General features: G+C 47.0%; 96 protein-coding genes, 1 pseudogene and 1 riboswitch (1 of these 98 only partly in view). Of the genes and pseudogenes, 47 read left to right on the plus strand and 50 right to left on the minus strand.

Going from position 1 to position 115343, the window contains the following annotated elements; genetic code table 11:
- Nucleotides 1-64: 64 nt before the first annotated feature.
- Nucleotides 65-304 (minus strand): hypothetical protein, encoded by a 240-nt coding sequence (locus PUN32_RS03935; protein ID WP_274722114.1) that lies wholly within the window; start codon nucleotides 302-304, stop codon nucleotides 65-67.
- Between the two features lie 262 nt (nucleotides 305-566).
- Between PUN32_RS03935 and ccoN the strand changes: the two genes are divergently transcribed.
- The 11 genes from ccoN to ttcA all read left to right on the plus strand — a co-directional run bounded on the left by ccoN (nucleotide 567) and on the right by ttcA (nucleotide 10558).
- The gene (gene ccoN / locus PUN32_RS03940; protein ID WP_274721876.1) at nucleotides 567-2003 is read left to right on the plus strand and encodes a cytochrome-c oxidase, cbb3-type subunit I; all 1437 of its coding nucleotides are present in this window, start codon (nucleotides 567-569) and stop codon (nucleotides 2001-2003) included.
- Nucleotides 2004-2007: 4 nt separating this feature from the next.
- Nucleotides 2008-2622 carry a cytochrome-c oxidase, cbb3-type subunit II gene (gene ccoO, locus PUN32_RS03945; RefSeq protein ID WP_274721877.1) on the plus strand — a complete coding sequence of 205 codons (615 nt, stop codon included), beginning with the start codon at nucleotides 2008-2010 and terminating at the stop codon, nucleotides 2620-2622.
- A gap of 11 nt (nucleotides 2623-2633) precedes the next feature.
- Nucleotides 2634-2798: a cbb3-type cytochrome oxidase subunit 3 gene (locus PUN32_RS03950; RefSeq protein ID WP_274722104.1), complete on the plus strand. Its 165-nt coding sequence runs from the start codon at nucleotides 2634-2636 to the stop codon at nucleotides 2796-2798.
- A 6-nt stretch (nucleotides 2799-2804) separates the two neighbouring features.
- Nucleotides 2805-3785, plus strand: coding sequence for a cytochrome-c oxidase, cbb3-type subunit III (ccoP, locus tag PUN32_RS03955; RefSeq protein WP_274721878.1), 981 nt, complete (start codon nucleotides 2805-2807; stop codon nucleotides 3783-3785).
- A gap of 76 nt (nucleotides 3786-3861) precedes the next feature.
- Nucleotides 3862-4338, plus strand: coding sequence for a FixH family protein (locus PUN32_RS03960; protein WP_274721879.1), 477 nt, complete (start codon nucleotides 3862-3864; stop codon nucleotides 4336-4338).
- A gap of 4 nt (nucleotides 4339-4342) precedes the next feature.
- Nucleotides 4343-6733, plus strand: coding sequence for a heavy metal translocating P-type ATPase (locus tag PUN32_RS03965; protein ID WP_274721880.1), 2391 nt, complete (start codon nucleotides 4343-4345; stop codon nucleotides 6731-6733).
- 3 nt (nucleotides 6734-6736) lie between these two features.
- Nucleotides 6737-6901 (plus strand): cbb3-type cytochrome oxidase assembly protein CcoS, encoded by a 165-nt coding sequence (gene ccoS / locus PUN32_RS03970; protein ID WP_274721881.1) that lies wholly within the window; start codon nucleotides 6737-6739, stop codon nucleotides 6899-6901.
- Nucleotides 6898-7572 carry a sulfite exporter TauE/SafE family protein gene (locus PUN32_RS03975; RefSeq protein ID WP_274721882.1) on the plus strand — a complete coding sequence of 225 codons (675 nt, stop codon included), beginning with the start codon at nucleotides 6898-6900 and terminating at the stop codon, nucleotides 7570-7572. The genes ccoS and PUN32_RS03975 overlap by 4 nt, the downstream gene beginning before the upstream one ends.
- A gap of 89 nt (nucleotides 7573-7661) precedes the next feature.
- Nucleotides 7662-8414: an FNR family transcription factor gene (locus tag PUN32_RS03980; protein ID WP_274721883.1), complete on the plus strand. Its 753-nt coding sequence runs from the start codon at nucleotides 7662-7664 to the stop codon at nucleotides 8412-8414.
- A 128-nt stretch (nucleotides 8415-8542) separates the two neighbouring features.
- The gene (uspE, locus tag PUN32_RS03985; RefSeq protein ID WP_166013024.1) at nucleotides 8543-9490 is read left to right on the plus strand and encodes a universal stress protein UspE; all 948 of its coding nucleotides are present in this window, start codon (nucleotides 8543-8545) and stop codon (nucleotides 9488-9490) included.
- Nucleotides 9491-9625: 135 nt separating this feature from the next.
- Nucleotides 9626-10558 carry a tRNA 2-thiocytidine(32) synthetase TtcA gene (ttcA, locus tag PUN32_RS03990; RefSeq protein WP_274721884.1) on the plus strand — a complete coding sequence of 311 codons (933 nt, stop codon included), beginning with the start codon at nucleotides 9626-9628 and terminating at the stop codon, nucleotides 10556-10558.
- A gap of 129 nt (nucleotides 10559-10687) precedes the next feature.
- Here ttcA and PUN32_RS03995 read toward each other — a convergent pair whose 3' ends face one another.
- Nucleotides 10688-11479: a glucosaminidase domain-containing protein gene (locus PUN32_RS03995; protein WP_274721885.1), complete on the minus strand. Its 792-nt coding sequence runs from the start codon at nucleotides 11477-11479 to the stop codon at nucleotides 10688-10690.
- Nucleotides 11472-12278 (minus strand): hypothetical protein, encoded by an 807-nt coding sequence (locus PUN32_RS04000; RefSeq protein ID WP_274721886.1) that lies wholly within the window; start codon nucleotides 12276-12278, stop codon nucleotides 11472-11474. The genes PUN32_RS03995 and PUN32_RS04000 overlap by 8 nt, the downstream gene beginning before the upstream one ends.
- Nucleotides 12279-12602: 324 nt before the next feature.
- Between PUN32_RS04000 and potA the strand changes: the two genes are divergently transcribed.
- The 5 genes from potA to PUN32_RS04025 all read left to right on the plus strand — a co-directional run bounded on the left by potA (nucleotide 12603) and on the right by PUN32_RS04025 (nucleotide 17619).
- Nucleotides 12603-13733 carry a spermidine/putrescine ABC transporter ATP-binding protein PotA gene (potA, locus tag PUN32_RS04005; RefSeq protein WP_319946302.1) on the plus strand — a complete coding sequence of 377 codons (1131 nt, stop codon included), beginning with the start codon at nucleotides 12603-12605 and terminating at the stop codon, nucleotides 13731-13733.
- The gene (potB, locus tag PUN32_RS04010) at nucleotides 13717-14574 is read left to right on the plus strand and encodes a spermidine/putrescine ABC transporter permease PotB (RefSeq protein WP_274721887.1); all 858 of its coding nucleotides are present in this window, start codon (nucleotides 13717-13719) and stop codon (nucleotides 14572-14574) included. The genes potA and potB overlap by 17 nt, the downstream gene beginning before the upstream one ends.
- Nucleotides 14574-15341 carry a spermidine/putrescine ABC transporter permease PotC gene (gene potC, locus PUN32_RS04015; RefSeq protein ID WP_166013030.1) on the plus strand — a complete coding sequence of 256 codons (768 nt, stop codon included), beginning with the start codon at nucleotides 14574-14576 and terminating at the stop codon, nucleotides 15339-15341. Before potB ends, potC begins: the two co-directional genes overlap by 1 nt.
- A 96-nt stretch (nucleotides 15342-15437) precedes the next feature.
- Entirely contained in the window at nucleotides 15438-16469 is a 1032-nt protein-coding gene (locus PUN32_RS04020) for an extracellular solute-binding protein (RefSeq protein ID WP_166013031.1), read from the plus strand.
- A gap of 112 nt (nucleotides 16470-16581) precedes the next feature.
- Nucleotides 16582-17619, plus strand: coding sequence for an extracellular solute-binding protein (locus PUN32_RS04025; RefSeq protein ID WP_274721888.1), 1038 nt, complete (start codon nucleotides 16582-16584; stop codon nucleotides 17617-17619).
- 105 nt (nucleotides 17620-17724) lie between these two features.
- Here the strand turns inward: PUN32_RS04025 and PUN32_RS04030 are convergent, their stop codons facing one another.
- Together PUN32_RS04030 and PUN32_RS04035 are read right to left on the minus strand one after the other, a co-directional pair.
- Nucleotides 17725-18459: a chromosome partitioning protein ParA gene (locus PUN32_RS04030; RefSeq protein WP_274721889.1), complete on the minus strand. Its 735-nt coding sequence runs from the start codon at nucleotides 18457-18459 to the stop codon at nucleotides 17725-17727.
- Between the two features lie 16 nt (nucleotides 18460-18475).
- Nucleotides 18476-18634, minus strand: a complete 159-nt coding sequence (locus PUN32_RS04035; RefSeq protein ID WP_274721890.1) for a hypothetical protein — start codon at nucleotides 18632-18634, stop codon at nucleotides 18476-18478.
- 308 nt (nucleotides 18635-18942) lie between these two features.
- A riboswitch (glycine riboswitch) is annotated at nucleotides 18943-19041 on the plus strand.
- A gap of 92 nt (nucleotides 19042-19133) precedes the next feature.
- On the opposite strand from PUN32_RS04035, the gene PUN32_RS04040 reads away from it, so the two are divergent.
- Entirely contained in the window at nucleotides 19134-20507 is a 1374-nt protein-coding gene (locus PUN32_RS04040) for an alanine/glycine:cation symporter family protein (RefSeq protein ID WP_274721891.1), read from the plus strand.
- Nucleotides 20508-20582: 75 nt separating this feature from the next.
- On the opposite strand, the gene PUN32_RS04045 is transcribed toward PUN32_RS04040, so the two are convergent.
- From PUN32_RS04045 to PUN32_RS04100, 12 genes are all read right to left on the minus strand, one after another.
- Nucleotides 20583-21221: a LysE family translocator gene (locus tag PUN32_RS04045; RefSeq protein ID WP_274721892.1), complete on the minus strand. Its 639-nt coding sequence runs from the start codon at nucleotides 21219-21221 to the stop codon at nucleotides 20583-20585.
- Nucleotides 21222-21319: 98 nt separating this feature from the next.
- Nucleotides 21320-22573 (minus strand): allantoate amidohydrolase, encoded by a 1254-nt coding sequence (locus tag PUN32_RS04050; protein WP_274721893.1) that lies wholly within the window; start codon nucleotides 22571-22573, stop codon nucleotides 21320-21322.
- Nucleotides 22574-22660: 87 nt separating this feature from the next.
- Nucleotides 22661-23893, minus strand: coding sequence for a pyridoxal-phosphate-dependent aminotransferase family protein (locus PUN32_RS04055; protein ID WP_274721894.1), 1233 nt, complete (start codon nucleotides 23891-23893; stop codon nucleotides 22661-22663).
- A gap of 1 nt (nucleotide 23894) precedes the next feature.
- Entirely contained in the window at nucleotides 23895-25460 is a 1566-nt protein-coding gene (locus PUN32_RS04060) for a gamma-glutamyltransferase family protein (RefSeq protein ID WP_274721895.1), read from the minus strand.
- 16 nt (nucleotides 25461-25476) lie between these two features.
- Nucleotides 25477-26652, minus strand: coding sequence for an amidase (locus PUN32_RS04065; protein ID WP_274721896.1), 1176 nt, complete (start codon nucleotides 26650-26652; stop codon nucleotides 25477-25479).
- Nucleotides 26653-26732: 80 nt separating this feature from the next.
- Nucleotides 26733-27731, minus strand: coding sequence for a bile acid:sodium symporter family protein (locus tag PUN32_RS04070; RefSeq protein WP_274721897.1), 999 nt, complete (start codon nucleotides 27729-27731; stop codon nucleotides 26733-26735).
- Between the two features lie 39 nt (nucleotides 27732-27770).
- Nucleotides 27771-28592, minus strand: a complete 822-nt coding sequence (locus PUN32_RS04075) for a MurR/RpiR family transcriptional regulator (RefSeq protein ID WP_274721898.1) — start codon at nucleotides 28590-28592, stop codon at nucleotides 27771-27773.
- A 19-nt stretch (nucleotides 28593-28611) separates the two neighbouring features.
- A complete protein-coding gene (locus PUN32_RS04080) occupies nucleotides 28612-29340 on the minus strand; it encodes an amino acid ABC transporter ATP-binding protein (RefSeq protein ID WP_274721899.1) in 729 nt (242 codons plus the stop codon).
- A complete protein-coding gene (locus PUN32_RS04085; protein ID WP_274721900.1) occupies nucleotides 29327-29977 on the minus strand; it encodes an amino acid ABC transporter permease in 651 nt (216 codons plus the stop codon). The genes PUN32_RS04080 and PUN32_RS04085 overlap by 14 nt, the downstream gene beginning before the upstream one ends.
- Before the next feature lie 12 nt (nucleotides 29978-29989).
- Nucleotides 29990-30658: an amino acid ABC transporter permease gene (locus PUN32_RS04090; protein WP_274721901.1), complete on the minus strand. Its 669-nt coding sequence runs from the start codon at nucleotides 30656-30658 to the stop codon at nucleotides 29990-29992.
- A gap of 15 nt (nucleotides 30659-30673) precedes the next feature.
- Nucleotides 30674-31465, minus strand: a complete 792-nt coding sequence (locus tag PUN32_RS04095) for a transporter substrate-binding domain-containing protein (protein WP_274721902.1) — start codon at nucleotides 31463-31465, stop codon at nucleotides 30674-30676.
- Between the two features lie 264 nt (nucleotides 31466-31729).
- Entirely contained in the window at nucleotides 31730-33172 is a 1443-nt protein-coding gene (locus PUN32_RS04100; RefSeq protein ID WP_274721903.1) for an NCS1 family nucleobase:cation symporter-1, read from the minus strand.
- Nucleotides 33173-33447: 275 nt separating this feature from the next.
- Here PUN32_RS04100 and PUN32_RS04105 point away from each other — a divergent pair, with 275 nt between their 5' ends.
- From PUN32_RS04105 to PUN32_RS04120, 4 genes are all read left to right on the plus strand, one after another.
- The gene (locus PUN32_RS04105; RefSeq protein WP_274721904.1) at nucleotides 33448-34119 is read left to right on the plus strand and encodes a GntR family transcriptional regulator; all 672 of its coding nucleotides are present in this window, start codon (nucleotides 33448-33450) and stop codon (nucleotides 34117-34119) included.
- A 3-nt stretch (nucleotides 34120-34122) separates the two neighbouring features.
- Nucleotides 34123-34854 (plus strand): aspartate/glutamate racemase family protein, encoded by a 732-nt coding sequence (locus tag PUN32_RS04110; RefSeq protein WP_274721905.1) that lies wholly within the window; start codon nucleotides 34123-34125, stop codon nucleotides 34852-34854.
- Nucleotides 34855-34876: 22 nt separating this feature from the next.
- Nucleotides 34877-35806: an allantoinase PuuE gene (gene puuE / locus PUN32_RS04115; RefSeq protein WP_274721906.1), complete on the plus strand. Its 930-nt coding sequence runs from the start codon at nucleotides 34877-34879 to the stop codon at nucleotides 35804-35806.
- A 104-nt stretch (nucleotides 35807-35910) separates the two neighbouring features.
- The gene (locus tag PUN32_RS04120) at nucleotides 35911-37395 is read left to right on the plus strand and encodes a carboxypeptidase M32 (protein WP_274721907.1); all 1485 of its coding nucleotides are present in this window, start codon (nucleotides 35911-35913) and stop codon (nucleotides 37393-37395) included.
- An 84-nt stretch (nucleotides 37396-37479) separates the two neighbouring features.
- Here the strand turns inward: PUN32_RS04120 and vceB are convergent, their stop codons facing one another.
- Genes vceB through PUN32_RS04135 form a run of 3 tightly spaced genes read right to left on the minus strand, consistent with a single transcriptional unit; the run spans nucleotide 37480 to nucleotide 41681 of the window.
- Complete coding sequence (vceB, locus tag PUN32_RS04125) at nucleotides 37480-39015, minus strand: multidrug efflux MFS transporter permease subunit VceB (protein WP_274721908.1); 1536 nt, start codon at nucleotides 39013-39015, stop codon at nucleotides 37480-37482.
- A 9-nt stretch (nucleotides 39016-39024) separates the two neighbouring features.
- On the minus strand, nucleotides 39025-40212 hold the full coding sequence (locus PUN32_RS04130; RefSeq protein ID WP_274721909.1) for an HlyD family secretion protein: 1188 nt from the start codon (nucleotides 40210-40212) through the stop codon (nucleotides 39025-39027).
- Nucleotides 40213-40226: 14 nt separating this feature from the next.
- The gene (locus PUN32_RS04135; protein ID WP_274721910.1) at nucleotides 40227-41681 is read right to left on the minus strand and encodes an AdeC/AdeK/OprM family multidrug efflux complex outer membrane factor; all 1455 of its coding nucleotides are present in this window, start codon (nucleotides 41679-41681) and stop codon (nucleotides 40227-40229) included.
- 106 nt (nucleotides 41682-41787) lie between these two features.
- On the opposite strand from PUN32_RS04135, the gene PUN32_RS04140 reads away from it, so the two are divergent.
- Nucleotides 41788-42390 carry a TetR/AcrR family transcriptional regulator gene (locus PUN32_RS04140; protein WP_274721911.1) on the plus strand — a complete coding sequence of 201 codons (603 nt, stop codon included), beginning with the start codon at nucleotides 41788-41790 and terminating at the stop codon, nucleotides 42388-42390.
- A 62-nt stretch (nucleotides 42391-42452) separates the two neighbouring features.
- On the opposite strand, the gene PUN32_RS04145 is transcribed toward PUN32_RS04140, so the two are convergent.
- From PUN32_RS04145 to hrpA, 5 genes are all read right to left on the minus strand, one after another.
- On the minus strand, nucleotides 42453-43643 hold the full coding sequence (locus tag PUN32_RS04145) for a DEAD/DEAH box helicase (RefSeq protein ID WP_274721912.1): 1191 nt from the start codon (nucleotides 43641-43643) through the stop codon (nucleotides 42453-42455).
- 145 nt (nucleotides 43644-43788) lie between these two features.
- Nucleotides 43789-45141, minus strand: coding sequence for a molecular chaperone (gene yegD, locus PUN32_RS04150; RefSeq protein ID WP_274721913.1), 1353 nt, complete (start codon nucleotides 45139-45141; stop codon nucleotides 43789-43791).
- A gap of 238 nt (nucleotides 45142-45379) precedes the next feature.
- Entirely contained in the window at nucleotides 45380-47593 is a 2214-nt protein-coding gene (locus tag PUN32_RS04155) for an esterase-like activity of phytase family protein (RefSeq protein WP_274721914.1), read from the minus strand.
- Nucleotides 47594-47798: 205 nt separating this feature from the next.
- Nucleotides 47799-48278, minus strand: coding sequence for an outer membrane beta-barrel protein (locus PUN32_RS04160; protein WP_274721915.1), 480 nt, complete (start codon nucleotides 48276-48278; stop codon nucleotides 47799-47801).
- Between the two features lie 120 nt (nucleotides 48279-48398).
- Nucleotides 48399-52325 (minus strand): ATP-dependent RNA helicase HrpA, encoded by a 3927-nt coding sequence (gene hrpA, locus PUN32_RS04165; protein WP_274721916.1) that lies wholly within the window; start codon nucleotides 52323-52325, stop codon nucleotides 48399-48401.
- A 220-nt stretch (nucleotides 52326-52545) separates the two neighbouring features.
- Between hrpA and PUN32_RS04170 the strand changes: the two are divergent.
- Nucleotides 52546-52884, plus strand: a pseudogene (locus PUN32_RS04170) (VC1380 family protein); the annotation flags it as partial.
- A 35-nt stretch (nucleotides 52885-52919) separates the two neighbouring features.
- On the opposite strand, the gene PUN32_RS04175 reads toward PUN32_RS04170, so the two are convergent.
- Nucleotides 52920-53450 (minus strand): 3'-5' exonuclease, encoded by a 531-nt coding sequence (locus PUN32_RS04175; protein WP_274721917.1) that lies wholly within the window; start codon nucleotides 53448-53450, stop codon nucleotides 52920-52922.
- The gene (locus PUN32_RS04180) at nucleotides 53447-55057 is read right to left on the minus strand and encodes a sensor domain-containing diguanylate cyclase (RefSeq protein WP_274721918.1); all 1611 of its coding nucleotides are present in this window, start codon (nucleotides 55055-55057) and stop codon (nucleotides 53447-53449) included. Before PUN32_RS04180 ends, PUN32_RS04175 begins: the two co-directional genes overlap by 4 nt.
- 430 nt (nucleotides 55058-55487) lie before the next feature.
- Between PUN32_RS04180 and PUN32_RS04185 the strand changes: the two genes are divergently transcribed.
- The 4 genes from PUN32_RS04185 to PUN32_RS04200 all read left to right on the plus strand — a co-directional run bounded on the left by PUN32_RS04185 (nucleotide 55488) and on the right by PUN32_RS04200 (nucleotide 62061).
- Nucleotides 55488-56120: a DUF2760 domain-containing protein gene (locus PUN32_RS04185; RefSeq protein WP_274721919.1), complete on the plus strand. Its 633-nt coding sequence runs from the start codon at nucleotides 55488-55490 to the stop codon at nucleotides 56118-56120.
- Nucleotides 56120-58033 (plus strand): Hsp70 family protein, encoded by a 1914-nt coding sequence (locus tag PUN32_RS04190; RefSeq protein WP_274721920.1) that lies wholly within the window; start codon nucleotides 56120-56122, stop codon nucleotides 58031-58033. The genes PUN32_RS04185 and PUN32_RS04190 overlap by 1 nt, the downstream gene beginning before the upstream one ends.
- 76 nt (nucleotides 58034-58109) lie before the next feature.
- Nucleotides 58110-60935, plus strand: a complete 2826-nt coding sequence (locus PUN32_RS04195) for an Hsp70 family protein (RefSeq protein ID WP_274721921.1) — start codon at nucleotides 58110-58112, stop codon at nucleotides 60933-60935.
- A 400-nt stretch (nucleotides 60936-61335) separates the two neighbouring features.
- A complete protein-coding gene (locus tag PUN32_RS04200) occupies nucleotides 61336-62061 on the plus strand; it encodes an MSHA operon transcriptional regulator (RefSeq protein WP_274721922.1) in 726 nt (241 codons plus the stop codon).
- 125 nt (nucleotides 62062-62186) lie between these two features.
- Here PUN32_RS04200 and PUN32_RS04205 read toward each other — a convergent pair whose 3' ends face one another.
- Together PUN32_RS04205 and queC are read right to left on the minus strand one after the other, a co-directional pair.
- Complete coding sequence (locus tag PUN32_RS04205; RefSeq protein WP_274721923.1) at nucleotides 62187-62411, minus strand: hypothetical protein; 225 nt, start codon at nucleotides 62409-62411, stop codon at nucleotides 62187-62189.
- A 154-nt stretch (nucleotides 62412-62565) separates the two neighbouring features.
- The gene (queC, locus tag PUN32_RS04210; RefSeq protein ID WP_406707960.1) at nucleotides 62566-63273 is read right to left on the minus strand and encodes a 7-cyano-7-deazaguanine synthase QueC; all 708 of its coding nucleotides are present in this window, start codon (nucleotides 63271-63273) and stop codon (nucleotides 62566-62568) included.
- 206 nt (nucleotides 63274-63479) lie between these two features.
- Here queC and PUN32_RS04215 point away from each other — a divergent pair, with 206 nt between their 5' ends.
- A complete protein-coding gene (locus tag PUN32_RS04215; protein ID WP_274721925.1) occupies nucleotides 63480-64301 on the plus strand; it encodes a Cof-type HAD-IIB family hydrolase in 822 nt (273 codons plus the stop codon).
- Between the two features lie 115 nt (nucleotides 64302-64416).
- On the opposite strand, the gene PUN32_RS04220 is transcribed toward PUN32_RS04215, so the two are convergent.
- The gene (locus tag PUN32_RS04220) at nucleotides 64417-65355 is read right to left on the minus strand and encodes a precorrin-2 dehydrogenase/sirohydrochlorin ferrochelatase family protein (RefSeq protein WP_274721926.1); all 939 of its coding nucleotides are present in this window, start codon (nucleotides 65353-65355) and stop codon (nucleotides 64417-64419) included.
- 492 nt (nucleotides 65356-65847) lie between these two features.
- Here PUN32_RS04220 and PUN32_RS04225 point away from each other — a divergent pair, with 492 nt between their 5' ends.
- The 6 genes from PUN32_RS04225 (at nucleotide 65848) to PUN32_RS04250 (ending at nucleotide 71457) form a co-directional block, all read left to right on the plus strand.
- Entirely contained in the window at nucleotides 65848-66876 is a 1029-nt protein-coding gene (locus PUN32_RS04225; RefSeq protein WP_274721927.1) for an amino acid ABC transporter substrate-binding protein, read from the plus strand.
- A 126-nt stretch (nucleotides 66877-67002) separates the two neighbouring features.
- The gene (locus tag PUN32_RS04230) at nucleotides 67003-68208 is read left to right on the plus strand and encodes an amino acid ABC transporter permease (RefSeq protein ID WP_274721928.1); all 1206 of its coding nucleotides are present in this window, start codon (nucleotides 67003-67005) and stop codon (nucleotides 68206-68208) included.
- 2 nt (nucleotides 68209-68210) lie between these two features.
- A complete protein-coding gene (locus PUN32_RS04235; protein WP_274721929.1) occupies nucleotides 68211-69308 on the plus strand; it encodes an amino acid ABC transporter permease in 1098 nt (365 codons plus the stop codon).
- A gap of 22 nt (nucleotides 69309-69330) precedes the next feature.
- Entirely contained in the window at nucleotides 69331-70086 is a 756-nt protein-coding gene (locus tag PUN32_RS04240) for an amino acid ABC transporter ATP-binding protein (protein WP_274721930.1), read from the plus strand.
- Nucleotides 70087-70342: 256 nt separating this feature from the next.
- Nucleotides 70343-71011: a Bax inhibitor-1/YccA family protein gene (locus tag PUN32_RS04245; RefSeq protein ID WP_274721931.1), complete on the plus strand. Its 669-nt coding sequence runs from the start codon at nucleotides 70343-70345 to the stop codon at nucleotides 71009-71011.
- A gap of 116 nt (nucleotides 71012-71127) precedes the next feature.
- Nucleotides 71128-71457 (plus strand): TusE/DsrC/DsvC family sulfur relay protein, encoded by a 330-nt coding sequence (locus tag PUN32_RS04250; protein ID WP_274721932.1) that lies wholly within the window; start codon nucleotides 71128-71130, stop codon nucleotides 71455-71457.
- 100 nt (nucleotides 71458-71557) lie between these two features.
- Here PUN32_RS04250 and yccX read toward each other — a convergent pair whose 3' ends face one another.
- On the minus strand, nucleotides 71558-71833 hold the full coding sequence (gene yccX, locus PUN32_RS04255) for an acylphosphatase (protein WP_274721933.1): 276 nt from the start codon (nucleotides 71831-71833) through the stop codon (nucleotides 71558-71560).
- A 370-nt stretch (nucleotides 71834-72203) separates the two neighbouring features.
- Here yccX and PUN32_RS04260 point away from each other — a divergent pair, with 370 nt between their 5' ends.
- On the plus strand, nucleotides 72204-73397 hold the full coding sequence (locus PUN32_RS04260) for a class I SAM-dependent methyltransferase (RefSeq protein WP_274721934.1): 1194 nt from the start codon (nucleotides 72204-72206) through the stop codon (nucleotides 73395-73397).
- 245 nt (nucleotides 73398-73642) lie between these two features.
- Nucleotides 73643-74749, plus strand: a complete 1107-nt coding sequence (locus PUN32_RS04265) for a M20/M25/M40 family metallo-hydrolase (protein ID WP_274721935.1) — start codon at nucleotides 73643-73645, stop codon at nucleotides 74747-74749.
- 66 nt (nucleotides 74750-74815) lie between these two features.
- On the opposite strand, the gene PUN32_RS04270 is transcribed toward PUN32_RS04265, so the two are convergent.
- From PUN32_RS04270 to PUN32_RS04305, 8 genes are all read right to left on the minus strand, one after another.
- Nucleotides 74816-76267 carry a bifunctional NUDIX hydrolase/phosphatase PAP2 family protein gene (locus PUN32_RS04270; protein WP_274721936.1) on the minus strand — a complete coding sequence of 484 codons (1452 nt, stop codon included), beginning with the start codon at nucleotides 76265-76267 and terminating at the stop codon, nucleotides 74816-74818.
- A 31-nt stretch (nucleotides 76268-76298) separates the two neighbouring features.
- The gene (locus PUN32_RS04275) at nucleotides 76299-76775 is read right to left on the minus strand and encodes a GNAT family N-acetyltransferase (protein ID WP_274721937.1); all 477 of its coding nucleotides are present in this window, start codon (nucleotides 76773-76775) and stop codon (nucleotides 76299-76301) included.
- Between the two features lie 184 nt (nucleotides 76776-76959).
- Nucleotides 76960-77865: a LysR substrate-binding domain-containing protein gene (locus PUN32_RS04280; protein WP_274721938.1), complete on the minus strand. Its 906-nt coding sequence runs from the start codon at nucleotides 77863-77865 to the stop codon at nucleotides 76960-76962.
- 57 nt (nucleotides 77866-77922) lie between these two features.
- The gene (locus PUN32_RS04285) at nucleotides 77923-79326 is read right to left on the minus strand and encodes an FAD-dependent oxidoreductase (RefSeq protein WP_274721939.1); all 1404 of its coding nucleotides are present in this window, start codon (nucleotides 79324-79326) and stop codon (nucleotides 77923-77925) included.
- Between the two features lie 382 nt (nucleotides 79327-79708).
- Nucleotides 79709-82762 carry a transglycosylase domain-containing protein gene (locus PUN32_RS04290; protein WP_274721940.1) on the minus strand — a complete coding sequence of 1018 codons (3054 nt, stop codon included), beginning with the start codon at nucleotides 82760-82762 and terminating at the stop codon, nucleotides 79709-79711.
- Nucleotides 82763-83115: 353 nt separating this feature from the next.
- Nucleotides 83116-83592 carry a response regulator gene (locus tag PUN32_RS04295; protein ID WP_166013075.1) on the minus strand — a complete coding sequence of 159 codons (477 nt, stop codon included), beginning with the start codon at nucleotides 83590-83592 and terminating at the stop codon, nucleotides 83116-83118.
- The gene (locus PUN32_RS04300; protein WP_274721941.1) at nucleotides 83585-84910 is read right to left on the minus strand and encodes an ATP-binding protein; all 1326 of its coding nucleotides are present in this window, start codon (nucleotides 84908-84910) and stop codon (nucleotides 83585-83587) included. The genes PUN32_RS04295 and PUN32_RS04300 overlap by 8 nt, the downstream gene beginning before the upstream one ends.
- A 9-nt stretch (nucleotides 84911-84919) precedes the next feature.
- A complete protein-coding gene (locus PUN32_RS04305) occupies nucleotides 84920-86332 on the minus strand; it encodes an SLC13 family permease (RefSeq protein ID WP_274722105.1) in 1413 nt (470 codons plus the stop codon).
- Nucleotides 86333-86630: 298 nt separating this feature from the next.
- Between PUN32_RS04305 and PUN32_RS04310 the strand changes: the two genes are divergently transcribed.
- Nucleotides 86631-87518 carry an EamA family transporter gene (locus tag PUN32_RS04310; RefSeq protein ID WP_274721942.1) on the plus strand — a complete coding sequence of 296 codons (888 nt, stop codon included), beginning with the start codon at nucleotides 86631-86633 and terminating at the stop codon, nucleotides 87516-87518.
- A gap of 69 nt (nucleotides 87519-87587) precedes the next feature.
- On the opposite strand, the gene PUN32_RS04315 is transcribed toward PUN32_RS04310, so the two are convergent.
- From PUN32_RS04315 to PUN32_RS04345, 7 genes are all read right to left on the minus strand, one after another.
- Entirely contained in the window at nucleotides 87588-88061 is a 474-nt protein-coding gene (locus tag PUN32_RS04315) for a DUF2947 domain-containing protein (RefSeq protein WP_274721943.1), read from the minus strand.
- 70 nt (nucleotides 88062-88131) lie between these two features.
- The gene (gene rimJ, locus PUN32_RS04320) at nucleotides 88132-88740 is read right to left on the minus strand and encodes a ribosomal protein S5-alanine N-acetyltransferase (RefSeq protein WP_274721944.1); all 609 of its coding nucleotides are present in this window, start codon (nucleotides 88738-88740) and stop codon (nucleotides 88132-88134) included.
- Entirely contained in the window at nucleotides 88740-90281 is a 1542-nt protein-coding gene (tyrR, locus tag PUN32_RS04325; RefSeq protein ID WP_274721945.1) for a transcriptional regulator TyrR, read from the minus strand. Before tyrR ends, rimJ begins: the two co-directional genes overlap by 1 nt.
- Nucleotides 90282-90392: 111 nt before the next feature.
- Complete coding sequence (locus tag PUN32_RS04330; RefSeq protein ID WP_274721946.1) at nucleotides 90393-91409, minus strand: YcjF family protein; 1017 nt, start codon at nucleotides 91407-91409, stop codon at nucleotides 90393-90395.
- A complete protein-coding gene (locus PUN32_RS04335) occupies nucleotides 91406-92779 on the minus strand; it encodes a YcjX family GTP-binding protein (protein WP_274721947.1) in 1374 nt (457 codons plus the stop codon). Before PUN32_RS04335 ends, PUN32_RS04330 begins: the two co-directional genes overlap by 4 nt.
- 150 nt (nucleotides 92780-92929) lie before the next feature.
- On the minus strand, nucleotides 92930-93115 hold the full coding sequence (locus tag PUN32_RS04340) for a hypothetical protein (RefSeq protein ID WP_166013083.1): 186 nt from the start codon (nucleotides 93113-93115) through the stop codon (nucleotides 92930-92932).
- A gap of 198 nt (nucleotides 93116-93313) precedes the next feature.
- Nucleotides 93314-94831, minus strand: coding sequence for a fumarate hydratase (locus PUN32_RS04345; RefSeq protein WP_274721948.1), 1518 nt, complete (start codon nucleotides 94829-94831; stop codon nucleotides 93314-93316).
- Nucleotides 94832-95003: 172 nt separating this feature from the next.
- On the opposite strand from PUN32_RS04345, the gene pabB reads away from it, so the two are divergent.
- From pabB to PUN32_RS04385, 8 genes are all read left to right on the plus strand, one after another.
- Nucleotides 95004-96380 carry an aminodeoxychorismate synthase component 1 gene (gene pabB, locus PUN32_RS04350; RefSeq protein ID WP_274721949.1) on the plus strand — a complete coding sequence of 459 codons (1377 nt, stop codon included), beginning with the start codon at nucleotides 95004-95006 and terminating at the stop codon, nucleotides 96378-96380.
- A gap of 41 nt (nucleotides 96381-96421) precedes the next feature.
- Nucleotides 96422-97030, plus strand: a complete 609-nt coding sequence (locus PUN32_RS04355) for a CoA pyrophosphatase (RefSeq protein WP_274721950.1) — start codon at nucleotides 96422-96424, stop codon at nucleotides 97028-97030.
- Nucleotides 97031-97332: 302 nt separating this feature from the next.
- Nucleotides 97333-98586, plus strand: coding sequence for an aromatic amino acid transport family protein (locus PUN32_RS04360; protein WP_274721951.1), 1254 nt, complete (start codon nucleotides 97333-97335; stop codon nucleotides 98584-98586).
- Nucleotides 98587-98676: 90 nt separating this feature from the next.
- Nucleotides 98677-100038, plus strand: coding sequence for an L-serine ammonia-lyase (locus tag PUN32_RS04365; protein ID WP_166013088.1), 1362 nt, complete (start codon nucleotides 98677-98679; stop codon nucleotides 100036-100038).
- 318 nt (nucleotides 100039-100356) lie between these two features.
- Nucleotides 100357-101544 (plus strand): efflux RND transporter periplasmic adaptor subunit, encoded by a 1188-nt coding sequence (locus PUN32_RS04370; protein ID WP_274721952.1) that lies wholly within the window; start codon nucleotides 100357-100359, stop codon nucleotides 101542-101544.
- Entirely contained in the window at nucleotides 101544-103502 is a 1959-nt protein-coding gene (locus PUN32_RS04375; protein WP_274721953.1) for a MacB family efflux pump subunit, read from the plus strand. The genes PUN32_RS04370 and PUN32_RS04375 overlap by 1 nt, the downstream gene beginning before the upstream one ends.
- A gap of 245 nt (nucleotides 103503-103747) precedes the next feature.
- Nucleotides 103748-105148: an asparagine--tRNA ligase gene (asnS, locus tag PUN32_RS04380; RefSeq protein WP_274721954.1), complete on the plus strand. Its 1401-nt coding sequence runs from the start codon at nucleotides 103748-103750 to the stop codon at nucleotides 105146-105148.
- Between the two features lie 233 nt (nucleotides 105149-105381).
- A complete protein-coding gene (locus PUN32_RS04385; protein WP_274721955.1) occupies nucleotides 105382-106572 on the plus strand; it encodes an amino acid aminotransferase in 1191 nt (396 codons plus the stop codon).
- Nucleotides 106573-106685: 113 nt separating this feature from the next.
- On the opposite strand, the gene PUN32_RS04390 is transcribed toward PUN32_RS04385, so the two are convergent.
- On the minus strand, nucleotides 106686-108569 hold the full coding sequence (locus PUN32_RS04390; RefSeq protein WP_274721956.1) for a methyl-accepting chemotaxis protein: 1884 nt from the start codon (nucleotides 108567-108569) through the stop codon (nucleotides 106686-106688).
- Nucleotides 108570-108973: 404 nt separating this feature from the next.
- Here PUN32_RS04390 and PUN32_RS04395 point away from each other — a divergent pair, with 404 nt between their 5' ends.
- Together PUN32_RS04395 and mdoH are read left to right on the plus strand one after the other, a co-directional pair.
- Nucleotides 108974-110608, plus strand: coding sequence for a glucan biosynthesis protein G (locus tag PUN32_RS04395; RefSeq protein WP_274721957.1), 1635 nt, complete (start codon nucleotides 108974-108976; stop codon nucleotides 110606-110608).
- A 19-nt stretch (nucleotides 110609-110627) separates the two neighbouring features.
- On the plus strand, nucleotides 110628-112814 hold the full coding sequence (gene mdoH, locus PUN32_RS04400) for a glucans biosynthesis glucosyltransferase MdoH (protein WP_274721958.1): 2187 nt from the start codon (nucleotides 110628-110630) through the stop codon (nucleotides 112812-112814).
- Nucleotides 112815-112939: 125 nt separating this feature from the next.
- On the opposite strand, the gene PUN32_RS04405 is transcribed toward mdoH, so the two are convergent.
- The 3 genes from PUN32_RS04405 to PUN32_RS04415 form a co-directional block, all read right to left on the minus strand.
- The gene (locus PUN32_RS04405) at nucleotides 112940-113596 is read right to left on the minus strand and encodes an MBL fold metallo-hydrolase (RefSeq protein WP_274721959.1); all 657 of its coding nucleotides are present in this window, start codon (nucleotides 113594-113596) and stop codon (nucleotides 112940-112942) included.
- Nucleotides 113597-113659: 63 nt separating this feature from the next.
- A complete protein-coding gene (locus tag PUN32_RS04410; protein ID WP_166013097.1) occupies nucleotides 113660-114208 on the minus strand; it encodes a DUF882 domain-containing protein in 549 nt (182 codons plus the stop codon).
- Between the two features lie 170 nt (nucleotides 114209-114378).
- Nucleotides 114379-115343: the 3' portion of a L,D-transpeptidase family protein gene (locus PUN32_RS04415; RefSeq protein WP_274721960.1), read on the minus strand. 574 nt of this gene lie beyond the right edge of the window; only the last 965 of its 1539 coding nucleotides appear in the window; its start codon lies off the right edge, out of view; it ends in the stop codon at nucleotides 114379-114381.

Below are 115343 nucleotides of genomic sequence, written 5' to 3' on the forward strand. Positions count from 1 at the left end.
ATCATTTAACAATGTTAAGTATGATCATTAGCCAAACACTTAGACCTTCCATGATGTTCAACAACTAGACTCTGTATTCTTGGTTGTGCTTGCTAGCGATGTCTCTTACTGCAGCAAGAATTACCACTCGTTTGTCATTTTGATCCCAATCTTGGCAAAATGCGCCGATTTGCCCAATCAAAGCTAACGACTTTGCTGAGCTACCCTCGTAGGAAAAAGTGCGCCATAAGAAAGCACAAACTAATACCGCCAAGGTGACGATGATTTGAATCAGTCGAGCTTTGGTGAGTTTTTCAACTGCCATGGATACTTGCTCCTGTGTAACAAACTTCAAAGTTTTGAAAAAAAGATAAAAAGCCAACAACACACAAAGTTATCACTCTGTCATTAAATTGTTAATTGAACTATATTCCCTGCTGAAATGCCGCTGAAAGATAAAATACAGCACCTAGGATCCATACCTAAATCCGATTGCTTGCGCTGTTTTTACAATAAGTACCAATGGTTTTTCAAAACGGTTTTACTCATTCCATATCTGTAGTCAATTAAACATTGGAAGCATGCAAATGAGCCAGCAAAAGCAGCTTGAACACGGCTACAACTATACCGTGGTTCGTCAATTCACCCTAGTGGCTATTCTCTGGGGGATCGTAGGTATGGGGATCGGTGTTTTAATTGCCGCTCAATTGGTTTGGCCACAGCTAAATTTTGATACGCCATGGTTAACCTATAGTCGCTTACGCCCGCTACATACTAATGCGGTGATTTTTGCATTTGGTACCAGCGCTTTGTTTGCGGCGTCATATTATGTCGTGCAGCGCACTTGTCAAACTCGACTGTTTGGTGGGCCGCTGATCCCTTTTACGTTTTGGGGCTGGCAAGCGATTATTGTGTCGGCGGCCATCTCGTTACCTTTAGGTTACACCTCAGGTAAAGAATATGCCGAGCTAGAATGGCCGATTGATATTGCGATCACAGCAGTATGGGTCGCTTATGCCGTGGTATTTTTTGGCACTTTAGTCAAGCGAAAAACCTCGCACATTTATGTAGCTAACTGGTTTTTCGGGGCATTTATTCTAACCGTCGCGATATTACACATCGTCAATAGTATGGCTCTTCCGGTTGCATGGGGAAAATCCTATTCGATTTATGCGGGAGCGGTCGATGCCATGGTGCAATGGTGGTATGGTCATAATGCGGTTGGTTTCCTGCTCACTGCAGGTTTTCTGGGCATGATGTATTACTTTGTACCAAAACAAGCGGAACGCCCCGTCTACTCTTATCGTCTCTCGATTGTTCATTTTTGGGCGCTGATTTCACTGTACATTTGGGCCGGCCCACACCATCTACATTACACAGCACTTCCCGATTGGACCCAGTCTTTAGGTATGGTGATGTCACTGATACTGTTTGTGCCATCTTGGGGAGGAATGATTAATGGCATTATGACGCTCTCTGGAGCTTGGCATAAATTACGTTATGATCCGATTTTGCGTTTCTTGATTGTCTCTCTCTCATTCTATGGCATGTCGACGTTCGAAGGGCCAATGATGTCGATTAAAACCGTCAATGCCCTATCCCACTACACCGACTGGACGATTGGCCATGTTCACTCTGGCGCTTTAGGTTGGGTGGCGATGATCTCTATTGGCTCCATTTATCATTTGATCCCTCGTCTTTTTGATCAAGAACGTATGTATTCCATTGGCCTGATCAATGCCCATTTCTGGTTAGCAACCATAGGTACCGTTTTCTATATCGTTGCTATGTGGATTTCTGGGGTTATGCAAGGCTTAATGTGGCGCGCCGTCAACTCTGATGGCACGTTAACTTACAGTTTTGTCGAATCAGTCCAGGCATCTTATCCATTCTATACCGCCCGCTTTATTGGTGGCCTGATCTTCTTATCGGGAATGTTCTTAATGGCCTATAACACCTATAAAACCCTCTCTGCACCGAAACATAGTTTGAAAGCGATTGTCTACACAGCACAAGGAGAGTGAAGCCATGAGTTCAAAAAACCGCCATGAATTGCTGGAACGTAATGTTGGCCTACTCGCTATTTTTATTATTTTTGCCATCAGTTGGGGAGCTTTGGTTGAGATTACTCCGCTGATTTTTCAAAAACAAACCACCGAACCAGTGCAAAACCTGCAACCGTATACGGCATTGCAGTTAGAAGGCCGTGATATTTATATCCGTGAAGGATGCAATGTATGCCACAGTCAGATGATTCGCCCATTTCGTTCGGAAACCGAGCGTTATGGTCATTACTCTGTCGCGGGCGAAAGTGTCTGGGAACACCCTTTTTTATGGGGATCTAAAAGAACCGGACCAGATTTAGCTCGTGTCGGGGGGCGTTATTCTGATCAATGGCATCGGGTACATTTACTCAATCCGCGCGAACTGGTCCCTGAATCCAATATGCCCGCTTTTCCTTGGTTAGCCAAAAACCTGCTAGATGGTCAGCTCACGCCACAAAAAATGACCCTATTTCGTGATCAATTTGGTGTGCCCTATACCGATCAACAAATCGCCAGCGCAAGCCAAGATGTGCAAGGTAAAACGGAGATGGATGCCATCATTGCCTACCTACAGTCGCTTGGCCATGCAATGAAATAATGGAGCTCATGATGGATATTACTACTCTTCACACGATTTGGACCGTAGTGCTGCTGATCTGCTTTGTTGGCGTAATTTGGTGGGCTTATGGTCGCCAACGTAAGGCGCGTTTTGATGAAGCAGCCAACCTGATCTTTGATGATGAAGAGCAACCTCGCTCTAACAACAAGGAGTAACTCGGCATGACGACATTCTGGAGCCTGTGGATCATCCTGATCACGATTGGCACTTTGCTCGGTTGCGCAGCTCTGCTTATCTGGTGCCTCAAGGACAACACGGGGGTGAAAGAAGGCGTTGATATGGGGCATGAATACGATGGGATCCGTGAGCTAAACAATCCGCTGCCCAAATGGTGGGTTTATCTGTTTATCGCCACGTTCATTTTCGCGGCAATTTATCTTGCCCTCTACCCCGGCTTAGGCAGTTTTCAAGGTATGCTTGGCTGGCAAAGTTCTGATCAAACTGTGCGTTCAGTTGAAGATTCGCGAGCTTCCATCGCTAGCGCCCAACAAAATCGGCAGTTAGTGCAATATTCCAAAGAGATGGGCGATGCGAAAGCTTACTATGGTCAAGCTTTCAAGCGGTTAGCTTATCAAGATGATACAAATAACCTGCGTGAGCTGCCTGCTATCGCGGCGGACAGTGAAGCACTCAAAGTCGGCCAACGTTTGTTTTTGCAAAACTGTTCGCAATGCCATGGTTCTGATGCCCGAGGCCAAATTGGCTTTCCTAATCTGACCGATCAAGCTTGGCTGTATGGTGGTGAGCCGCAAGCCATTATTACCACGATTCGCCATGGCCGAGTTGGACAGATGCCCGCTTGGCTGGATATTTTGGGTGAACAAGGTGTGCAAGAGGTGGTGAGTTATGCACTGAGTTTATCCGGGCGCTCGGTAAATGCGAAGGAAGCCGCTGCAGGTAAAGTACGCTTTGTGGTCTGTGCAGCTTGCCATGGAGCGGACGGTAAAGGTAATCCTGCCTTTGGTGCACCGAATCTCACCGATAATGATTGGCTATATGGCGATGCTCGGGCCGATGTGACCGCCACGGTTATGTATGGACGTTCCGGTGTGATGCCTGCGTGGAATGACATCCTCGGTGAAGATAAAATTCAGCTTGTTGCCGCTTATGTGTGGAGCCTAAGCAATCCCGATAATCAATAAGATGGGAATGATTTCCCTTGGTTTGCTGGCGATTACTGATGTGTCTTAGTATGTTTTCATCGTAGAGAATTTGCTTATGGTTACAGCTTGGTATAAACAATTTTGGCCTTGGTTCTTAATTATTCTGCCTCTTAGCGTGGTGATTTGGACGCTGGTCACGGTGATGATTTTTGCTCATCATCCGGTGTCGTTAGTAACGGAGGATTACTACAAAAAAGGCAAAGCCATTAATCTCGATCTTAGTAAAGTCAAGGTAGCCCAAGCGTTGCAGCTACAGGCCACGGTTTACTCACAAGGAACAGAAGTAATCATCCAGCTTGATAAAGGCCAGCTTAGCTATTTTCCGGCCCTGCAAGCGTTATTTGCTCATCGCACCCTCGCTGAGCGAGACTTTTCTAAGCTGCTGACTGCCGATGCCAAGGGTGTTTATCGTCTAAAATTGGATACCGAACTGCAAGGCCCGTGGTTTATTGAGCTGACTCCTCATGATCAGCAATGGCTGATCCAAGGCCGCGTGACCTTTCCTGCATCATCAACCCCCTTGATGAACTAACACTATGAATATTAACTGTTACCACTGCGGTGAGAGCGTTCCAACTAACACCGATTTTCACGTTAAAATTTTAGGTGAAAATCGCAACATGTGCTGCCCAGGTTGCCAAAGCGTAGCACAAACCATTGTTGATCATGGTTTAGTGGCTTACTACCAGTTTCGCACGGCCACAGCGGAAAAAGTCGCCCTGGTACCCGAACAACTGGAGGCTTTGCTTCACTACGATGATCCCGATGTGCAAGTAGAGTTTGTTCGTGATCAACAAAACTGCGCCGAGGTGACATTGTCACTCGATGGAATCTCTTGTGCTGCCTGTGCTTGGTTAATTGAAAAACAGATCCAAGCGCAACCGGGGGTGCTGGCAATCAGGGTCAACACGACCACTAATCGAGCACTGCTCAGTTGGGATCGCCACCAAACCCAGCTCAGTCAGGTTTTAGCTCAAATCCATCAATTAGGCTACCAAGCTGCCCCTTTTGAAGCCGATCAGCATGAAGCAAACTACCATAATGCCATGCAAGCCTATCTGTATCGGCTTGGTATTGCAGGATTGGCGAGTATGCAAGTGATGATGTTGGCCGTCGCCCTCTATTTAGAGACGTTTGGTGATCTTGACGCTGAGTTTAAACACTACTTTCGCTGGGTCAGTTTGATTTTTGCCACACCAGTTTTACTCTATTCAGCTCAACCCTTTTATATCAATGCTTGGCGCAGTTTACGCGGCAAAACATTAGGTATGGATGTTCCAGTATCTCTGGCGCTGATTTTTGCTTATGTAGCAAGCTTGGTTGCCACCGTGGCTCAGCAAGGCGAGGTTTTTTTTGAATCAATCTCGATGTTTACTTTCTTCTTATTAGTCGGCCGATTTTTAGAAATGCGCGCTAGGCGCAAAGCTGCGGCAGCCAGTGGTAATCTACTCAAACTGATCCCAGCACTAGCAACTACACTGGATGGAAAACAAGTGGCGGTTAAAATGCTCAAACCCGGTGACACGGTGCGAGTTCTACCTGGTCAGCACATTCCGGCCGATGGCGAGATCATGAATCAGCGAGTATATATTGACGAATCAATGTTGACAGGTGAATCGATTCCAGTCATCAAGCATCCCGGTGATGGCGTTTTTGCTGGCACCTTAAATGGTGATGAATCGTTTGATTTACGCGTCACGGCAAGCAAAGCCGATTCAGTGATATCACAGATTGTGATGCTACAAGATAGCGCTCAATCCTCCAAACCGAAAATCGCTGAACTTGCCGATATTGTCGCCCGCTATTTCGTGGCGATAATTCTTATTATTGCCGCCGCAACTTGGCTGTATTGGCACTACGTACAACCTGATGATGCTTTTTGGATCATGCTATCCGTGTTAGTTGTCACCTGCCCTTGTGCTCTTTCCCTCGCAACGCCCACCGCCTTAACCTGTGCCACATCGAGCCTCAGTACCATGGGGATCATGCTGCGTAAAAGTCACGTTTTCGAAACACTGTGTCAAGTCAATCAACTGGTCATCGATAAAACCGGAACCCTAACCCATGGTCATATAGAGATTGATCGTATCGAGACTTGGCACACCTTTACCCAACAACAATGTCTGGCACTCGCCGCCGAATTAGAGAGTTACGCCAACCACCCCATAGCCAAAGCTTTTGCCCGCTATAAAACCAATCATGTTGCACTCACTGAGGTACACAACATTATCGGTAGCGGTATTGAAGCGATTTATCAGAACAAAACGCTCAAAATCGGCAGCGCTGAGTTTGCATTAGGCTCCATACCCGCTAATTCACCACCATCTAATAGTGCAGTTAACGGTATATGGTTATCTTTCGATGGCCAACATATCGCGACGTTTCATTATCAAGATCCGATCCGCCAACAAGCCAAACCGTTGATTGAAAAATTTCATCAAGCTGGTATCAGCATTACCTTATTGACCGGAGACTCGCTAACCAACGCGCAAACTGTGGCTAATCAGCTACATATCGATACCATCATTGCGCAAGCCAAACCAGAAGCAAAATTAGCCTATCTACAACAATTGAATAAAACCGGCGTAACGATGATGGTTGGTGATGGGATCAATGATGCCCCAACACTAGCCGGAGCTCATCTTTCAGTAGCCATGGGCGGCGGAACCGACATCGCCAAAGCCTCGGCGGATATGATTCTGATGGGTGATCGTTTAGATAAGTTACTGGCAGCCAGAGCGCTAGCCATCAAAACGCGCAATATTATTCGTGAAAACTTAGCATGGTCATTAGGCTATAACGCCATCATTTTACCGCTCGCCATCACTGGGCTCATTGCGCCCTATATTGCGGTAATTGGAATGTCGGCCAGCTCGATGATTGTGGTGGCCAATTCACTGCGTTTGCTGAATCAAAAAGGGAACTAGCCGATGGAAAGCTTATATTTACTGATCCCGATTGCGATCGGGCTGGTTTGCATCGCGGTAGCCATTTTTATCTGGGCCGTTAATCATCAACAATTTGAAGATCTCGAACGTCAAGGGCATAACATTTTATTTGAAGATGATAACAGCACTAATAAGGAGCAACAGTGAATCTGGATCTCTTAGGCGCTTGGGTTATCGGCTTACTTGGCGCTGGTCATTGTCTTGGAATGTGTGGTGGGATCAGTGCTCTTTTGACACTCAATCAACCCCGTCCTTCAGCAATGATTCTACTATGGTATAATTTTGGCCGTTTACTCAGCTATGCTCTGTTCGGAGGCCTAATCGGCGGCACGGTGGCCACATTTAGCTCGCTGATCAATCTTCAAACCAGTTTGATTTGGCTCAGAATCATCGCCGCCATCTTAATGATCACCTTAGGTTTATACGTGGGACGCTGGTGGTTTGGTTTGCTCTGGCTAGAAAAACTTGGGCAACAATTATGGTCATGGATTGCTCCTTACGCCAAAGTACTATTGCCACTTAAACAGCCATGGCACGCTTTACCTTTTGGCTTCATTTGGGGCTGGCTACCATGCGGCTTAGTTTACTCCATGTTAACTTGGTCAGCTGTCGCGGGAAGCTTCTCACAAGGCGCACTAATTATGTTGGCTTTTGGTTTCGGTACGCTGCCAGCCATGCTTGCCAGTGGCTGGGGCATAACCCGAATAACTCATTGGCAAAACAACCAGTTATTTCGCCAGTGCGCGGCATTAATGCTCATTCTCTATGGCATCTACACCGCCTATAACGCCATAATACTGCTACTCATCCAGAGTTAATCCTTTCACTATCGCCGATGTATTTAGACTACCCTTTAGAGTTAAGCAATGATAAAATATTGACGTACATCAATTAGTGAAAGGTTGTTATGATTTCTGAAAAGCCTGCTGCAAAGCGCATCCAATCGGGTGGTTGCGCGATTCACTGCCAAGATTGCAGTATTAGCCAGCTGTGTATCCCTTTTACCTTGAATGAGTCTGAGCTTGACCAACTTGACCAGATCATCGAGCGCAAAAAACCCATTCAGAAAGGTCAGGAGCTATTTAAAGCAGGTGATGAACTGAGATCACTTTACGCGATTCGTTCTGGAACAATAAAAAGTTACACCATCACCGAACAAGGCGATGAACAGATCACTGCTTTCCACTTAGCCGGTGATTTAGTCGGTTTTGATGCGATTACCGAAGATCGACACCCTAGCTTTGCTCAAGCGTTAGAAACCTCAATGGTTTGTGAAATTCCTTACGAAATATTAGATGATCTTTCCGGTAAAATGCCGAAACTACGCCAACAAATCATGCGCTTAATGAGTAGTGAAATTAAAGGCGATCAGGAAATGATCCTGCTGCTCTCCAAGAAAAATGCCGAAGAGCGTTTGGCGGCATTTTTATACAACCTTTCTACTCGTTTTTCTCAGCGGGGTTTTAGCCCAAGAGAGTTTCGCCTCACGATGACCCGTGGCGATATTGGTAACTATCTAGGTTTGACGGTTGAAACGATCAGCCGTTTGTTAGGTCGCTTCCAAAAATCAGAAATCCTTAGCGTTAAAGGCAAATACATCACTATTCTCAATCATGCAGAATTGATGGAATTAGCCGGTGTTTCTAAAGAAACTAAGTAACATCAATGATGTAGCTCTTGATGAGCTACATCATACTTCTTGGAAATAGTGACGTACTGACTAAAACTCTGCTCATAACTACGCTAAAGTTAAGTGAACAAACCTCCTCACTGGACAAGGAGTTTCTTATGAGTATTTACAGTAAAATTCTTGTAGTGGCCGACATCAACCACGATGAGCAACCCGCTTTAGCTCGGGCAATGCAGTTGGCACAAAAATCCACCTCAACCAGCCACATCACTTTCTTCCTATCGATTTACGATTTTTCTTACGACATGACGTCGATGCTATCTCTAGAAGAGCGGGATGCCATGCGCAGAGGTGTCATTCAGCAGCGGGAACATTGGATGCGTTCGATTGCTGAGCCCTATCTCGATCCATCCGTTCAGTTTGAAATTAAAGTGGTATGGCACAATCGTCCTTATGAAGCGATTATTGGTGAAGTTTTTGCCGGTGAACACGATATTCTGATCAAAGCGACCCGTAAACATGACATGCTTGAGTCAGTCATTTTTACCCCCACCGACTGGCATTTAATGCGAAAATGTCCAACGCCGGTGCTACTAGTCAAAAATGCCGACTGGCCAGAAAATGCCAGTATTATTGCATCAGTCCATGTCGGATCTGAAATCGATACCCATATTGATTTGAATGATCGGATGGTTAAGCAACTGCTCAACCTTAGTCAAACGCTCGGTGCGACGCCTTATCTGGTTAACGCTTATCCAGTGACTCCGGTGAACATCACTATTGAGCTGCCTGAATTTGATCCTGCAACTTATACCGATACCGTGCGTGGTTATCATCTCACCGCGATGAAAGCTCTGCGTCAAAAACATGGACTCAGTGAAGAACAGACTCTGGTTCAGCAAGGGTTACCGGAAGATGTGATCCCAGATGCCGCGAAGCAGCTCAATGCCGCCATGGTGATCTTAGGTACCACGGGGCGAACCGGTCTTTCTGCGGTATTTATCGGTAATACCGCTGAGCAGGTGATCGATAAAATCAATTGTGATGTGCTTGCACTAAAGCCTCATGGCTATGTCAGCCCTCTTGATCCACAAACTGCCATCTAAATTTCGCAAAGTCTTATATCCCAGCCACAATGGCTGGGATTTTTTAGCGGTTAATGGTGATTGAACTAGTATCTAGCCTATTTATCCGTATTATACGCACTTCATTTTTTGTTCTGAGATTTAAGATAGCAAGCCATGACAGCGCAAACTCCAGAGTTCACCAAAGCTCAACAATACAATTTTAATAAATTGCAAAAGCGTATTCGTCGCAATACCGGTCAAGCGATTGCAGACTTTAACATGATTGAAGATGGCGATCGGATTATGGTGTGTCTGTCCGGAGGTAAAGACAGCTTTACCATGCTGGAAATTTTGATGAGCTTACAAAAAAGCGCGCCAATCTCGTTTGAACTGGTGGCGGTGAATCTTGACCAAAAGCAGCCGGGTTTTCCTGGTCATATTCTGCCAGAATATTTAGCCAGTTTAGGTATCGAATATAAAATCGTTGAAGAAGATACTTACTCCATCGTGCAGGACAAAGTGCCAGAGGGAAAAACCACCTGTGCCCTTTGTTCACGCTTGCGCCGTGGTATTTTATACCGTACCGCCAAAGAGTTAGGTGCGACCAAAATTGCCCTTGGTCATCACCGCGATGATATTTTGGAAACCTTGTTCTTGAACATGTTCTACGGCGGCAAAATGAAAGGTATGCCACCGAAATTAGTTTCCGATAATGGTGAACATGTGGTGATCCGCCCTCTCGCTTATTGCCGTGAGAAAGACATCATTAAATACTCGGAGATGCGCAGCTACCCGATCATTCCTTGTAACCTGTGCGGCTCACAGCCGAATCTACAACGCCAAGTGATCAAGCAGATGCTCAATGATTGGGATAAACGTTTCCCGGGCCGTATCGAAACCATGTTTCGAGCGATGCAAAATGTGGTTCCTAGCCATCTGGCCGATTTCGAATTGTTTGATTTTAAGTCAATCACCAAAGATTCTGGCGTGATCAATGGCGGTGATATTGGCTTTGATAAAGAAGAAATTGCCCCAGTATCAATTGATGATGAAGATATTGTGACTGAGTTTGACCCTGCCCTGCAATTGGATGTGACCAATCTGTAAAACAACTCATCGTTAAATACTTTCAATCATTCAGGCTGCCAAATTGGCAGCCTAAATTATTTTAGATTGAAGCCTATCGGTTTATTCTTGCCTCTGGCAGAGAAGGTAATTCACGTAAAGCTGGCATCTCTAATTCACACTAAAATACTGTTGATTGGATGACATCATAGCTTGTAAATCTTGCACATAAGCTTCTCTACGTTCTGAGTATTTCAGCAGGCCATAACTCATCGCATACGCACTTTGATCAGTGATAGGATTGATTTTTTGCTGGCGCAGTCGTAAACGAATTTCTCGTAACTCTTGATAGGCTTTATGACGGTTAACATTCATAAAGTAACCTCGAATTGAGTCTTGCACCGAATCAAATTTCGCCACTTCATGCGTTGAGCCAGAGGAACGGGCTAAAGGAATCACCCCACACCCCGGACGATAGCACCACTGTCCAAAATAGTTATTCGCCTCACGAGCAAATCTTGACGTGCCCCACGCCGATTCATTAGCAGCCTGTGTTAATACCAGAGCCTCGGGGATCACATCAACCCGTAATAACATCTCATGTAGCCATGCTTGATCAATCTTGCCCTCTGGCAGTTCAACCCAATAAGTTTTGGCTAAGTGCTGGGCTTGCTTTAAATGCTCAGATGAAACTTGCCCTGCCGAAAACTCTTTTTGTATCCGTTTCAAAATTGCCCGCTGTTGTAAGATCCGCGAGTTCTCGTATAGCACCCCGGGTTTTAAATAACCAAACAGCGCCTCTTTGCGTTGCGGAATATCATCAATTAAAGAAAAATCCGGCGCGACCCCGATAGCTTCACCTTTTAACGGTGGTAATTTTTGTGGCTGAGTGTACTTTTCAAAGTGATAAACACCAAATACTGCAATTAAAACAATAAATAAAGAAATCAATATATTACGCATCAAAAACTCCGGATTGCGATTGGCTAGCTTGTGGACCCGGCTGAGATTGACCAGTAGCAATAATTTTTAAACGAATGCCGAATATATTGCGATAAATGATCCCTTTAACATGGAAAAAGAACGGCAAAAATAGCACTAAACCAATTCCGTATAGAAAAACAGCCAGCATAAACAGCAGCATCAAGATTGAGTAAATCGCAATTAACGGGAAAATTTTCTTATTCACGGAGCGCAGTGATAGCAGTAACGACTGCATCGGTGGCACTTTTTTATCGCAGATCAGTAGTAGCGAATTACTAAATGCGATCGATAAATACATCGAAACAAAGGGTAACAGCATTCCAGCCACAGCTTGTAACAATAAACTGAACAAGGTCGCCAAAATGACTGGTACGGTAAATTGCAAGCCCTTGCTGATATGACGAGTGTGCGTACTTAATCCGGCCGCGTGACTCATTGCCATAAGGCAGATCCCAGCGTAAATTGGTGCGCTGATCACCTCATAACTAAAGTTGGCAATAAATACCGCTTGGATCAGTCCGCTAGGTACAGTGCCACCTTGTTCAAAGATCGACAACAACACCGAGAGATCACCAATCTGCCATTTAAATGCAAAATAAAAGATAGCCAACTGCAAGATCAGCAGTAAAAAAATGGCGGGCGTGAAGTTAATAAAGTGTTTAAGCGTCATGCCCCATGCTTCTTTGAGTACATCACCCACTTTTAACTCATAACTTCCCGATAGCGCTCTGTCTATCGAACCGCCAAGATTAAACTCTTGTTCCCTATCGTTATTCATAAAATGCCCTAGTTGGGTCGAAGGCGCGAATAACGTCACGCTTCAACATAAAAATTGAATTCATTATACTGAAATCAAGCTCAGGCTAAAATCAGATTACCAATATCGTCTTGCATTCTAGTCGATATGATTGATAATTAAGCAATTGATAGCATTGAGAGTTAAGTAAAATCAGTAGGCTAGCCAACGTGAGTGGAAACTGGCAAAAACTTTTCGGTTTCAAGGTAAGAAAAACACTTTGAAATCGTGCTCTTGGTGTTTATGATGCGCCCCTTATTTTTGTTTAACTACAGGTCTAACAAGTAGAATCGTCTACGGACCAAGGTGGGAGAAATACAGACGTTGAACGAACAACATTCAGTAGGAAAGCCAGTCATTCGTTTATCTGGCATTAGCAAAAGTTTCGATGGTAAGGAAATCATTGGTAACCTAAATCTTGATGTGAATCATGGCGAATTCTTAACTATTCTCGGTCCATCGGGCTGTGGTAAAACGACAGTGTTAAGAATGATTGCTGGTTTTGAAACGGCAGATCAAGGTCAGATCCTGCTCGATGATCAAGACGTTACTCAAGTTCCTGCTGAACAACGACACGTCAATACGGTCTTCCAAAGCTATGCCTTGTTCCCGCACATGACCGTATTTGAAAATGTGGCGTTTGGCCTGCGCATGCAAAAAGTTCCAAACAGCGAGATCGAGCCACGTGTAATGGAGGCTTTACGCATGGTGCGCCTGGCCGAAATGGCTCAGCGTAAACCGCATCAGCTCTCTGGCGGCCAACAACAACGTATTGCTATTGCACGTGCGGTGGTCAACAAGCCTAAAGTGCTGCTACTCGACGAATCGCTTTCGGCTTTGGATTACAAACTGCGTAAACAGATGCAGAGTGAACTGAAGCAACTGCAACGCCAATTAGGCATCACCTTTATTTTCGTGACTCACGATCAAGAAGAAGCTCTGTCAATGTCAGACCGCATTATTGTTATGCGTGCCGGCAAAATTGAACAAGATGGTTCACCACGTGAAATCTACGAAGACCCTAAAAACTTGTTTGTGGCGCGCTTCATCGGCGAAATTAACGTATTCCAAGCAACGACATTAGACCGTATTGATGAAAAACGCATTCGCGTGGATATCGAAGGGGTTGAGTCGATTGTTTATTACCAAGATGAAGTGAAAGCGGGTGATAAGCTGCAAGTGCTGCTCCGCCCTGAAGACTTACGTATCGAAGAAATTAAAGAGTCCGAAGAAAAAGGTATTGTCGGTCACGTGACGGATCGTACCTACAAAGGTATGACTCTGGAATCGGTCGTCGAGCTGGAATCCGGTATGTGTGTTATGGTCAGCGAATTTTTCAACGAAGATGATCCTGATGTTGATCACTCTATCGGACAGAAAGTTGCCATCACTTGGGTTGAAAGCTGGGAGGTGGTCCTCAATGAGCAAAAAGCTTAATCTGCAAAACGCGATCATTACCTTAATTGTTGGTTGGCTAGTGCTGTTTGTGCTAGCGCCTAACCTAATGATCATTGGTACCAGTTTTCTGACCCGTGATGAAGCAAATCTGATTAAATTTGTTTTCACTTTTGATAACTATACACGCTTGCTTGATCCGCTATACGGCAAAGTCATGCTGCACTCGTTCTATATGGCGATTGTGGCAACCTTGATCTGTCTTGTGATTGGTTACCCTTTTGCCTACATAGTGGCCAAAATGCCCGCCAACTGGCGACCATTTATGCTGTTTCTGGTGATTGTACCTTTCTGGACTAACTCACTGATCCGCACATACGGCTTAAAAATTGTGCTCGGCACACAAGGTATTCTCAACCAAGCCTTAATGTCGCTCGGACTGATTGATTCGCCGATCCGCATTATGTTTACTGAAACGGCGGTAATGATTGGTCTGGTTTACATTTTATTGCCATTTATGATCTTACCGCTCTACTCTGCTATCGAAAAATTAGATGGCACTTATATTGAAGCGGCGCGCGATCTGGGTGCCAACAAATTGCAAACCTTAATTCGCGTGATTTTGCCTCTCACTATGCCTGGCATTATCGGCGGTTGTTTATTGGTTCTGTTACCTGCTCTTGGCATGTTCTACATTGCCGATTTATTAGGTGGTGCGAAAAACCTCTTGATTGGTAACGTGATCAAGAGCCAAGTGCTCAATGCACGTGACTGGCCATTTGGTGCGGCCACCAGTATTGCTCTAACACTGGCCATGGCCATCATGTTATATGCTTACTACCGGGCGGGTAAACTATTGAATAAGAAGGTGGAGCTAGACTAATGGGACGTTCAATTAGATTTAGCTTTATGAGTTTAGTGTACTTGTTTTTGTACCTGCCAATCATTGTGTTGATTGCAAACTCATTTAATGACAACAAGTTTGGTATCAAATGGGGTGGTTTTACCACCAAGTGGTATCACGCGCTGATGAATAACGACAGCTTAATGCAAGCGGCTTGGCACTCACTCAATATTGCGGTGTTTTCTGCGACGGCGGCAACCTTGATTGGTAGTTTAACTGCGGTGGCTCTATTCCGTTACCAGTTCAAAGGTAAAAAAATCGTCAGTGGCATGCTGTTTGTAGTGATGATGTCACCCGATATTGTGATGGCGATTTCACTGCTTGCGTTGTTCTTAGTCATGGGTGCCAAACTGGGTTTCCTTACTCTGTTGATTGCACACATCACCTTCTGTTTACCTTTTGTAGTGGTGAGTGTGTATACGCGACTTAACGGTTTTGATGTCAAAATGCTGGAAGCAGCCAAAGATCTCGGTGCTGGAGAATGGGTTATACTTAAGAAGATCATTCTACCTTTGGCAAAACCTGCGGTGGCGGCTGGCTGGTTACTCAGCTTTACCCTATCGCTGGATGATGTGATTATCAGTTCGTTTGTGACTGGGCCGACCTATGAAATTCTACCATTGAAGATTTATTCCATGGTTAAAGTTGGCATATCACCAGAAGTGAACGCACTGGCGACCGTCATGTTAGTCGTGTCATTGACTCTTGTTATCCTTTCGCAGTTGTTAGCAAGAGAAAAAAATTGATATCCTTTGGGATATACGCGAAACAGAATGATAGGAGTCATTCTGTTTTTCTTTGTAACGCCCATTAGGGCAACGTTTAGTTTGGAGCTAACGTCGATGAAAAAACTGGCTACTTTTTTAGCGGGTAGCGCATGTGCGCTTTCTCTGTTGTCTGGCACAGCGGCAGCGGAAGATAAGGAACTGGTGTTTATGAACTGGGGTCCGTATATCAATAGCGGTATCTTAGAGCAATTCACCAAGGAAACGGGGATCAAAGTTATCTACTCAACTTATGAGTCAAACGAAACTTTGTATGCAAAACTCAAAACGCACAATCAAGGGTATGATCTGGTTGTTCCATCGACCTACTTCGTAGCCAAAATGCGTGATGAAGGTATGCTACAACCAATTGACAAATCAAAGCTGAGCAACTTTGACCAACTTGATCCTAATTACCTAGACAAAGCTTATGATCCAAACAACGACTACTCTATTCCACACGTTGTTGCGATCACAGGCTTAGCGGTTAACACCGACATGTATGATCCCAATGACTTCCAAAGCTGGGCTGACCTCTGGAAACCAGAGCTAAAAGGTCAACTGATGTTGATGGATGATACGCGTGAAGTGTTCCACATTGCTCTGCGTAAGCTGGGTTACTCTGGTAACTCGACAGACGATAAGCAGATTGATGAAGCCTATGCGGAACTGCGCAAATTAATGCCAAATGTGTTGGTGTTCAACTCTGATAACCCAGCCGCACCTTATCTTTCTGGTGAAGTCGGTCTTGGTATGCTGTGGAACGGCTCTGCTGCTGCTGCACAAAAAGAAGGTCTACCGATCAAGCTAGTCTTCCCGAAAGAAGGCGGCATTGGTTGGGTGGACAACTTTGCGATTTCTTCTGGCGCGAAAAACGTCAATGCAGCGCATAAAATGATCGATTTCCTGCTGCGTCCTGAAATTGCTGAGCAAATTTCACGTGACACTGGCTACCTCACTGGCGTTAAAGCATCTAACGACAAATTCCAAGATGTCGCCCCACTCTTCCCATCACAAGAAGATTTGGATCGCGTGGAATGGCAATCAGCCGTCGGCGATAAGACCGTCAAATATGAAGATTACTTCATGAAGCTGAAAGCCGGTCAATAACACCGCACAAGAGAACCCGATAGGCAGCATTTGCTGCCTATCTTTTTTTATCTTGTTATACTTGCTCCATTCTACGCCGAGTTAGGTTCTTTCTATTTACCATGGGAACGTAATGAAAAATAAACTGTTTGCGAGTGCGTTATGCGCAGCAGCCTTGTTCACCTCCAATACAATGGCTAAAGACCAAGAGCTGTACTTCTACAATTGGTCTGAATATATCCCAAGCGGGATCTTAGAAGAGTTCACCAAAGAGACGGGTATCAAGGTAATTTATGCCACCTATGAGTCCAATGAAAGCATGTATGCCAAGCTTAAAACGCAAGGTAAAGGCTATGACTTAGTGGTACCTTCCACCTATTTTGTGTCTAAGATGCGCCAAGAAGGCATGCTGCAGCCGATTGACCATACCAAACTGTCACACTTCCAAGATCTTGATACCAATTATCTGAACAAGCCGTTTGATCCCAATAACCAATACTCGATTCCCTATATCTGGGGAGCCACCGGGATCGGCATTAATAGCGATATGCTCGATAAAAAATCACTCAAAAATTGGAGTGATTTATGGGATGCTAAATGGGTCGGTCAACTGATGTTGATGGATGATTCCCGTGAAGTTTTTCATATTGCGCTAAGCAAGTTAGGCTATTCACCAAATACCACCAATCCTAAAGAGATTGAAGCGGCATATTATGAATTGAAAAAACTGATGCCGAATGTATTAGTGTTCAATTCTGATTTTCCCGCTAATCCGTTTCTGGCTGGGGAAGTATCGTTAGGTATGTTATGGAATGGCTCAGCCTATATGGCGCGCCAAGAAGGTGCGCCAATTGAGATCATTTGGCCAGAAAAAGGCACCATTTTTTGGATGGATAGCCTAGCGATTCCAGCAGGAGCACGCAACATTGATGCGGCGCATAAGATGATTGATTTCCTGCTACGCCCTGAAAACGCGGCCAAAATTGCTTTAGAAATTGGTTATCCAACTCCAGTTAAAACCGCCTATGATCTGTTACCAAACGAATTTGCCGATGATCCGAATATCTATCCACCGCAATCGGTTATCGATAACGGCGAATGGCAAGATCAAGTGGGAGAAGCCAGTGTGCTGTATGACCGATACTTTCAAAAATTGAAGGTCAATAATTAACACGCCTCGTTAAATATTCACGCTCAAAATAGAAAGCCACCTGAAGTGGCTTTCTTTATATGGCTTGGTACTTGCCTCTTAAATTTCACTGACGATGGGATTTGATTACAAACCAATCTCACTGGACAAGGATTTAATCTGCTCCAGATCCATTTGATGAACACGGATCATCTGGTCAATTTGACTAATCCGCGAATTGGCTTCATCTTGCTTGTCACAAGAGTCTGATGTGGCATCCCAAGATTTGCCTTCAAGGTAAATATCACACTCTGTTTTTAAGGCTTTAATTTTAGGTGCCAGTGAGTCTCGCTCTTGTTGCAACCCCGTCAATTCTTGTTTGATTTTCAGTTCACGCTGAAACAATTCTCGAGAACGTTCAAACACAGTAGCTTGCATATCAGCTTGACGATGAAGCTGATTATTTTGCGTATTGGCACGCTCCAATGCTATTTTTTGCTCACCGAGCTGCTGCTCCAAATCGAGATTGTGTTTCTCCAATTCAGCCACATACTTATCACGCTGCACCAATTCCGCTTGCCACTGCTCTTTTTGCTTCGCTAACGCTTGATCCATTTGCAACTGCCACGCTTGTGCTTGGTTTTGCTCGCTGGCTTGTGCCGCTTTCGCCACTTCACTATTAACACTCTTTAATTGTTCCCACTGCATCTGTAGTGCTTGATAGGAGGCTTCCCAACGATTGGTAGTGATAGATGAACCAATCAAACCACCTATTGCCATACCCAAAACCGCCGCAATGGCAATATAGAGATAACTCTGTTTATCTCTGCGTTCGATCACCACAACTTCGTCGTTGTCGTCAAACTCATCGTGTTTATTCACGCCCGCTCCTCTTACATCAGCGAATCAATTCAGAAATCACTAAGAAGGTGGTGTACAAAATCAAGATCATTACACTAACCATTACGACCCCTTTCTGTAATTTCTCATTAGTACGATAGCGGATCAGTACCAATGCTAAAGTTATCAGTAAGGCTATTGCTATTAATCTCACCATCTCGCCTCCTAGCGCGCTTATCTTATACCACTTATACCCAGTTTAACGTCAGAGAAAAGTTGATTACCCATAGAGTTGGATAAAAATACAGCAAGTGATTGCTTTTGTTGATGACATCACATTTTGTTTTCGCTAATATTCCTGTCGCAAATCGTTTTATGTAAGACGATTGTTCCGTTGAAGACTGCAGGAGAGTGGTTGTTAACTAGATTTTAACATCTAAACCTAACAACCTACCGAAGAAGTAAATCTTTCAGGTGCATTATTCTTCGCCATTTGATTGGCAAGAATAAGCGAGGACTGTAGTTGGAGGAACCTCTGGAGAGAACCGTTAAATCGGTCGCCGAAGGAGCAAGCTCTGCGCATAGCAGAGTGAAACTCTCAGGCAAAAGGACAGAGGAGTGAAAGGCCAATCTTTTTAGTAAGCCCGCTAGGGCTTTGCTGTGCATTTTTGCATCCTTTCCCTCTTCTCCTTATGTTTATTTTTTAAGGGGAACTTATGAATAACCTACAATCATTTCTACAAACTGTTGATAGTTTAGTTTGGGGACCACCACTATTAATTTTATTGGTCGGTACCGGTGTCTATTTCACTTTCCGTCTTGGCTTACTGCAATTTCGTCGCCTACCCACTGCGTTAGCCATGGTGTTTGGTGGTGACAAATCTTCCGATAAGCAAGGTGATGTCTCAAGCTTTGCCGCATTGTGTACTGCCCTTTCAGCCACCATTGGTACCGGCAATATTGTCGGGGTTGCTACCGCGATCAAACTCGGTGGCCCTGGCGCTCTATTTTGGATGTGGCTCGCAGCGCTATTCGGTATGGCGACTAAATATGCAGAGTGTCTACTGGCAGTAAAATATCGCCAAGTGGATGACAAAGGACAAATGGTCGGCGGCCCAATGTACTATCTGCGTGATGGGGTTGGCTCTAACACACTGGCGATTCTGTTTGCGATTTTTGCGGTTGGCGTGGCTTGTTTTGGTATTGGTACCTTCCCACAAGTTAATGCGATTTTAGATGCGACCCAAATCTCTTTTGGTGTACCGCGTGAAGCTTCAGCAGTGGTACTCACCTTATTGGTTGCCGTTGTGACGATTGGCGGTATTCAATCGATCGCGAAAGTCGCAGGTAAAGTGGTACCCGCCATGGCGCTATTTTACATTGTCGCTTGTCTGAGCGTGATCATCACCAATGCAGATAAACTGATGGATGCTCTTGAACTGGTGGTGGTTTCTGCGTTTACTTCCAGCGCGGCAACCGGCGGATTTTTAGGCGCGAGCATCATGCTAGCGATTCAATCAGGGATTGCGCGCGGCGTGTTCTCTAACGAATCTGGGCTAGGTAGCGCACCAATGGCCGCTGCTGCTGCCAAAACCGATTCTTGTGTGGAACAAGGGCTGATCTCAATGACCGGCACCTTCTTTGACACCATTATTATTTGTACCATGACTGGTTTAGCCCTGATCCTGACTGGAGCATGGCAAAGCGATCTAGCTGGCGCGGCGATGACCACCTATGCGTTTGCAGAAGGATTAAACGCCCAAACCTTAGGTCCGATGCTGGTATCCATTGGTTTGATGTTCTTTGCCTTTACCACCATCCTCGGCTGGAACTATTACGGCGAACGCTGCATGGTGTTTCTGTTCGGTACCAAAGCGGTATTACCCTATAAAGTGGTATTTATTGCGTTGATTGCCTCTGGTGCATTTTTACATCTCGATTTGATCTGGATTATCGCCGACATTGTCAATGGGTTAATGGCGATCCCTAATTTGATCGGCTTGATTGCACTGCGCCATGTAGTGCTGGAAGAAACTAAGCAGTATTTTGCCCGCTATCAATACGCCACAGTAGAAACGCAAACTCAATAATCTTTTAACATCATAAAATGAATACAAAACGACCACCATCACCGGAGGTCGTTTTTATATAGAGACAATATCAAGTCAGGCTTGCGGTTTTTCTAATAACAGTTTGATCCCCAATGCCACCAACACTAATCCCGTAGTTCCTTCCATCCAACGCATAAATGACGCATTTTTCAGCAAATTCTTAGCACCACTCAACGCGCCGGCTAAACCACACTGCCAAACCATCGCAATCGCAAAATGGATCAATGCCATCAGTAAAGATTGAACTAATGGTGAAAATTGCGGATTAATAAACTGCGGTAGAAAAGCCAGATAAAACACCGCCGTTTTGGGGTTTAACACATTAGAAAGAAAACCTTCACGCAGCGAACGAGTCAGTTGAAACTGTACATGGCTTAAATTCGCCACCTCCATTCCCTGCCCTGATTTTATTAGTGCACGTAAGCTCGAGATACCAAGCCAGATCAAATACAGCGCACCGACCATTTTCACCAAATGAAACAGCTCGGCGGATTGAGCCAGCACAGCTGAAATCCCTATCGCAGAAAAGGTGGCATGTACAAATAACCCACAGCAAATTCCCAAACTGGTGGTACAACCATCAACAAATCCAGCTCGGGTGGTATTGCGGATCACCAAAGCGGTATCCAACCCAGGCGTTAAGGTCAAAATCGTGATCGCGATAAGAAAAGCTTCGAAATTCTGGATAACCATATCAATCCTTGTAACAACATCAGCAAACTTTGCTTATACCGCAAAGCTTTTCATCTGTCTTATGAAGATTTTTCAACTGTCAGAAGCGACTCGGTTAATCATAGAGCCGCCGATTCACTGCAGAGCTTCACCATTTCAATCAAACACTGCAGCGCGATCCCTACATCTTCCACCATGACCTGTTCACGCGGGTTATGACTGATCCCTTGTTCACAACGCACAAATAGCATGCCGATATCGGTCAATTTCGCCATAGCTAATCCATCATGACCAGCACCACTTGGCAAGAAAAGCGGTGCCGATTGAGTAACCGTTTCAACCACGCTCGCCCATTGCTGTTGCAGTTGACGACTACATCGCACTGCATCAGCCTGATAAAGCGTTTGGTAGCCAAAATCCAAACCTCGCTGATAGGCAATTTCCGCTAAGCGTGTCAGTAGCTCGACACTACACCGTTCAAGTGTCGATTGCGACAAACTACGGATATCGATAGTAAAACGAGTTGCACTGGGAATAACGTTCACTGCGCCGGATAACACTTCACATTGACCTACCGTGGCAACAAGCTCATTTTGTTGGGCAAAATGCTCGATATGATTAATCATCTGTGCCGTGCCACATAACGCATCATGACGCAACTTGATCGGAACCGTCCCTGCATGTCCTGCCATGCCTTTTACTTGGCATACATAACGTTTTGCTGCCGCGATCCCCGTGACTACGGCTACGGGCTGATGTTCAACTTCTAACACTGGACCTTGCTCAATATGCACTTCAAGATAAGCCCGAGTTTGCTCGGGTGTGCGTGCATCGTATCCAGCCAATTCAGGATCAAGACCAAAACTACGCATGGCCTCAGCCATGGTCACACCATTCACATCTTTTAAGGTCAACCACTGTCGGTTAAAGCACCCCGCGACACTGCTTGAACCAATCAGTGTCGTGTTGAAACGCGCGCCCTCTTCATCAGCAAAAGCCACAATATCTATGTGAAAAGGAAACGCTTGATCGGTCAATTGAGCCAGCGCTTCAATAGCAATTAAAATCCCTAAATTACCGTCATACTTGCCCGCATTGGTGACAGTGTCACTATGCGAGCCAAGTATCAGTGTTGGTTGCGTTGGATTAGTAGAAACTTTGCGCCCCCATTGGTTTCCAACACTGTCTTGCCAAGTTTTTAAACCAGCCTCCCCCATCCATATCGCTAATTGGTCATGGGCAGCACGATGCTGTGGGGTGAGATAAGCCCGTGTAATAGCCCCTGGATCAGCACTGAATTGAGCCAGTATATCAGCCTGCTCCATCAACTTTATCGCCTGCTGCGCCATCGTGTTTTTCTCTGCTGCTATCATCGGCGCTCCTTAACTTAATTTATCAGACCATTTTTCAGACTAACGTTATGATTAAATTTGTAATATTTGTTCACCTTACTCGCTCATTTAGGCATAGTATTTTATCGCTGCAGCCACCGCTTGCCCCGAAAAAATAGCCGCTTTGTGTTTAATCAGAATCGCTTCCAATGCCACCAGAGTCGACAACACGCACTCTTGGCGAGCGTTGTAACCCATTGTACCAATCCGCCAAATCTTGCCATGTAGTGGGCCAAATGACGTACCAATTTCAATCCCAAAACGCTGTAGTAATTCAAGGCGAACTTCATCACCATTGACATTGGCTGGAATATAAACACCAACCACATTATTCATTTTGTAGGTTTGATCACCGAACAACTCCAACCCCATCGCACGTAGCCCTGCAGCTAACGCGTTCCCAGCTTGTTTATGGCGAGCGATTACGTTATCAGCACCTTCTTCGAGGAAAAGGCGAGCACACTCACGAGCGGCGTATAACATGGATGTGGCTTCAGTATGGTGGTTCAGACGTTCGGGTCCCCAGTAATCCATGATCATCGCTAAATCAAAATAGTTTGACTGGATCATTGCCTCAGCACCCTGAGAATGGTGACCCGCTCGAATCCCGGCTTCGACGTGCTTACGGCGATTAACCAACTCTGCACATTGATCGCTTAACGTTATCGGTGCTGAACCAGAAGGACCACCAAGGCACTTCTGTAAACCTGCAGATACCGCATCGAGATGCCATTCATCGACCTTAAGCTCATTACCGGCAATCGAAGCCGTTGCATCACAGTAAAAAAGTACCCCATGGCGCTGACAGATTTCGCCCATCTCTTTAAGTGGCTGATTCATCGTGGTTGAAGTATCGCCTTGTACTGTTGCCAGCAGCTTAGGCTGAAACGCTTTGACTGCGGCTTCAACTTTCTCAGCTGGGCACACTTCCCCCCATTCAATATCAATAGTTTTGACCTTGGCACCAACACGCTGGGCAATTTCACACAACAGGTGGCCAAAGCGACCAATTACTGGCACCAATACTTTATCCCCCGGCTTGAGTAGCGAAACCAATACCGCTTCAATCCCTGAGCGTGCAGTACCATCCACCAACATCGTTTGCTGGTTTTGCGTCTGAAAAACACCACGATACAGTGACTGAACCTGATTCATATAACCGGTCATCACAGGATCGTATTGACCGATCAGAGATTGAGAAATGGCTTGATGAACACGCGGGTAAGCATTGATGGGACCAGGCCCCATCAGTAACCTCTGTGGCGGGTTAAGGGTTTCAAATAGTTCATTTTTGGTGGTCATATTATTCTCCAAGTAAACTGGTTCCATCACTACGAGGATCACTGGCTGCACGCGCTTTTCCATGTGTGTCGAGAATGATTGCACCAGCATGTCCCATTAATTCATTGTTATTGGCCACGAAGGTAACATCATGGCCACGTTGTTTTAGCGCGGCGCCATATTGGTCATACAAAGCTTGTTCAAGGCGTAAATGATTGGTGCTGTCCCCCCAAGTACGACCAAGCAACCAGCGTGGTTTGGCAAGCGAATCACTAAGCGAGAAGTTTTGATAGTGATAACGGCTAAATAGGCAAGCTTGCGTCTGAGGCTGACCTTCTCCACCCATGGTGCCATAACACATACGGCGACCATCGACCAATTCTGCATAGGCTGGATTTAATGTATGGAAGGGCTTCTTACCGGGAGCCAGCACGTTGTGATGGTGAGCATCAAGCGAGAAGCTTTTCGATCGGATATTCCACAAAATACCGGTTTCCGGCAAAAACACACCAGAACCAAACTCCCAGTAGATGCTTTGAATGAAACTCACCATAGTGCCGTATTGATCGCTCGCTCCCATCCAAATGGTATCCCCCGGTTTTGCCTGATATGGCCAAGGTAACGCCTCATTCATAGATACATTAGCAGCGCATTGATCCACCACGGCGTCAGTTAGCCACTCCTGCAACGGCTGGCGCAAAAGCGCTTCGTCACACACTTCACGATCACGAATGATGAACGCTTGTTTGGTGGCTTCAACGAGCAGATGAATATGGTCAACTTCACTTTGTGCTTGCTCTACCAGTCGGTCATAAATGGCAAGGATCAGCAGTGATGCAATACCTTGCGTTGGTGCCCCGAAGTTGTATAAACGGCCTTTTGAGGTGTTGACCGTCAATGGCTTAATCACTTTTGCACGATGAGCATGAAAATCTGCCAGTGTCAGCGGACTGCCTACATCACTAAGCTCTTTGGCCATAGCGGCAGCAATATCACCGCGATAAAAGTCATCTAGCCCATGAATCGCCAGTTGTTGTAATGTATTCGCCAACGGTTGATTAACCAACCGATCTCCCACGCGAAGCGTATCGCCCTGTTTTAGAAAATACTGAGCAAATGCTTGCAATGAAGCGAGCCGTTCAAACGTTTTTTCACTGGCATTAGCCAAGCTTTGCGTCACTTTCACACCATTACGTGCCGCCTCAATCGCCGGTTGCAATAGTGTATTTAAGGTTAAGCAACCAGAATCGATTTCAAGCGCTTTTTGCCAAGCTGAAATGGTGCCTGCCATAGTAATGGCTGACTCGCCACCACTTAATGGCAGCTCATCACTCAATGAACGGTAGTGTTCAACATCGACCTTCAACGCTGCAGCACCACAGCCATCAATCGCAATTGGAGCTTGCCCTGCTTTAGCGATCAGCCAGAAACTATCGCCACCAATCCCATTCATGTGCGGATATTGCACGGCAATCATCGCGGCGGCAGCGACCATAGCCTCACTGGCGGTACCGCCAGCATCTATAATTTGCTGACCAACTTGGGCCGCCTTATAATGCGGGGCTGTAAATGCGGTTTGATATTTCATGAACAATCACCTCAACTTAACCGTTGTAAATGGCTTCACCGGTTACCAACAGATCTTCTTCTTGATGAGGCAAACCGATCAATGAGATGCCGCATGGGCCTTCGTGTAATTCGTCCGTAGGTAGGTGTAGTTGCGGCAATCCCGACAACCCGGCAATACTTGTGAGCCCCATCAGTTGCGAGCGATAAACTGCGAGCGGTTCCGCTGGCATGATCAATGACGGAGGTCCTGATGGTGTGGTGGGAGTTGCCCATAGGCAGTGCTGTCGGTGCAAATGGTGTATTAACTGCTGTTGAAAATCATCCTGCTGCGCTTTGGCGTGTTGGTACTGCTCATGCGTAATATTTTTCGCCCACATCACTCTCTCCCAAATTGCCGGATCTAAGCTATCGCCATATTGTGTCAGCCACGCATCATGCTGTTGAATAATTTCAAACCCTTGGATTATCCGAAATAACAAGCTCAGATCGGCCAGTTGCCAGCCGTTTTCAGCCAAAAAGTGACCCTGTACAAGCTCAATATCACACTTCTGACACTGTTGGATAAAGCGTTCAAGACGCAGAGAACTCATCATCGTTTGGCACTGCACATCCAAATAAATGCGCGTTACCCGCTCGCCAGATTGACTACGTGCCGCCAATACCGCCCACACTTTGCTCATCAGGCTCAAATCACGCGTAACAATACCAGCGGTATCAAAACTTTTGGCCAGTTCAAAACAATGAGCAAGATCAAGCATGCCTAACGTTGGGCGTAGCCCAAAGAGACCGCAATAACTGGCAGGTACACGAACAGAGCCACCCGTATCAGTACCGATGGCAAAGTCGCATTCACCAGCAGCAACTGCAACCGCACTGCCGCTGGAGGAACCTCCGGGAATACAATCTGGAGCTTTGGGATTGATCGGTGTGCCGTAATGAATATTCTGACCATTGAGGCTGTATGCCAACTCGTCGGTCTGAACACGTCCGACACATTCAGCCCCTTGGCTAAGCAGTGCCGTGATCAGCGGCGATGTTTGTGTCGCAATTTGATGGGTATCCAGCCAGATAGGGTTGCCAGCACCCGTTACATAACCTTCAACATCGAATAAATCTTTGAAGACAAATCGGGTTCCAGACAGTGCGCCTGGCGCTGTTGCAGGTAGCATGTCTGGGCCCTGAGAGCAATAAATACGAGCATCCTTACTCATTATATCTCCTTTAGTGTAGTGTCTTTTAGGTACTGAATCCGCAGCGCCTAGCCAGCCTTGTGCTGTTTAATCAATACAACTTAATGGGTCACGATTTTCGGTAATTCACTTTGGCGAGCATAACGATTTGCCAGCACAGCGCAGTAGAAGATCTGAATCGGGTGATACAGCATGATCGGTAGCAGAATCATCCCCAGTGAAGGATCTGCACCAAAAATCACTTTGGCCATTGGAATACCTGCGGCCAGTGTTTTCTTGGTACCACAAAATACCGCGGCCACTTCATCCGGTAGCGCAAATTTAGTACGGCGAGCCCCCCACTGAATAAGATGCACCATGGCCAATAAGATCACTGTGCAAAGCATGATTGATGCCGCCAACAAGCCAACAGAGAACTCTCTCCAGATACCGTTCACAACGGAATCACAAAAGGCGTTATAAACGATCAACAGAATCACGTATTTGTCGACTTTATTGACCACGGCTTGGTGACGCTCAATCCAACCCAGCAAATATGGCCGCATGAGCTGACCTATGATCATTGGAACCAACAACAGCTTGGAAATTGACATCACTGAATTAAGCAAATCAAGTTGTACCCCTTCAAATCCCATGAAGAGTTGGATTAAAAGTGGCGTAATCAACACCCCAAGAATGCTTGAAAGTGAGGCGTTAAAAATAGCGCCAGGCACGTTACCTTTCCCAGCACTGGTCATCGCAACCGATGAAGAAATAGTACTTGGTAAAACCAGCAGATAACAAAAACCGAATGCCAGTGCCGCAGGCATGTATGCCAAGAATGCGGCACCGAAAATCACCCATAACATGGGATACACCACAAACGTCGCGATTTGAATATACACATGTAATCGCCAGTTAGTGATCCCCGCTTTGATCGCTTGCGGTGACAGGCCAAGTCCATGTAAAAAAAACACCAACGCGATACCGATTCCCGTCAGTTGATCTAAATGGATCGTACCGCCACTGCGACCAAATTCAGAGGTTAGCGTCGCCAATCCAATCGCAATCACCATCCCGACTAAAAACCACTCTTTTTTAATTTTTGCTAATAAATTCATTTTGTTATTTTTGCTCTTAGTTGTGTGACTTAACCGTGCCTATGATTCCACTTCGTTCAATTGCCCATAGCTTTGTGAGATATGACGACTGAGTTTGGCGGCATTTTGTCCAAGATGGCGATACACCTTGTTCACCAGATAGGATATTAAGCTCATTGGCACTGCATAACTATCTAACGGTGCCTGATTATTCATATGACAGATCAGGCAATGCATCACCGAACCTGCATATTTATGACCAGATTGATCGGTAATTAACAAACTCGGTTTGCCATGCAAATACTGCATAATTTTCTCAAACTGAGCGACTCGACGACGAATACCAATCACGATCACAAAGTCATCCTCGCTAAGTGAAACCAAATCCTCACCGAGTGTTTGCCCCGGTAAAGGGAGTAATTCAACCTCTGATCGACATTGCATTAATTGCTGACGAAAATGCAGTGCCAGCGGATAACTATTACGGTAACCAATAACTTTCACTCGTTTGGCTTTGGCAATCGCATCAACCAGCTCGGTAATATCAAGTATCGCCAATTGCGCACAAAGTTGTTGCAATGCGCGCATATCGTGTTGAATTTCGGGATCATCAATATTAGATGTCAAGAGCGGAATCCCCTTTTCGCGCTCCTGCATCAGTTCATTACGAAGTGCAACATGATCCTCATAACCCAACTGACGAATAAAACGACTCACACTGGCTTTCGACACCAAGCAAGATTCAGCAATTTCGGCCGTCGACAGCATTAAAATTTTTTCCGGGTTCAGTTGCAGATAATCAGCTACTCGCCGACTGCTTTCGGTCAAACGTGAATATTGCTGCGTAATACGTTCACTCAGTGAGTGATGATTATTGGTCATGTTGACTCCAGCATGATAATTAGCGAACGGCAGATAAAAAGCTTTGTAGTTCGACAGTCTGAGGCGCAGTAAATAGCGCTTCACTCGGGCCGGTTTCCCACACTTTACCTTGATGCATAAACACCACACGATCGCCGACTTCACGAGCAAAATTCATTTCGTGGGTGACCAGAATTAATGTCATCCCTTCTGCTTTTAATTGCTCAAGCACTTTCAGTACTTCGCCAACCAGTTCAGGATCTAATGCAGAGGTAATTTCATCGCACAACAGTACCTTAGGATTCATCGCCAGTGAGCGGGCAATCGCCACCCGTTGTTGTTGGCCACCGGAAAGATTGGCCGGATAGGCATCAAACTTATCGGCCAGGCCGACTTTTGCTAACAAGTCACGTGCCAGTTCCTGGCACTCCGCGGCATTTTTTTTCAAGACCAGTTTAGGAGCGAGCATCACATTTTCACCGACGGTCATATGGGGAAACAGGTTAAAACTCTGAAATACCATACCAATGCTACGGCTCAATAAACGCAATTTGTAATCATCATTTTCGACAGCCTGATTATCGACGATGATCACGCCTTGCTGATAATCTTCTAGGCCATTCATACAGCGTAAAAGTGTACTTTTACCCGAACCACTACGGCCGATAATCGACACCACTTCGCCGGGATTGATTTTAAGGTCCACCCCTTGTAAGACATGGTTTGCACCATAATACTTATGGACTTGTTCAACACTAACTAGTGACATGATTTCGAGTCTCCAAATATCGAGCTAACACAGAAAGAGGAAAACAAAGAGCAAAATAAAACAGTGCGACTAGCGCGAATACTTTAAATGGTTGGAAGGTGGCGTTGTTGAGCATAGTGCCAGCTTTGGTTAACTCAACAAAACCAATGATGGATGCCAGCGCAGTACCTTTCACAATCTGAACTAAGAATCCTACTGTCGGTGCAATGGCTAGACGAGCGGCTTGTGGTACGATGGTATAACGCATGGTTTGCATGTAAGTCAGACCCAACGTGCGGCATGCCTCCCACTGGCCTTTCGGCAAAGATTCAATACAGCTCCGCCAGATATCGTGAAAATAGGCGCTACTGAACAAGGTTAACGATAACACCGCGGCAGTCCAGGCACTGACTTCGACACCGACCAGTGATAACCCAAAAAATGTGAGAAACAATTGCATCAACAGCGGTGTGCCCTGAAACAGCTCCACATACAGCTTAATTAGGCCGCTAAATACCGAGTGTTGCGTACTTCGTAGTAAGGTAATCAACAAGCCCGTTAATCCGCCGCCAACAAAGGCAATTAACGACAATGCCACAGTCCAACGGGCAGCCATTAATAAACTGCGACAAATATCCCAATCGGTAAATTGCATCATAGTTACCTTCTCCTACAACGATGGATTTTTGAATGCGATGCGCTTAACCCACGCAAACATCTGACGCATCCCAATCGCAAGCACCAGATAGATCAGTGCAGTCAACATATAAGATTCGAAACTCAGAAAGCTGCGCGACTGGACAAAGTTGGCTGCGAAGGTCAGATCTTCCACTGCAATTTGCGATACAACCGCGGATCCCAACATCACAATAATGCACTGGCTGACAAGCGCCGGATAAACGCGCTGATAGGCAGGCGCAATCACGATGTGCGTGAAAATTTGCGTGCGAGTTAATCCTAAGCTTTTGCCGGCTTCCCATTGTCCTTTGGGCGTAGCTTCAATTCCTGCACGAATAATCTCCGCGGAATAGGCACCTAAATTGATCACCATAGCAATCACACCAGCCTGCCAGGCAGAAAGTTTGATACCAAGTGCTGGCAAACCAAAAAAAATAAAGAACAATTGCACAATAAACGGAGTGTTACGAATAACCTCGATATAGCAGGTACAAATAAACTTCAGCCAATTTGCTGGACTGGTTTTCGCACTTGCGCACAAAGTACCGAGCAGCAAGCCACCCATCGTTGAAATCATGGTGAGTTCTACAGTAGTGCTCAACCCTGCCACAAATTGTGGTAGGTAAGGCGCTAAACTGCTAAAGTCCAACTGATAGCTCATAGGTTATCCTTAACTTTATGCATCAAGATCGATTGGAAATGAGGCTTTAAGCCATTTTTGTGAAAGTTGCTCCAACACACCCTCTTGTTTCGCCTCACGGATCAAACGGTTAACTTCGTTCAGTAGTGCCTCTTCGCCTTTCATCACCCCGACATAACACGGTGAGTTTTTCAGCAAAAATTTGGTCTGCGGCGCCTTATTGGGATAGCGAGTTGCAATTTCTGCCACTACTAGATTACCGGTTGCAATCAACTGAATCTGACCGGAAAGAAACGCTGACAGTGTGGCGTTGTTGTCTTCAAAACGTTTGATGATCGTATCGCTCGGCACAATCGCACTTAATTGCAAATCTTCCACTGAACCACGTGTCACACCGATGGCTTTGCCAGTCAAATCTGAGGCGCTCGCCACCGCTTGATCGGATGATCCAAACACACCTAAATAAAAAGGTGCGTATGCGGCACTGAAATCAATCACTTTTTCACGTTCGGCATTCTTACCCATGCTGGAAATCACCAAATCGACTTTACCCGTTTGTAGGTAAGGAATACGGTTAGCACTACTGACGGAAACAAGCTCTAATTTGACATCAAGTTTTTGGGCTAGATAATCCGCCATATCGATATCATATCCTTGCGGCTTAAGATCACGTCCCACCGAACCAAAAGGTGGGAAATCTTGCGGAACCGCAACTTTCAATACCCCCTTTTGCTGTATGGACTGCAGTTGGTCAGCTTGAACCATAGCGGAACTGAGCAGTAAACAGGCGGACATCAATCCACTTAACATTGCTGCAAATGATTTCATTGTGAATCTCCTTATCGAAAATGAAACGCTTGAAACATCCATCAAACCATTTGCAACGATTGCGCCAACTCGAAGCCAAAATAAAAAACTCAACAATTTCATGCAATTATTAGTGCTCGTGCGCTTTACAACCTTCCGAGTTGCGCTATGGATGAAACTTTTGGTGCAAAACTGGTCAATAGTGGTGCAATCGTTTCAGATTCACTTCTTAAAAAGGTAGTCTTTGTGCAAAACTACCCATTACAACCAAGCTAACATCAATACTTACAACTTATTCTTGGACAAACCCAACTCTGGAACCCAAGAAAACTCGGAGTCCATCAGATACCGATAGATGATTGCAGACAAACCACCACCGATAAATAGTGCGTAATTCGCCAATTCTGACACGACAAACGTCGCAATGATGGCAATCAAACTGGCACACACCAGCGCATAAACGCTATTCATATTAACTCCATTGCGATACCAGTATTGACCTTGCTTCGATTCAGTGTATAGCGAAGCGATATCTATCTCTCCCTTCTTCACTAGGTAATAATCCACAATAATAATGCCATAAAGCGGGCCAATCATCGCTGCTAGCACATCCACCGTATAATGGATCACTTCTGGGTTATTGAATAAGTTCCACGGTGTCAGCAATACCGAACCAAACGCGGCAATAAACCCTCCAGTCTTAAAGCTGATTTTCTGTGGCGACACGTTAGAAAAATCAAATGCGGGCGCCACAAAGTTCGCCACAATGTTGATGCCAACCGTTGCGAAGATAAAGGTCATCGCCCCCAGTACTGTGATCAGTCCGGAATCGAGGCGCTTTACCGTTTCGACCGGATCGGTGATTATCTCGCCAAACACCGGAATTGACGCCGATACGATTACCACACTGAACGCAGAGAACAGCAAAAAATTTAGTGGCAATCCGAGAAAGTTACCCAGCTTCAACTTTTGATAGCTGTTGCAGTAACGGGAAAAATCACTAAAGTTGAGCGTGGGCCCGGCGAAGTATCCGGCAACCAGCGCACTGGCAATAAACATCTGCACTACCACATCCCAGCCTTCGAGATTTTTCGTGCTTAGGTTAAAGCTGATGTTATCCCAACCGGCCAAATCAATCATATAAATACACAGTGCGAACATGGCGATATAAATCGCTGGGCCTGACCAATCAATCACTTTACGGATCATGTCCATACCAAACATAAATACAATACTCTGAAGTACCCACATTGAGCTAAAACCAATCCAGCCAAGATACGAAAGACCTAAGAATGTCGGTTCAACTAAGTGTTCCAGCTCGGGAGAAAAGTACAGTAATAGAATAATAAATGAGCTGGATGCAAGAAAGGTTTGAATACCGTACCATACAATCGCAATCAAGCCGCGAATTACCGCAGGAATATTGGCGCCGAAGACTCCGAACGACATGCGCGCGATCACAGGAAATGGCACCCCCGCTTTCTGACCTGGTTTACCCATTAGGTTGGCAAACGCCATCACAATAGAAATTCCGGCTAATAAGCTGATAAAAACCTGAATACCATTAAGACCAAGAGCAAATAGACTTGCGGCAAACACATAACCACCAACACTGTGTACGTCCGACATCCAGAACGCAAAAATACTGTACCAACTCCATTTCTGATCTTTATCTGGAAGCAAATCTGCGTTAGCGAGTCTATCGCTGATCGGTAATTCTTTTTTCATAATGTCATACCTTTGATATTTATTGTATACAACTACAAATACAAGGAGTATGCCAAAACAAAAGTTAAAATAACCTATTGATTTTATTAAGCACAACTTAAAAAAACAAGATAGACACGCACCATAAGTGGTCAATAAGCCACAAGTTAGTGCATAAAACAACCAACTAAATCACCCGTTAATACAAGATTAAATCTATTTGTTAACTTGCGTGAAACTGGCAAATGATATACAAACTTTCACTAGCTTTGTATACAAAAATAAAGAGCGTGATTATGTCTAACGACCAAAAAATTTATCAGAAGATGCTAAAAGCGATCGTCGAGCACCAACTTCCTCCTGGTGAACGCCTACCAGAAGACAAGCTTTCAGAAGCATTTGGTGTCAGCCGAACAGGGATTAGAAAGGTGCTGCAACGCTTAGCTTTGGAACGTTTTGTTGTCATTCGGCCAAATAAAGGCGCTCAGGTTAACCGCCCTAGTCGTCAGGAAGCCGAAGAAGTTCTTGATAGCAGAATCATATTAGAGCCACTTTTAGTTCCTGAAATCAGTGAAAACTGGAACCTTGAGATCTCACGGCATTTTCGTGAAATGGTTCATTTGGAAAAGCAGGCCGAGCATGAAGGCAATTTATCCAAGTCCATTCAACTGACGGCAAAATTCCACTATGAGCTAGCACGTATAGCGAATAATCAGGTACTAGCAGAATTTATTGAACAACTGTGCTATCGCTCATCTTTGGTGATCGCAGCATACGGCACGCGAGAAAGCGTCAGTTGTGAGTGTGGTGACCATGTAGAACTGATCAATTTACTCGACCACCACAAAATAGGCGAAGCACAAGAATGGATGCGTCACCACCTACTCCACATCAAACAATCGATTTATTTAACAGGCAAAAAAGATTCTCAAGTGGATTTTAATTCACTATTTAGGCAAATGGATTAATCAATGAAAATTCAGCTTATCAACCCAAATACTTGTCAGGGCATGACTGATAAAATAGCACTTTCCGCACAATCTGTGTGTTTATCCAGTAGTGAAATTATTTCGCGCTCTCCGCTTCATGGCCCAGAAAGTATCGAGTGCGCATTAGATGAAACGATTGCCGCTACAGCACTGCTTGATGTGATTGCGCAAGGTGAAAAAGAAGGCGTTGATGCCCATATCATCGCCTGCTTTGGTGATCCGGCGATTGATGCTGCGCGAGAACTATCGTCGGTTCCCGTAATTGGTATCGCTCAAGCAGCATTTCAGTTGGCAAGCTTGGTATCACATCGCTTTGGCATTGTAACCACCATGTCACGCACACTACCTGCGATCGCAAATCTGCTACATCATTACGGCTATCATCATCTTTGCTCTGGCGTACGCGCAACAAACATTGCGGTGTTGGATCTAGAACAAATTCAGGAAGCAACCTATCAACAGTTGCTACAAGAATGCCATGCTGCCATCAGCCAAGACGGTGCGGAAGCAATTGTACTCGGCTGTGCCGGAATGTCTGATTTAACGGTCAAGCTCTCAGTTGCGCTCAACGTACCTGTTATCGATGGTGTTTCTGCCGCGGTTAAACTGGTCGAATCATTACACGCACTCAAACTCAACACGTCCAAAAGTGGCAATTACGCCACTCCACTAAGCAAATCGTTTCACGGCCGTTATCAACATTGGAGCCGTTAAGTCAGAAACAAGGAACTTCGATATGGAAATCTCAAATCCTCGCGATTACATCGGTTACGGCCGCAAGAATATCCCCGACGCTAACTGGCCGGGTGGAGCTAAAATCGCATTGCAATTTGTCCTAAATTATGAAGAAGGCGGCGAAAACTGTGTGTTGCATGGTGACCAGCACGCTGAAACATTTTTATCTGAGATCGCGGGCGCAGAGCCGTTTACGTCACGGCACATGAGCATGGAATCACTTTATGAATACGGCTCCCGTGCAGGGGTATGGCGCATTCTCAACGAATTTAAACGGCGTGAATTACCGCTGACCATTTTTGGCATCGCTACCGCGTTGGAGCGCAATCCAGAAGTTACACAAGCTTTGATTGAAGATGGTCACGAAATCGCGTGTCATGGTTTAAAGTGGATTCATTACCAAAATATGCCAATAGAGCAAGAGCGCGAGCACATCCATCAAGCACTCAAACTGATTGAAAATCTCACGGGTAAACGTCCGAAGGGTTGGTATACCGGCCGAGATTCACCCAATACCCGCGAATTGCTGGCTGAACATAAAGATTTGCTTTACGACTCGGACTACTATGGTGACGATCTGCCATTCTGGACTCAAGTTCCAGACTGTGATAATCCCGGTTCAACACGTCCACATCTTATAATTCCTTACACGCTGGATACCAACGACATGCGTTTCTCCTCGCCTTATGGTTTTAGTCACGGTGAAGAGTTCTTTCAGTATCTGAAGGAAAACTTTGACTGTTTATACGCTGAAGGCGCGGAAAAACCCAAAATGATGTCTGTCGGTTTACACTGTCGTTTGATTGGTCGGCCAAGCCGTTTTATGGCACTGAAGAAATTCTTAGATTACGTTGCGCAGTATGATAGCGTTTGGATAGCTACACGTGAACAAATCGCTCGCCATTGGATAGCACATCATCCAGCCCCTTAAACTCATTTAACAAACAGGTAAAACTCAAACTCAGCACAATAGTTGGTGATCACAAGCGAGATTGCTACACTGCACTTTCGCTTATCACCACGGCAGGCTATGTCATGAATGCATTTAATCAATTAGTCAAACACTCGAAAAAAGTAGCGAACTTCAATCATTTGTCAGCGATTGTCGGCTGGGATCAAGCGGCCGTGATGCCCAGTGGTGGCGCTGAAGCGCGCTCACAAGCTATGGCAGAGCTTTCTGTGCATATTCACGGTTTAATGACTCAGCCACAGTTGGCTGATTGGTTTGCCGAGGCAGAAAGCGAAACCCTCAATACCGAGCAGCAAGCCACGCTGCGCGAAATGAAACGCCAATGGCAACAAGCGACGGTTCTGCCAGAAGCCTTAGTCGAAGCGCAATCCCTAGCTGGCTCCAAATGTGAGCACGCTTGGCGCAGCCAACGCAAAAATAACGATTGGGCCAGTTTTGAGAAAAACTGGGCGGAAGTGGTCAAACTTTCTCAAGAAGAAGCGCAAATTCGTGCCGAAGCAACTGGGAAAACCCCTTACGATGCGATGCTGGAGCTGTACGAACCGGGCACCACAACTGAACAGCTCAATCGCGTATTTAGTGATGTGAAAACTTGGCTACCGAGCTTGATTGATACAGTGATTGAAAAGCAGAGTTGCGAAAGTTTTATCGCCCCCCAAGGCCACTATTCGGCTGAGAGCCAAAAAGCGCTGGGACTGGATGTGATGCAGTTGCTGCAATTTGATTTTAACCACGGCCGCCTCGATCAAAGCGTACACCCGTTCTGTGGCGGCGTGCCAAGCGATGTGCGCATTACCACGCGCTACAACGAAAACGAATTTGTGCAATCACTGATGGGCATTGTGCATGAAACGGGCCATGCGCGTTACGAGCAAGGTTTACCTAAGCCTCTGGCGGGCACTCCGGCTGGTGAGGCGCGCTCAATGGGTATTCATGAATCGCAATCGCTGTTTTTTGAAATGCAACTCGGACGTCATCCTAGCTTTATTACTCATCTCGCCAAACTGGCTGGGCAGCATTTTAATGCGATCAGCGACCCGCTTTTTCAGGTCGCTAACCTGCAAAAACTCTACACTCGGGTCAAAAAAGATTTTATCCGGGTCGATGCCGATGAACTCACCTACCCAGCCCACGTGATCCTGCGTTTTGAAATCGAACGGGATTTGATGAACGGCAACATCAAACACACTGATGTGCCAGAACTTTGGGATCAAAAAATGCAGGCTTACTTAGGTCTAAGCACCAAAGGCAACTATCAAAATGGCTGTATGCAGGATATTCACTGGACCGATGGCAGCTTTGGCTACTTCCCAAGCTATACCTTAGGTGCCATGTATGCAGCGCAGTTTATGACGGCGATGCAAAAAACCGTGGATGTGGATGGCGCGATTCGCCGTGGCGATCTCTCACCGATTTTTACTTGGTTGTCTGAAAATATCTGGAGTAAAGGTAGTTTGCTGACTACCGATGAACTGGTTAAGGCGGCGACCGGTGACACACTGAATCCTGAGCATTTTAAGCGTCATCTGCAGACGCGTTATTTAGGTTAAAGTGCGATTGAGGTTAAAGTACAATCCAGATAAAAATCCGCCTGTCTAGCAGGCGGATTTCACGTAATGTCACGACTAATGACGCTAATGTACAGCGGAGGTATCGACCGCTTGTTTGGGTCTTGGCGCTAGCCAAATCAAGCCTGCGGCACAGGCAAAAATCAGCGCAATCACCATAAACAATTGATTGGTTGCCACCATCACACTTTGATTTTGCAGTGTCCAATCCATCGATGAACGAACCTGATCAATACTCATGCCACTATTAAGCATAGCTTGCGTCGCAATCCCTACCTTATCGGTTAATCCCGCTAATTCAGCATAGACATAACGCGTTTCATGCTCCCACGAGGTATTGATCATCGAGGTGGCAAATGCGCCAGACAAGGTTCGGATAAAGTTCATTAACCCAGCCGCCGATTCCATTTCATGAGGTTTGACACTGCCGAGGGCAATCGCGGTCAGCGGTACGAAAAACAGCGGCATGCCAATCCCTTGCACAAACATCGGCCAACTGATTTGTGCGAAAGTCATCTCCACCGTATTAAAACCGCGCATCAAGGTCCAGCCGCCGAGCCACATCACCCCAACAAACACAAACGGTCGCGGATCAAATTTCGACGACAAATTAGCGATAACCGGCGCTAAAAATACCGCTAAAATCCCCATGGTGGCCGTGGCATAACCCGAAACCGTGGCGGTGTAGCCCATATAAATTTGCAGCCATAACGGTGTAACCACCGAAATACTAAAAAAAGCCCCAAATGCCAGTGACAATGTCACCATACTGATGCTGTAGCCACGATAGCGGAACACTCGCAGATCAACCACCGGATTGCGTTCGGTTAGTTCCCAAATCAAAAAGGCCACAAAACCAATCGCCGCCACCACCGCAAGGGTAATAATGCGCGACGATTCAAACCAATCATGATCTTTACCTTCATCCAGCATCAACTGTAGTGCCGCCACCCACACCACTAGCAGAGCCAAGCCCACTTTATCAATTTTCGACGGCAGTGCTTTGGTTTCAAATTTTTTCAACAGCTTCCAAGCCAGCAATGCAGCAGCAATTGCCAACGGCATTTTGATGAAAAAGATGTATGGCCAACTGAATTGATCACACAACACACCACCCAAGATCGGCCCCATGATCGGCGCAATCAAGGTGGTCATTGACCAAATGCCAATCGCGGTATGACTTTTGTTTTTGGGGAAGATGCGCATCATCAAGGTTTGTGAAAGAGGCATTAAAGGTCCGCCAGCAAACCCAAGTAACACCCGAAACGTCACCAACATCCCCATACTATTGGCTAATCCACACAGCAGCGAAAAGACCCCAAACAGTATAAAACAGGTGACAAACACACGAATTGAACCAAAGCGTGAGGCTAGCCAACCGGTCAGTGGCACCGAAATGGCTTCGGCGACCGCGTAAGAGGTGATCACATAAGTACCTTGGCTGGTCGAGACGCCTAAACTGCCAGCAATGTTCGAAACCGATACGTTTGCGATAGTGGTATCTAAAATGGCCAGAAAGTTGGCCATCGCCAAACACAGGGCACCTAAAAACAGTGCCCAGCCTGATAGAGGTTGGATGTGATGATCAGAGCTATGACTCATGACTTCACCTTAGCCTTGCTCGGATGCTTTCGCCGCACGATACTGAACCAGAGTCTGTGGATCAGTATTGGCAGCCGTATCCACCGTCACCACCATCGAAAGCCCAACTTGCAGTGGATAAGCTTGCAAATCTTTGGGATCCAACTCGATACGGATTGGTAATCGCTGTACCACTTTAATCCAGTTACCCGTCGCATTTTGGGCGGGGATCATCGAAAATGCTGACCCGGTTCCACCAGAAAAACCGGCGACCACGCCATGATAAGTTACGTTGTCGCCGTACAGATCGGCGGTTAAGGTGACCGGCTGCCCCACTTTTACCTGACGTAGCTCCACCTCTTTGAAGTTAGCATCCACATAAATCTGATTGGTCGGTACGATTGCCATCAATGGTGTGCCAACTTGGATACGGCGTCCCACTTGCACTTGGCGTTTGGCAATCACCCCACTGATCGGGGCACGAATCACCGTGCGCTCAAGATCGATGCTCGCTTGCTCAAATCTTGCCTTGGCCAACAATACTTCAGGGTTACTCTCTAGCGTGCTGTTATCGGTTAAAGCGGCATTAGCTTTTTGTGAACCGATCGCGGAAAGCTTGGTGGCCTGTGCTTGCGCCATCGCAGCTTGGGCTGCATTAAGATTGGCCTCGGCTTGGGCATAACTGGTTTTGGCATTGGTCAACTCTTCCCCGGAAACCGAGCCAGAGCGCACCAAATCTTCACGGCGTGACAGATCAATCTTTGCCCGTGCAAAATCGGCTTGGGCCGCGTTTAACTGAGCCTTAACTCGCTGCTGATTGGCTTGCTGAGCCTCAACCATCGCGCTTAAACCTTCATCGTTAGCCAGATAGCTACGCACCCGACGCTGCGCCAAGGCTAAATCCGCCTCCGCTTGACGTAAGGCCAGTCGCGCATCGCTATCATCCAATTGCACCAGCACATCGCCCTGCTGCACGTATTCCGTATCCACCACATTGACTTGGGCAACGATCCCGCTCACTGCCGGCGTTACTTCCGCAATTTCAGCAGCAGCATAAGCGTTATCAGTTGAAATATAACGCGAGCCGATAAAATGCCAATAAGCGGCATAACTGCCACCGGCAACCACAATCGCAGCCGCTAAAGCGAGAAAACCGGTTTTGCGTGATTGTGCCGCGCGTTCACCATCAAATTCGGCATTAGTATTATTTGAATTCATAGCAAAGAAACCCATTAAGATTCTGTTGTAGTAAAACCGCCGCCCAGCGCATGGATCAGCGCCAGATCAAGACTAAAAGCCCGTGACTGTAAATTAACCAGTGCGGTTTGATTATTGAGCAGTGACTCTTCAGCCACCAACACATCAAGATAAGTCGCTAATCCACCTTGGTAACGATTGGTCGCAATACGTAGCGCAAGCTCTGCCTGATGTACGGCTTGCTCGGTTTTGCTGATCCGTCCCTGTAAGGCTTGGCGACTGGTAAGTACATCCGCCACTTGGTGCAATGCGTCAATTAGCGTGGCATTGTATTGCGCTACCGCTTCTTGATAACGAGCTTGCGCCGCGGTTAACTGCCCTTCTAAACGCCCACCCGTGAACAGTGGTAGATAAATCGCAGGCCCGATCGCCCCCGCGTCATTACCGCTGTTAAACAAGTTATCAAGGCCAAAGGCTTGATAACCGATAAACGCCGACAACGTCACATCAGGATAGAATTGTGCAGCCGCAATACCCACGTGCTGGGCCGCCGCCGCGGCACGCCAACGTGCAGCGGTAATATCAGCCCGATGCCCTAACAGGCCAATGCCAGCATCTTGAGGCAAACCGTAATCAGCATTTAGCGCAATGTGTGGCTCACTAATCGTGAGTGCACGATCTGGCCCCAGCCCAACCAAAGCCGCTAACTGATTTTTCTGCAGTTGGATCGCTTCATTGATAGCCAACCATTCAGCTTCGACACTGGCCGCAATCGCTTTAGCTTGACTGACGGAGCCTTGCGTCTCCAAACCATTCCGGTAACGCATCTCCAGCAGCTCAACGGTTTTGTTACGCACTTCCAGTGCCGCATGCACGGTATGTTGATTGGCATACAGCCGCGCCAATTCCGCATACGCATTAGCAATCGAGGTGCTGATCATTAAACGAGCAGCCGCATTTTCTGCAGTTGCTGCCGCTAATTCGGAAGTCGCCGCCGTCAGCGCAGCACGATTCTTCCCCCAAAAGTCAAAGTCATATTGAAAATTAAGCGTCAAGGTACCGTAATCATTCCATCCATCCGGTGGATTAGCGGTTTGATAACGCTCACTGACTTTACTTTGAGTCGCCGATGCCGCTAGCCCTAAATCAAATGAGCGCACCGCGCCAGCTTGCTGAGCCAAACCTTGCGCGCGCGTTAATCTCGCCATCGCGATATCCAATGATGGTGAATGAAGTAAAGCTTCTTCAATCAATTGATTTAATTGTTGATCTTGATAACGCAGCCACCAATTCGCTGATGGCCAGTCCATAGCAGCTTGATGAGAAAAGGTGCCGGTGACGCCCAGTTGATTGGTATCGCGGATTGTCGCCAGATCAGGATAATCATCCGCCACCGAGCAGCCGACTAACATCAAGCTACTCAGTAAAGAAACGGCAAAATAAGGCGCAGTTTTACGCAGTAAACTGGCCGCTTGAACGCTATTTTTCACATTTGAACACCTTATAACTAAACCATACAGTACGGTTATACTCTTGACAGCAGGACATCGTCAAGGGAAACTTATGCCCAATTGCTAATTGAACATAGACATCATCATGCGCGTAAAAAGTGAAGAAAAAAGGCAGGCAATTTTAGAAATTGCAAAAGATTCCTTTACACAACAAGGCTTTGAGCAAACTTCTATGTCGCATATTGCCAAGATGCTGGGCGGTTCTAAAGCGACCTTGTACAACTATTTCAGCTCGAAAGAGGAGATCTTTGCCGCGGTGATGGAGTCCTCCGCCACCGAGCAAATCGCCCTTTCCTTCCTCTCACTGGATCAAGATCGCGAGATTAAAACTGCGCTTTTAGAATTTGGTTACAATTTTTTGAACTCAGTCTTAACCCCAGAAGCGATGGCCATTTATCGGATGGCGATCCACGAAGCTGAGCGATCAGAAATTGGCCGCCATTATTATGAAAATGGCCCCAAACGGGGTTGGACTCGCTTAAGCCGTTATATTGAGAGCCAAATCGAATCTGGTGCTTTAAAAGTGTGTGATCCTTGGATTGCCGCGATGCATTTTAAGGCGCTGCTTTCTGCGCAATATTTCGAACCTTACGCATTAAAAGCGCTAGCCAAACCCACGTCCAGTGAGCTGAAAAGCGCCACACTATGTGCGGTTGACGCTTTTTTGTGTTTATACGCCGCCAGTTAACACCAATTCGGCGCATAAAAAAGCCGGGCATCTCCCGGCTTAGTGTTTGTTCAGTTAGCGAACTAAACTTGCGCGCGCTTATGTTTCGGCACGTAGTTTAAAATCGAAATCGGCACCGGTTTACTCGGCTCAAACCCTTCTACCACGCGGCGCTCAATCAAATGGCCTAAACGGCTTTCAATCATGCACAGGTTTTTGAAGTTGTCTTTTGAAACAAAAGAAATCGCTTCACCGACTGCATCGGCCCGTCCGGTACGACCAATTCGGTGTACATATTCATCGGCAGGAAATGGTAAATCGTAGTTCACCACACGAGAAAGCTGGTCGATATCAATCCCGCGCGCGGCCACTCCCGTTGCAACCAAGTACTTAATTTTGCCAGATTTAAAATCTTCCAATAACTGAGCACGGATCGCTTGGCTACGCCCGCTATGAAACGCTTCCGCTTGAATACCGCGCTTTTCCAGTTGAGCCGCCAGCTTGGCCGCACCATGTTTGGTTTCGATAAAAATCAGCGCTTGATCCCATTGCTGCTCAGTAATTAAGTGACTGAGCAAGGCTGATTTTTTGTCTTTATCGACCGTGATCAACCATTGGCTAATATTACTTTTCGAAGCTTGATTGGCTGCGATGGTAATTTCATAGGCATCATGTACCGCGGTTTTCGCCAACTCACGCACTTTACGTGACAGGGTCGCGGAAAACAGCAAAAACTGCACATCACGCGGCAAGCAATCAATGATTTTATTGATCGCCTCAATAAAGCCCATATCCAGCATGCGGTCAGCTTCATCCAGCACTACCATCTCGATCTCTTCGAAATAGACCGCGCGCTGACCATACAGATCCATCAAACGGCCCGGTGTCGCGACCAGCACATCGACCCCATCAAGCAAACGCTGCTTTTGCGCCTTTTCATCCACCCCACCAAACACGGCTAAGCTGGTTAAACCGGTAGCTTGACCATATTGCTCGGCTTTCTCCGCCACCTGCATTGCCAGCTCACGAGTTGGCACTAAAATCAGCGCGCGAACGCGTTTTTTACGCTGCGTTTGCCCTTGGCGCAGTTTTTCCAAGATAGGCAATACGAAACTGGCGGTTTTACCAGTACCGGTTTGCGCGGCAGCAATCACATCGCGACCTTGTAGGATCACTGGGATCGCTTGGGTTTGGATTTGGGTTGGGGTTTGATAACCAAGTTGCGCTACGGTTTGTACCAGAACGTCACTTAATCCAAGTTGAGCAAAAGACATAAATAGACTCTAAATCGATAATAAAAGGGCTGAGTTAAAAAGCTCAGCCTAAAAAGTTGCGCCAATTCTAACACCAAGCGCTGACTAGCGGGCGGATTTTATTCACAGGTACTGGCGGCATAACAGCGCTATTTCACGCAAACCGTTAACGAAAGCAGACTTGTGCCCAGCGCGCTAGACCAGCAGTCACCGAGCCAAAGTAATTACCACTGACCACAGGAATGTTAGGCAACGCCTGCTCAACCCCAGCACGTAAAATTGGTGAACGCGCGCTGCCGCCGGTCATAAAGATCACATCCGGCATCACACCACCAAGGGTCACTGCTTCGCTCACCAGTTCAATCATTTTGCTCTTTGGCGTCTCAATCGCCTCCATCATCGCCTCACGCGCGATAGCGACATCCAACTGTTCGGATAACACCTTGATCTGAGCGGTCACCTGCGCCAGATCCGACAGCGCTATCTTGGCTTCTTCAGCTTTTTTGACCAAACTGTAGCCGAGTTTATCCTGGTATACCGCGAGCAGACGGGCCAGTTTTTCTGGCTCACGCGCTTCTTTGTGTAGGCGTTTTAAATCCGCCAGATTTTCACGAGCAAAAAATTTGCTTTGCGCACTCACATCGTTAATCGCGATCGGATTCCAAAATTGAGTGATCGGCATATCTAGCCCACTTTGGGTTTGGCTACCAAAACCAAATGGTGTCATTAACTGCTTAAAAGCCAAATGAATATCCAGATCATTACCGCCGACGCGTTGCCCGGTATGCGCAATCAAGCTTTGGCTGCGATCAGCTTTGCCGCGCCAAGATGGCCCCATGCGTAGCAACGAACAATCGGTGGTACCGCCACCAATATCCACCACCAACACGGTTTTATCTTCGGTTAGGGTGGCTTCGTATTCCAAACCAGCAGCCACTGGCTCAAACTGAAATTCAAGCTGACGAAATCCGGCGCGAGTGGCCGCTTGGCGCAAAATATTTTCCGCTTGGCGATTGGAATCTGCGCCGCCTCGGCCTTGGAAATTAACCGGACGGCCAATCACCGCCTGATCAATGATCGTGTTTGAACGCGTTTCGGCCTGAGTTTTAATGTTAGCCATCATCGCACACACCAGATCTTCAAAAAATCGCAGTTGCATGGCGTGCAATCCGATCGATCCCAAGAACGATTTCGGCGATTTGACGTAATAGACTTGCTGCGGATCCGACAAGTAGCGATCCAGCGCCGCCTGACCGAACACCACATCATCAAACTGCAGATCAATGCCTTCCTCGCGGTTAGCCGCTACCGAACGACGTAGTAATTGCTCGCCAAGCGGATCCATAGGCGCAATGTGCCGATGTAGGAATAGATGCTCAGTTACCGAATCACGAGTTGGCGCTGCCAACGTTGAGGGAATATAAAAACGGTCATACTCAAGGGCGATCAACTGCGGATGCTCACCCTGCATGCTGGCCACTGAACAGTTGGCGGTGCCGTAATCAAACCCGATAAACATCTGCATACTCCTACTCTTGCACGAAAAAGGCCGGCGATACTACCGCAAGCCTTAGTTTATCTCTAGCAGAAGTTGTTGTTGGGTATCCAAGTTTGGCGGATTGGCGACCATTGCACCAACACCACAACTCCTTGTCAGAGCTGTGATTTAAGCATAAAAAAAGCCAGCGACTGCTGGCCTTCGTTCGTTAGAGCAATATCGCGACTGACGATGTGCTTAACGCAATGATGCGTTAACGTTAAAAAACAGGGTTAACTTTAAAAAACATCGTTTCGCCACTGCTATCATCGACGCCATCATTATCCGTCACAGCGTAACCTTGACCTGACGCATCAATCGCAAAGCCTTCAATCTTATCCAGCACATAACCGTTGCCCGCTTTCAGATCCGGCAGGAAATCATAGGCTAATTGTTTAGTGACAATCGGCAACTTGCTACCTAATGGCGCTGGTTTTACATCGGCCAGTGCCACTTTGTAAAGGCGCTTAATTTTGGCTTGCTCAGCAACTTGGTTATCCCGCTCCACCAGATATAACGCATCATTAAAATAAGTGATTTCCGATAAACCGACCCAACCTTGCGCGGTCTTCTCTAACGGATAATGCACCGCCGACCACTGCTCAGTTTTGGTGTTATAAGCCAATAATTTCGTCAGCGCTTTATCATCATTTTGCCATGGACGCTGGATAGCAACCCATAATGTATCACCAACCAGTGTGATCCCTTCTGCGCCAAAGCGGGTTTGCTCGGCAAGTAACTGGGCAGGAAAAGCCACCGTTTGGGTGATTTCACCATTAGCATCGACACGATACAGAGCATGGGGCACTTTTTTATCTAGATTGCCTTCTGAAGCTAGCCAGAAACCGCCGTTTCCATCGCTAGTGATGCCTTCTAAATCAAGATGTTTCGCGACTTTACCGTCACGTTTTACCGTGATCGCACGCTCAATCACCGCTAGCTGCTTGGTTGCATCAATAGTAAATATTGACGGCTGCGCAGCATAAAAACTGTCATTTACCGCATACAGCTTACCCGCTTGTTGAGCATCGCTCGCCAGTCCAGAGAGTGCGCCCCAACCGATGGGCACCCCTTGCGCATCATTGGCTGAAACGATCTGTGGATAGTGAGCAGGCTTGTCACTCAGCTGATAGATCATGATATGCGAGCGCGCACCACCATCTTTACCGAGATCCGCTTCATTGGCGGTGGCAAGCAGTTGGCGCTTAGGAATCGCAATCGCCGATTCAGGCGCGATCCCAGATGGCAAAACCTGCACAAATTCTGGTTTACCACCGGTATCTTTATACACTCCCACCAGTGAAGCCCGCTCCGCTAATACAAAAATATACTGCTGACCATTGAAGGTCGCGACTTCCAATCCTTCTGGTTCAATCCCTTTTTTATTAGAACGTTTTTCTGGATAGTGACCAACGCGGATTGCGTGATGCTCAAACTCGGCGCCACTTTCAAATAACACAGTGCCATTTTTATTGAAGATGGTAAAACCGCGCGCGCCACCTTGGTAGTCCCCTTCATTGGCGATCACCAAACGCTCGTTATCCAGCCACTTGACCGCATCAGGCTCACGCAGCGCCGCTTTAATGGTGCTATCAAACTGCAGCGCGCCATCTCTTTGAGTATCCACTTGGCTCAAATCAACCGCTCCGGCAGAAAAATGATTCACTACTTTGCCGGTTGGTGCATCAATGATCACGATATGATTATTCTCTTGCAAAGTGACCGCAATTTGGTGGTTATCATTAAAATCGACAAACTCTGGCTCAGGATCGTCACCGGCAATCTCAGCTAAACCGGTCAATTCAACCCGCTGTAACGTATTACAATCTGGCTTGCCTTGCTGATCTGTGCTCAAAATCACCACAAATCCGGCCGGCATTTGTGGCATCGCTCCGTCATTGAGATCTTCATCGCGCTCATTTTCTATCGCGACTGCGATATAACGGCCATCTTTCGATACCGCAACCGAATCAGGCTGGCCACCTAGATCGCACTGGGCAACTATTTTACGACTCGCGCTAGCAATCACCGCCAGATAGCCGGAAGGTTGGGTATAACTTGACGAAGTATTGACGCCAGCAAATACCCATTGACCAAACGCACTAACCGAGGTTGGCTCACCATTGAGCGATAAAAAACCGGCCGCTTGTGGCGCAGCAGGATCTTTGATATCAACAAAGCCGATCCCACCCAGCGGGCTATCAGAATAGATTAAGGTGTTACCATCAGGGGTAGCGGTAATAATTTCCGCCGATGTGGTTTGCTTGGCATCTTGATTGAGCGGCATATTATTAGCCACCGCAAAACTGGCGACACGATTAAAACTATTGATAGGATTAAAACTATTAATAGGGTTACTATTCGCGGCGCTTGGCAATGCGACACTGGCGAATAGTGTCGCCAAAACCGTTAAGCGAAATGGAGAACGAGCCATTTGAAATCCTTTTTATTCATCAACTGGCGCTTACCCTAGTAAGACAAGATGACAAATTGGTGTCTAACCGATGTCAATTTAATGAAACGCAACTATGCTGGCAGCCATATCACTGACTCTAGGTCTCCTATGCATACAAAAAAGCCAGCCGAAAATCGGCTGGCTGGCAAACATACAGAAGTGATTTGAGTATCGATTTAACCGATTATAAAAAGTGCAAGGTGGCATTAAAAGAAATCGTGCTCACATCACGGCTATCCATGGTGTAGTTCATATAACTTGCACCAACCGATAGTGGGCCCATGATGAAGTATTCCGCGCCAACGCCATACATCACATCCACCCCATCATCAGATTTACCGCCATTAGCATCAATATCCCATGCATGAATGCCGCCTTTGGCGTACACGTGCAGAGGGCCAAAATCAAAGCTTGGTTTCACCGCAAAGTAGAACGAAGATGGTGAATATTCCACCGCACCAATATCAAAATCACCATGATTTACATAGCCGCCTTCTAAGCCAATGATTGGCAGAATACCAGTACCCGCATGTACCGAGTAAGAGGTACCACTTTTGCCTTCAAAATCTGAGCGTCCAATCGAGGCACCACCGTAGATCCATGAGTCAGCGATCGCGGTTGAAGAGGCACCCAGTAGTGCCAGAGCCAGTAATGTCTTTTTCATCGTTAACCTTCTTAAAATAATTGAGCCCCCCCACTACACGGGGTTGCCAGTTTGCGTGCCAATTTAGCGATTCGCGTCTGTTAAGCAAATTTCATACCTAACTGAAACATGCCAAGATGACTAACAAGCGTCAATGGCATGAATAATTCGTTTATCCGAAACCGGATACGGCGTGCCCAGCTGTTGTGCAAAATAGCTGACCCGTAGCTCTTCGAGCATCCAACGGATCTCTTTAACCGGCTCTGGCAAAGCCATCCCTTTTGGGATCTTGTTGAGTAATTGCTGATATTGTTTAGCCACTGACTCAATTTTCAACATATGCAGGCGATCTTTATTGGGATCGATCGGCAATTTCTCCATTCGCCGCTCAATCGCACGCATATAACGCAGAATATCCGGCAGGCGTTTCCAACCACATTCGGTGGCAAAGCCGCTAAAAATCAGCGCTTCAATTTGTGCTTTAACATCAGACAGCGCAAAGGCCATGGTAAAATCAACTTTGCCTTTCAAACGCTTATTGATGTTATACGCGGTGGTTAAAATGGTTTCGACCTGCTGGGCAATTTCAACCACCGTGTCACCCAATTCCGCGCGTACATGCTCTTTGAGCGCTTCAAACGCTTGCGGCTGCCATACCATGCCGCCACGCTCTTCAATCAGCTTATCAATGCCACAAGCAATACAGTCATCAATCAAATCCAGCACTTTGCCATACGGATTGAAATACAAACCCAATTTCGATTTATTAGGCAAGTTAGCGTGCAGATATTTAATCGGCGATGGCACATTGAGCAAAATCAAACGGCGCTGGCCAGCACGCATCGCGCTAAGCTGCTCTTGCTCGGTTTCAAACAGTTTAATCTCAACACTGTCTTTCTTATCCACCAGCGCAGGATAAGCTTTAACTTCAAACCCGCCACGCTTTTGCTGGTACATTTTTGGCAGTTCACCAAAGGACCAAGTGTGCAGATCGCGCTGTTCGATATCATCATCAGCGACTTGAGAAAGCGTCTCTTGCACTTGCTGTTTTAAGCTCTCTTTCAGTTCATGCAGATCATTGTGTTCATTCAGCTTACGCTGGCGATGATCAACTGCCCGATAGGTCATGATGAGATGCGCAGGTAACTGGTCTAACTTCCAATCTTCACGCTGCACCGTCACGCCCGTCATCCGTCGCAGCTCTTTTTCCAATGCATCGAGTAGCGGCATTTCCAACGGCGTCACCCGCGCCAAAAAAGCGTCAGCATAATTGGGCGCCGGCACAAAATTCTTACGCAGGGTTTTGGGTAGTGATTTGATTAAACTCACCACCAGCTCATGCCGCAGGCCAGGAATTTGCCAATCAAAGCCCTGTGGTTCGACTTGGTTTAAGATCGGCAGCGGGATGTGTACCGTCACACCGTCACTATTTTCACCCGGTTCAAACTGGTAACTGAGCTTGAGTTTCAAATTGCCTTGATGCCAAAAGTTAGGATAATCCAGCTCGGTGATATGACTGGCATCGCCTTTAAACAGCATCTCTTTTTCAAAGTTGAGCAGATCAGGCGTTTTACGGCTGGCGGTTTTCCACCACGCGTCAAAATGACGCCCTGACACCACTTCGCTTCCCACTCGTTGGTCATAAAATAGGAATAGCGCTTGATCATCAACCAAAATGTCCCGACGACGTGACTTGTGTTCAAGCTCTTCCACTTCCGCCAGCAAAGCGCGGTTTTGTTTAAAGAACGCGTGTTTGGTCTCCCAATCGCCTTCGACCAATGCACTGCGCATGAAAATTTCGCGGCACAGTATCGGATCGATAGCGCCGTAATTGACCAAGCGCTTCGGCACAATCGGAATGCCGTACAGCATCACTTTTTCATACGCCATCACTGCGGCATTTTTCTTCGACCAATGCGGCTCGCTATAGCTGCGTTTGATCAGGTGTTTGGCGAGCGGCTCAATCCAGTCCGGTTCGATTTTCGCTACCACACGCGCCCACAATTTTGAGGTTTCCACCAGCTCTGCCGACATCACCCACTTGGGCTGTTTTTTGAATAAGCCAGAGGCTGGGAAAATATTAAACCGCGCATTACGCGCGCCGTGGTATTCGTTCTTTTCCTGATCTTTCATCCCGATGTGCGAGAGTAAACCGACCAAAATAGCACTGTGCACCGCATGGTAGCTGCCCGGCTCAGTATTGAGCTTAAAGCCCATTTCACGAGTGGATTGATGCAGTTGGCTATACACATCTTGCCATTCACGCACCCGCAAATAGTTGAGGTAATCCAATTTACACTGACGGCGAAACGCGTTACTGGTCAAGGCCTTTTGCTGCTCAGCAATATACTGCCAAAGATTAACTAAGGTTAAAAAATCCGACTCGTCATGATTAAAACGACGATGTTTTTCATCCGCCGCTTGCTGTTTATCACTCGGTCTTTCGCGCGGATCTTGAATCGACAATGCCGAGGCAATGATCATCAGCTCTTTTAAGCAGCCATTGCGAGACGCTTCTAACACCATGCGCGCCAAACGCGGATCAATCGGCAGTCGTGCCAACTGCTTGCCACTTTCAGTAAGCCGTTTTTTCGGATCTTTGATTTGATCGTTGATGGCACCCAGCTCTTCAAGCAGGCGTACCCCATCTTGAATATTGCGTTTATCCGGCGCTTCCACAAATGGGAAAGCTTCAATATCACCCAGACCGAGCGCGGTCATTTGTAAAATCACCGACGCTAAGTTGGTGCGCAAAATTTCTGGGTCAGTAAACTCTGGACGCGCTAAGAAATCCGCTTCCGAGTAAAGACGGATACAGATCCCCTCTTCAGTCCGTCCGCAGCGGCCTTTACGTTGATTGGCACTGGCCAGTGACACCGGCTCAATCGGCAAACGTTGCACTTTAGTGCGATAGCTATAGCGGCTAATGCGCGCCGTTCCCGGATCAATCACATATTTGATACCCGGTACGGTTAGCGAGGTTTCCGCAACGTTAGTGGCCAGCACAATCCGTCGCCCAGCATGCGGCTGGAAAATTTTATTCTGCTCACCGGCCGATAAACGCGCGTAGAGTGGCACAATTTCTGTATCACGTAGGTTACGTTTTGTCAGTGCATCGGTAGTATCACGAATTTCACGCTCACCATTCATAAAAATCAGAATGTCGCCCAAACCTTCGCTACACAGTTCATCCACCGCGTCAAAAATACCGGCCAGTTGGTCGCGATCAGTTTCACTGTCATCCTCACTCGCCAGTGGGCGATAACGCACTTCAACTGGATACGTCCGGCCTGAGACTTCAATGATCGGTGCGTGGCTAAAATGCTGGGAAAAACGTTCTGGATCAATCGTTGCTGAAGTAATAATCACTTTAAGATCAGGGCGACGTGGCAACAGTTGCTTGAGATAACCCAAGATAAAATCGATGTTAAGGCTACGCTCATGCGCCTCATCGATAATAATGGTATCGTATTGATTCAAAAAGCGATCATTTTGGATCTCGGCCAGTAAAATACCGTCGGTCATCAATTTAATTTGGGTCTGATCGGAAATTTGATCGGTAAAGCGCACCTTATAGCCCACAAAGCCGCCGAGTTCAGTTTCCATCTCTTCAGCGATCCGGTTGGCAACCGAACGTGCCGCCAAACGACGCGGCTGAGTATGACCAATCAGGCCATATTTGCCGCGCCCTAACTCGGCACAAATTTTCGGTAGCTGAGTGGTTTTACCTGAGCCTGTCTCACCCGCCACAATCACCACTTGATGATGGGCAATCGCCTGAGCAATATCCTCGCGTTTTTGGCTAACAGGCAGCAAAGCGGGATAGTCGATTTTCGGCATCTGCTGTTTACGCTGCGCAACCACCATCATCGACTGTGCAATATCCAGTGCGATCTCATCAAAAACCGCATGACGAGCGGATTCATGTTTGATTTTACTCGCGCCATCAATTCGTTTGCTGAGGCGAAAGCGGTCTTTGATCAGACACTGAGCCAGTGCCTGCTTTAAACTAGCCGCACTATTGGCTTTAGGCTGAGCGGCGGAATGGGTGGGCTGTGACGAGGTCAAAGCATTTCCTATGATTATCTTGGCAAAAACTGCACGAATTGTATCACAGAGTTTTCGCAATACGGCTACCATCGCACCATTTGTGTCCTTAGTTGGCGATACAAGCAGCAATCGATGTCATGAAATGACCTTTTCAGCGCTACTAGCCTGAAAAGAAGCTTCTTTTTACCCGCCATTGGCCGTTAAAATAGTACCAGATACTTAAGGATACCTAGCGATTGTGAAAGCCTCTCAACTCAAAGCTATATTAAATCAACTGCCCACCGAGCTTGACCCCGATGTGGTGATGGGCGAAATCTGGCTGCCGGAGCGTCTGGTTGAAGCTCGGATCGATGATGAAATGCTGTTTCTGACCTTCGATAATGCACCGCAGGAAGAAGAAGGTGAAGAAGAGGGACGCGGCTTTGTGGCACATGAGCTTGAACTGATCCGCGCGCAAATTTTACAGATTCTGGATGACCAATGTGACCCTGCAACCAAAGCCGAGGCGCTTTTGGCACTGATCACGCTGGCGCATGAAACGACCAGCGCGCAATTTATCGAAATCTTTGGCTCGCTGCAGCAGACGTTATTTGCTGACCCACAAGCCTACGACTACAACATGCTTAAAGCTAACTTGGCTAAGTTATACGCATCCACATAACCGGAGTGCTGACGCCCTTCCCATGCAATGCCTTGTGATTCTTGTGCGGCACGATGACCAATCCGTTGATCTTTTAAGCGCTGTTGAATGCGAAATAAGGTGGCAAGATTAATAAATTCTTGGAATGGAAGCTTAATTCCTTTGGCTTGGCATTCTTTGATCAAAATAAGATCATCACGTCCCCACGAGGCATAGATTTTGTTCGAACCGCCAAAGTTTTTAACCATTGACTGGATCACCTCAGCGAGTGGCCGACCTTGTTTATCAATTTTACGCGGCGTGATCCCGGTTAATTCGGCACAAAACGGCGAGATTTGATCCTGATCGGGTTTAACAAAATATTGCGCTCGTTTGACAATTTCACCCGCCGACAGATCAATTTCCGCTAAACCAATTTCTATAATTTCACCCGTGGTGCCGACTCCGTTTTCATTCCAACAACACATTTCTAAATCGAAGCATACGACACGGTGGTAATTCATTGTGAGCTCTTTTGCTGTAACGTGGGGGCCGACATCCTACCTGAATTGAAAGCATATTTCGATTCCACCTTGCAGCATTGTTCCGCAATCGAAACCCGATTGCGCCCTTTCGATTTACTTAGATAGAGCTGTTCATCAACACTTTGTAAAATTTCCGGCTCACTGTAACCACAGTTAACGCTGGCACCAACACTGATGGTTAATGTCAGTTGCACTTCGGAATTGACCACAAATGGCTGACTTGCCACCGCGTTACGAATTCGCTCTAAATACTCATACAGCTCGTTAACCTCGGTCACTGAGGATAAAATGGCGAACTCATCACCACCAAAACGGGCAAAAGTATCTGCGTGGTTAAGCTGTTGCTCCACCGCCCGTGCAACATGATTTAACGCATAATCGCCAGCGAGATGTCCGTAGCTATCGTTGATCTGTTTAAAACGGTCAACATCAAATGACACCAAGGTAAATAATTGTTTACCGTCTAACTTTTTACACAATCTTTGATTGAAAAAGTGGCGGCTATAAAGCTTAGTCAAGCTATCGTGCTCCACCAGATAACGTAGCTCGGCCGTGCGTTCTTCAATCATTTCCGTCAGATGTTGCTTCTCTTTCATCTGCATACGCAGGATATAACTGAGCAAAAATGAGATAGTGGCACCACCTAAGCCTAACCCCAGCAACACCCACCATTCTCGGACAGTCACCGACTCATACAACGCAAACTCAATCACCCAATCACGATTAGGAAATACCAGGTTACGAGCAACCAGCAGACCTTCCTGCTCATTTTCTCGCCAGGTCGAACTTTGATAAAGGATCGGATTATCTTCGGAGCTAAATCCAGTATCGATCATACGCATATTAAGATTATCCATCGCACTGAGCTGAACTAATTTTTCAACATAAGTGGATAAGCGTACAACACCAACCATAATACCCTGTAATGTTCGCTCATCTTCAGCAGAAAAAACTGGGTGATAAACCAATATCCCATCTTTATCTATCAATGGTTCAAACCCGTCTTGCAGCAACCGAACTTTATCCGATACATTGGGACGACGATGAGTCACGATATCCTCTTGTATCAGCTTAAAACGCTGCCGTGCCGAATAAAAACCCAACAGTTTCTGATTGTCGTCATTGAGCGGATAGATATCCGATAAGATATATTTTGCCTCTTGCTCTGAACCAAAACCATACTGCACTTGCCCGCTTTCAGGCAGAAGAGTAAATAGTGTAAATTCTGGGAAACGTTGGCGCATTTGTACACTAAAGCTTTCGGCTTGCTCTGGCTCCACTTTGACTAACCACTGCAGGGCGATCAGACTTTGCGAACCTTTCAATGCTTCTTCAGCAAAAGTATGAAAATGACACCAATCATCGCTTGAGCTGGAGCGAAAAAAATTAGCCGCCGAGCCGATAAAATGAATATCACTATCCACAAACTGCTGCAGAGTCATCGTCTGTTGATCGGCTAGATTTTCTAACATCGTGCGGTTATAACGCAGTTGCACTTTATATGCGGTATAAACAACCAGCCCGGTCAGCTGCAGAGAAAACAAAAACACCAGTAGAGGTACTGTTACGCGAAAACGGCCGATCATCCACCTTTTCCTTACTTGTATTATCAACCACAACAACCATGAGCAAGACGCGTCATATCTCAGCATCTTTTGTCACTTAACACGATCATTTCAAACGATTCAAGGTTACAACATCACCGAAATATGCATTACAAAATTCGGGGCCGACGATGTTAACCAAGTTTAGTCAAAAATCATACAATTGAATTGCTCAACAAGTCGCCAAATAATCTTTCGTTGCGCGATGAAATCAGGATTGTTCACTCTCTTTCGTCTTGAATGTGCTACTATCCGCCCCCATTTGAACTTAGCGCTATCATAGCGTCTAGCGTAATAAGCCATTGAGAGGCTCTGGATAGTTATAATTTCCGCGCTTCCTTCGCTTAATGTTTTTCCGCTCAGCATTGCAACTGGTTGTGCTTTGCACCGCGTCTGCTACAGAGAACTCACCATGAATATCGACTTACATTTGATCCCGACCACTTTGGATATGCTGCATGTTGGTCTTGCTGTCACTACGTTATTGGTACTGATTGTCGCCTTAACCCGCCAAGGGCGAGTAATAGAAAAAATCATTGAAAAACCAGTAGAAAAAATTGTCACGCTTGAAAAGCCGGTTGAAAAAATCGTCGAAGTAGAAAAAATCATTGAAGTGGAGAAAGTGCGGGAAAGAGTGGTGGAAGTGGAGTCAACACTGGCAACCGCTTCGACCGATTCAGCACTGCAACTGCTGTCGATATTGCAAAAAGAAGCGCGTTTAATTGATTTCTTACAGCAAGAAGTCAGCCAGTTTTCTGATCAAGAAGTGGGCGCAGCCGCTCGCGTGATCCACAGTGGTGGGCAAAAAGTATTACGTGAATATCTGACCTTATCGCCGATTTGCAGCGAGCCGGAAGAGAGCCGTATCACCATTGAAGCGGGCTTTAATGCGCAGGCGATTCGTCTCACCGGACAAGTAACTGGTCAAGCTCCATTTGTCGGTACGCTGATCCACCAAGGCTGGCGCGCTGATTCCATTACGCTGCCAAAACTGGCGGAGCACTATGACACGGCGATTCTTGCCCCAGCCGAGGTGGAATTATAATGCAAACGCCTACTTCTGCAGCCCAATACAGTGTCGGTATCGATTTGGGTACCACCCACTGCGTACTAGCCTATCAAGCGCTAGCAACCAACCACAGTGACACGCCACCGATTCAAGTGTTGCCGATTGCACAAATGACCGCGCCGGGCACGGTGGAAAATCTCCACCAACTGGGCTCTTTTGTCTATCAGCCGCATGAACATGAAATGGCCGCCTCAGCGCGCCGTTTACCTTGGAGCAGCGAACCGAAGGCGCTGGTGGGAGCGATTGCGCGTAACCTTGGTAGCAAAACCCCGATCCGCTTAGTGGCAAGCGCCAAATCTTGGTTATGTCATGCCGGCGTCAATCGACGCGAGGCGTTTTTGCCATTGGCTAGCCCTGAAGAAGTCAGCAAAATTTCACCACTGCGTGCCACTGAACTCTATTTAGCCCATCTGCAAGCGGCGTGGGATCACGCTCATCCTGATGCGTGCTTAGCCGAGCAGGAAGTCACCATCACCGTACCGGCCTCATTTGATCCAGCAGCACGCGAGCTCACCGCTGAAGCGGCACGTAATATTGGCTTGCAGCAAGTAACTCTCCTCGAAGAGCCACAAGCCGCACTGTACAGTTGGATCGATAATCGCCATGAACAGTGGCGCAGCGAAGTCAGTGTCGGCGATGTGGTGTTGGTGATCGATATTGGTGGTGGTACCACTGATCTCTCTTTGGTTGAAGTGACCGAAGATCAAGGCAATCTCGCCCTGAAACGGATCGCGGTTGGCGAGCATATTTTGCTCGGTGGCGATAATATGGATCTCGCCCTCGCCTATGGCTTGAAAATGAAGTTGGCTCAACAAGGCCAAGAGTTACAAATGTGGCAAGTACAAGCGATGACTCATGCTTGTCGTGATGCGAAAGAAGCGTTACTCAGCCAGCCCGATTTAGCCGTCGTGCCGATTGTGGTCCCTAGTCGCGGCTCAAAACTGCTCGGCAGCACCTTAAAAACCGAGCTAACTCGTGAACATTTACAGCAAACCTTAGTCGATGGCTTCTTCCCTGCCGTGGCCATTCACGAGCAACCACAACAAAAAATGCGCGGCGCTTTGACCCAAATGAGTTTGCCCTACGCACAAGATGCTGGTATCACGCGCCACATTGCAGCGTTTTTAAGCAAGCAAGCGAATGCGCAAGGCCAATCGACCCAAGCGCAAACCGACGCATTGCCATTTGTCATGCCAGGGCTGAGCAGTATGTCAGCCGCGCACAGCGATTTTATTAAACCCAATGCGATCTTGCTCAATGGTGGGGTGCTGAAATCACCACTGCTTACCGAGCGTTTGCTCTCAACGATTAATGGCTGGTTAAGCCAAGCCAATCACCCGGCGGCGAAATTGCTGCAAGGGGTTGATCTCGATCTGGCTGTGGCACGCGGTGCCGCCTATTACGGCGTAGTACGGCAAGGACAAGGGGTGCGGATCCGTGGTGGGATCGCTTCGGCTTATTATGTGGGCATTGAAAGCGCAATGCCGGCCATTCCTGGCTTCGCGCCACCAATGGAAGCACTTTGCGTGGCTCCATTTGGCATGGAAGAAGGCTCCAACGCGCAAGTGGCTCAGCGTCAATTTGGCTTAGTGATTGGCCAGCCGGTACATTTCCAATTCTATGGTTCAACGGTACGCCGTGATGATTATCCGGGAACCCATTTAGTCGACTGGACTTACGATGAGTTAACTGAGCTACCACCGATTCAGATCACCTTACCCGCAGAGCAAGGCCGCCGCATCGGTGACGTAGTGCCAGTCACTCTCGCCACTCGGGTGACAGAATTGGGTACTCTGTGTCTTGAAGCGATTGCCGCTGATAACGGCCAAACTTGGCATGTAGAGTTTGATGTGCGTGATAAGCCAAGCTCTGAGACTGATCACGCTTAATCATTGATTTATGACTCCCGATGGAGTGCGGCATCGCTTGCGGTGCCGCAGAACGTTTATTATGACGAGGTAGCACATGTCATCTGCTCGTTTTTTGGTCGGCATTGATCTTGGCACCACCAACACTGTGGTGGCTTTCTGTGAGCTGAACGATAACCTGCAACAAGCTCCGATCGAAATTTTTCCAGTCGATCAGTTGGTCGGTCCCGGTGAAGTGTTACGCCAACCACTGCTGCCCTCTTTTCGCTATCATCCCGCTCCAAATCAATTTAGTGATGCAGATTTAACCCTACCCTGGTCATCACAACCGGTTGACGGTGATTTACCCCAGGTGATCATTGGCCAATGGGCGCGTGAACTGGGTGCAAAAATCGAAGGCCGACAAGTCACCAGTGCCAAAAGTTGGTTGTCACATCCGCATGTTGATCGCACTCAGCCGATTCTGCCTTGGGGCGCTGCTGCGGATGTCGAGCAAGTCTCACCACTGATTGCCAGTGCCAGTTATCTCAATCACATTCGTCAAGCTTGGGATCATCGTCATCCTTCCGATCGATTAGCGGCGCAGCAAGTCGTGGTTACCGTCCCTGCTTCGTTTGATGAAAGTGCCCGAAAATTAACACTTGAAGCAGCAAAATTAGCTGGGCTACCTGAGATTCTGCTGCTTGAGGAGCCCCAAGCGGTCTGCTATGACTGGCATCATCGCCATCAAGCGGAAGCAGGTGATATTTTACACTCGGCACCGCTGATTTTAGTGTGTGATGTGGGAGGCGGCACCACAGATTTAAGCTTGATCGCCGCTCAATTTGATCCGCAACAAACCCTACAGTTAAATCGAATCGGGGTTGGTGATCATCTGATGCTTGGCGGGGATAACCTCGACCTTGCGTTGGCGCATATCGTTGAAACTCGGCTTAAACAACAGCAGGGCAATCAAGCGAAAACCTTAAGCACGGCGAGCTTATCCAAACTGATCCAGCAAACCCGCCAAGCCAAAGAACGCCTGCTGGCCGCCAATTCACCAGAGCAGATCAACATCACTTTGCTGGGTAGTGGTTCAAAATTACTCACTGGAGCTCAAAGTGTTAGCCTAAGCCGTGCTGAAGTACATCAACTCGCGCTTGACGGTTTTTTTCCACTCACTCCCCGAGAAACCAGACCAGAAAAACGCCGCCGTGCGGTGGTTGAGTTTGGCTTGCCATATGCGGCAGATCCGGCGGTGAGCAAACACATTGCTGAATTTCTCAGTCAACCTCACGCAGCTGAGCAAACATCAACCGGTAAAACACCACCGTTACCGACAGCTCTGCTGCTCAATGGCGGTGTTTTTAACAGTGAACTGATTAGCTCGCGTCTGGTCACTCTGCTCAGCCAATGGCTAGGGCGGCCAGTTACCCTACTCGATAACCCACATCCCGACCGGTCGGTGGCACTCGGCGCAGTCGCCTATGCCAAAGCCACACGCGGCGCACAACTGAAAATTGGCGGCGGAGCGGCTCGCTCTTATTTTCTTCATTTGCCGGAAAAAAACCGACTCGGTAACGCGCTCTGTTTGCTCGCGAAAGGCAGTCGCGAAGGGCAAGAAATTCGCCTCACTAGCCGCCGTTTTGCACTTACTGTTGGTGAACCAGTCCGTTTTAATTTACTGACTTCAACCCATGATCAGATCAGCTCTGATGGCAAAATACAAAATGGAGCCTTGGTCGCGATCGACCCTGATAAATTTCAGCCTTTGCCACCTTATATTGTCAGCTTGCCAGCCTTGAATATCGGGGAATTGGCCGCCAATCAAAAACAGCGCGTTGCCGTGCAACTGGCCTGCCAATTAACCGAAGTGGGCACATTAAACATGGTGTGCATCAATCCCGATGATGAGACTCAGCGCTGGCAAGTGGAGTTTGCGGTTCGTGGCAAGACAACGGCCAGCCCTGAACAGCAAACTGAATCAGTGGGTGACTCAACACAATTACAAGCCGCCAAAGCGTTAATCAGCGCCGCATATAGCGCCAATAAAACCAATGCTGATCAACAAACCATTAAAACCCTGACTAAAGCCTTAGAACAACGCTTAGGCAAGAGGGATGCATGGGATTTTGCCACGCTGCGTAGCCTATTTGATATTCTGTTACTTGGCCGCAAACGTCGCCGTCGCTCAGAGCTGCATGAAAAAAACTGGCTACGCCTCGCTGGATTTAGTTTGCGCCCTGGATTTGGTGATGCGAGCGACAGTTGGCGGATTGAGCAACTCTGGGCGCTGTATCAAGCTGGTATCCAATTTAGTAATTCACAAGGTTGGACCGATTGGTGGGTATTGTGGCGGCGAGTGGCGGGAGGCTTAAATCAAGCCCAACAAGAAACCGTGCTGGCCGATATCGCTAAATATTTACATCCAAGCGCAATGCGCAGCGTGGCTTCAAGCAAAGAAGCCCAAGAGAAAGGCTATGAGGCGATGGTACGCTTGGCCGCCTCACTCGAACATCTGCATGTCGACGATAAAACCCTGCTCGCGACTTGGTTTCTCAATAAAGCGCTCAATCATAACCAGTACCAACAAGCCCATTGGTGGGCTTGCGGTCGTTTAGCCGCGCGCACGCCATTGTACGGTAGTTTGCATACCATACTACCCAAAGATCAAATCGAGGATTGGTTACCCAAACTGTTGCAGCAAGATTGGCAACAACAGCCAATGTGCGCTTTTGCTGTCGTCATGATGTGTCGCAAGACCGGCGATCGTAGCCGTGACGTCAGTGAAGAGTGGCGAGCCCAAGTAGTGAGCAAGCTAAAACAGAGCCGAGTGAGTGAATCATGGATTCATTTGGTCAGTGAGGTGATGGAATTGAATGCCAACGAAACCCAACGAGCATTTGGGGAAAGTTTACCGCATGGCTTGATGCTACTCGGTTAATGCTGCTAGGTTTATACGATTAGGCTTATACGGTTGGTTTTATAATGTCAGCTTGATATGACTAACACCATAACCGACCGGTACCTTTTACAATGCAGGGGAAACACCCCCTGCTTGTCATGATTGCACTACCTAGGCGACAAATATAACTACTTAAGCTCGCGTTAAGTATTAAAAAAGGTGTAGAATTCGTGCCCCAACAATCCCAAACCAGCGAGCATGGCTTGCCAGTTAAGGGAATAACAGCTGCCGCCCACCATCAAACCGTATTGAGTGTTGTGGGGTAGTCACTACTGTGACCCGTTAGCTGATACTTCATTCAACAATATCATGACTATTATTACGCCGGTGGAAATCGAAATTTCGATAAAACACACCCGCTTGGGTTGCCAATAAGCCTATGGAACAAGATAAATTTACACATATTTTTCGTTTGCCGGGTTCAATTCAAGTCCGAATCGCTAAATGGCAACAAACCTTTCGCGGTAAGTCTGATTTAGTGCTGCATCAGGCATTAGTGGCACGTAATCATCACTATCAACAAACCGAGTTTCAACCCAAAGGTTGGTGCGTCAATCTGTTTGATAGTGATGAGATTTCGATTACTCATCACGGTGACTATATCCAAACAGCCATGCGCACTATGCTGGATAGAAAAGTCTCTTATAAACGCCTCTATTTATCTCGTTTGACGCTTGAGGAAGCGAAGGCTGAGCTACAACGCTTTAAAATAACTTGGATTAACCAACATAACCGCGTCGCGGTGCGTTTTAACCAGATTCAAAAGAACGCTTTTCTTGAGTATGCGCAAGAGGAAATTGAGACACTCTACCCCGCGATTCCAGAGCAAGGCTTTGATCGTGAATTATGGAATCGTTTGGTTGTTCAAGAGTTGGGACCGGCTGCGCATTATCAAGACCCTTATTTTGTGCTGCCAGATGAAAATGCATTAGCCAAACATGCTCAAGCTCAGCAAAAAAAATCGGCGCATCATCGTGGCAAAGCTAATCACAGCAAAACTAGCAACACCAAATCTAACCATGCAAAATTCTCAGCGCAGCATAAGTCGAACAGGGATTTTCATGGCAAACATCCTAGCCCCCAAAAGCCGCGTTATCCCTTATAAAGCAATGCCTCACCAATAATATCGCGATCCTTAATCAATAGGATCAACAAGATAAGAACAGGGTGCCAAAGGTACTAAAAGCCGGTCAGCGCGAGCTCCGGCTTAATTAGCGTGACAAGATCACCTTAGTGAGTCACATCATCTGGTCGGCGGCCAAACTCCGCTTGTTCAAAAATATCGGCCAAGGTTTTTTGCCGTTTAAGCGGCTTTCTGCGTGAGCGCTTGGCTTCAAAATGTTGTTCTACCTGCTGTAAAGTCTCTTCATGCTGTTTAGCTGCTTCAAGAAAATCAGGGTTGTTCATCGCCTGTTGGCGCAAACGGTTAACACGTTCGAGTCGATCAGAAAACATATTAAGCCCTCATTTACTGTATATAATTACAGCATAGTCCACTTTATTGACTTGTCAATCAAAACACTGGCTTTTCATACAGTATTTTTTATATGATGCTGCAATTAAGTAAACAAGCAGAACCGGTATGCTATCTATCGCTCATTGTAAGCGCCTATAAGGAAAGTAGCTTGTCGTTAAGCGCATTGCGCACAGTGGTGCGATGATCCAAATAGTGATTCAGTCCAGCGTAGCGTAACTGGCAAGCAGGACACTCACCGCAGCCATCACCCATCAATCCGTTGTAACAGGTTAGCGTGTGATGACGGATCAGCTCTAGCGCACCCAGTTGATCGGCTAAAGCCCACGTTTCCGCTTTATTTAACCACATTAGCGGAGTTTTAATCGTCAATGGCAGATCCATCCCCTTAGCTAACGCTTGGTTCATCGCTTGTACAAACTCATGGCGACAGTCTGGATACCCTGAAAAATCGGTTTCACATACCCCAGTAATGATGGTGGTCGCGCCAATTTGATAGGCATAAATACCGGCCAAGGTTAAAAATAGAATATTGCGCCCAGGCACAAATGAATTGGGTAAACCGTTCTCTTGCAACTGATGAGATACAGGAATGTCATCACGCGTCAGTGAGCTTATCGCCAATTCATTAAGCAAACCGACATCCATCACTTTATGCGCTGCAACACCTAACTGCTTTGCCAATCTTTGTGCTACTTCTATCTCTAATTTATGGCGCTGGCCATAATCAAAAGTAATCGCGTGTACCTCATCAAATTCTTGGCATGCTTGAACCAAACAAGTGGTTGAATCTTGTCCTCCGCTAAACACGACGACCGCTTTTTTCATGTTGTGCTCCTTTATAAGCAATATTGATATTGTGATGGGCTTGGATCAGTGGCCACGCTGTGCGAGCAGACCATAATCGAGAAGGTGATCAAGTTCAATTTAAATACCTAACCTGCCAGCAAAATCACCACGACTTTCATTTTTGAGCAGCTTTGCTCACTGTTGAGGGTGAAAATGTATATAATCACACGCCTTGTTGTTCAATTTTAGCTAGGTATCTGATGTACAAATTGATTGCGCTCGATATGGATGGCACGCTGCTCAATAGCCAAAAGCAAATTTCTCCCCGCACCAAACAGGCAATTGCCGACGCACGTCAACAAGGCATTCAGGTCGTGCTGGCTTCTGGCCGCCCGCTTGATGGTATGCGCAGTAAATTGGAAGAATTACAACTGACCAGCGATCAAGATTATGTGCTGTACTACAACGGTTCTATGGTAGCGAATGTCGCCAGTGGTGAAATTATTTATCAGCAGATCATTGATGGCCACGCAGCGAAACGCGTTGCACGTTTAGCACAACAGCTTGAACTCAATTGCCATGCGTTTAGCCAAGAGCATGGGTTGATCACCCCACAAACCAGCCAATACACTCAAGTTGAAGCCAACATCAATGGTCTTAACATTACCGAAATGGATTTTGAACAGTTAGCGGACGATCACCCGATCATTAAAGCGATGATTGTCGGTGAGCCAGAAAAACTAACTCAGGCGATTGCTCAATTAGCGCCACAGTGGCGAGAAGAGTTTACGGTGGTACAAAGTGCGCCATTTTTCTTAGAGTTTCTCAATACCGGCAGCAATAAAGGGGTTGGGGTAAAAGCGATTGCGGAACATTTAGGGATTGCAGCCCATGAAGTGATCTGCATGGGTGATGCCGAAAATGATCACCATATGCTCGAATATGCCGGACTCGGTATTGCGATGGCCAATGCGATGGATGAAACCAAACAACTGGCCGATCACATCACGTTGAGTAATGACCAAGATGGCGTAGCGATTGCGATTGAACGCTTTGCGCTCAGAGGCTCGCAGCACGCTTAACGATCTCGGCACACGAAACATCATCTGCCCGTTAAATTGAATGAGGCGGAAAACTCAGCGGCAAGCAACGGTTTGAACATTGCTTGCCGTTTTTATCGGTGGAAAATCAGTGGCGTTAAATCTGCGTGGCTAATTTTAAGCACCGCGCTTTGCCTTGCAATAACGCATATTGCTGACTGGCCGCGGGGATCAACACACACACGTTTTGTGCCTGTTGTTGAGCTTGAGCCAACAGAGCACTCAACTCAACCGGTGATTCAAAACTCTGCCGCTGCGCATCACGGCGGCACAGATCAATAAACTCAAACGGGCAATTTAGTGTATGCAACACCAGCTCGGCTTGCTGCATATGGCGCAGCGCTTTCAGCGCTAGCAGCTCAACATCCGATCCAAACTCAATCCATGTTGTACTCCATACCTTAGCACTGGGTTGAGTGAGTAAATGCTGATAAATCGACTCTAACACATCTCGATCTTGCGCATGCTGCACTTGTGGATCGGCAAAAAAACGCTCCCAAAACTGGCGACGCAGATCAACATTAGGCAGAGACTGCTTAATCGAATTACGTTTTGATGCAGCAAAATCCGCCAGCAGCGCCAAGTTATGCGCCAATACCGACTCTAAGGTTTGACGAATATTGCGCACCAATACTGGCGAAGCACCACCGCTGGAAATTGCTAATTGAATGCGCCCTCTTTCGATCATCGAGGGTGTAATAAAATCGCAGTAGGGTTGATCATCGACCACATTGACTAAAATCCCCTGCTGTTTGGCATCTTGATAAACTTGATGATTGAGTTGGGGATTGTCCGTGGTTGCCCAGACTTGGAGATAACGTTTATCTAACCAACGGGATGAGTAAAAATGCTGGATCCAAGTACACTTACCTTGCTCAATCCACGATTGCAAAGTGGCGCTAACTTGCGGTGAAATCACCGTCACCTTGGCATCCGCTCGGAGTAACGCATCAATTTTTCGGCAAGCGACTTCTCCACCGCCCACCACTAATACCGGTTTATTGGTTAAATCCAAGAACAACGGGAAATAGCGCATAGTCCATCTTATCGGTATCCATCCTGAATTGGCCCATGCTACCAAAAATGGGGCAATAAAAGCATCCAATAACCGAAAGCAAATAAAATCTGTGCAAATTTTGCCACCAAACCAGTGAAAGCGACCAAATTTCAGCCTAACGGCAGCATAAATAAATGGCACTCGATTTTCCCACCCTCACGCCATTCTGTTGCACCACTTTGTTGCCTTGTTGCACCATTTACATTTACTTAACAGTTCGCCATGCTGAATAGCGTAACTGGGCGGGATCGACTAACTCACTCTTTTCACGAATGGTTTGAGAAATCGGACATCCTTACCTACGCTTACTGCGAATTGATTCATTAATGTGCAAGCACGGTGGTGAAGTCTAACCAACAAATCACTTTCAACTTATAAAGCACCATCACACAACATCGTAAAACCCCTGGTATCAGGTGTCACTCAGTCAACAATGGATTACCCAAAACAGAGTAAACAGGAAGGATACAAATGGCGAATAAATTCACGATTCTTGCTTCTGTCGTCACTGCCTCATCTGCGTTGCTGTCTTATTCGGCATCCGCGGCACCCAGCACGCTCGACAAAGTGTTATCTCAAGGCGTACTGACTTGTGGTGTCAGTACTGGTTTGCCCGGTTTCTCTAACCCTAATGCGAAAGGAGAATGGGAAGGGATCGACGTGGAGTATTGCCAAGCATTGGCGGCGGCGGTGCTGGGGGATAAAACCAAAGTCAAATATGTGCCACTCACCGCCAAAGAGCGTTTCACTGCGCTGCAATCGGGCGAAATTGATGTGCTGTCGCGTAACACTACTTGGACGTTACAACGTGACAGCACCCTAGGTCTTAACTTCGTTGGGGTCACTTACTACGATGGCCAAGGTTTTATGGTCAAAAAAGAGTTGGGGGTAAAAAGTGCCAAAGAATTGGATGGTGCGTCGGTTTGTGTTGAATCAGGTACCACCACTGAACTTAATCTTGCCGATTATTTCCGTAATAACGGCATGAGTTATAAACCGGTAGTGTTTGATACTGGAGCTCAAACCTCAAAAGGTTTTGATGCGGGTCGCTGTGATGTACTCACCACCGATCAGTCCGGTCTTTACGCGCTGCGCCTCAATCTAGAAAAACCCGATTCGGCAATGGTGTTACCGGAAATTATTTCCAAAGAACCGCTTGGCCCCGTGGTGCGTCAAAATGATGATCAATGGTTCAGCGTGACAAAATGGGTGCTGTTCGCCATGATCAATGCCGAAGAATATGGCATCACCTCGAAAAACGTTGAACAAATGCTGAAATCCGACAATCCAGATGTAAAACGGATCTTAGGCTTGGATGGCCCTAAAGGTAGCGGACTAGGGATCCGTGATGACTGGGGGTATCAGATCGTAAAACAAGTCGGTAACTATGGTGAGATCTTCGAGCGTACTGTGGGTACAGGCTCACCACTTAAAATTGACCGTGGTGTCAATGCGCTGTGGAATGCAGGTGGTTTCATGTATGCCCCACCGATCCGCTAATTGATCATCATAATCTGTCACCCTCTGACCGTGCTTGTGGCTTGTGTTGCGCACAAGCACGGCCACTAACAACGCGGCACAAGGCTTGTCGCCGCACACACAAAATGGATAAGAGGTTATCGCTGTATGAAGCCTATCAATAAAGCGATGTCACACCCTTCTGACGCGCAGACTAAGCATACCCATTTCCTGTATAACCCAACTTTTCGCTCTGCTCTATTTCAATTGATCGCCGTTGGTATCGTCGCTTTTGTGCTATTCACTATCGTGAATAACGCGCTCACCAATTTGGCATCGCGCGGTATCGCGACCGGATTTGCCTTTTTAGAGCAGCCCGCGGGCTTTGGTATTAGCCAATCTCTGGTGGCGTATGATGAAACCTACAGTTATGCGCGCACATTTTTAGTCGGGCTACTGAACACTGCGCTGGTTTCCGTGCTGGGGATTCTTTTTGCTACATTACTCGGATTTATATTAGGCATTGCCCGTTTATCTCGTCACTGGCTGATCAGCCGCTTAGCCACCGTATATATCGAGATCTTCCGAAATATTCCATTGCTGCTGCAGATCTTCTTTTGGTACTTCGTGGTGTTACGTGCCCTTCCCTCAACCAAACAAAGCATGCACCTTGGTGAATGGTTCTATCTTAATATTAAGGGACTGTATCTTGCCAAACCGGTGTTTGGTACTGGCAGCGGATGGGTAGCAATGGCGCTGATTATTGGGGTGATCGCCTGCTGGCTATTGAGCATTTGGGCCCACAACCGTCAACGCTTGACAGGTCAGCAAACCCCAATTTATCGCTATGTTTTGTTATGCTGTGTGGCATTGCCATTGATGGTGTATTGGCTGCTAGGCCAACCGATTGGGCTGGAATATCCGGTTCTACGCGGCTTTAATTTCCAAGGTGGGATCTCGGTTCTGCCTGAATTTGCGGCATTATTGGTGGCCTTAACCATCTATACCGCGTCATTTATCGCCGAGATTGTGCGCTCAGGGATCAACGCGGTCAATCACGGCCAAACTGAAGCAGCGATGTCCCTTGGCCTGCCCCGTTCGCACACCTTGAAATTGATCATTATTCCTCAAGCGCTACGCATTATTATTCCACCCTTGACCAGCCAATATCTGAATTTAACCAAAAACTCCTCTCTAGCAATGGCGATCGGTTATCCCGATTTGGTGTCCGTTTTTGCGGGAACCACTCTTAACCAAACTGGCCAAGCAATTGAGATTATTTCAATGACCATGCTGGTTTATTTGAGCCTAAGTTTAATTACTTCAGCCTTAATGAATCTGTACAACCGCAAAGTGGCTCTGGTGGAAAGATAATTATGAACAGACATCAATTTCAGCCGAACCTGCCACCGCCAGTCAATCACACCGGGTTAGTCCGTTGGCTACATAAAAACTTATTTAATGGCCCGTGGCACACGATGGCGACGTTAGTTTTAGGTTATTTCGCACTGCAAGGTATTTGGCAGCTTGTTGATTGGGCAATCATTAATGCCAACTGGCGTGGTACCACCCGTGAGGATTGCACGCTCGATGGCGCTTGTTGGGTATTTATTCGTATGCGCTGGGAGCAATTTATGTATGGTTTCTACCCAGCCAGCGAACTATGGCGACCACGGCTGTTTTTCTTTACGCTCGCGCTCTTAATCGCCTTACTGGCCTATGAAAAAACACCGAAAAAAGGCTGGCTCTGGCTATTTTTCGTCAATATCTATCCCTTATTTGCCAGCTTGCTACTCTATGGCGGTATGTTTGGACTCAAGGTAGTCGAAACCCACCAATGGGGTGGATTGTTAGTCACTTTAATCATCGCTTTAGTCGGCATCATTGCTTCGCTACCGATTGGCATCGTGTTGGCCTTAGGACGACGCTCTAACATGCCGATCATTCGCAGTTTGTGCACCGTATATATTGAAGTATGGCGGGGCGTTCCACTGATCACGGTGTTGTTCATGGCCTCGGTCATGCTGCCGCTGTTTTTAGCGCAAGGCAGTGACATTGACAAACTGCTGCGTGCCTTGATTGGAGTTGCAATGTTTAGTGCTGCTTACATCGCAGAGGTGATTCGTGGCGGTCTACAAGCGATCCCTAAAGGCCAATACGAAGCGGCCGATGCACTCGGTTTAAGCTACTGGAAAAAAACCGGGCTAATCATTTTGCCGCAAGCGCTGAAAATCACCATTCCGCCGATTGTGAATACCTTTATTGGCCTATTTAAAGATACCAGTTTGGTGCTGATCATCGGCATGTTCGATGTATTAGGCATCGGCCAAGCCGCTAACACCGACCCGAATTGGCTCGGCTTTGCTACTGAAAGTTATGTTTTTGTCGCGTTAGTGTTCTGGATCTTCTGCTTTAGCATGTCGAGATATTCGATTTGGCTCGAAGGCAAACTCCATACCGGTCACAAACGATAAGTCACTTTGCAAGGAATCTAGTATGACGCAACCACTCAACGCTCCTTTGATGATCCAAATTACCGATATGAATAAGTGGTATGGCCAATTTCATGTCCTGAAAAACATTAATCTAGCCGTTAAAAAAGGTGAAAAAATCGTCATTTGTGGCCCCTCAGGCTCGGGCAAATCCACCATGATCCGCTGTATTAATCGTCTTGAAGAGCATCAAACTGGGCAAATTACCGTTGCGGGTCACCAATTAACAGCAGATTTAAAAAACATCGAATTGGTACGCCGTGAAGTGGGTATGTGTTTTCAGCACTTTAATCTGTTTCCTCATCTCACGGTTTTAGAAAATTGTACCCTCGCGCCGATTTGGGTCAAAAAAATGCCCAAGCAACAAGCGGAACAGATCGCGATGAAATACCTGACCCGGGTACGGATTCCTGAGCAAGCGGATAAATATCCGGGCCAGTTATCCGGAGGTCAGCAGCAACGGGTGGCGATTGCCCGTTCACTGTGCATGAATCCACAAATTATGCTGTTCGATGAACCAACCTCAGCACTTGATCCAGAAATGGTACGCGAAGTGCTGGATGTGGTGGTCGAACTGGCAGAAGAAGGGATGACCATGCTGTGTGTTACCCATGAAATGGGATTTGCCAAAGAAGTCGCGGATCGAGTGATTTTTATGGATGCTGGAGAGATCATTGAACAAAACCACCCACAAGCATTCTTTGCCAATCCACAATCAGAGCGTACGCAAAATTTTCTCGCTCAAATTCTGCACCATTAGCGGCCGCCATTGCCATTCAATTCACTAAAAGCCACTAATCCCCGAACAGCCTAGCTAGTAGCTCGGGGATTGAGCTTATGGATTTGCTCAGCATTCACCGACTGTAAAACCCATGAAATATTGCGTTACAACTCATCATCACTTTTGTCATCAATTTTGATTATTATGAGTTCAAACAGCACAAAGGGCTTGAAATTTATAGCCGAGAGCCTCATAACTGTTGCCATGCAATCAGTACTTTTAACAGAGGAAAAGTATGAACACGCCAATGTTTACCAGAACGTCCAGCTTGGAACGGACCCTTGAAACCAACAAGGTTTTGAAAAACACCTATTTCCTGCTTTCGATGACCCTTGTCACCAGCGCAATTGCTGCAATGGCGACCATGGCTATCGGCATTTCTCCTATCATCGCGTTAGTGATGCAATTAGCCGCGATTGGTATTCTGTTTTTTGTGATGCCAAAAGCGATTAATTCATCGTCAGGCGTGGTATGGACTTTTGTGTTTACCGGATTGATGGGGGCAGCCCTTGGTCCAATGCTCAATTTCTATGCGGCGATGCCAAATGGTCCAGTTGTGATTGCTCAAGCACTCGGCCTGACCGGTATGGTGTTCCTCGGTCTGTCGGCTTACACCATCACCAGCAAGAAAGATTTCTCTTTCATGCGTAATTTCTTATTCGCAGGCCTGATCATTGTGATTGTTGCTGCACTGATCAACATTTTCGTTGGTTCAACCGTCGCTCACTTAGCGATCAGCAGCATCTCAGCGCTGGTGTTTTCTGGTTTCATTTTGTTTGATACCAGCCGCATCGTGCGCGGTGAAGAGACCAACTATATTTCAGCCACTATCTCGATGTATCTGAATATTCTTAATCTGTTCACAAGCTTACTGAGCATTCTCGGTATCATGAACGACGATTAATCCAGCGTTTGATCTCGCTCTAGGCCCGATGGAAAACCATCGGGCTTTTTTGTACTTGAGCCTTAGCCTGAGCTTCGCTACCCTAGCCCCAATTCTCCCATCTTAGAATAGTGAATATGTTTGAATATCAAGGTCACACGATTGAAACCGATGCACAAGGTTACTTACTTGATTCGACCCAATGGCAACAAGGGATGATTGCCCTACTTGCGGAGCAAGAAGGCATTGAGCTGACTGATGCACATTTAGAAGTCGTGCTTTTTGTCCGTAATTTCTACGCTGAGTTTAAAACCTCTCCGGCGATTCGTATGTTGGTCAAAGCACTGGAAAAGCAGCACGGTCCAGAAAAAGGCAACAGCAAATATCTGTTTAAGCTGTTTCCTAAAGGCCCAGCCAAACAAGCCACTAAGCTCGCGGGTTTACCCAAACCGGCTAAGTGTTTATAGAGCACGTACGGGTTGCTAAAAATGCAACCCGTGTGTCGCCAACCAGCCGCACGGCAATTTGAGAAAAAATAGCGGCGGGCAGCTCGTTTGATTACCACTACTACAAAATAGCAAAGCCAACATAGCGTTGTCGCGGCAAAGAGACCGAGCGTGTCACCTTAGTGACTCTGGCCGTTTTGGGGCCAATTTGTAACCAAGCATATAATTGGTCCAACTCGGCTAATCCGCCGCACGCAACCACCTCCACTTCACCCGAAGGCAGATTTTTAGCATAACCAGTGAGCCCTAACTTCAAGCCCTGATGAGCGGTGTGGTAACGAAAACCGACGCCTTGCACATGTCCTGCAACAATAAATTGGTGACACTGTTTATCCATTGCTTCACTCCTCGTCAACTCAGTAGCTCAGCCCGGTACTGAACCATTGACAACCGATCATCCGCGGCTGCCTGTAAAGCATAGTCAAGATAGCGCTCCTCCCCCACCATATCCTTCCGACTTGAAGCTGCAGCGGTGTTGGCGACGTTCGCTCACCCCAATCACATAGTTTGCCTATGCTTATGGGGATTCACTCACTTGCCGCCTACCTGCAACTCCAAGTTGTTTGGGTATAAACTGGCTCAATATGATGATTGTGGCTAAATAAATCGCACCAACCACTGAGTGAGCAAGCATACGGCTTTCCTTTGCTTTTCTGGCCCAGTTCCACGACAATAGCCGCCCTGTTTATTTCGATCTGAGTAGCGTAATGACTCCAGCAATTTATTTGGTCAAAGGCCGTGACAAATCTTTGCGCCGTAAACATCCATGGATTTTTTCTCGTGGGATTAGCAAAGTCGAAGGAAACCCAACCTTGGGTGAAACCGTCGATGTTTACTCCTTTGAAGGTAAGTGGTTAGCTAAAGCGGCCTACTCACCGCATTCGCAAATCTCAGCTCGGGTATGGAGCTTTGAACCACAACCGATCGATTGCGCCTTTTTCATTCAACGCATCCAACAGGCTCAACTGCTGCGTAGCGATATTATCCAACGTGATGGATTAACCGGTTATCGTTTAATTGCCGCCGAATCTGACGGCTTACCCGGCATCACCATCGATAAATATCAAGATTTTCTGGTCTGCCAACTGCTGAGCGCGGGCGCGGAATATCATCAGCAAACCTTAATCGATGCCCTGCGCCACTGCTTCCCTGAATGTCATATTTATGAACGTTCCGATGTGGCAGTACGCAAGAAAGAAGGCTTATCAGAGCGGGTTGGCGTATTGCATGGTGAGTTGCCACCTAAATCAGTCGTGATTGAAGAAAATGGCGTCAAAATCAGCGTTGATATCGTTGGTGGACATAAAACTGGTTTTTATCTGGATCAGCGTGATAGCCGTTTGCAATCGATGAAATATGTACAAGATAAAAGCGTGCTCAACTGCTTCTCGTACACCGGTGGTTTTGGCTTGTATGCGCTCAAAGGCGGAGCCAAACGCGTGATCAATGCCGATGTGTCGCAACCTGCACTGGATACGGCCAAGTTCAATGCCGAATTAAACGGTTTTGATATCAGTAAAAAACGCGCGGTATTCTTAAATGCCGATGTGTTTAAATTGCTGCGCGAATACCGCGATCAAGGCACTCGTTTTGATGTGGTGATCATGGACCCGCCTAAATTTGCTGAGTCAAAAGCGCAGCTTGATGGTGCCTGCCGTGGCTACAAAGACATCAATATGCTCGCGATGCAGATTTTAAATCCAGGCGGCACTTTGCTCACCTACTCTTGCTCTGGTCTTATGGATCAAGTGCTGTTTCAAAAAATCATTGCTGATGCCGCTCTCGATGCTGGGCGTGATGTCAAATTTGTGGAGCGCTTTGAGCAAGCCGCCGATCACCCAACCGATACCGCTTATCCAGAAGGTTTTTATCTCAAAGGCTTTGCTTGCAAAGTGTTATAACGAGCGAATAAGCCGCTGTTTGGTTGCAAAATCCAGCACGGCCATCAAAAAACGATCTCAATTGAGATCGTTTTTACTCAGCCAATTATTTTCGACCTTAGTCAAACAAAAATCGAAGTACCCCATCACTCACCTGGCTTCAACACTCTTCAAGCACGTCTTTTTCACCCTTTATTGATTTAACGCATCGCCTAACGCTGCAATTACAGGCATGGTGACGGCTTCTATTTTTTAGAGGTATTCCTATGAGCCTGATTAATACCCAACGCTTGGTTGACCACTTTCTACAACTCATTCAAATTGACAGTGAAACTGGCAATGAAAAACAAATTGCTGAAACACTGGCGGAGCAATTAGGTGAGCTTGGTTTTACGGTGCACAAACTGCCGGTTCCTGCAGACGTCTCCAATGGTTTTAACCTGTATGCACGCCTCGATGGCACTCTTAATGATAGCATTCTGTTTAGCTGCCATATGGATACCGTAGCACCGGGCAATGGTATTGAACCCATCATCGAAGATGGCATTATTCGCTCTAAAGGCAATACGATTTTAGGTGGCGATGACAAATCGGGAATTGCTGCCATCTTAGAAGCGGTACGCGGATTAAAAGAGCGTCAACAAGCGCATAAAACGATTGAAATCGCGTTTACTGTGCATGAAGAAGGTGGTTTAAAAGGCTCTGAACACTTTGATATGAGCCAAGTTCAATCCAAAACTGCCATCGTATTAGATACTGGTGGCCCAATTGGTACTATCGTACGTGCCGCACCAGGTCAACAAACGATTACCACTGTGATCAAAGGTAAACCGGCTCATGCTGGCCTCGTTCCGGAAGATGGGATCAGCGCGATTGCCGTAGCCGCCGATGCGATCACGCAGATGAAACTATTGCGTATTGATCAAGAAACCACCGCCAATATTGGTATTGTGCAGGGTGGTCAAGCGACCAATATTGTGATGCCTGAGTTGAAAATTGTTGCAGAAGCTCGTTCATTGAATGACGAAAAACTGGAAGCGCAAGTGCAGCACATGATTGAAACTTTCGAGCGCGCGGCACAAAAACATGGCGCTCAAGTCGAGATCACCTCAACCCGTGCTTATAACGCGTTTAAGTTAGCAGACGATCATCCGCATATTCAAGCGATAAAAGCCAGTTTTAGCGCGATTGGTATTGAGCCACAAACCAAGCTCAGTGGTGGCGGTAGCGATGCCAATAACTTTAATGCTAAAGGCTTAACCACGGTTAACCTCTCAACCGGTATGGCGAAAGTGCATACCACCGAGGAATATATCGCGATTGCCGATATGGTCAAAATTGCCGAATTTGTTTGTGCTTACACCACTGCTTAAATCCATTTAGGCCCACAAAAAACCGGAACATCAACGGTTCCGGTTTTTTGTATTTGCTGATGTGGATTAATTCGACGTATCCGTTACTAAGTCGGACTTGCTGCGTAAACGTAGTAAACCCACAAACAACAAGATCAATAATGGATAGCGTAAAGTTGCACCAATCAAAGTGTACAATCCACTATAGCTAAACGGCTCAATCGCCGATGAAATTCCCTGATTGACCACCAGTAAGCTCACGATCATCAGCAGAGCATCGCGCAATGAAAGTACGCTTGGCGCAGGTTTAAGCCAAGTGACCACACCTGAAATCGTGACTAATACCGCCAGCCACTGAGTAAAGATCGGCTGTGGCCAAATAACCAGTAGCATTGCACAACCGATCGCCAACCCCCACCAAATCGGCTGGGTGCTTAATAAAGCCCTAACATTCACCTCAGGTTTGAGATCAAGCCGGATAATATGCCAAGCCACTAAACCACCAAACAGCGCGCCGATGGCGATATCACTAACAAAAGCGCTAGCCGAATAAAAAGAGGCCAATGCTAGCCAAGCAAAAATAGCACCCCATAGGCGCATCACCCAACGTAAAGTCAACTCTTCTCGCGCATGCCACAGCAGCACACCAAAGCAACTCCATAGTGCAATCGGTAAGTTTGGGAAAGAAAAACCGTGACTAGGAAATAATTCCAATCCCGGCTGATAAACGTGCGGTTTTACTAAAGCAAAACCTTGCTGAGCGACTAAGCAAAGTAACGAGGTCACGCTCATAGCAAATAAGATTTTGTAGCAATATGCTTTACCTAGTTGCCAATACACTAATGGCAATAGTACTAGGCTAATCACTGGCAGGCTAAAAAGCATACCGGTTAAGATTAAATTGGGTAACCACGGCATAGAATTTTGCAGCCAAGACAGCGCATGTTGTAGATGGTTGAGCCACTCCAGTTCGACTTGCTGAAAGCGTGGTGCAGCCCGACTCAGTTCAACCACATAATCGACCGCTTGATCTTCGGCTTGTTTAGCAAAATCAACAATCGCTGCCCATTGCTGGGTATAGCGATACTGCTCGGGTTTGATATGACGAGGATTGATCAACATCGCCGATACGGTTTCTACACCATAATCCGGAGCAAACCAGATTGGCAGCTCATTGCCACCTAAAGCATTTTGATAAGAATAAGCAATGATCTGCGATTCACTGACACACTCATACACTAATGCCGTAGCAGTCTGCCCCAATAAACGTTCAACAGAAACGACCATGCCTGTTTCTTGCCAAGTTTCCCGTTGCGCCGCCATCGGAGGTGTTTCTCCGGCTTCAATTGTGCCTCCAGGCAATGACAGTTTTCCGGTCAAAACTTCTTTGGTTAACACCAACTTATTATCCGCTCGGATCAGACACAGTGCACCACGATAAGCGGCACTATCCCCTTGATTCGCTTGCACCCAATCAGGTGCTCCAATACTCAAAAAAACCACTAACACCAGCAAAAGTACGCGAACATGTGCCAACAAGGTACGATTTCCTTTTAAAAAATGAACTGACTTAAACCAGCGGCTTACGCAACCAATGAATATGCTGAACAAATCCAGCGCCCTGATAAAAATCTTGCGCGCTACGGTTAAAATCCCACACTTCAACAAACATCTGTTTGACGCCGTAATCTTTGAAAACATGCTCTAATTTATGGCATAACTGACTGGCAATCCCTTGACCACGAAATGCTGGAACCACATAAAGTTCATCAACACTGCCCATCGACACTGGCTGGCTGACGGTTGAAATCAGCTCACAAAAGTGTCCCGAAATAAAACCAACCAATTGCCCTGCATGCTTAGCCACATATACCAAACACTGAGGATCATCCAAATAGCGAGCAATACTCTTTTCTTGTTCAATCTCGTGGGCGGTTTTGAAATGTTCAGGACTCTGCTGATGGTGCTCATCATGCAATTCAAACATCAATTGATTGAGTTGCTCTAAATCGGCACTGCTCGCCGCCGAGAGTGATAGCTGGGTCATGGTGTGATTTTCATCAATTTATTGTGGAACGAAATTGTATAGGAAGACCTAATAAAAATCAGCTCAGTGAATAATGATTTACTGCTATCCGCCTGTTATCCGCGTTGCATAAATGAGACGAGCACCAAAAATATTACTCACCGCGCAAGACACAAGCCAGGTTTAAGCTCGATCGGTGTATAGTTTATTGATTTAGATTAAAATTTAACCACTCGATAAATAGATTACCATCGCGATGGTTGGCGTTATGGCGTAACAAATAATGGCGAGTTTCACAAGCGATGCGCCAGTCTCCCACCAACACTAATTCACCTCGATCGAGAAGCTGTTGCACTAAAATGTCTTTGACTAATAAGACACCTAATCCAAATGTGGCCGCTTCGATGGCGAGTAATGAGTGATCAAACTGCATAATTGGCTTACTCACGGACTGATCATAGCCCAAACTAGCCAACCAATATTTCCAATTTTCTCGATAGCCAGAGGTTGCCAATTTGGCCGCTTGTGCCAAATCGGCCAAATCATTAATCGGGTGCTGCTGTAAATAATCCGGGGCGGCAACCGCAATCCAATGCTCATCAATTAAGCATATGGCCTCCGTTTGCTCAATCGGTAACGTACCATTAATGATCTCAATATCGGCACGCTGATTAGAATTGGGGTAAGGGTTAGAGGTAGTGGAAATTTTCAGTTCAATTTGTGGATTTTGTTGTCGAAACTCAGCTAAGCGAGGGATCAACCACTGATGACAATAACTCTGGGCAATGTGTAGAGTCAATAAGCGGCGGCGCTTGCGTGCAAATAGCTGCTCGGTTCCAACCGAAAGGGAATCAAATACCTGGGTCAGTAACGGTAAGTAATATTCAGCTTCCTCCGTCAGCACTAATTTAGAGCCACTGCGTTCAAACAAGGTCGCATTAAGATAAAGTTCTAACTGTTTAACCTGCTGACTGACTGCCGCACGCGTCACGTTGAGCTCAGCCGCCGCGTTGGTCAGGCTTTTGAGTCGAGCGGCAGATTCAAAAGCCTTAAGAGCATTCAGTGGCGGCAAAAAACGTTGCCAGTGTTGGTCAAAAGCGCGAGGCGACATAAATAAACGATGTAGTGAAACCAACGTTTATACTGCCAAGCAAATATGACAATCCGGTTACACCACCTTATCCGCCTTACCGGCAGCTCCTGCCAATTTAGCTAACCATTTATCCCAAATCATCGGCTTGCGTTCTTGATCTTCAGCCTCTTCTTTGCGGCGCACCGCATTTCGGACCAACATCGCCCCTAACCAACGAATCGGCTCTGGTGGAAATTGTCCTAGTGGGCCTTGTGCTAAACCGCATTGCGACCAAATATCTTGCCGCTCAAGCACCAGTGAAGTCAGAATTTTTGCGCCAATCCGAGTTTGTGCCACACCATTACCTGAGTAACCAAAACCGTACACAATGTTTTTCTGCTGATCCAAATGGCCAAAAAATGGCAAACCGGTCACTGAGCGATCCGATGCTCCGGTCCAATGGTAAGCAAACTGACTCTGATTAAGATCTGGAAATAGCTTTTGGAATGAAGCCGACAGCAATTCAACATAATTACTCGGTTTATTAAACATGGGATCGACGCGATTCGCGTAAGAAAAATGGTTGCCCCCTTTGCCGAGCATCAAACGTCCATCCACGGTATCACGGTAATAATGCACGAAGATACGTGAATCAATCACCGTGGCTCCAGATCTTAGCCCATTACTGGCTAACTGTTGTGGGATGGGATCCGTTATCAACATATCGGAAGAGACCACCACCACACTGCGTTTAAATTGCGTAAAATGTTCCACCATCCAAGCATTGAGCCCTAGCACCACTTTCTGCGCTAAGATTTTGCCGTTGGGAGTGTGAATAACCGCTGGCGAGCCAAAATCTAACTGCTGCATTGGCGTGTTTTCATAAATGTGCACACCCAACTGCAGCGCCAGTCGGCGTAGTTCTCTGACCAGTAATGCAGGCTGTACACTGCCAGCAGCCGGAGAATAATACCCTTCCAGATGTTGCTGAGATCCAGAGACTGCCGATAATTCCGACTTGGTACAAGGTTGCCAACTGTTACAACCGAGCTGAGTTAGTTGCTCAACAATTGGCGCCATTTGCCCTTGTTGTGCTGAATTGGTCGCCGTGTAATAAGTGCCATGGCGCTTTAATTGCGCTTCAAGTTGATGGTCGAGGCAAAATTGTTCTATTTCATAAACCGCATTTTCTGACTCAGCCACCAACCATTTGGCTTGTTGCTCACCAAATAAGCGCTTGAGAGTGGGATACTTAGTTGACCACGTCAACAAACAGCCGCCATTTGCTCCCGAAGCTCCACTTCCACACAACCCTTTATCAATTAAAGCAATCTGTAAATTTGGCTGCTGTTGCTTGAGCATAATCGCCGTCCATAGCCCGGTATAGCCACCGCCGACAATAGCAACATCAGCGCTGATATCTTGCGTAAGTAATTGAGTATCGAGCGGCTGTTCGATTTCAAGGGCTTGTTTAAACCAGTAAGAGAGATGAGGTGACATCGGCATTTCCTTTATATAATTGCTAAAGAAAATGTAACGTGCTAACCGCTTATCACACAGCAACGATTTCTTGCGCTACGCGTAAGCTTTACTAACGATCATCCTAGCTCATTCACTCTTGGATCAATTTCGATGCTGTCACTAAGTCACTTCAATTGATCATTTATACCCAAACAACTTGGAGTTGTAGGTAAGCGGCAAGTAAGTGAGTCCCAATGAGCATAGACAAACGATGTGATTGGGGTGAATGAACATAGCCAACACCACTGCAGCTTCAAGTCGGAAGGGGATATTGAGTCTAATTGAAAGGAGAAGTTGAGCGAACAGCAGAAAAAATTAAGGCAGGATCACTCCTACCTTAATTTGTACTCGAGTAATAAGATCAGAGTGTTAAAGGTCGACAAGCTTGCTCACTGGGAGCCAGATAAGGCGATAAAATCGGTGCCATTCCTTTCAATACTTGAACTGGCAGGGCTGAAGTAAAGGTAAATTTCTCTGAGTTACTGCCAGCAACATAAGCGGTTAAAGTACCAAAATGGCGATCGCCAAGATAAAACACAAAAGTTGCAGTACGGTTGCGTGCTTGTGACTGCACCACGTTGCCAGCCCGATCCACAGTTTGAATTCGATTATCGCCAGTGCCAGTTTTGCCGCCCATCACTACCGGTGTTCCATCGGGCAATTTAAACACCCCTGAAATACGCCGAGCCGTTCCGGTATCCACTACTTGTGACAGTGCGCCGCGTAACGTTCTGGCGACTTCGACCGGCAACACACGCACCCCTTGAGTTTCCACTGGTGAAAATTCGGTTTCAAACGGAGTATCCTGTGCAAAATGTAGATGGTTAATCCGCTGAGTAGGCACGCGTACACCATCGTTCAAAATAATCCCCATCAGCTCAGATAATGCTGCAGGCCTATCGCCTGAGCTGCCAAGCGCGGTCGCAAGCGACGGAACCAAGTGATCAAACGGATAACCTAAACGTTGCCAACTTTGGTGAATATCTAAGAAGGCTTCAACTTCGAGCATAGTACGCACTCGACTATCGCGTGCATTACGATGGCGAGTTTTAAATAACCAGCTATACACTTCTTGCCGTTTATCGCTGCTTGCTGCCACCACATCATTAAAAGTTGCTTGCGAATTTTCATTCAAATAGCCAAGCAACCAAAGCTCTAACGGATGCACCCGGGCAATATAGCCTTGATCTGGCAGTGAATATTTATCTCGCCCATATTTGTTATACAGTTTTTCCAACTGTTTATCGGTCAGTTTACTACGTGCTGCGGTCGGTAATGTCTGATCCATAAACAGGATAAATTCACTGAGTGAGGCTTCCGTCAGCAAGTAACGGTGTACCGCAGCTAAGCGATCTGCACTGGGTTTTAGCCCCTCCAACAGGGTTACCATTCGCTCATCGACGGTCTTGTCTTTATATTTACGCCAGAAGCGCTGCAAATAAACTCTACCCTCTTTATCAGCAAACTGGCGCAGGTACTCTTTACGCCGTGGATCACTGTCATCCTTCAATAACTGAGCGCGATAGCCTTCACTGTAGAGTGTATAACGCTCGATATCTTTCATCAGACGGACGAAAGGTAAGTTGATCGACTCACGCAAAGCATCACGCAAGGTTGGAATTCGATCATTATCTTCTTTACGAAAATTATTGAAGGTGTGAGTACCGCCACCGGTAAAAAATCGTTCATGAGGACTGGCGGAATATTTTCGATCCAGCGCCGCTTCCAGCATGGTTGAAAGATCTCGTTTTTGGCTGGTTAATAACCACTGTAAAGACCATACACTTAATGTGTCCTGAGCATCGACTAACTGACGACGTAGCTCACTGACCGATAAATCACGATATTTGCTGTGTAATTTGGCCATTATCTCCAGATAAGTGGTCAAGACACGCAGTTTAGCGGTAGAGCCAAGCTCTAACTTACTGCCTTCGTTCAGATCAAACGGTTGATTGGTATTGTCGGTTTGCACACGAACTTTGAACCCCTCATCGGTGCGCTCAAACAGGGTAAAACTGTAACGTACATCGGCGGTTTTTTCTGCCGCCAAGAGCCGATAACCAATGATCCCCACTTCATTGGCAAACCCAGGATTGGCCAATTGTTGCAAGTAGTGGGTGACTGAATTTTGTAATTCAAAATTGAGTGTGGTCGAAGCACGCAGATCCATGCGGTCTAGATCATACAGACTGACACCAAACTGACGGCTTAGATGAGTTCGTGCCGCTAACAACCCCTTGTTGGTATTGACTCGAGTGACCACCGGCTGACGTGCAAAATCGCGAAACTCTAGCTTAGCGGCTAAGGCCGCATCCATTAATGACTGGGAGATCATTTGCTCACGATAAAACAGTCGTAAATGACGGTTAGTTAACTCTTGCAAATCGTCACGCCCCTGCATGGCAAGGTAGTAAGAGGGACGACGGTGAGCAATCATCAGTGCTACCACTTGCCGTAGGGCCAAGCCTTGCTCAGCCAGTTCATTTGAGTGGTTAATTTGTGGATCGAGTAATTGGTTGACACGTTGCGGATCAGCGGCAAACCAAACCCATAAACCATCCCCTAAACCATGCACTTCGCCATAGCCTGGTGCTGCCGATAAGGGAACCGAGTTCAAATAAGCCCAAACCACTAATTGACGCGCTTCTAAAGTATTGGGGCCTAACCGATAAGCGCGGACACTCGCCGATACCATCTGACGAATTTTTTCTTGTGGGCTGTAGGTCAAACCGTCTTGTGAGTGACGATATTTCTCAACTTGGGTCGCGAGCGTACTACCCCCTGCCGCTTGTGCATCTAAATCCAACACTTTACCAACTTGGGTCAAGGCCGCTTTAAAAAAGCGTGGCCAATCAACCGCGGGGTTAACCAATGGATTTTTCTCACTCAGCAAATCGCGGTTTTCAATAAACAGCAAGGACTGCACGACTAAATCAGGGATCGCACTAAACTCGGCATAGTGATGGCCTGGATAACGAAATTGATAAACCGTTTCTGATCGACAATCACTCAGGGTTAAACCTGCTTGCACTTTTTCGGTATAAGGTACAAATAAACCATATTGAGCATAACGTACCAATTCATCAGAAAAACGAACTTGCTGCTTAACCTCAAACCCACGGGCGAGTAAGCGCTGTTGAATGCTGGGTAACGCCACATAGCCTAAGCGTTGATCAAATGGTCCATAGCTGGGAAAAGTAATTTTATCGCTTACGCCTGGTTCCAATTGATAAGTCATACTAGCCGCGTAGCGACTGATTTCACGGGACTGTATGCTTGAGGTTTCCATTTCATGGTATAACGCTGCGCCACCGGCAGTACTGAGGATCAGCAGCGTAAATAGCCAGAATCGTGATTTGGGTTTTGCGCGTCGACGCTTATTTAATATGCGCCGAGGAATCGAGTCAGATGCCACTTAAATTAAATCCATTTAATCACTGAGAATGCCACTACAAAGAAAAGTCATTGATAGTGAATCACGTCAAGGTGTAGAAAGGTGACTGAATTTGACTAACAGCCTATTGGCTTACCGAATCAAAATTGTCCTTACCATTTGCTGAAAACAATACCGTTAAAAACCATCGGTATTTTCAAGACTCTCTACCCTGTATATAACTATCATTACATGACGATCATGATGTTAACAGATTTTAACAAAGAAAATATCTTTTCCAGTACGATTTTGTCACATTTTAGATAATAACCATGTAGTTATTGTGTTTTGCATCGTAAAATGCCCAACGTTATCCCTTTCGTTGAGCATTAAACTTAACCATGCAATCGCGACAGTACCACGGCTGAATCAAGCTCGGGTTGCCACTCGGTATAATCTAATCGCTGATCAAACACATAATGAGTCACTAAACTACGCACACTCGCCGCTAACGTTTGTGCATGCCATGGCTTTTCAAAATAGTGGTGGATACCCGCCGTATTAATCGCATTAATCGTATCACTGTGTGTCGCTTGCCCAGTCAGTAGCACTTTTTTCGTGTGTGCAAAACGCGGATCGGCGCTAATTTCACTCAATAGTTCTACCCCACTTTTGCCCGGCATAACGTGATCGGAAATCACCACAGCAATTTTTTCACCTTGCGCATCAAGATCATCGATTAACGCCAACGCTTCTGCGGCCGATTCACAATCTTCAATATTCAACCAACGGCTCAACGGCTCTAAATCTTGTAACACCGCACTCAGTACTTCGCGTTGATCATCGACGCAAATAATATTCAGCTTATCCATGGTATCCCTCAATTGGTAATTTGATCCTAAAAATGGTTTGCTCATGATCGCTTTTCACCGCCACCGTACCGCCATAGCTGGAGACGATGCGTTTCACAATCGCCAACCCAAGCCCTAACCCAAAAGATAAGCCCTCTTTCTTGGTGGTAAAACTTGGCTCAAATATTTTTCGGCGAGTCACCTCATCAATTTCCGGACCATTGTTGGTCACGGTGATGTACAACTTGTGGCGACTACAATGAGTTTGAATATCAATGCTGGGATCACACGTTTGGGCCATCGCATCACACGCATTTTTGATTAAATTGATCCACACTTGCACCCATTCCGTCGGCGAACCTTTGATGAGCGGTAATCTTCCCGGCCGTATACGTACTGAAACGCGCCGTAAATCACTTTGCAGCAAAGCCAAAGCACGATTAATTGTGCTGTTTAAATCGACGTCTTCATCTAAACGAATATCGGTACGTCCGAGCTGCTTAATCGATTGGACAATCCCTACTGAATGTTTAGCTGCCAATCTTAAATCATGCAAATCTCGCCCCATCTGCCAATAACGAATCGCCAAATGCGGATTTTTCAGCCAATGTGCAGAGAGTTGATTGGCGGGAACCGCCCTAGCTAATTCACGTGCAGTCGTTTTAGGTAATTGATATTGCTGCTCTAACTGTGCACCACGTTCGCGCGCTTCGCTCGATGAGACTTTTTGCCCATACAACAAGCCAAAATCAAAAAATTGGCTGGCTTCTGGGTGCACTTGTTGCAACAGTTCCATGAATAACGTTTCTAAACGTTCGGTTTTACTGCTGACCACGCCGATCGCGTTATTTAGCTCATGGGCAATACCCGCGGCAAGTTGGCCTAATGTGGTCATCTGCTCTGCAGAATGCAATCGTTCTAGCGCCCGCTCTTTGGCTAACGCCTCTTGAGTGGCTCGCCGCTGACGCTGAGATAATTCAGCCACAATCACTGGCATAAACTGACTGCTCAGCGAACCGTATTTGTCGATCTCTTGCACTGGGGTATCCCGATCAATCCATGCCAGTTCAACTTCACTATCGGCAATCACCGTCGAAGAGGCTGTCCATGAACCAGAGAAAAAACTGTGCACTCCAATAAATGCACCGCTCGTGGCAGAAAATACCTTGGTGCGCCGTTCGCCTTTTTCCGCAAAGTAACCTGCCACATGACCACTGCGTAAATAGTACAGCCGATCATTATAGCCATTCTGAGCCAGCAAAATTGAGCCAGCAGGCAAGCGAATGCAGCGCTCTGGATGATTAAAATAACGGGTAATAACCGCGCTGAGATTGGCCATTCGCTTTCCTTAATGACCAACCATATTCAGGATCCACACCATCACAAAACTCATCAACACCCCGATCACACCTAAAATAATCCCAACTTTTGCCATTTGCTGGCTTTGCACATTACCAGTGGCATGGGCCAGGGCATTGGGTGGAGTACTGATCGGCAATGACATGCCCAGCGATGCCGCAAAGGTGACCACCAAAATCAAGGTCACTTCCCCACCTAACGGAGTGAGTGAGGTCATTGAGGCGCCTAATGCCGCCATAATTGGCATCAGTAAGTTCGCAGTGGCAGTATGCGACATAAAATTGGCCATCAGCAAACAGAGTAACGACGCAGCCAAAATAACGATGTAAGGCGAATAGTGATCAAATGGAATACTTTGTACCACCAACTCAGCCAGTCCGGTTTTATCGAGTGCTAACCCTAATGCAATACCACCGGAAACCAGCCACAACACATCCCAAGAGATCATTTTCAAATCTTCTTTACCGATGATCCCAGTGACCGAAAAGACTGCGACTGGAATTAATGCCACCGAGTAAGAGTTCATGCCATGCAGCGAGCCCAGCATCCACAAAATAATCGTCGCCGTAAACGTGATGTAGACAATAATGGCTTTCGGAGTTTTCAAAAACTTGCCTTTGATGGTCAACTCAATGGTTTTCTGCTCAGCTCGGTACAATGCATCGAGCAGAAACCAAGCTATCGCCATTAAAATCACCACAAAAGGAATACCAAATGCCATCCATTCCGCAAAGGTAATTAAGTTATCTCCAACCAAGTATTTTAAGGCGATAGCATTGGGTGGAGTGCCGATCGGGGTACCAATCCCACCGATATTGGCCGCAACCGGAATACACAGTGCAAAAGCGACTCGGCCGGGATCTTTGGGACCAAATAGCGCAATCACTGGCGTTAAAATCGACAGCATCATTGCCGTCGTGGCGGTATTGGACATAAACATCGAAAACACCGCCGTGATCAACATTAACCCTAACATCACATATTTAGGATTATGGCCAAACGGCTTGAGCAATACGCGAGCTAAGTTGACATCCAAACGGTATTTGGTTGCCGCCATTGCCAAGAAAAAACCACCTAAAAACAGCATGATGATCGGATTAGCGAACGTCGCCATAATTTCCGTCGATGTGAGTAACACACCAAATTCGGGCATTCCTTCATCAAGCCGAAACAGAATCAAGCCTTTATCCGATAACATCAGCACTTCGAGCACAATGATCACCACCGAAGTAGAGTAAATGGGGATCGGCTCAAATACCCACAGCAGTGCCGCTAATAAGAAAATCGCGATGACCCTTTGTTGAATCACCGTTAATCCATCAAACGGAAACGCCGTGGTTGGCAGCATCAGCACCAGTAATGGGATCAGCAACGGAATAATATATTTAAGATAAGGGCGTATCATGTTCACTCTTCCTGAGATTTGATTGGATATTGACGAATAGAAGGCACGCGTTCGCAGCGGCAAAGGTCATTATTGATAGGTGAAAAAGAAATGTTTGGTGTTAGATCAATGATTAAAGTTTCTAAGCTAAGCAATACCTAAAAGTGAGCTTCAGTTAACAAAATCGTCCTGTATTAAAGAGCGGCCATTTCAGCTCGTGAGCAGCAATCGGCATACAACGCTTGTGAGTGGCTATCTCCCATCCCTTTTTTACGGCATAATCAGCGCGCACTTTCTGCTGAGTTTTTCACTATTTATGCCAACGATAAAATCCCCACTGTTGATCGCGATGCTGAGTTTGTTTGCCGCCATGATCACCATTCAATCTGGCGCCTCGATTGCCAAACAGTTATTTCCACTGGTCGGCCCGGGGGGTACAGTGGCGCTACGGATTAGTTTATCCGCTTTAATTTTACTGCTGATTTTCCGCCCTTGGCGCGCACGCTTAAGCTTGCCACAATGGCGATCAATGCTGATTTACGGTGCCAGTTTAGGTGGGATGCAACTGAGCTTTTATTTCGCGATTGAGCGTATTCCACTCGGGATTGGGGTCGCTTTAGAGTTTTCCGGCCCATTACTGCTCGCCCTGCTCTCTTCAAAACGCAAAAAAGATCTGATTTGGGTCGCCTGTGCCATTCTCGGGATTGTCTGTTTATTGCCAGATATGAATGGGGTTGATGCATTAGATCCGATTGGCGTACTGCTGGCATTGACCGCAGGAACTTGCTGGGCAGGTTATATTTGGTTTGGGCAACGTGCCGGTAGCGTCGCTTCCGGTGGAGTAACTGTTGCGATTGGCATGCTCGTGGCGGCAGTGATCTATCTGCCGATTGCCACCCAGCTCGCCACGGCATCGATTTTTAACTGGTCAATTCTACCGATGGCACTGCTGGTTGCCGTAATGTCGAGCGCAGTACCCTACAGTTTAGAAATGATCGCACTAAGCCGCCTGTCAACTCAGCACTTCAGCGTGTTAATGAGCTTAGAGCCAGCGATTGCCGCGGTCGCAGGGCTGGCCATTTTAGGTGAAAGCTTGCAATGGAGTCAGTGGTTGGCGATTTTTATGATCATCACCGCGTCGATGGGCTCGACGCTTTCGGCAGCTACTAACGCAAAGGCGGTAGCCAACCTCAATCAGCACTAACACGAGCTGATGGTACACAGATTACCGATACGTTTTTACAACGAAAAATCCGGCCTAAGCCGGATTTTTTTATGGACGCAGTCCGAATTTCACTTTCCCTTCACTGCTAAACCACAGAACTTCTTTACGGCGACGACCAAGCAACAGTGGACCATCATCATAAAATAAAAAGTTTTTCCAATGGCGTTTAAATACCGACCATTTGGTCTCGATGACATTGTATTTTTCATAGCAAAAATACACCGTGACATCATCTTGCCAAACGAGATGTTCTGCGAGCGCCTGTGGTAACTGTGGCTCATCACTTTCCCACTCCGCCATCCAACGGGTTTCACCACTCCAACTGCCCGCTTTGCGCGGCCAATCTTGTGAACTAAAACGCTCTGCATCTGGACTCATCTCACTGATGTTTTCTTTCCAAAACTGCGCGGCACGCAGTGGCTCCATCGGCTTGAGCTGCGCCAGATCTTCCGCAGGCAGCGGCATCGAGGCATGAGTAAAAATCCATTTTCTTTGGTACTGTTCCAAAGGCAAATAAGACATTGAGTTTCCTTAAATGTTCAGCAAGCCACGCTGGCTTACTGGTCAGTAATTGGTGAGAAAGATAAGCCGGTTATGCTTGCCAATTGGGATTGATCAGCGCCATCAGATTATGATCTTGCCACTGGCCATTAATCAGTAAGTAATCTTTGGCATGCCCTTCTGGCATAAAACCCACTCGTTGTAACACCTGTTCACTGCGCTGATTGTGTGGCATATACGCGGCCATTATGCGGTGTAAATTATGTTGTTCAAACATCGCTTGGCAAGCCATGCTTAATGCACGCGTCATAATGCCTCTACCTTGCGCATCATGCGCTAGTGAGTAACCCACATGGCAGGCGTGGAATGGAAAGCGGATCAGGTTATTAAATGAGATAGTGCCTAGCATCACATCACGCTTGGCATCAAAAATCAGCAGATAGTAAGCCAGTTTCATTTTATGCAATTCATGCAGTTTCAGCAGACGCTGTAGCCAACCGGCAACCGTAAAAAATTCAGGGTCACGCTGTGGCTCCCACTCCATTAAGTGCAGGCGATTAGCCACAAAATAGTCGCATACTCGTCTCGCATCGGCAATCTGCGCGCAGCGCACAACGATTTCGCCATCGGTTTGGTAAAAATCCGCATCTAGCTGATAGCCGCTAGCATCGGTTTGATCGCGAGTACTGGTGTGGTTCATCAGCGCTTCCTGATCCCATAATCTCTCAATTTATTGGCAATCGAAGTATGCGATACGTTGAGTCGTTTGGCCAATTTACGGCTAGAAGGGAAAGCTTGGAACAGACGATCCAACACCTGAGATTCGTATTCCTTCATGATGTCATCGAGCGAGCCATCAAGGTTAAGACTAGACGCGGCGCTTACCGTATCGATTTGCGGCAAATGGAACGGCTCAATACCGAGCTCCTCACCGTCAATTTCGGTTAAGGCGCGCAGCACCATATTATCCAATTGGCGCATATTGCCCGGCCATGGATATTGGCTCAGTTTATCCAACAGATCAGCACTCAATTTCGGCTTCAGCATGCCAAGTTTCGCACAATGCTTAGTGATAAAGAGCTCCAGCAGCGACTGTACATCACTGGGCCGTTCACGCAGCGCAGGAATGCGTAGCGTCAAGACATTGAGCCGATAAAACAAATCGGCGCGGAAATGGCCAGATTCGGCTAAATCCGCTAAATGATAACGTGTGGCAGCGATCACTCGTACATCGACATGCATTTCGTGCTCTTCACCGACTCGGCGGAAGGTTCCATCTTGCAAAAAGCGCAGGAGCTTAATTTGTAAATGTGGGCTCATTTCGCCGATTTCATCGAGAAATACTGTGCCACCATTGGCTTGTTCAAAGATGCCTTTATGGCCTTGCTGATGATTAAACGATCCCGGTGCATGGCCAAACAGTTCGGTTTCCGCCACATCATCGGGCATTGAGGCACAGCTCAATACCAAAAACGGCGCATTAGCACGAGCCGAGCGGTTATGGCACGCTTTCGCCAGCATCTCTTTGCCAGTGCCGGTTTCGCCCTCAATCAGCAGCGGCTCATCGAGCATCGCCAATTTCTTGGCTTGACTGATCAAACTTTTATGTCGATTGGAAACACCGACAAAATGCTCAAAGCCTAAGTGATTTTGCAGCGAAAGAGTGCTCGTAGTAGGCAAGCCAGCCGTGGCAGAGCGTAATATCATCATCGCACTGGCTAAAGTGGATTGTTTGGAGTCGCCACAAATGTAGACTGGCATGATCTCCATGATGTAGTCGAGCCCCTCGATCACCACCTCTTCACGCAGGCGAGCCTTACTGCCTTCAAACCAGCGCGCAAAGTTGAATACGGGTGTCAATGCTGAAATGTGCAAGCCAATCATACTGGCCTCTTCACGATTAAAGAGTTCGGCAGCAGCATGGTTGGCCATATCCACCGCCCCTTTCAGATTGATCGCCAACACAGCATCGGGCAGGTTGTTGAGCAGTGAGATCAACTCCGTATTGTGCCGTTCAATCGGCATAAACTGAATTTTCCGGACATCTTTCACTCCCGGAATACGGCGAATTTCAGCCATTAGTTCGCTAAAGCTTTCAAAATCAAGGTCAGGACAATTGAGGTAAATAATCCCGATCACATCAATTTCAATTCCGCGGAGATCGATACTCTTAGAGGCCAAAATATCTAATAACTCGCGGGTTAGACCAAGGCGGTCTTCACATAGGACTTCAAGGCGCACGGTGCTAGGATCCTGTTTGAAGTGTCACGAAAAGTTGACAGTAGTGTCGCCTAAGGCTGCTGAGGCGTCAAGCAATCCCGGCCAACTGAGTGTAGATTCAACACGCGCGGTCTATTTAGTGATCAATGCGGCGACTTTACTGATCACTTGTTTGCGCACCGCGCTCAATTTAAGCTGTCGTTCTGCATGCCAAGGCAGTGGACGCAGCAAACCCACTGCTTTAATCCCCAAACGCGCGGTCAAAATACCCACCCCAACCCCTTGTCCAGCGCGCACAGAAACCCGTTTCGCCACATCCATTGAAAACAGCTCAATACTGGCTTCAACCGCCAGCTCACTCGCCCCGGCTAAGGCCATGTTGAGCAACACCGCTTTAAACAGTTTGATCCGCGACCAATAACCCAGCTCTACCCCATAGATGTGCGCGAGTTGATCAATCATTGAAAAATTACGCCAAGCCACTAACAGCATATCCGCGATCGCCAACGGGCTAATCGCCACTAATGCTGCCGCTTCTGTGGCATAACGAGTAACAATTTGACTGGCCTGTTGATCTTGCTCTGCCACCACCAAAGCATCATATAAATCGATGATCTCTGCATCACTGTGGCTACTGTGGAGCGAGTTTTGCCAAGCCAGATAACCGGACTGATTTACAACCCCCTGTTTGGCAAGCTGTTGGCAGAATGCTTGCCCTTGCCCCACCCCATCTTGCTTAATCAAAGCTTCTGCTTGCTGCTGGACACTGAAATGTTGTGCTAAACGGCGCAGCTTCCACAGCTCTTTGCCGATCGCGCCAATACCACATGCCGCTAACACGCTCACCAGACTAGTCCAACCTAAACTGAGCCAATCGCCACTATTTATGGCGTGCAATAATGTGTCGATCGCCTGCCATGCCACCAACCCACTGAATGCCCCCAATAGGCCACCCGCCAGCCATTTGCGGCCTTTGCGCGGGCGAATAATCGTTTCGATTTGTGCGGCGAACTCTTCGCCCGGTTCTGCAACCGGCATAGGCACAAACTTTTGTTGGGCATCGAATTGTTGTTGAGCAGTGAAAGTCGGAATTTCAACACTGTCTTGCAGCGGCTGACTAAAAATCTGTTTGGTTTTGAGATCGCTCATCGCAGTTTATCTCCAATCAAAATATCCAGCGCTTTATCGATCCGGATGTGTGGACATGGTTCATCACTGGCGATGGTGAGTGGCCGAAAGGCGCAGAAATCAAAGGCGGGCTGCTGCCAGTACTCAGGTGCAGGCAGTTTGCTCGGCACCTCACCGGGAAATAAAGTGAGCGGTTGTCCCTCAAGGCTGACGCCTTGGATCGCCGCCATTTTGCGATCGCCTTGCATAATGTAACCCGCCTCAGTGGCACGTACCGCTGCCATACTGATGCAGTTCATCTCAATATTTTCATAAGCGGTGTTTTGCCATGCCGGATGGATCATCTGCTGCAGTAATGCGACTAAATTGACATGTTGCTCAGGCGTTACATGGTCAGCTTTAGTGGCAGCAAACAGTATTTTATCAATTTTCGGCGCGAATAAGCGGCGCAAGACGCCACTACGTCCATAACGAAAACTTTGCATGATTTGCTCAAGTGCGCGGCGCATATCTAAAAATGACTCATGCCCTGCATTGAGGGGCGAAAGACAATCTACTAAGACAATTTGTCGATCAAACGTTGCAAAATAGTGCTTATAAAAAGCTTTCACCACTTTATGCTGATACTGCTGATAACGCGCTTGCAATAGCGCATAGTAACTCTGTTTGCTCGCCGGCTGTGGAGCATTAAGACACGGAAAAAACTGTAGCACAGGCGCGCCCGCAAGCTCGCCCGGGAGCACGAATCGCCCTGGTTGTACCCAATGCAAGCCACTGGCTTTGCATTGATGCAGGTAATCGGTATACAGCGCGGCAATATCCGCTAAGGTTTGCTCATTGGCCTCTTGACTAACATCGAGTTGTTCAACCGCTTGACACCATGGCGCAGCGAGCTGCTTACGTAAACCGTGCAGCGCATTGAACTGCTGCGCCGACCAAGTGGCATAGTCCATATCCAGTAGCGGTAAATCCAGTAACCACTCCCCTGGATAATCAATAATATCCAGATACAGCGTGCTGGTGCGGGTGAAGAGTTTTTTGCTGCGCTTTTTAGGCTGGTACTTAATCGCTAAGCGAATTTCACTCACATCTCGCGTAGGCTCTGGCCACAGTGCCGGATTCGCTTGCAGTTGCGCCATAGCTTCATCATACGCAAAACGCGGGACCATCATGTTGCTTTGCGGCACACGCTTCGCACCAATCACTCGTCGTTCGCGAGTGGCTGATAACAAAGGCAAATTGTGATGAGTTGCCGTATGCAGCAATTGATTGACTAACGATGTAATAAACGCGGTTTTACCCGCACGGGAAAGCCCGGTTACGGCCAGACGGACATGAGAATCGAGGCCACGATGAATAAAATCGCTCACCTCTTGACGAACTCGCTGCATGGCTAACTCCAAATGAGGCTTGAACCAGCTCAATCAATACCGTACTGATCAAGCTGGCTCAAAGATAAGTGGTGGGCTAAGGTTGCTCTTTCTGATCGTATCTACACGGATTCGGCGCGACTAAAGTGGGCCAGAGACGAACCATCGAGATTAGTCTTGTTCAATCAGTTTATAGATCGCAAATAGGGCAATTTCGAGCAACACAAATAAGCCACAAGTAATGGTGACGTATTTGTCATTGAAAATGCTGATACCGTTAAAAATAAGATCAGTACCAACAAAAAAGACAATTACCAGCGCAATAATGATTTGTAGGATCTGGATAAAACGAGGCATTTATAACTCCTTAGGGATCAAGAATAAGTTGATTGTATACCGAAACCCGTTGGTATTGTAGGTCGACAACACCGCCGTCGTTTCAATTAGCAACAGAATGCCAAGCAGAAAATACCAAGAAGAAAATCATAGTAAAAAGGTGCAACCAATGTTGCACCTGAGTGATGGTTTGCCAACAGTTTAGGTGTCAATCTTCCGTTAGTGGGCCGCTTGCGCGATTTTGACTCGCCAAGTATCAGGGCCAATTTGATGTGCATTAGCGCCACGCGAATCGACGGCGACAGTGACTGGCATATCCTCCACCTCAAATTCGTAGATCGCTTCCATACCGAGATCTTCAAACGCCACCACGCGCGCTTTCTTAATCGCTTTCGCGACTAAATAAGCCGCACCACCGACCGCCATTAAATAAACCGCTTTGTGCTTTTTAATCGATTCAACGGTAGCAGGGCCACGTTCCGCTTTACCAATCATGCCCATTACGCCCACTTCTTCGAGCATCATATCGGTGAATTTATCCATCCGGGTTGAGGTAGTCGGGCCTGCTGGGCCAACCACTTCATCACGTACCGCATCGACAGGGCCAACGTAGTAGATAAACTTACCTTTCAGATCGACCCCTTCCGGCAATTTTTCCCCTTGTTGCAACATGGTTTGAATGCGTTTATGCGCCGCATCACGCCCAGTTAAAATCTTACCAGACAGCAATACGGTTTCACCGGTTTTCCATGTTTGGATCTCTTCACGCGTAATGGTGTCAAGGTTGACCCGGCGCGTATTGGCCCCGGCTTGCCAAGTGATTTGTGGCCAATCTTCCAATTTTGGCGGAGTAAGCTCAGCTGGGCCGCTGCCATCTAAAGTGAAATGCACATGACGGGTAGCCGCACAGTTGGGGATCATGCATACCGGTTTAGACGCCGCATGGGTAGGCGCGGATTTGATTTTGACATCCACGACTGTGGTTAACCCACCTAAGCCTTGCGCGCCAATCCCCAGTTTATTGACTCGATTGAAAATATCCAATCGCAGCGCTTCTTCAGAATTTTGTGGGCCACGTTCAATCAGCTCATCAATATCGATATCTTCCATTAATGCTTGCTTAGCCAGTACCGCAGCTTTCTCAGCGGTGCCACCAATCCCAATTCCAAGCATACCCGGAGGACACCAGCCCGCGCCCATCAACGGCACGGTTTTTTCTACCCATTCGGCAATATCATCCGATGGATTGAGCATCACCATCTTGGTTTTATTTTCACTACCGCCCCCTTTAGCGGCAATTTGGATCTCGACTTTATCACCAGGCACCATAGTAATGTGTACTACCGCAGGAGTATTGTCTTTGGTGTTAATTCGTTTACCAGCGGGATCCATCAATACCGAAGCACGCAGCGGATTATCTGGATTGGTGTAGGCTTGGTGCACCCCTTCATCAATCATTTGCTGCACCGTCATATCGGTCGAATCCCACTGCACCTGCATACCAATATTCACAAAACAAGTGACGATCCCGGTATCTTGGCAAATCGGTCGATGCCCTTCTGCAGACATGCGCGAGTTAATTAAAATTTGAGCGATCGAATCTTTCGCCGCTTGGCTTTGTTCACGTTGGTAGGCTTTTTCTAGGGCTTGTACAAAATCTAATGGGTGATAGTAGGAGATGTACTGCAGCGCATCAGCAACACTGCTGATCACATCTTGCTTGCGTATTACCGTCATTGCTTGCCTCATTATTGTCTTCTTCCATGTACTGCCACCAAGCCGAGTACCGTAGCAAAACAAAAGCAGACGACAACTCGCTAAGTAGCAGCTTTGTATGAGAATTTTATGATACTCTTGCTTTTCCAACGATGCTACGCCATCAATCGTCTCTCTGTCACAAATTACGCAAATGAAGATCAAGCAAACCTTGCCAATTGAACACAAAAAATTAACTTATCAACCTGATATTGCTAAACAATTTTTTTCAGCGATTGAACAGCAACCTTGGGCAATGCTGCTACGCTCAGCATCCACGACTCATGCGGATAGTCGTTTTGATATTCTGGTTGCGAATCCTATCGCGACATTAGTCACTTTTGGCGAACACACGCACATCAACACCCCAACTGGGGTGACATTGTCACCAGACGATCCTTTTGCATTACTGGCGCAGGTACAGCAGCAATATTTACCCAACCTCAACCATTCCACTCCACTGCCGTTTATTGGTGGTGCGCTCGGTTATTTTGCTTATGATTTGGGGCGACGAGTCGAAACTCTTCCGAGCTTAGCGGAGCAAGATATTGCCCTGCCGGAAATGGCGGTAGGCATATACTCTTGGGCGCTAGTGGTCGACCATCAGCAACAAAGCGCACAACTAGTTGGTGAGCATGTGGGATCCGCTTGGGCTTGGCTAAACCAGCAGCGCGACAATCATCACACCATCGCCAGCGATTTTGCCCTCACCTCGCCATGGCAAGCCAATATGAGTTACGCCGCCTACCAAGCAAAATTTGACCAAGTGCAGCACTATTTACGCTCTGGAGACTGTTATCAAATCAACCTTGCGCAACGCTTTCAAGCCAGTTACACCGGCAGTGAATGGCAAGCGTACTTGAAGTTGGAAGCGGGCAATCAAGCTCCCTACTCGGCCTTTTTACGCCTCCCTCAAGGGGCAATTTTAAGTGTTTCGCCTGAACGTTTTTTGCAACTGGTCGATCGGGTGATTGAGACGAAACCGATCAAAGGCACTCGCCCGCGTAATAATGATCCACTCCAAGATGCCGCATTAATCCAAGACCTCGCCAGTGCCGAAAAAGATCAAGCCGAAAATCTGATGATTGTCGATCTACTGCGCAATGATATTGGCCGAGTGGCGACACCGGGTAGCGTGCAAGTACCAAAGCTATTTGCTATCGAAAGCTTCCCTGCGGTGCACCATTTGGTCAGTACGATTCGTGCTACGCTGGATACGCCTTATCAAGCCGCCGATTTACTGCGAGCTTGCTTTCCGGGGGGGTCGATTACTGGTGCACCCAAAGTGCGAGCGATGCAAATCATTGAAGAGTTAGAGCCGCAGCGCCGCAGCGCTTATTGTGGTTCGATTGGCTATTTAAGTCGGCACGGCAGCATGGATACCAGTATTACTATCCGCACCTTAGTCGCGTATCAGCAGCAGTTGTATGCTTGGGCTGGCGGTGGTTTAGTGGCCGATAGTCAAGCGGAAGCGGAATACCAGGAAACGCTGGATAAACTGAGTCGAATTTTGCCAACGTTAGCGGGTTAATCAAGCGTATTTTAATCCCAAAAGACAATCAGAGGTCTAGATTGCATACCATTAGCCGCCATCAATTTATCCAACAATTTCAGATGAATTTGCCTGTGCCTTATCATCCACAGAGCTTATTAAGAGTCGCGCATTTGATGCCCGACTCACTGCGTCAAGCAGCGGTATTAATTGGTGTGGTAGAGCGGCCACACGGCTTGCAAGTGATTTTTACCCAACGCGCGGCACATTTAAAACATCATCCTGGGCAGATCAGTTTCCCGGGCGGCAAATATGAACCGAGCGATCTCTCGTTACAACACACCGCGCAGCGCGAAGCTTATGAAGAAATTGGCCTTCCGCCACACAAAATCCATATCTTGGGTCAGTTACCCAGCTTAGTGACTGTGAGCCACTTTGCGGTCACGCCGATATTGGCATGGATTGACGCTGACTATTCCGTCCAACGGGATCACAACGAAGTCGATGAAGTGTTTGAAGTGCCGCTCGATTTTTTACTGGATCCGCAAAATCTGTATAGCGATCGGTTTGCACTAAAAAATCACCACCATCGGGTGTTTGCTCTCCCCTATAAACAGCATTTTATATGGGGTATGACCGCACAAATCATCCAATCCCTACAAAAACAAATTATTTATCATCATCAGTGAATCAAGGTCATCACTTTAAACACAATCACCGCACTTAGAATAAGATTAGAAAATCTAACCCAACCCACAAGCAATCGTTTGCCAAGCCGCCCAGTGAGAATCCCCATTGGTAAGATAAATAAAACTAATCCATCGGATTAACATATTTCACCTGTGGCACGCCAATTTCGTGATCAAAAATAGATTTTTGCATTAAGTTTTAATAACTGTAATTATTCATGATTTAGATCTGATTTTCTGATGTGAAAAATGTGCAAAATGCGCTCCAACTTATTTCCTGTTCCCCAAATGAGTAAAAACATATGAATACTGCAACAGTGGCTACTTCTACAGCACGTTCTGCTAGTAAGTGGACCTACAAAGATTTCACCTGGGCACTGTCCCTATTTGGTACTGCGGTTGGTGCCGGTGTGCTATTTCTACCGATCAAAGCCGGTGCGGGTGGTTTCTGGCCATTAGTTATCCTGGCATTAATTGCTGCGCCAATGACTTGGTTTGCGCATAAGTCTTTAGCTTGTTTTGTACTCTCCGCCAAAAATCCAGAGGCTGACATTACTGACACGGTCGAAGAGCACTTTGGTAAAGCGGGCGCGAACCTGATCACTTTCGCTTACTTTTTTGCTATCTACCCTATCGTATTGATTTACGGTGTAGGTATCACCAATACCGTTGATTCATTTCTGGTTAACCAAATCGGTATGGAATCGATCCCGCGTTGGTTGTTATCAGGCTCACTGATTGTGGCGATGACGGCTGGAGTGGTATTTGGTAAAGAGTTGATGCTGAAAGCCACTTCTGCCATGGTTTATCCATTGGTATTCATTTTGTTAGCACTCTCTTTCTATCTGATCCCAGATTGGAATATGTCGATGATCGAAGTCGCGCCTGACTGGTCAGCAATGCCGGCTATCGTATGGCTTGCGATCCCAATCATCGTGTTCTCCTTCAACCACAGCCCTATCATTTCTCAGTTCTCTAAAGAGCAGCGCCAACAGTTTGGTGATAATGCAGTGAAAAAAACCGACATGATCACTGGCGGTGCCGCCATGATGCTGATGGGTTTTGTGATGTTGTTTGTATTCTCAGTCGTACTGTCACTCTCTCCAGAGCAACTGGCAATGGCTAAAGAGCAAAACATTTCGGTGTTGTCTTACCTTGCTAACGCTCACGCCTCACCAATCATCTCTTACTTAGGCCCTATCGTGGCATTTGCGGCGATCACTTCAAGCTACTTTGGTCACTTCCTTGGTGCGCATGAAGGTTTGGTCGGTTTGGTAAAATCACGCAGCAATATGCCAATCAACAAGATTGAAAAACTATCACTGGGTTTCATCGTGATCACTACTTGGATGGTGGCTATAATTAACCCAAGCATCTTAGGCATGATCGAAACCATGGGTGCGCCAATGATTGCAGCAATCCTGTTCTTACTGCCTGTGTTTGCGATGCACAAAGTGCCGGCGATGGCGAAGTTCAAGACTTCCGCACCCGTGCAGATTTTTACCGTTATTTGTGGCTTGGCTGCGATTAGTTCGGTAGTCTACGGCGCTCTTTAATCTCAACCGCTACGGCTGAGCTTAAAACACAAAAATAACTATACCAAAAGCCTCCCTGATCTCGGGGGGGCTTCGTTTTGAGGCAATCAAATGATTAGTGTATTTGATATCTATAAAATCGGTGTTGGCCCTTCCAGTTCACACACAGTTGGGCCGATGAAAGCGGGTAAAGAGTTTATTGACGAACTTCGCTCAATGGGAAAATTGCGCGACGTGACTAAAATCACCGTGGACGTTTATGGATCGCTATCACTGACAGGGAAAGGTCACCATACCGATATCGCTATCATCATGGGTCTGGCAGGCAACACGCCAGAAAAAGTGGATATCGATGCGATCCCAAGCTTTATCGCTCGGGTTACAGAAACTGAACGTCTTCCTGTTGGTATGCACTGTCATACCGTTTCGTTTCCTCGTGAAGGTGGGATGAATTTCCACCGCACCAATCTGCCATTGCATGAAAATGGGATGCAGATCCACGCTTGGATTAACGATGAAAACATCTTCAGCAAAACTTACTACTCGATTGGTGGTGGTTTTATTGTTGATGAAGAACACTTTGGTAAAGAGAGCGAATCGCTGATCCAAGTACCCTATGCGTTCCGCTCAGCCGAAGAACTACTTAACCAGTGTCAACAACATGGTCTTTCGATCAGCACGCTGGTGATGGCCAATGAAAAAGCCATGCATTCCGACGAAGAAGTGCGGACCTATTTCGCTAACATCTGGCGCACCATGCGTGAGTGTATGGAGCGCGGGATGAATACCGAAGGTATTTTACCTGGACCTTTGCGGGTACCTCGCCGTGCCGCCGCACTACGCCAACAACTACTGACCTCAGAAAAAACCACCAACGATCCAATGGCCGTCGTGGACTGGGTGAACATGTACGCGTTTGCGGTTAACGAAGAAAACGCCGCGGGTGGCCGAGTGGTTACCGCACCAACCAACGGTGCCTGTGGCATTATTCCTGCGGTGCTGGCTTACTACGACAAATTTATCCAAACCGTGACCGAGAAAGATTACATCCGTTACTTTGCCGCCTCTGGTGCCGTTGGCGGTTTGTATAAGCGTAATGCTTCGATCTCTGGTGCGGAAGTCGGCTGCCAAGGTGAAGTCGGCGTCGCTTGCTCAATGGCGGCGGCGGGTCTTGCCGAACTATTAGGTGCCAGCCCTGAACAAGTGTGTATGGCTGCCGAAATTGCCATGGAGCATAACCTAGGTTTGACTTGTGATCCGGTCGCTGGACAAGTCCAAGTTCCCTGTATCGAGCGTAACGGGATTGCGGCGGTCAAAGCCATCAACGCAACTCGCATGGCGCTGCGTCGCTCTTCTGCGCCGCGCGTGTCCCTGGATAAAGTGATTGAAACCATGCTTGAAACTGGCAAAGACATGAACGCCAAATACCGTGAAACCTCGCAAGGTGGTTTGGCGATCAAAGTGATCTGCTAATCCTCGCTAGAGATACCCAAACCACTTGGCGTTGCAGGTAGGTGGCAAGTGAGTGAGCCCCATCAGCATAGGCAAACGATGTGATTGGGGTGAAGCAACCTAGCCAACACCGCTGCTGCTTCAAGTCGCAAGGGGATCGCACTTTAATCGCTAATTTTGACCAAAACCCGATGCACTTGCATTGGGTTTTTTATTGCGGCTCGTTTCGCTTTACGTATCTTTACCTAGTTTTACGCGCACCTATCTTGTTTAAGCGCAGTAGATATTGATAAATAACCGCATCTTTTTTAACGCTTATTATCGGCGGTGTGCGGCATCATGTCTCAACATAAACTCAAACCAAAACTGATCGGATTCATCGTACTCGCGAGTGTCATCGCGAGCGTAGGCTACTTTTTTTATCCGCGTACAACGCCACCAAGTTTTGCGACTCAAGCGGTACAGCGCGGCAATATTGAATACAGTGTACTCGCGACAGGTATGGTACAAGCCTCTAAACTGGTCGCCATCGGTGCACAAGTCTCAGGCCAGATTGAAACGCTGGCCGTAGCACTCGGCGATGAGATCAAGCAAGGTGATGTCGTGGCACAAATCGATAGCCTCACTCAGCAAAACAATCTCAAAAAAGCCAATGCTTCACTCAATAGCCTAAATGCGCAAATTCGTGCCAAACAAGCGCTGCTCAAGCAAGCACAATCCGAATTTACCCGCCAAAAAGGTATGTTATCGGCCAATGCCAGCTCCAAAGCGGATTATGAGGCGGCAGAAACGACGCTGGCCGTTTACCTCGCGGAATTAGAACAACTCAACGCAGAATTAGAGCAAGCCAAGATCGCCGTTGATAGCGCTATGCTCGATTTAGGCTACACCACCATTCAAGCACCATTAGACGGCACCGTCGTTTATACCGCGGTGGAAGAAGGGCAAACCGTTAACGCCAATCAAACCACTCCGACCATTATTGAGCTGGCTCAACTCGAAAAAATGACCATCAAAGCGCAAATTTCTGAGGCGGATATTATTCATGTCCAACCCGGACTTCCGGTCTATTTCACTATTCTGGGTAACGCCAATAAACGTTATCACAGCACGTTGCGCGCGATTGAGCCAGGCCCAACCTTGATGGATGGTAATGATAAAGATCTTGCGGTCAGTAATGATCAAGCGATTTATTACCACGGCTTATTTGACGTCGACAATCCAGATCGTACCTTACGCATTGGCATGACCGCTCAAGTCTCCGTCGTATTAAATAAAGCCGAAAATGTTCTACTCGTTCCAGCTCAAGTATTAATCCGCCAACCAGGTAGAGCAGCTCGTTATCAAGTTCCGGTGTTAAGCGATGGTAAGCAAGTGATGCGTGATGTGACTGTGGGAATTAATAATAAAGTACAGGCTGAAATCACCTCGGGATTACAAGAAGGCGATCAAATTATTCTTGGTATTCCACGCCAAAACTCAGGGTCAGCGAGCCCTCGAATGGGACCTGCGGGGATGCGTTTCTAATGTCACAAGCCTTACTCGATTTGCGCGGTGTTAACCGCCTCTTCACCACCGGAGAAGAGACGCTCTGCGTGCTCAATAATGTCAATTTAACCATTCAACGCGGTGAGATGGTGGCGATTGTCGGAGCCTCCGGCTCTGGTAAATCCACCTTAATGAATATTCTTGGCTGTCTCGATCAACCGAGCAACGGCGAATACTGGGTTAATGGCCACAATACCGCACAGCTCAATTCCGATCAGTTGGCTCAACTACGCCGTGAATATTTTGGGTTTATCTTCCAACGCTATCACTTATTGGGGGATTTAACCGCGCTGGGCAATGTAGAAATTCCGGCGATTTATGCCGGACTGGATAAATCATCCCGTCAGCAGCGCGCCACTACCCTACTCAGCCGCTTAGGCTTAGCCGATCGTTTGGAGCATAAACCGAATCAGTTAAGCGGTGGTCAGCAGCAGCGTGTGTCAGTGGCACGCGCTTTGATTAATGGTGGCGATGTGATCCTAGCCGATGAACCCACCGGCGCATTAGACAGCAAAAGTAGCTCAGAAATGATGGCGTTACTGCAAGAGCTGCATCAGTTAGGCCATACCATCATTATCGTGACCCATGATATGGAGATTGCTCAATACGCGGATCGGATCATTGAAATCAAAGATGGTCAAATCTTGAGCGACACCACTCATCACCCATCTCAATTAGCCAATAAACCAGAAACGCTCGAAACCCGCTCGCGATCCAGTACTGTTGGCGCAGGTCGCAAGTTATTGGCTGAGTTAACCGAAGCGCTAAAAATGGCGCTGCTGGCCATGTCTAATCATCGGTTACGCACCTTTCTCACCATGCTAGGGATTATTATTGGTATTGCCTCGGTCGTTTCAGTGGTCGCACTGGGCAACGGTTCACAAAAATCCATTCTCGATAGCATCGCCTCGATGGGTACCAACACCATTGATGTGATGCCCGGCAGTGGTTTTGGCGACCGGCGCTCGGCACGGGTGCGCACTTTAACCGCAGCGGACGCGCAAGCGATCGCCAATTTATCCTTTGTGGATAGCGTGACCCCTACGCTAGCCAATTCAGTCACCATCAAATACACCAATCAAGCCGTGACCGCCTCCGTTCAAGGCGTGGGAGCAGATTTTTTCCGAGTTCGCGGCTATCAATTGGCCGAGGGGCAATATTGGGATCAAACCAGTGTTGATAGCTTAGCTCAGGAAGCGGTGATTGATCACAACACGCGTAATGTGCTGTTTGCCAATCAAAACCCGATCGGGCAAGTGATTTTTGCTGGCAACTTACCGATCCGAATTATTGGTGTCACCCAAGCTAAGGAGAGCGCATTTGGTAATAGTGACTCGCTCAATATTTGGCTCCCCTACACCACGGTCAGCGCGCGCATGGTGGGCAAAAATTATTTGGATCGCATTTCGGTACGCGTCAATGATGACACCACCAGTAATGCCGCTGAGCAAGCAATTATCTCACTGCTGAAGATGCGCCACGGAACGCAAGATTTCTTTACCGTCAATACTGATACCATTCAGCAAAACATCCAAAAAACCACCGCCACTATGACGCTGTTAATTTCAGCTATCGCACTGATTTCGTTGGTTGTCGGCGGCATTGGGGTGATGAATATCATGTTGGTCTCGGTCACCGAGCGCACACGAGAAATTGGCATCCGCATGGCGGTCGGTGCCAGACAACATGACATTTTACGCCAATTTTTGATTGAAGCGGTGTTGGTCTGTTTGTGTGGTGGCGTCATAGGGATTGGGCTGGCTTATTTGCTCGGAACACTGTTCGCCAGTTTAGGTAGCAATTTTAGCATGATCTACTCTGGAGCCTCGATTGTCTCTGCATTCTTATGCTCGACCTTGATCGGCGTGGTGTTTGGCTATATGCCCGCGCGCAACGCCGCTCAACTCAACCCGATCGATGCCTTGGCACGCGAGTAGATTAGCGATCAATAAGCCGTTTAATTCGAGCTTTCGCCAAAGCTAATTGATCCGCAAAGACGATGAGATTGGCAACAATTGTGCATTCAAACCACATTAAAGGTTGAAGCTAGCAAATTGACAGGTAATATGTTCGGTTGAATCTGTAAAACTCTCGACCACCCAATATTTAGTCTGTTTGTTGCGCAATGATTGCCGCAACAGCGAATGGGTGGTTCTTTATCTCAACGGAGACTGTAATAAACATGACTTACGCGCCTGTAAATGACGTACTAAGCGGCAAGCTCGCAGTAGACAGTGAAGTCACTGTTCGCGGCTGGGTTCGCACACGTCGTGATTCCAAAGCTGGAATTTCGTTTCTTGCCATCTATGACGGCTCTTGTTTCAACCCGATTCAGGCCGTGGTTCCGAATAATCTGAATAATTACGACAACGAAGTTCTCAAGCTCACCACAGGCTGTTCAGTTGAAGTAAGCGGTACAATCGTCGCATCACCCGCATCAGGTCAAGCTTTTGAGCTGGCGGCCACCAAGGTTACAGTGGTGGGTTGGGTGGAAGATGCCGACACTTATCCAATGGCGAAAACTCGCCACTCGATTGAATATCTGCGTGAAGTGGCGCACCTGCGTCCGCGCACTAACGTGATCGGTGCCGTCGCGCGCGTGCGTAACTGCTTGGCACAAGCGATTCACCGTTTCTACCACGAGCAAGGCTACTTCTGGGTTTCTGCGCCACTGATCACCGCTTCTGATGCAGAAGGTGCCGGTGAAATGTTCCGCGTATCAACGCTGGATATGGAAAACCTGCCACGTACTGATGCCGGCAAAGTGGATTACAACCAAGATTTCTTTGGTAAAGAAACCTTCCTGACCGTATCAGGCCAGCTCAACGCAGAAGCTTACGCTTGTGCGATCAGCAAGGTATACACGTTTGGCCCAACCTTCCGTGCTGAAAACTCAAACACCAGCCGTCACTTGGCGGAGTTCTGGATGGTTGAGCCGGAAGTCGCGTTTGCTGATTTGAATACGGTCGCTAGACTGGCTGAAGATATGCTCAAGTACGTATTTAAAGCCGTACTCACCGAGCGTCGTGATGATCTTGAGTTCTTTAACGACCGTATCAACAATGAAGTGATTGCGCGTCTTGAGCAATTTGTTGACTCAGATTTCGCCCAAGTCGATTACACCGATGCGATTGAAATCCTGAAAAACTGTGGCAAAACGTTTGAATTCCCAGTGGAATGGGGTATCGACCTCGCTTCTGAGCACGAGCGTTTCTTGGCGGAAGAGCACTTTAAAGCGCCAGTGATCGTCAAAAACTATCCAAAAGACATCAAAGCCTTCTACATGCGTATGAATGAAGATGGTAAAACAGTCGCTGCGATGGATGTATTGGCCCCAGGTATCGGTGAAATCATCGGTGGTTCACAACGTGAAGAGCGTTTGGAGATCCTCGATGCACGTATGCGTGAGTTTGGTATCGATCCTGAGCATATGGACTGGTATCGCGACCTGCGCCGTTACGGCACCGTACCACATGCAGGTTTTGGTCTCGGCTTCGAGCGTCTGGTCTCTTACGTAACTGGTATGGGTAACGTACGTGATGTGATCCCATTCCCACGGACTCCACGTAACGCAAGCTTCTAAACCCAGCGCACCCATAAATTGATGACATGGTTAAACCGTCTCCTGCGAGACGGTTTTTTTGATCTTATCCGAATCGAATTTCTCCCACAGCGCGGACATTGCTCTGCCCAGCAAAATTATTTGCTTATTTTCTTTACCATGCGGTTGTCACCACTATGTGAGGAAGGTATAAATACAATAAATTTGATGAGTTCCATCACCCTTTCCACCTCAACTTGACATGGATGTAAATTATGTTCGAAAAAGTCATTGCCGCTCCGGCTGACCCTATTCTTGGTTTAACTGAAGAATTCAAAAAAGATCCTCGTACCGACAAAATTAACCTCGGTGTCGGTATCTATAAAAATGAAGCAGGTGAAACCCCGGTACTGGCTACGGTTAAGAAAGCAGAAGCGGCATTACTAGCGTCAGAAAAAACCAAATCTTATCTAACTATTGAAGGAACGGCAGAGTATGGTTTGGCCGTACAAAAGCTGCTGTTTGGTGCAGATTCAAGCATCGTCGCGCAAAAACTGGCTAAAACGGCGCAAGCACCCGGTGGTACTGGTGCACTGCGGGTGGCCGGAGAGTTTATTAAACGCCAATTGGGCGATGTAAAAGTATGGATCAGCAATCCAACCTGGGCTAACCACCATAGCGTATTCAATGCCGCGGGTTTGGAAACCACCCAATATGCTTATTATGATGCCGAAGCAAAAGACAAAAGTTTTGCCGCGATGTTGGCCGATTTAGAGCAAGCCAACAAAGGTGATGTGGTACTGCTACATGGCTGCTGCCATAACCCAACGGGGATTGATCCTACGGCACACGAGTGGGAAGTGTTGGCAAAATTAATCGCAGATAAAGGCCTACTGCCGCTATTTGATTTTGCTTATCAAGGATTCGCCACCGGAGTGGAAGATGATGCGATCGGCCTACGCACTTTTGCTAAATACAATGATGAGATCCTCGTTGCCAGCTCCTTCTCGAAAAACTTTGGCCTGTACAACGAACGCGTCGGTGCTTTCACCTTAGTCGCTGCATCAGCAACCATTGCAGAAACAGCATTTTCTCAAGTGAAAGCTATCATTCGTTCTATTTACTCTAACCCACCCGCTCACGGTGCTGCTGTTGTGACTTATATTCTCAACAACCCTGCCCTGCGTGCTGAATGGGAAGCGGAAGTCACAGAAATGCGTGAACGCATTCAAGAGATGCGCACCCTGTTTGTGAAAACGTTGCAACAAGTCGGAGTTGATGCGGATTTTAGCTTTATTGAGCGCCAAAACGGCATGTTCTCTTTTTCAGGCCTTAGCCAAGCACAAGTGGCACGCCTCAAAGCAGAATTTGCGATTTACATCGTAGGCTCAGGACGCATCAGTGTTGCAGGTATGACCAAATCGAATATGCTGCCACTTTGCCAAGGGATTGCCGCCGTATTTTAATCGGTGATACCAACTGCATAAAAAAATGTGCGTAAAATTCGCTCGTAAAAAAACCGGCATATCACTGCCGGTTTTTTATTTTTCACCACAATTCCATATCAAACCGCAGACAATTAAAGTCGGAAGCGACGGATCTCTTGTTCCAGCTCATGGGATAGATCAGACAATTCGGCCGCCTGCTCGGCAGCACGATGCGCTTGCTGAGCCAGATCATTCGATACATCACGAATACCCACAGTATTACGCGTGATTTCAGAGGTCACCGAAGCTTGCTCTTCCGCCGCTGATGCGATTTGAGTCGCCATATCATTGATGGACTCAACCACCGAGTGGATCTGCTCTAAGCTCACCGAGGCCTCATTCGCATCATCTACGCTCGTATCGGCTAAGCGGCGACTGTCATCCATAATACCAACCGCTTTGCCTGTGGTGGCTTGCAGCGTTTCAATCATCTGTTGGATCTCTTTCGTCGAGGCATGGGTACGCTGACTCAGTACTCGCACTTCATCCGCTACCACCGCAAAACCGCGACCTTGTTCACCCGCACGCGCCGCTTCAATTGCCGCATTGAGTGCTAACAAGTTGGTCTGCTCGGCAATGTTCTGAATGGTTGAAAGAATAGTGCTGATTTGGTGCCCATGCGCTTCCAATTCTTGAATAACGCCGGTTGCTACCTGTACTTCTTCAGCTAACGAATGAATCGAGCGCTGAGTTTGGCCAACTTGGCCACTACCATGAGCACAAGCCGTCACCGCCTCACCCGCATTTTGCGCGGTATGCTCAGCGTTACCAGCAATCTCTTGAGTTGCCGCAGCCATCTCGTTGATGGCGGTCGCCACCATGTTGATTTCATCTTGCTGCTGAGCAATTCGTCGGCTACGCTCTTCTGCTTGTTGTGCTGTGGCTTGAGATTGTTGTGAGAGAGCCATTGAAACTTGACTCAACTTGAGCACCATAGTGTGCATATTGCTCACGAAGATATTGAAATTATTAGCGAGTTGGCCAACTTCATCATCACTGCGTGGTTCTAAGCGTTGAGTGAGATCGGCATCACCAGAAGCAATCGCTTCAAGCGCTTTCGATACACGATTTAAATCACTGAATAAGAAGCTAACCAGCCATGAGACAATCGCTACCACAATCACAGTGATCAATAAGGCTGTGGTGATCAAGCCTGTGAGTAATTCAGCATGTGCGGCGTATTCGGTGTTGCTATCCATCTGAATCGCAAAATACCAAGGCGTGTTTGGCACTGGCGCGAAGAAAAAGAACTTATCTGACCCATTAAGATTAACCGCAACCAATTCAGCTTGGCGAGCCGCACGCTCAATATTGCGCAGATCTAATGCTGAAGATAACTGAGTGACCGGTTTGAGTAGCAAAGATTTATCAGGGTGCGCTAATAGCACACCATTTTGGCCATCAATCAGCATCGTTTGCGCATTTTTACCGGCATCCATACTGATCACATCGGCGATCAATTGATCGATCAGCACATCAGCACCGACCACACCACTTAAACTGCCTTGTAAACGCACCGGCTCGGCAATCGTGACGAGCAAAGCACCGGTTATCGCATCACTGTAGGCGGTGGTGATGATCTGTTTACCGGCACTTACTGCATCTTTATACCAAGGACGGGTTCGAGGATCGTAATCCGCACGATTACGCTCTGGATGTGAACGGTACATTGCGCCTTGCGCAGAACCGTAAAAAATATCATCAAAACCACCAGCATCACGCGCCTGTTGCAAATAAGGCACCATATCTGGAGTTTCAATATGTGCGTTAAACGCTGAGCTAATCGATTTACGGATCGCAATCCAATCGGAAATACCTTTGGCGGCGGTTGAAGAAATAGCATCTGCGCGAGTATATACCGCATTGCTGGTTTGCTGTTGCAATTGACTGGCAGAAAACCAAGTCAATGCGGTCGCCATTACCACTACAGCGGATAGACTTGCACCAATTAATTTGTGTTTTAGTGTTAGTTTCATCGTGAAAAACAATATATTGGAACGAAGGGAAGAGAATAGTACCCCCTCCATGCTTAAAACGCATCCAGTTTGTCATTTTTTCTGACAACCAGTCACAGCTCTAACTTAACCATTTCTGTTATAAGAATTTTGACAAAAATTTATTTACTGCTAAACAATATTTATAACTACTTAAAATCTGAGTTTTTCGTACCAACACATATAGCTAAAGGATATATGCTTATGAATATAAAATATCTAATCAAGCCAGATTACAACAACATAGGTTGTGCATTTTTTTATGCTTCTGCTATCTTTCGCGCTGAATGAGACCTGTAATTTTCTGCGATACTGCCCAGTAAGCAAGATTACACTTAACTCTTAAGCACACTTCCTCTTTCACTTTATTATCGGTTCATTTTGATATGATTCGTGTCTCAGATGCCGTGCAACGTCACGTGCCAAAAATGGTTGTACTTATCTCCCTGTTATTCGGGGTTTCTGTGTTGATGTCTGATAATAGTTTTGCGGCAGATATTAACAATACGCCCGCCACATCAACGGTAAATTCCGAGCCAGCAAGGCCGCTCAAAACTGGCGATATAAAAGCTGTCGCTCGTTTTGCTAAAACGGGAGCCTTTGATAATGACACGGTGGTTAGAATCGCTCGTCAATTAGCGAAAAAGCCCTATATCGCCTTAAAAGACCCGCTCCCCGAAGGTTTAGCGAATATCAACTATGATCAATATCGTGATATCCGTTTTAAACCGGATAGCGCAGTATGGAAAGCCGATGGTTTGCCTTACCAAATGCAGTTATTTCATCGCGGCTTCTTCTTTCAAGATTTGATTGAAATTGCTCTGATTGAAAATAGTCAGGCCACCCATTTAAGTTATGACCCAAACATGTTCAGCGCAGGAGAAATCCTGCAGCAAAAACTGCCAAGTGAAGATATTGGTTATAGCGGATTACGGGTACATTACCCGCTCAATAGCGCATATTTAGATGAGCTGTTTGTGTTCCAAGGCGCAAGTTATTTCCGCGCATTGGGTAAAGGTAATGCCTATGGCCTTTCTGCACGAGGTTTAGCTATTAAAACCGCCGATCCAACGGGTGAAGAGTTCCCTATTTTTCGTGCCTTTTGGGTCGAGAAGCCCAACTACAATACCAATTTGATAGTAGTACATGCCCTACTCGATAGCCCAAGCGTCGCCGGAGCTTATCGTTTTTCCATTCGTCCAGGACAAAATACTCGCATGGATGTCGAAGCGGTGCTCTTCCCTCGGGTTGAGATGAGTAAAGTCGGCTTAGCCCCGGCCACCAGCATGTATATGCACTCACCAAATGGTCGCCAGCAAACCGATGATTTCCGTCCTGCGGTGCATGATTCTGATGGTCTACTGATGATCAACGGTCGTGGTGAACGCTTGTGGCGGCCACTGGCTAATCCGAACACTCTACAAATCAGTGCCTTTATGGATAACTCTCCACAAGGGTTTGGTTTAATGCAGCGTGAGCGCAATTACGCCAACTACCAAGATCTCGAAGCGCATTATGAAAAACGGCCAAGCTTGTGGGTTGAACCCGTCGGTAACTGGGGACCCGGCGCTGTAGTCTTAACCGAGATCCCCACCCAATCAGAAATTCACGACAACATTGTCGCATTCTGGAAACCAGCGCAACCGCTCGCCGCGGGCAGTGAGTACCGCTTCTCGTATCATCTCAACTGGGGTGAGCAACCAGAAGAGAACTCACAGGCAATCATTGTCAGCCGTACGGCAAGTGGCCGAGCTGATATTGCAAAACCGACGCCCAAGCGCCTATTTGTGATTGATTACCAAGTGCAAGGAACCAAACCAGCCCAGATGCCAGAGCCAAAAGTGCGTAGCAATGCTGGTGTGATCAGTAATGTGGTACTACGCGATAACCCAACCAATAATGGGTATCGTCTGTCGTTTGAATTTGATCCTGGAGAAGTCGTGCTGGCCGAACTGCGTGCTGAATTAACCGTACCAGAAACACGACCAGTGGAAACTTGGTTATATCGTTGGACTCTGTAGTCAGTATGCGGGATTTTTTATGACCAACCCTATGCTTGAACCCAATGCCTTTCAGTTAATGGGAGGCACAGCCATGCCTCCAGAGCAACACGGAGAGATGCCTGAGCAGAGCTTAAAGCGACTCAGTAGTGGCTTTCCGCGCTCAGCAACTCAAGTGGATGGGGTAACCTCCAATTCACTACGCCGCGTGTTTGTGGTCGGCTTTGCTTTATTGCTTTCGGCTTTTGCCATCATCGAAATGCGCAGTGTCTTTCTGCTCGGGGGCCTAACGCCGATTGAATACTCAGTATTAGTATTATTTGCGATTAACTTTTGTTGGATTGCCCTGGCTTTCTCCAGCTCTATCGCCGGCTTTTTAGTGCTAATCCGTCACAAAAATCCGTCTGCCACTGAGTCAGAGCTGATCACTCGTACCGCCATTTTAATGCCAACTTATAACGAAGCTCCAGACCGAGTGTTTGCCGCAGTAGAAACCATGGCTTTAACCTTAGCCAATACTGAACACGGCCACGCATTTGATTGGTTTATTCTCAGCGATACCACCGACCCAGAAGTCGCTTTAGCCGAAGAACAAGCGTTCTGGTTACTGCGTCAGCAAAGCGCCGATAAAGCTCATGTTTATTATCGACGTCGACGTAAAAACATTGCCCGTAAAGCTGGTAACATTGCGGATTTCTGCCGACGTTGGGGATCCGCTTATGATCATCTACTGGTTTTAGATGCAGACAGCGTCATGCAACCCAGCACGATCATTTCTTTAGCACAGCGGATGCAGCATGACCCTGATGCGGGTTTGATCCAAACCATTCCTGCGTTAATTAATGGCACCACCCTGATGGCACGCCTACAGCAATTTGCCGCGCGGATCTATGGTCCCATTGTCGGTACTGGTTTAGCTTGGTGGGTACAAAAAGAAGGAAACTTTTGGGGACACAATGCGATTATTCGCACCGAAGCCTTTATGAGTGCCGCCGGACTACCCCATTTATCCGGTCGTCCGCCGTTCGGTGGCCATATTCTCAGCCACGACTTTGTTGAAGCTGCATTGATCCGCCGTGCTGGTTGGAGTGTCACAATTGCCGCTGATCTCAGTGGCTCATTTGAAGAGTGCCCTCCCTCCATCATCGATTTAGCAGTCCGCGATCGCCGTTGGTGTCAGGGTAACCTGCAGCATAGCCGAATTATCGGTTCAAAAGGTCTACATTGGATCAGCCGCTTACACCTTACCACTGGGATCATGTCCTATCTTTCTTCACCTTTTTGGTTACTACTGATCCTCTCTGGCTTGTTGCTAGCACTGCAAGCACACTATATTCGCCCTGAATATTTTACTGAGCAGTTTTCATTGTTTCCAACTTGGCCGGTGATGGACTCGGCGCGAGCCTTACAACTGTTTTACATCACGATGGGTATTCTGTTTAGCCCCAAAATTTTTGGTTTACTGCTGCTGCTGTTCGATAACCAGACATGCCATACCTTAGGCGGGCGTTGCAAAGTCATACTGAGCGCGGTAACTGAAATCATACTCTCGGCTTTAGTTGCACCGATCATGATGCTTATCCACTGCGGTGCGGTGATTTCGATTCTGGTTGGACGGGACAGTGGCTGGGCACCTCAGCGGCGTGATGATGGCAGCTTGCCAATTAGAGCCTTACTCTACCGTCATCGCTGGCATACGCTAATTGGTATATGTCTCGGTTATGCAGCAATGCTCGATTCATGGACCCTATTGGCTTGGATGTCACCGGCTCTGATTGGGCTGTGGTTTGCCGTTCCTCTCTCTGGGATCACGGCGTCACATAGCATTGGCGCTTGGTTTAAACGTCGGCGCATCTTAGCCACACCAGAAGAGATCACTCCACCAGATATTGTTGTTGTGGCTCAAACCCGCCGTGAGCAGTATATCGATAATCTGCAGCAACCATGGAGTGTACCAGTGGTATTGGCCGATCCTCATTTGATTGCTTTACATATTGCCATGATGGATAAACTCCCCTCACGTCAACCGGGTAGTCACATTGAACCTTTAGATGCGGTAGCTCGGATTAAAGTTCAAGAAGCTCAAAGCCAGGAAGGTTTGCTGGCCTTGCTCACCAAAGTGGAATTGAGCTATGTGCTCGGTAATCCACTCCTGATCCAGCAAGTCGCTAAACTGCCCCCAACCATCGATAACGTGGTGTCAACCAAGGCACGTCACAGCGCTTAACACTCTAGCGATAAACAGCGATAAACGCCTCGCTCAAAGTCCGACATAATTGTCGGACTTGTTATTCTATTTTATTCAAATAACACAAGGTAATGCGCTTGTTAGAATTGAGGGCATGGAGAAAATCAGTAAAGTGGCATTTCATCGGCCACAAACGGATTACTGGCCCGTTCACGCCCAAACGTTGATTGTGGACCATGGCCTGGTACAAATGTCACATCATTTCCTAGCGGCCATAGTTTGTTTTTGATTGAAGCGATCAAAGTATTGAAATCACCTTGAGGAAAATCGGTACGCCCAATACTGCCGTTAAATAGCACATCCCCCACAAACGCCAACCGTGCCGATTCACTAAACAGTACCACATGGCCAGGGGTATGGCCTGGGGTATGTATAACTTGCAAGCGTTGCTGACCAAATACCACTACATCACCGTCATTCAGCCATTGATCCGGCTCAAATGCATCCGTCAGTGGAAAACCAAACATTTTACTTTGTCCTTCAAGCCCTTGGAGCCAGAAGTTATCCGCTTGATGTGGGCCGACAATGCGCGTATCACCCAAAAGTTGTGCGAGCGGTTCACTACCACCAACGTGGTCAAGATGGCCATGAGTCAACACCAGTTGAGTAATTTTCACGCCAAGCTGATTAATCAACATCACCAGTTGTTTTACATCACCACCGGGATCGATCACCACGCCTTCCATGCTTTCATCGCACCATACGATAGAACAATTTTGAGCAAACGCCGTGACTGGCACAACTTGATATTGTAAAGACATAAACCTATCCCGTCTGATACTTAACTGGCGGGCACTATGTCACTAACCGCAAACTTTGACAAGTTATGCGCCAACCCAATGCCGAACGGGGCCAGTATCAATATGAATAAATCGACTTTTCGGGTAGTACCCTACTCCACCAGCTTGCAAGCTGCGGGCTGCGTCACGAATTTTTTTCAATGACACACCATCTAAACGAAAATCAATTGCCTGCCCTGACATGTGGTAGCTCTTTTTCGCAACCGCTTTTGATTTACTGCGCAACTGTTTATTGGTTGCGGGGGAACGGTAACCAGACACAATGTGAACTTCCGCTTGCGTGCCAAGCAAAAACTGAATTTGGCTTAATTGATCAAATAGACCTTTATCCATGGCATGGATTTCACCACGGCGAAAATCACGGCATAGGTGATTCAATCGCTTCAATTCGGAACGGACATACTCTTTGCCATTGAAATAGCACGTTTCGATGCTTTCACCAGTATGCAAATTGCTTAAGGCCAATTCTCTTGGCTTAGCCGCGTAACTCGCGAAGGCGATACTTGGTGTACAGGCGGCTAAAATCAACCCTCCAGCACTCAATTTTAAAAAATCTCGACGTGTTGTTTGCACTTTTACCTACTCGCTTAGTTTTATTGGTACAGGAAAGTACCGAACTCTGCTTTCGAGATCAAATGCATAAAACGTGCTAGTAATTACTAAACACGCGGATAAAAGTGCTTATTCATTGAGCAATATAGGAAAATGTCAGTTGTCAATTTTTAGTCAAAATTAGATGTCCATCACCCATTACCGATCGCAAAGGTATCAAACCCATAAATATCATCTCGATAATGCAGTGAGCCACCCTCATACCAAGCGGTTTGATAAATAATGTGTACTGGAATACGCTTTTTCAGCGCGATCGATTGAGTTCCATTTGGCATTGAACTGAGCATTATCCCCTGTTGCGCTAACAATGTTTGTGCAAATTGTTGCGCATTTTCAACTCGGATACAGCCGGAACTGAACGCCCGTGAAGCGTTATTAAACAAATGCTTATTTGGAGTATCGTGCAAATAAATGGCTTGTGAATTAGGGGTATTAAATTTGTATGCACCAAGCGCATTTTGCCCCCCAGCCAATTGACGCAGGCGATATGGGAACGTCTCAGGATTCACATTGACCCAGTCGATTAAGCGAGGATCCATGACTTCAGGATCATCCCAACCGCGGATAATTTCTATCCGATGCTTCGCTAAGTATTCATGGTCACGTTTAACCAGAGGTAGGATATCTTCCACCATAATCTTACGTGGTACATTCCACATCGGATTAATGATCAGCGAGTCTAGCTTGGTATTCATCACAGGTGTTGGGCGAGTAACGCGCCCTACCACCACTTTTGCCGTAAACACTTGATGGCCACTGTCCCAATATTGCATCGCAAAGCCGGGCACATTGACTACAATCAACGAATCTTGTTGGGTTGGCCAAAGCCGGAGCCGCTCAGCATTGAGCGCCAATATTGCAAGACGCTCAGTCACCGACTTATTCAGCCATTTGATCGTTTGTGGCCCGATAATCCCATCAGGCGTTAAACCATGCATATTTTGAAATTGTTTAACCAGTGCGACTAAATTCCCATCATAAACGTCAATTTCGTCATACTGATCCGTACTGGCTAGACTGGCTAATGATAAGCGCTGCAACAGCACTTGGCGCTCAGTTAACCGATCACCAGGTCTTTTCAGGCCATCTTGTTGAT

Origin of the sequence: Vibrio chanodichtyis, from assembly GCF_028863985.1 — a bacterium.
Taxonomy (GTDB): domain Bacteria; phylum Pseudomonadota; class Gammaproteobacteria; order Enterobacterales; family Vibrionaceae; genus Vibrio; species Vibrio chanodichtyis.

Excerpts from the sequence above, each read along its gene's own strand:
- PUN32_RS04250 (WP_274721932.1), top strand. The coding sequence starts at position 71,128 with ATGTTTGAATATCAAGGTCACACGATTGAAACCGATGCACAAGGTTAC.
- pabB (WP_274721949.1), top strand. The coding sequence starts at position 95,004 with ATGAAGATCAAGCAAACCTTGCCAATTGAACACAAAAAATTAACTTAT.
- PUN32_RS04060 (WP_274721895.1), bottom strand. The coding sequence starts at position 25,460 with ATGAAATATCAAACCGCATTTACAGCCCCGCATTATAAGGCGGCCCAA.
- PUN32_RS03965 (WP_274721880.1), top strand. The coding sequence starts at position 4,343 with ATGAATATTAACTGTTACCACTGCGGTGAGAGCGTTCCAACTAACACC.
- PUN32_RS04395 (WP_274721957.1), top strand. The coding sequence starts at position 108,974 with ATGATTCGTGTCTCAGATGCCGTGCAACGTCACGTGCCAAAAATGGTT.
- PUN32_RS03980 (WP_274721883.1), top strand. The coding sequence starts at position 7,662 with ATGATTTCTGAAAAGCCTGCTGCAAAGCGCATCCAATCGGGTGGTTGC.
- PUN32_RS04025 (WP_274721888.1), top strand. The coding sequence starts at position 16,582 with ATGAAAAATAAACTGTTTGCGAGTGCGTTATGCGCAGCAGCCTTGTTC.
- ccoN (WP_274721876.1), top strand. The coding sequence starts at position 567 with ATGAGCCAGCAAAAGCAGCTTGAACACGGCTACAACTATACCGTGGTT.
- PUN32_RS04275 (WP_274721937.1), bottom strand. The coding sequence starts at position 76,775 with ATGACCCAGCTATCACTCTCGGCGGCGAGCAGTGCCGATTTAGAGCAA.
- PUN32_RS04385 (WP_274721955.1), top strand. The coding sequence starts at position 105,382 with ATGTTCGAAAAAGTCATTGCCGCTCCGGCTGACCCTATTCTTGGTTTA.
- PUN32_RS04295 (WP_166013075.1), bottom strand. The coding sequence starts at position 83,592 with ATGGATAAGCTGAATATTATTTGCGTCGATGATCAACGCGAAGTACTG.
- PUN32_RS03935 (WP_274722114.1), bottom strand. The coding sequence starts at position 304 with ATGGCAGTTGAAAAACTCACCAAAGCTCGACTGATTCAAATCATCGTC.
- yegD (WP_274721913.1), bottom strand. The coding sequence starts at position 45,141 with ATGTTTATCGGGTTTGATTACGGCACCGCCAACTGTTCAGTGGCCAGC.
- PUN32_RS04215 (WP_274721925.1), top strand. The coding sequence starts at position 63,480 with ATGTACAAATTGATTGCGCTCGATATGGATGGCACGCTGCTCAATAGC.
- PUN32_RS04120 (WP_274721907.1), top strand. The coding sequence starts at position 35,911 with ATGAATGCATTTAATCAATTAGTCAAACACTCGAAAAAAGTAGCGAAC.
- PUN32_RS04335 (WP_274721947.1), bottom strand. The coding sequence starts at position 92,779 with ATGCAGCGAGTTCGTCAAGAGGTGAGCGATTTTATTCATCGTGGCCTC.
- PUN32_RS04110 (WP_274721905.1), top strand. The coding sequence starts at position 34,123 with ATGAAAATTCAGCTTATCAACCCAAATACTTGTCAGGGCATGACTGAT.
- PUN32_RS04185 (WP_274721919.1), top strand. The coding sequence starts at position 55,488 with ATGAATATCGACTTACATTTGATCCCGACCACTTTGGATATGCTGCAT.
- puuE (WP_274721906.1), top strand. The coding sequence starts at position 34,877 with ATGGAAATCTCAAATCCTCGCGATTACATCGGTTACGGCCGCAAGAAT.
- PUN32_RS04045 (WP_274721892.1), bottom strand. The coding sequence starts at position 21,221 with ATGGTTATCCAGAATTTCGAAGCTTTTCTTATCGCGATCACGATTTTG.
- PUN32_RS04310 (WP_274721942.1), top strand. The coding sequence starts at position 86,631 with ATGCCAACGATAAAATCCCCACTGTTGATCGCGATGCTGAGTTTGTTT.
- PUN32_RS04055 (WP_274721894.1), bottom strand. The coding sequence starts at position 23,893 with ATGACCACCAAAAATGAACTATTTGAAACCCTTAACCCGCCACAGAGG.
- PUN32_RS04360 (WP_274721951.1), top strand. The coding sequence starts at position 97,333 with ATGAATACTGCAACAGTGGCTACTTCTACAGCACGTTCTGCTAGTAAG.
- vceB (WP_274721908.1), bottom strand. The coding sequence starts at position 39,015 with ATGAGTCATAGCTCTGATCATCACATCCAACCTCTATCAGGCTGGGCA.
- potC (WP_166013030.1), top strand. The coding sequence starts at position 14,574 with ATGGGACGTTCAATTAGATTTAGCTTTATGAGTTTAGTGTACTTGTTT.
- PUN32_RS04145 (WP_274721912.1), bottom strand. The coding sequence starts at position 43,643 with ATGTCTTTTGCTCAACTTGGATTAAGTGACGTTCTGGTACAAACCGTA.
- potB (WP_274721887.1), top strand. The coding sequence starts at position 13,717 with ATGAGCAAAAAGCTTAATCTGCAAAACGCGATCATTACCTTAATTGTT.
- PUN32_RS04280 (WP_274721938.1), bottom strand. The coding sequence starts at position 77,865 with ATGTCGCCTCGCGCTTTTGACCAACACTGGCAACGTTTTTTGCCGCCA.
- PUN32_RS04205 (WP_274721923.1), bottom strand. The coding sequence starts at position 62,411 with ATGTTTTCTGATCGACTCGAACGTGTTAACCGTTTGCGCCAACAGGCG.
- PUN32_RS04265 (WP_274721935.1), top strand. The coding sequence starts at position 73,643 with ATGAGCCTGATTAATACCCAACGCTTGGTTGACCACTTTCTACAACTC.
- ccoP (WP_274721878.1), top strand. The coding sequence starts at position 2,805 with ATGACGACATTCTGGAGCCTGTGGATCATCCTGATCACGATTGGCACT.
- ccoO (WP_274721877.1), top strand. The coding sequence starts at position 2,008 with ATGAGTTCAAAAAACCGCCATGAATTGCTGGAACGTAATGTTGGCCTA.
- PUN32_RS04375 (WP_274721953.1), top strand. The coding sequence starts at position 101,544 with ATGTCACAAGCCTTACTCGATTTGCGCGGTGTTAACCGCCTCTTCACC.
- PUN32_RS04230 (WP_274721928.1), top strand. The coding sequence starts at position 67,003 with ATGAAGCCTATCAATAAAGCGATGTCACACCCTTCTGACGCGCAGACT.
- PUN32_RS04300 (WP_274721941.1), bottom strand. The coding sequence starts at position 84,910 with ATGGCCAATCTCAGCGCGGTTATTACCCGTTATTTTAATCATCCAGAG.
- PUN32_RS04075 (WP_274721898.1), bottom strand. The coding sequence starts at position 28,592 with ATGACCAATAATCATCACTCACTGAGTGAACGTATTACGCAGCAATAT.
- PUN32_RS04175 (WP_274721917.1), bottom strand. The coding sequence starts at position 53,450 with ATGAATTACCACCGTGTCGTATGCTTCGATTTAGAAATGTGTTGTTGG.
- PUN32_RS04070 (WP_274721897.1), bottom strand. The coding sequence starts at position 27,731 with ATGAATTTATTAGCAAAAATTAAAAAAGAGTGGTTTTTAGTCGGGATG.
- PUN32_RS04330 (WP_274721946.1), bottom strand. The coding sequence starts at position 91,409 with ATGAGCGATCTCAAAACCAAACAGATTTTTAGTCAGCCGCTGCAAGAC.
- PUN32_RS04405 (WP_274721959.1), bottom strand. The coding sequence starts at position 113,596 with ATGTCTTTACAATATCAAGTTGTGCCAGTCACGGCGTTTGCTCAAAAT.
- PUN32_RS04240 (WP_274721930.1), top strand. The coding sequence starts at position 69,331 with ATGACGCAACCACTCAACGCTCCTTTGATGATCCAAATTACCGATATG.
- PUN32_RS04195 (WP_274721921.1), top strand. The coding sequence starts at position 58,110 with ATGTCATCTGCTCGTTTTTTGGTCGGCATTGATCTTGGCACCACCAAC.
- rimJ (WP_274721944.1), bottom strand. The coding sequence starts at position 88,740 with ATGAACCACACCAGTACTCGCGATCAAACCGATGCTAGCGGCTATCAG.
- PUN32_RS04245 (WP_274721931.1), top strand. The coding sequence starts at position 70,343 with ATGAACACGCCAATGTTTACCAGAACGTCCAGCTTGGAACGGACCCTT.
- uspE (WP_166013024.1), top strand. The coding sequence starts at position 8,543 with ATGAGTATTTACAGTAAAATTCTTGTAGTGGCCGACATCAACCACGAT.
- PUN32_RS04285 (WP_274721939.1), bottom strand. The coding sequence starts at position 79,326 with ATGTCACCTCATCTCTCTTACTGGTTTAAACAAGCCCTTGAAATCGAA.
- PUN32_RS04340 (WP_166013083.1), bottom strand. The coding sequence starts at position 93,115 with ATGCCTCGTTTTATCCAGATCCTACAAATCATTATTGCGCTGGTAATT.
- PUN32_RS04100 (WP_274721903.1), bottom strand. The coding sequence starts at position 33,172 with ATGAAAAAAGAATTACCGATCAGCGATAGACTCGCTAACGCAGATTTG.
- PUN32_RS04390 (WP_274721956.1), bottom strand. The coding sequence starts at position 108,569 with ATGAAACTAACACTAAAACACAAATTAATTGGTGCAAGTCTATCCGCT.
- PUN32_RS04200 (WP_274721922.1), top strand. The coding sequence starts at position 61,336 with ATGGAACAAGATAAATTTACACATATTTTTCGTTTGCCGGGTTCAATT.
- PUN32_RS04190 (WP_274721920.1), top strand. The coding sequence starts at position 56,120 with ATGCAAACGCCTACTTCTGCAGCCCAATACAGTGTCGGTATCGATTTG.
- PUN32_RS04140 (WP_274721911.1), top strand. The coding sequence starts at position 41,788 with ATGCGCGTAAAAAGTGAAGAAAAAAGGCAGGCAATTTTAGAAATTGCA.
- PUN32_RS04315 (WP_274721943.1), bottom strand. The coding sequence starts at position 88,061 with ATGTCTTATTTGCCTTTGGAACAGTACCAAAGAAAATGGATTTTTACT.
- ccoS (WP_274721881.1), top strand. The coding sequence starts at position 6,737 with ATGGAAAGCTTATATTTACTGATCCCGATTGCGATCGGGCTGGTTTGC.
- PUN32_RS04105 (WP_274721904.1), top strand. The coding sequence starts at position 33,448 with ATGTCTAACGACCAAAAAATTTATCAGAAGATGCTAAAAGCGATCGTC.
- asnS (WP_274721954.1), top strand. The coding sequence starts at position 103,748 with ATGACTTACGCGCCTGTAAATGACGTACTAAGCGGCAAGCTCGCAGTA.
- PUN32_RS04130 (WP_274721909.1), bottom strand. The coding sequence starts at position 40,212 with ATGAATTCAAATAATACTAATGCCGAATTTGATGGTGAACGCGCGGCA.
- PUN32_RS04050 (WP_274721893.1), bottom strand. The coding sequence starts at position 22,573 with ATGATAGCAGCAGAGAAAAACACGATGGCGCAGCAGGCGATAAAGTTG.
- PUN32_RS04370 (WP_274721952.1), top strand. The coding sequence starts at position 100,357 with ATGTCTCAACATAAACTCAAACCAAAACTGATCGGATTCATCGTACTC.
- PUN32_RS04085 (WP_274721900.1), bottom strand. The coding sequence starts at position 29,977 with ATGATGCAATTTACCGATTGGGATATTTGTCGCAGTTTATTAATGGCT.
- PUN32_RS04155 (WP_274721914.1), bottom strand. The coding sequence starts at position 47,593 with ATGGCTCGTTCTCCATTTCGCTTAACGGTTTTGGCGACACTATTCGCC.
- PUN32_RS04235 (WP_274721929.1), top strand. The coding sequence starts at position 68,211 with ATGAACAGACATCAATTTCAGCCGAACCTGCCACCGCCAGTCAATCAC.
- PUN32_RS04180 (WP_274721918.1), bottom strand. The coding sequence starts at position 55,057 with ATGATCGGCCGTTTTCGCGTAACAGTACCTCTACTGGTGTTTTTGTTT.
- PUN32_RS04225 (WP_274721927.1), top strand. The coding sequence starts at position 65,848 with ATGGCGAATAAATTCACGATTCTTGCTTCTGTCGTCACTGCCTCATCT.
- PUN32_RS04090 (WP_274721901.1), bottom strand. The coding sequence starts at position 30,658 with ATGAGCTATCAGTTGGACTTTAGCAGTTTAGCGCCTTACCTACCACAA.
- mdoH (WP_274721958.1), top strand. The coding sequence starts at position 110,628 with ATGACCAACCCTATGCTTGAACCCAATGCCTTTCAGTTAATGGGAGGC.
- yccX (WP_274721933.1), bottom strand. The coding sequence starts at position 71,833 with ATGGATAAACAGTGTCACCAATTTATTGTTGCAGGACATGTGCAAGGC.
- PUN32_RS03950 (WP_274722104.1), top strand. The coding sequence starts at position 2,634 with ATGGATATTACTACTCTTCACACGATTTGGACCGTAGTGCTGCTGATC.
- PUN32_RS04065 (WP_274721896.1), bottom strand. The coding sequence starts at position 26,652 with ATGAGTAAGGATGCTCGTATTTATTGCTCTCAGGGCCCAGACATGCTA.
- PUN32_RS04080 (WP_274721899.1), bottom strand. The coding sequence starts at position 29,340 with ATGTCACTAGTTAGTGTTGAACAAGTCCATAAGTATTATGGTGCAAAC.
- PUN32_RS04220 (WP_274721926.1), bottom strand. The coding sequence starts at position 65,355 with ATGCGCTATTTCCCGTTGTTCTTGGATTTAACCAATAAACCGGTATTA.
- PUN32_RS04040 (WP_274721891.1), top strand. The coding sequence starts at position 19,134 with ATGAATAACCTACAATCATTTCTACAAACTGTTGATAGTTTAGTTTGG.
- PUN32_RS04095 (WP_274721902.1), bottom strand. The coding sequence starts at position 31,465 with ATGAAATCATTTGCAGCAATGTTAAGTGGATTGATGTCCGCCTGTTTA.
- PUN32_RS04020 (WP_166013031.1), top strand. The coding sequence starts at position 15,438 with ATGAAAAAACTGGCTACTTTTTTAGCGGGTAGCGCATGTGCGCTTTCT.
- PUN32_RS04035 (WP_274721890.1), bottom strand. The coding sequence starts at position 18,634 with ATGGTGAGATTAATAGCAATAGCCTTACTGATAACTTTAGCATTGGTA.
- PUN32_RS04260 (WP_274721934.1), top strand. The coding sequence starts at position 72,204 with ATGACTCCAGCAATTTATTTGGTCAAAGGCCGTGACAAATCTTTGCGC.
- ttcA (WP_274721884.1), top strand. The coding sequence starts at position 9,626 with ATGACAGCGCAAACTCCAGAGTTCACCAAAGCTCAACAATACAATTTT.
- PUN32_RS04345 (WP_274721948.1), bottom strand. The coding sequence starts at position 94,831 with ATGACGGTAATACGCAAGCAAGATGTGATCAGCAGTGTTGCTGATGCG.
- PUN32_RS04365 (WP_166013088.1), top strand. The coding sequence starts at position 98,677 with ATGATTAGTGTATTTGATATCTATAAAATCGGTGTTGGCCCTTCCAGT.
- PUN32_RS04160 (WP_274721915.1), bottom strand. The coding sequence starts at position 48,278 with ATGAAAAAGACATTACTGGCTCTGGCACTACTGGGTGCCTCTTCAACC.
- PUN32_RS03995 (WP_274721885.1), bottom strand. The coding sequence starts at position 11,479 with ATGCGTAATATATTGATTTCTTTATTTATTGTTTTAATTGCAGTATTT.
- PUN32_RS03960 (WP_274721879.1), top strand. The coding sequence starts at position 3,862 with ATGGTTACAGCTTGGTATAAACAATTTTGGCCTTGGTTCTTAATTATT.
- PUN32_RS04000 (WP_274721886.1), bottom strand. The coding sequence starts at position 12,278 with ATGAATAACGATAGGGAACAAGAGTTTAATCTTGGCGGTTCGATAGAC.